The following is an 89895-nucleotide window of genomic DNA, read 5'->3' as shown; positions in this document are numbered from 1 at the left end:
ACGATTAAACGGCCTTAGCCCGATGGAATATAGAGCTAAAGCCGCTTAAATCATTTTTATTATTTCCACTGTCTACTTGACAGGGGGCAGTTCATATTGTTCAGTGGGGATTTGTTTTTTATCTTAAGTTTAACCTGGAGATAGTTCCAGGTCGCCAATTTCTTTCAGTTCAATAGCAAAAGGAGGCATCGCCAATATAAGCAAATGCTTTTACTTATGCTCCTAGTGTTTTTTCAAAAACATAAAAAGGGGAATCTTTTTCTTCTCTTCTGATTTCTCCAACTAAAGTATATCCTTCACTAGTGAATAGGCTAAATGCTTTTTTATTTTTTGCATAAGTATCTGTTTTCATATAAGGACAGTGATGTTCAATAGCTAGATGCTCTGCAAATTGAATTAATTGTTTCGCTATCCCTTTTCCCCTTTGATACACGTCTACAACTAAACGGTGCATTAAAAATGCAGGCGTATTGTTTTGAAAATCAAGTATGTTATATGCTTCAGGCTCATGCTGATCAACTGTCACCGAGCCAATGACTTTACCATCTTCTTCCGCCACAAATAATGACCGCCCGCTTATATCTGCTTCAAAATCTGTTTTCAAAGGATAATGTTCATCCCATTGATCATTTTCTTCTTCTTTCATAATTTGAATCGTATTTTTCACCATCTCCATAATTGCTGTTACATCTTCTACATTACCTCTTCTAATAATCATCTGATACCTCTTATCTTTTTTGATCATTATAACGTATTTTTTATAGCAAAAGGAATCATATTAACCTTAAATGTAATTGCTGAATATGCTTATCAGCAAAATAATCATTTTGAAATGAAATCGAGAGATAAAAGTGGATGCAAAATAAGGACACCCTACTATTGAGGGCATCCTTGAATATAAATCAATTGCTTTATTATTTTTGAATAAATTCTTGTGTCCAATAATGACCATTTTCAACATATCCTACACCGATATGTGTATAATTTTTATTTAAAATATTTGCTCTATGACCTGGGCTATTCATCCATGAATTAACAACTTCTTCTGGAGTTTGTTGTCCCATTGCAATATTTTCCCCTGCTGATTTGTATGATATACCGAATTTTTTCATCATATCAAATGGTGAACCATAAGTTGGACTAGTATGATCAAAATATTTATTCGTCATCATATCATTCGATTTTGCACGTGCCATTTTACTTAATGTTGCATCAACTTGTAGAGGCTTCAAACCATTTTTCGCACGTTCTTTATTCGTTAAATCAACAACTTGTTTTTCATAGGCATTTAAAGCACTTGTTGAATCAGAAGCTGTTGTTTGGTTTTTATTTGCAGAAGTAGTCGTTGGTGTTGATTGAGCTTTATTTGTATTTGTAGTCGTAGTTGTTTGCTTTGCGGCATTGCTAGTTGATTTACTTGGTGCAGATTTGCTAGCTGTTTCTGACTTTTCATTATTCACTGTTTGAACTGTATTAACCGTATTGAATGTAATTCCTTTTTCTTTTAACCATTTCTTTAAATCATCAATACTATTAAATTTATATTGATAAGTTGCAACTTTACCAGTTGTATTGCAATCTTTCGTTGGCTGATTTGAGGCTGCATCTACTTTATTACTAACAAGTGGTGCCGCCATTAATGCAAATGCTGCAGCAGTTGTTAACATCACTTTTTTCATGTATATGTTTCCTCCCTTAATTGTTTATCATTTGTCTTGTCTTGCTTACATGAAAATCATAACATACGATTTTTGTAATATTAGAGGGAAATTCTAGTATATGCAGATAAAAGAGTGACACATAGATGGTTTTCATTTCTTGTATCTATTAAAACAAGACCATTTCTAGCTTTCTATTAAATATTAAGATATGACTTTCATTGCTAAACTTTCCAGTATCAATCATAAATTCCATATTTTTCACGATATTCATCCTTGACAAGTTGTCAAAACACGATGAAATGTAACAATTGTTGCAGCCAGTTTGCAATTTTTATGACTGGATTGCTAATAAAACACCGGATAATTGGAAAACTTAATAAATACAATGTATTTCAAATTGAAAGGATGAGGTAACATGAATGGTCCGTACTGCTGTCCAAATTGTAAAACTAATCGTTCGCGTTTTAATATTATTCAACAAGTTGTTCAACCTGTTAAAATGGACCCGAAATCAGGTGAAATCATAGAGAGATACAGCAATGAACATACCGATCCCTTTCATTTATCCTATAAAGGTCCAGAATATCGAGTACAATGTGCAATTTGTGGGTTAGTTGAGGATGAATATACTTTTTCGAAATTTGGAGAACATCATTAAAACCATCCGAGTAATTCGGATGGTTTACTTTGTAATATCACAATTAAATAATTACATTATTGCTGATTTAAATGCGCTTCGAATTTTCTAAATAATTTTATTAAAACGTTTCTCTCTTCTTCAGTGAAAATTTCAAGGTGCTGTTTCATAGAATCCCGCTTTATTTTGTTAAGCTGTTTGACTAACGCTTTTCCTTCATCAGTTAAAAGTAGATCTACTACACGTCGATCTTTACTCGATCTATTTCTTTCGATCAATCCTTTTTCAACAAGAGAATCTGTTACGGAAGTAATATGACTTGCAGATACTTGTAATGCTCTCGATAAATCAGAGGAACGCATCGGAACCTCGGACAATAATTTTAATACCATATATTCATTTGTAGTTACATATTCTCTTAATAAAAGCTGCATCTCTTCCCTTATTTTTCGATAGACATTACGGAAAATTAGTTCAAGATCCACTGAGTTATTGTTTTCCAAACGTCCCATTCCTTTCTACCATTACGGGATAAACCATCAATATCTTATCTATATTATACCATTGAAAATAAAACATTTTCATAAAAAAAGAGTCCAATTTACAAATTTTTGAAATTGGACTCTTTTTATTTAATTATTTTTCTTTTTTCACGACTGATTCTGCTTTCTTTAATTGCGTATCATTTTTAGTAATGAGCTCGCTCACTTTTGCGATTAGCTTATTCGTTGTATCACCTTTAAGAACACCTGTTACCTTTAACTTTTCATCAGCTTGGAAAGCTTTTACTGCTTCTTCTGTTTGGGCGTCAAAATATCCGTCCACTTTTCCAGGATGATAGCCTAAAGCTTTTAACATTTGTTCCGCTGCTTTAACTGCGCTTGAAACTGAAGAACGTTTCAACGTTGTATTTGCATCGATAACTGGCAGATTCGCATAATCAGGTAAATTGACTTTGTACTGTGGTTGAATACCTTTTTTATGAATCCATTCTCCATTAGGTGTTAACCATTTCTGAACTGTGTATTTCAAATTAGATCCATCTTTAAAGTCAATTGCTGTTTGCACAGTTCCTTTTCCATAAGACTTCACACCAACTAATGGAATACCAGCAGATTCATGGAGAGCACCAGCCAAAATTTCCGAAGCACTTGCACTGCCTCCATCAATTAAAACAACTGTTGGAACTTTAATTTTTGTTCCATCTTCTGCAACATACTTTTGTATTTTTCCATTGCGATCTTCAACTTGAAGAATTGTTTTTCCTTCAGGAACAAAGAGATTAGCAATTTTAATCGCTTGATCTAATAGCCCACCAGGATTTTGTCTCACATCAATGATTAGAGATTTCATTCCTTTTTTCTTCATTTGATCGATTGCTTTTTGTAATTCTTTATACGTACCATCTGAGAATGTCGTAATCTGGATTTTTGCAACACCATTTTTCAACATTTCCGGATAGACTGTTTGAACAGGAATGGTATCACGTGTAATCGTAAGCTTAGATTGATCTTTCGCACCAGCACGTTGAATCGTTAATGTCACTTTTGTTCCTTTTTTACCTCTAATTAATAGAATTGCTTGGTTCGCACTCATTCCTTGTATGTTTTTACCATTTACAGCAAGGATTTTATCATTTGGTTTTAATCCCGCTTTTTCAGCAGGCGATCCTTTGATTGGAGCAATCACGACAATATAACCATCTTTTTCCTGTACTTCAGCGCCAATTCCTTCAAAAGAAGATGAAATTGTATCATGGAACTGTGATGCTTCACTTTTTGTCATATAATCCGAAAACGGATCATTAAGTGATTCAACCATTCCATTTATGGCACCATCAATAAGTGTTTGACTTTTCACATTTTGATAATAGTTTGCTTTAATATCATCGTATGCCTGATAAAGCTTATCAAATTCAGGCCTGTTGTTAACATTCACTGCCTTTTTATCTCCTAAAGCAAATGCAGCTGTTGTAATCCCAGCTGTTAAAAATATTACGCAAAAAAGCAGCATAATAAATTTAAATTTCTTCATTCGAATATATCCAGTGTTTTCTTCTTTCGTTCTTTCTAGTTCTTTATTTTCATCACTCAAATATGTCACCACTTTCATTCATCAATTCGAAATCGTATGTATTGGACTTGCAAATAAGTTTCTAACCTCTTTATTCTATCAGCTTTTTTGAATTTGTAAAAGAGACTACATTCGCACAAAAATATATTATAAAAAAAAGCAATAAAGAATGTTAATGAAAACACCCCCTATTGCCTATTATTTATACTTTCTTTACATGTTGAAAATATTCTTCTAATGTCCAATTATGCTTATAGATGACAGTTGCCGCTTCTTTACCTACATAACGGAAATGCCAAGGTTCATACTCATATTTTGTAATGTTTTCTTTACCTTTTGGATATCTTAATATAAAACCAAATTTATGAGCATTTTTTGCTAGCCAAATACCTTCTGGATCATCTCCCATTTTTTCAGTCAATAAGAAATTTTCCGTTTGACTCGTAATATCTAAAGCTAACCCTGTTTGATGTTCACTTTCTCCTGGAATTGCAACTGCTTGAGCTGCCTTTGCTTTACTGCCATCATGCTGGACTTCTGCATCAAATAATACTTTTTGACGGTCGTAAGATCGATAGCCTGAAGCTACATAAAGTATAATTCCATCCTTTTTAGCAGCTGCAAACATTTTCTCGACAGCATCTGCAGCAACCTTTCGCAAATGACTTTTCTCGATATTTTGATCTCCAAAAGAAAAGTTCACTTTCGGTCTAACAAGATCATTTGGGACATAGTCACCAATTGAGTAGGATTTATTAACTAATGCCAAAATATTGGACGGATTTTGTATTATTTTTTGGCCATTAACAGTTTTTATATGATTAAAATACTTTGAGCTCAATGCTAATTCCGATTTTTTAGCATTGTCCTGATTATTTGCATCTATTTTTTCGGACGTTTTATTCGACTGTTCTTTCGTTGCCTGATCTAATGGATTAAAGCTGCATCCTGTTAATAAGAGGAGAACAAGACCCAGACTGACAAACTGTTTCATGATTTCACCTTTTCTTCACAATTATTCAATACATATGCTAGTCTACCAAACATGCGGGATTGAATCTAGGGTAGCATGATGCATTTTTTTTATTTTGATAGCAAGCATAAAAAAAGTTCAAGGATATACGAATTATGTATATCATTTGAACTTTTCATGTCTGATTTATAATTCTAACGCCACATCTAAGGCAACTTCAATCATTTCATTAAATGTAGTTTGACGCTCCTCAGCCGTTGTTTCCTCTCCCGTAATAATATGATCACTTACGGTTAAGATTGATAGCGCTTTGCGTCCGAATTTTGCAGCCAGTGTATACAACGCTGCGGACTCCATTTCAATTGCTAATATACCATGCTGTGCCCATTTCTCATGGTCGGCATGGTCATTATAGAATAAATCGGCTGTAAATACATTGCCAACCTTTAAGTTTAATCCTTTTCCAATTCCTTTATTGTATGCATTTAATAGTAAATCAAAGTTCGCCGTCGGGGCAAAATCTATACCATTGAACGTTAATCTATTCATTTGTGAATCAGTTGAAGCACTCATTGCTAAGATGACATCGCGAACTTTCACGTCTTTTTGGATCGCACCACATGTACCTACACGAATAAGATTTTGCACGCCATAACTTTGCATTAATTCTGTACTATATATAGAAATGGATGGTACCCCCATTCCTGTACCTTGCACAGAAACTCTTTTTCCTTTATATGTACCAGTATAGCCAAACATATTTCGAACTTCATTATAGCATTTTACATCTTCTAAAAATGTATCTGCAATATATTTTGCCCTCAATGGATCCCCCGGCAACAGCACTGTTTCAGCAATTTCATTTTCTTTTGCACCAATATGTACGCTCATATTCTGTACCTCCTTCTATCAATATGTTCATTGTAAATGGTAATCGTCAAGGATGCAAACTTCCATTCCTCTTGTTATGAAACTCCCTCATTTCCTGTAGTACCTTCTAGTATATCGTTGTGATATTGAGTGTTTTAATATGATTGTTAGAAACAGTGAGCCAAGTAAAGCACCGACAACTGAAGCAATCATAATGATGGGATAAAGCCAAAAAGAGTAGCTTTCTTTCCTAAAAACAATGTAAAAATAGGATAACATACTAATACACCTAAAAAGCCAGTACCAAAATGTGCCTGTCCTTGTTATATTCGCAAAATTGAAATGGAAAGTGCCTGCAGCACTGTATAACCAGGACCTAAAAAACTACTGAAAGAATGTGAATAACATGCTGCATCGGAAATACTTTTGTAAGCCCAATTGGGATGTAAAACAGATTGCTTGTAAGCGTTCCGATTGCTATAAACATCGCTGCTAACGTCAGTTTCAACGTTTGCTGCAAGCAGAAATTTCTTTTCTAATCGCGGCAGCAGCTTCTCTTACATTTCCAGCTTGACTAATAGCCGTAATAACAGACACCCCATCAGCTCCAGCTCTAATCACTTCAGAAGCGTTTTTTTCAGTGATGCCGCCAATGCCTACAATTGGAATTTGAATTTCTGCTAAACGAATCTGGCGAATGACGCTTACCCCTTGAACGGGTTTTGCATCTTCTTTCGTTTTTGTAGGAAAAATGGGACCAACACCAAAGTAATCAGCCTGCATTGCTTCCTTTGCCTCTTCAAGATTATGTACAGAAACCCCGACTATTTTATTTCCGATTTTTTCTCTTACACTTTCAATTGGTTCATCCTCTTGACCTACATGAACACCATCAGCCTTAAGAGCAATTGCTAGATCCACATCATCATCAACTATAAATGGAATCTCATTTTTTCGACAAATATATTGAAGTTCTTCTGCTAAGGCATATTTCTGATCACCTTCAAGCGCACCGTGACCCTTTTCGCGAAATTGGAAAAGAGTGATACCGCCTTTAATTGCCTCAGATAAAACGTCAACAGGGCGCTGTACACAATTTGGACTCCCCATCACAAAATACAATTGTAAGGCAGAAGATAATTGTTCTTTATTCATGTTAGTCATTGTCAAGTACTCCTTTATGTTTGTATGCCCAATGATTGGTTGGACCATGACCGTTTCCAATGTGCAAATCATATGTGATTGCATCAGTAATAAATGCTTTCGCAACTGAAATTGCATCAAAAATGGAGGCACCTTTTGCAAGCTCCGCCGTTATGGCTGCAGAAAATGTACAGCCAGTTCCATGTGTATTTTCCGTCTGAATTCTTTTACTTGTAAATGTGTGAAAATGTTCCCCATCGAATAGAAGATCACTCGCAATATCAGCATTTTCTTCATGGCCGCCTTTAATCAAAACATTGTTCACACCAAAATCAGCAATTCGTTTTGCTGCCTCTTTTTTATCCTCCTGACTGGTAATTTCCATATTAGCTAACACTTCAGCCTCGGGAATATTGGGCGTTGTTACAAAAGAAAGCGGAAGCAAACTTTTTCTCAATGCTAAAATTGCTTCAGTTTGTAGTAAAGAAGCCCCCCCTTTAGCAATCATAACAGGATCAACAACTAATGTGTTTAATTGATATTGTTTTACTTTTTCTGCCACAATTTCAATTATTTCCGAGTCAAACAACATTCCCGTTTTCAATGCGTCTGTGCCGATATCTACTAAAACAGAATCCAATTGTTTTGCAACAGCTTCATATGGTAGTGGGTATACTCCTTGCACCCCTAACGTATTTTGTGCTGTTACAGCTGTCAATACCGACATACCATATACTTCTAATTCCTGAAATGTTTTTAAATCTGCTTGTATGCCTGCGCCTCCGCCACTGTCAGAGCCGGCAATTGTAAGTGCCTTTTTCATCATGATTACTCCTTACTTGACTGTAATGATACTATATCGCTGAATATCTTCCTCTGAAACTAGTGATAACTGATTTAAAAACTCAATTTGAAAACTGCCAGTGCCTTGTCCAGCTGTTTTTTTAGCAGCGATTTCCGCCGCTACCCCATAAAAAGAAATCGCAGATGTCGCTGCCAATAAAGCTTGATGCTCAACCGCATTAAAAGCCGCGACAATAGATGATAATAGACAACCTGTTCCTGTTACTTTTGTTAATATCGGATGACCATTTTGAACGATATAAGTAGTTTCTCCATTGGAAATGACATCATCTTTTCCGGTAATAGCAACAGTTGTAGACAAAGCCAGTGCTGCTTTTTTGGCCATTTCAACAATATCTCCCTGTCCATTTCCAGCATCGACTCCTTTAATTTCCCAATCTACTCCTATTAAATTTGCAATCTCTGCAGCATTTCCTCTAATTACACTAAATTTAATCTCTTGCAACAGCCTTTTCACCGTTTCTGTACGAAATGTCGTTGCCCCTGCTGCAACTGGATCTAAGATGACTGGAACATGATGCTGATTGGCCGATTTACCTGCTATGATCATCGCTTCAACCGAATCACGATTCAATGTTCCTATATTAATGACAAGGGCCTTTGCCACACTTGCCATTTCAGCCACTTCTTCAGCTGCATCTGCCATTACCGGTGAAGCTCCTAAAGAAAGCAGTCCATTTGCCGTAAAATTTGCAACTACAATGTTTGTAATATTATGTATAAGGGGATTCGTTTCCTTAATTCTCCTTACTAATTCATAAACGTGTTGCTTTTTCATTTTTTATACCTCCTAAAATATAAAAAGTCAGACCCGCTAAGGATCTGACTTGATCGCAAGAAGAAAAGCTGTACTTCCTACTTTCCTACGCCAGTATGAACCGGATCAGGTACAAAGGGTTAAAAAACGACATGTTTTTCTCTCAGCCTGCATAGGCACCCCTAGTAGTGTCAAACATATTCTTTTTAAGTAATTATAGTACGTTAATTGTACGTAGTAAAGCTAAATCGCCCCTTTATTCATAAATTTCATTTACAAAACACATTTCTACCTAATAAACTAGCTTTGATATTCATCCCACTCTTCATCAATGATACATTTCGCAATTAAATAATCAAATGTAATATCGGCGATTTCTTCAAGCTCAATCTCTTTCGGGACATACCCTCGTTTAACTAATTCCATATAGAAGAATTCAGCTATTTCTTCAGTATCAATATATACGTCCATATCACGCAAAAAAATCGCCTCCTCCTTTTTTAAAAAATGTATGAAAAAGATAAATTATATATACCATTAAACATATTTTTTCTAAAAAATTACAAATATCTGTCATGCCGTTCAGCAATTGGTTTTTCCGCGGCCATTTTAAATAATCATAACATTACCTATTCGACCATACGAAGCGCATCATTTCGTCTCAGAAATATAAATATCCCATGCCTTATCGAAAATGGTCATTGAGTGTAAATACTCTCCATTCAATTCTAGATAAGAACTAATCTCATGATAATCTGTCGAGTGCTTTGGAAAACTGTGATCCCGGTATGCTCCATTCGCAAAAATAGTTAAATCGTCTTTTTGTTTAGCATCCCTGAATTTCATTAAAAAGTGATAAAAGGATTTCATCGTACAAGCGCCTTTCTATTCTATTTCGTTTTCATATATGAATCACTATATCGAAAGACTTACATTACGTAAAGTCAAAACATACTATCATATATAGCTTTTTATTTCAATCTACCTTCTTTAAAACGTGAGTGCTGATTATCACTTCAAGGTCTCACTTTTTTCCTCCAGTCTCCCTATTGCCTTTAAATCTATTAGATAAAAATAAAAGAAAATTTATAAATAACATTTAATTGTTTATTTTCCTGACAAATTTATAGATTATTTACTAATAAATGTTTAATATTATTAATTGAGTGTCTATTTAAATAAATTAGATATTTTTTGGAGGTCCCCGTGATTAAAACTAAAAAAAATTCGAACAGAACAACTTTCAACATCATTAAGAAGAAAGATATGCGAACATTTTTCCGCGCAATCATTCCATATATCCAAACGATTCGGGGGAAAATTGCCGTGTCATTCGGGATACTTACCATATTATTAATACTATTAACGATCACATCGTATATAAATATGAGGAATCTTGAAAAAGAAATTACCCGAATTTCCGAGCATGACATTATAGTCCATGACGATGTGCAAAACCTTCTAGAGCAAACAGGCGATATTGACTCCGCTTCATTAAACTATGTGCTTTCAGGTGATATGGATGCACTTGATCCTTATGAACAGAGTAAAAAAGATGTTAATACAAAACTACGTGAATTAAGAAAACTACTGAAACAAAATCCTGATCAAAGAACTAAAGTCGAGCGTATTGCACATGCATATAATTTTTGGCTTGGTGGGATTGATCGCGTCATCGAGGCACGGCAATATAATACGCAAAAGGATGCAATTGAACAAACGAAAACGTCGCAGACGACATTTTATATGAACAAAATGAAACAAGAAATTCAAGATCTTTTACAGGATGAAACAAACACAACGAAAGAACGTATACATCTTTTACATACTACTGTTTTAATTTCTCAAATTGTTACAGTTGCATTATCATTATTTGCCGTCATTCTCTCTATCATAATCAGTATGCTTTTAACGAAAACCATTAAATCGAGCGTACGTAAAATAAGTCAATCAATTTTAAACATCGCATATGCTGGCGGAGATTTAACTAAAAGAATAGAAATTAAGTCTAATGATGAACTTAGTAATCTAGCAAAAGACACAAATCAACTAATTGATGGCATTGCAAAGTTAGTAACGGATATAGCGAGTATGGCTGAAAACGTCTCCTCGTCTAGTGAACAATTACTTGCTTCTTCCGAAGAAACAGCACGTACGATTCAATCTATTGCAGAAACGGCAAATGAAATTGCAAGTGATAGCGAACAGGTTTCAAATCAGATGAGTAAATCAATGTCAAAAATGGAGATTTTAGAAAAAGTAGTATCGATTCTCTATGACTCAGCTGAAACGGTAAAAAAAGCGTCACTTGATATGAAAATATCTGCTGAAAAAGGTAGTGATTCTGTAAATAATACTTCATCTAAAATGAAGAGTATTGAAAATATTATTTCTAACACAACATCTACAGTTGAGACATTAGGACAAAAGTCAGCTGAAATAACAAAAATGATTAAAACGATAACAGGAATTGCAAAACAAACTAATTTACTAGCATTGAATGCGGCAATTGAAGCATCCCGAGCCGGTGAACACGGACGGGGATTTGCAGTTGTAGCTAATGAAGTACGCAATTTGGCGGAACAATCACAACGATCAGCTGATGAAGTGACAAAAATTGTCCTTTCAATACAAAAGGAAGTTAATCGAATTATTGATCAAAATAACGAAGGCGTTCAGGCAGTATTAGCTGGTGTGCAATCTTCTGTTGAAACGAAGCAGTCTTTACAGATTATTCAAAAGCAAACAAATGCAACAACCAATGTTATCATTGATATGGTTAGCGAAATTGAGAAAACTAAAAAACTAAGTATTGATGTTGCGGAATCTTTCGAGGCCGTTAACCAAATTGCTGCAAATACCGCAACAAACACTGAAGCTACAGCATCTAGTTCACAGGAAGGATCGGCTGCAATGGAAGAAGTCACTGCAGCTGCTTCCGAATTATCTAAGCAGGCTGAATATTTACGGAAGCTAATTAGTAATTTTAAAATATAAAAATGAGCAATCATTTAATTGATCATAGAAAAAAGGCAACATTACCGTTGCCTTTTTCTATCATTATAAACAAAACTTATTTAGGATCTACCCAGCAAGCACCAATAATAATTAGAAGGATAAATAGCACAACAATTAAAGCAAATGAATTCCGACAGCCATAGCCACCGCCTACAACACCATAGCTATATCCTCCACCGTAACATCCGCATCCATCAAACGGATGACCATATCCATCATAATATGGATGACCATATCCACCATCATATCCGTAGTACATACCATTCACTCCTCGAAGATTTTCTATATTTTTCTATTCAGTTCATGGTATGTTTCATTAGGATATGTGTATGTGCATTCGCCTAGTTTTTGAGACTTTTACCTAAAGACCGTTAAGTTAAAGGATACTCAATCAAATAAAGATAAATATTCTCCATAGCCTTCTTCTTCTAATTTTTCTTTCGGAATAAAGCGCAAAGCGGCTGAATTAATGCAGTATCTTAAATGAGTTGGTCCAGGTCCATCAGGAAAAACATGACCTAGATGGGAATTGGCCGACTTACTTCTAACCTCTGTTCGAATCATTCCATGACTAGTATCCGTTTTTTCAACCATTTCATCTTCCGCGATTGGTTTCGTAAAACTTGGCCATCCACAGCCAGCATCAAATTTATCTTTTGAACTAAAAAGTGGTTTTCCAGACACGATGTCTACATAAATTCCCTCTTCAAATGTATTCCAATATTCATTGTGAAACGGAGGTTCTGTTGCACTATGCTGTGTTACCTCATATTGCATTTTCGTTAATTTTTCTTTTAAATGTTTATTTTCCATATTTGTCACCCCAATGTGTTCGAATAAATGCGGCTCTGCCAGATCCTTCATGATATGCTTGATAATGAGTAGGATTCTTTTTATAGTAGTCTTGGTGATAATCTTCAGCTGGATAAAACTCAGATGCTGGCAAAATACTCACAACAATTGGTTTCGAAAAACGGCCGCTTTTTTCTATGTTTCTCTTAGATGTTTCAGCAGCTTTTTTTTGATCCTCATTATAATAATATATAGCCGGTTTATAAGAATTTCCGCGATCAAAAAATTGTCCCCCAGCATCTGTAGGATCTATTTGTGTCCAGAATATATCTAGCAGTTTTTCATATGGGAATTGCTCAGAATTATATATAATTTGTACTGCTTCAGTATGTCCCGTTTTTCCAGAACATACTTCTTCATATGATGGGAAAGGTGTTGTCCCTCCGGTGTATCCTGAGACGACCTTTTCTATTCCAGGTAATTCATCAAAAGGATGCACCATACACCAAAAACATCCTCCCGCAAAAAGTGCTTTATCCAAAGTCAATGTCCATCACCCCGATTTTTTCATGATGTATTCTTATTGTAGCTTGTGAATTTATATTTATCTACTTTTAGGCATAGTTGCTTGAAATTCAAATTATTTACTCTTTCTTATCGTCCTTATATGTAATGAAGGAATGGTCATTCATAAGGCAAAAAAATATAAAAAGTTTAATTGCCTTGATTTAAACGTCTTTCTTATAATAGTTATATCCATTGTGGTATGGTTTTTAATCTAGAAAGGAGTATAAAATTGAATTTACCTATTGATTTTAAGGAAAAAATGTTATCTTTGCTCGGTGATGAAGCAAATGATTTTTTTGATTCTTATACAGAAAAACGTGCGAGCGGTTTAAGAATTAATACTAATAAATTGGATGCTAATAATTGGGAACAGATTTCTCCTTTTTCAATAGAAAACATTCCTTTTGTCCCGACTGGCTATTATTTTAATGAAAAAGAAGACCAACCTGGAAAACATCCATATCATTCTGCAGGTTTATTTTACATTCAAGAACCTAGTGCTATGTTTGTTGGTGAACAATTAGACGTAAAAGCGGGAGATCATGTATTAGATTTGTGCGCTGCACCTGGAGGAAAGTCTACTCATATCGCGACACGAATTGGTGAGAATGGGTTCCTTATGTCTAATGAAATTCATCCAAAGCGAGCAAAGGCACTTTCTGAAAATATTGAAAGGTTTGGACTAGCAAATACAGTTGTGACGAATGAAACGCCCGAAAGGTTAAGTAAACTTTATCCGAATTATTTCGATAAAATCTTAGTAGATGCTCCATGTTCTGGTGAAGGAATGTTTCGAAAAGATCCAGAAGCAATGAAATACTGGAGTCAACAACATGTTGAACAATGCGCAAACAAGCAAAGGGAAATTCTATCCTACGCATATAAAATGTTAAAGCCAGGTGGGACACTTGTGTATTCTACATGTACTTTTTCTCCTGAGGAAAATGAACAAACGATCGAAGCATTTGTACAAGAATTTCCAGATATGGACATTATTCCAATACACCATTCGCATGGGATCCAACCAGGCAAGATTGAATGGACAAAGAATCAACTTAAGGACATCGTTCATACAGCAAGGCTTTGGCCACACCGCTTACGGGGAGAAGGCCATTTTGTAGCAAAATTGAGGAAGCAATCAAGACTTGAAGAAGCAAATGAAAGCATCCAATTGCAGGCAGCGACGAAACTTTCAAAAGTTCAAGAAAGAGACTGGAATGATTTCAAACAAAATAATCTAATACATTTCAATACAGATGGAAAAGCATTTTTTGTATTTAAAGATCAGCTCTTCTTATTACCGAGACAATGTCCACAGTTAAAAGGCGTTCATTTAGTTCGTGCTGGACTACATCTCGGCGTCTTCAAAAAAAATCGTTTTGAGCCTAATCATGCGTTAGCACTTGCATTGTCAATTAAACAAGGCAAACATGTCCACGATCTTTCTTCGAAAAATGAAGAATGGTTGCGCTATTTAAGAGGTGAGACATTAAAAACCACAGGCAATCATCGGGGGTGGGTTCTTATAACAATTGATCAATTTCCGTTAGGCTGGAGCAAAGAGGCAAATGGCATTTTGAAAAATTTTTATCCGAAGGGGTTACGATTACTTTCATAATAAACGAAAGAGGCTGGGAAAACACTCAAAAGTTGTTAGCTAAAGACGAACATTGCACATATCAACTCCGAAAATATGCGTGGACTCCTGTGGGAGGCTCACTAGCCGCCCACGGAAAGCGAAGGATATTTCCGGAGCTGAGTTGGAGCACAATGTTCGGGTTTTCTTTAGTTAAGATCCTTTTGCCCCAGCCTCTTTATTTATTTATTTGGGAAATACAATGTGAATAAAATATTGTTATGTGCTAAGTCGAACTGATTAACTTCCACTTTTGCATCGCTGTCCAATTTCATCTTTTGCAATTGAATGTAAAGAAGCTTGTCACTCGGTTTAATAATCACCCAGTCAGGTAAATGCTGTGTAGTATCAATAAATCTTAAAATATATGAAACGGGTAAATGGATCTTTCCTAAAGTAACCGATTTTTGTTTCAATAGTAAATCACCATTTTTTAAAGCTTTCGGCGTAAATGTCATCTTATAATGCATTTTTTCTGAGAAAACATCCACTGTCCCATATAGTTCAACATCTTTATTTAAATACACTTCACCATTAAAGTTCTCTTGTTTCAAATAGCGATTAATCATTCCATTTAAATCAGCTTTGTCTGTTTTTACATGAAACTCAATATCGTGCTGTTTTTTTGCCTCTTTAGGAATTGATTGCTCCGACGAAGGCGCAAAGAGAAAATATGAAAGTACGAGGACAATAACAACTACAATCGTTAATAACGATAAAAAAGCAAGTTTCCACGGATTTTTTTTCATGAGCGTTCATCCTTTATACAAATCGTCTATCTAATGAGGGATTCTTAAAAAGTCATCTTTCAGTAAATATTGAAAAATACGCTGCGACATTAAATCATACCCTTTGTTATTCGGATGAAAATGATCTTCTTCATATAACAACTCATCTTCCCTTTTTGCAAAGATATCCGCCACAGGTATAAATGTAGTATTTTTGTAACTCTTTGTTACTTGTTTACTCGTATTGTTCCAATCATTAAGAATCGTATTCATTTCTTTAATATCCGAAAACCATGTTGAAAATGGATTATAAATACCAACAAGGGCAATTTTTGCATTTGGATTTTCTTTACGTATTGTTGTAAAAACGTTCGAAAGGTGCTTTTTATAATCCGGTATCGCATTTTTAAAAGCTTGTTCATTAAGATCTGATATATTTGCGCGGAACACTTTCATAATATCATTACCACCAATTGTGATAATGACTAAATCAGATTGTTTAATGGCTTTTTTAACAGCGCTCTCCTGTAATTTTGCTAGCAACTGATCGGTTGTATTTCCTTTTACACCAAAGTTTTGAATGGATGTATCTTTAACACCTTTGAGTGAATTTAATTCGTGTTTCAAGTAATAAGTATAGCCGCCTCGATTTTTGCTATCACCAATACCCTCTGTTAAAGAATCCCCAACAGAGACAATATGAAGTTTTACAGGAACGATTTTTTTTTGCTCAGAACTTACTGATTTAAATGTTGCAGCCGAACAGCCAGATATGGTTAGCAACGATGCGAAAAGGAAGGTGATGAAGATTTTCCTCATCGTTTCACCTCACTTTTTTGCAATGCATACATTATAACATGAAAAACAAATTGAATCTGGAATTTTTCAATACAACCTTCTAAAAGTTTCAACATGATATGTATCAGAAATTTCTTCGCATTGCGACAAAGGTTGAAATCCACTATAATGGTTCTAATACCAAAAAGGGGGAAACAACTTGAATATAAGCTATTCGGGCAATTGGAAAGAGGAACTCGCAAATGCCATCACACACGGAATTGGATTTTTATTAAGTATCCCTGCTACATTTTTTTTATACCTTTTTGCATCTCAAAAGCAGAATCCCCTTTATATGGTAAGTTTTCTTATTTTTGGGATCTCTATGCTTCTTCTATATTTATTCTCCACATTACTTCATAGCTTCTATTGGTCAAAAATGAAGAAATTTTTTATCATACTGGATCATTCAGCCATTTATTTATTGATTGCTGGTACGTATACCCCTTTAGTTCTAATTACATTACACGGCACATTAGGATGGACCATTTTTTCGATTATATGGGGGCTAGCAATTATCGGAATTGCAACGAAATGCTTTTTAGTTCAACGTTTTAAATTATTGTCAACAATCTACTACCTACTTATGGGCTGGCTGGCAATCATTGCATTTGAACCCCTGTATTCTAATTTGACTCAAGCTGGATTTGGCTTATTACTTGCAGGAGGCATCTGCTATACTATTGGCTCTATTTTTTACATTTTAAGAAAGATCCCCTATTCACACGCTATTTGGCATCTATTTGTGATAGGCGGAAGTGCATGCATGTACTTTTGCATTATCCTCTTTGTTTAAGTTTAAAACATAGTTGATAAAAAAACCGACAAGATGAAAGTTTAGATCTTGTCGGTTTTTAATATACTTCTTCAAATTTTTTGATAAACAAGAAATTCATAATCATATGGATTTTTCTCGTTTTTCAGCCCTCGTTTACTGGAAATTAATTGCCACTCATTCCAATTGATCATCGGAAAATAAGTATCTCCTTCAATGTCTTCATGAATTTTTGTCATATATAGGCGATTGACATCATCCAATAGCAATGCAAAAATTTCCGCCCCACCAGTTATAAAAATTTCTTCATTTTTTTCATAAGCCCATCGTAATAAATCATGCTTATTGGAAAATACAAGGCAATTTTCCGCATGAAAATGCGAATCTCTCGTTAAGATGACATTTGTTCTCCCAGGAAGCGCCTTTCCAATTGATTCATACGTTTTTCTTCCCATTACAATTGGATGTCCCCATGTTAATTCCTTAAAATATTTCAAATCCTCCGGTAAATGCCATGGCAATTGGTTATCTTTGCCGATAATCCCCTTTTCATCTTGTGCCCATAGAAATGATATCATACGCTTACCACTCCTGAAATATGTGGGTGTGGATGATAGTCTAACAGTTCAAAATCATCATACTGAAAATCAAAGATATTTTTTATCTCAGGATTGATTTTCATTTTTGGAAGATCACGAGGTTCGCGCGTTAACTGCAATTTTACTTGCTCTATATGATTTAAATATATGTGTGCGTCTCCTAATGTATGAATAAATTCACCTGGTTCAAGATCACACACTTGGGCAATCATTAATGTTAATAATGCGTAAGAGGCAATATTAAATGGGATTCCTAGGAATATATCACCTGAGCGCTGATATAATTGACATGATAATTTACCATTGGAAACATAGAATTGGAAAAAACAGTGACAAGGCGGCAATGCCATTTTCTCGATTTCTCCAACATTCCATGCATTTACAATTAAACGTCTAGAATCTGGATTTTGTTTAATTTGTTCAATCACTTGGGTGATTTGGTCGACCGTCGATCCGTCAGATGTTTTCCATGACCGCCATTGTTCACCATATACCGGACCTAAATTCCCATTTTCATCAGCCCACTCATTCCAAATACGTACTTGATGGTCTTGTAAATACTTTACATTTGTATCACCACGCAGCATCCATAATAATTCATGAATGATTGACTTTAAATGTAGCTTTTTTGTTGTTAAAAGCGGAAAACCTTGTTGTAAATCAAAACGCATTTGGTATCCGAACGTACTGATCGTTCCAGTTCCAGTTCGATCCTCTTTTTTTTCGCCGTGCTCAAGCACATATTGGCATAAATCTAAATATTGTTTCATTACATTTCCCCTACCTTATTTAAATTGACATGATTACACTTTCCATTGCGGAGGAGTATTTTTATCCCAGTAAATGGATCCCAATTGATGATGCACTTGAAAATGATCGAAGGCAACATGATAATGAAAATTAAAATAGTATCCTTCCATTGGAGGATGATCTCTTCTAACATGGAATCGGATAATGTCTTTCATTGAATCTTTGTCATATATATGAAAAATCTTTTCGCTGGCTCCACCGCTTGGTTTTTCAGAAATTGCGAGTTTCGACAAGTTCCCTTGTGGATATTGCATAATTGTATTTGTTATAGCTGTTTCTATATTTGGTAATATGGCCTCGCGAAATTCATCTTCAATGACTGGCTTGATTTTAGAACCAAACTTTTCATATGATTGCATTTCTGCTGAATTGATCATCTTCTTTATCAACATACTGCGCTCATTGTCAGATTGTTCACTTGAAAGACTTGCTGTACTATTTTGATAATCTTCCGTGTTTCCCTGTTTGATTCGATTGATTTGATGGTTATGATTCCAAAGATCATGAGATGGGGATACAATTCCAAATGATAGTACTGAAACGAGAATGACTAGTGATTTCTTAAACCATTTTTTCATTTAAATATCCCTTACTTCTGACATGTACCTCTATTATATAATATTGCGGCAAAAGCAGTAATCCTTTATTAAAACTGTTTTCATAAACATTGCTATTTTTGACGGAATTTGTGTTCCACTTCCTGGGTCTTCTTTAATTAAATAGTAATTCATAACTAGAATTTAAACATTCTTGAATAAGGTGGTTTGTGCTGATATTTCAAATTTAGTTATTGACATCTTGCCAGTGATTTCCGCTCCTGGGGTTCGCTTTCCGCGGGCGGTCCGGAAGCCTCCTCGTCGCAAGCTCCTGCGGGGTCTTCCTTGGACGCGTTTGTCCCGCTGGAGTCTCACCCCTTTCGCTCCAGTTGCATTGCTAATTATTATTAGAAATTACACATCTTTGAATAAGGTGGTCTTTGCTGACATTTCTAATTTAGTTATTGACATCTTGCCAGTGATTTCCGCTCCCGGGGTTCGCTTTCCGCGGGCGGTCCGGAAGCCTCCTCGTCGCAAGCTCCTGCGGGGTCTTCCTTGGACGCGTTTGTCCCGCTGGAGTCTCATCCCTTTCGCTCCAATTGCATTGCTAATTATTATTAGAAATTACACATCTTTGAATAAGGTGGTCTTTGCTGACATTTCTAATTTAGTTATTGACATCTTGCCGGTGATTTCCGCTCCTAGGGTTCGCTTTCACCAAGCCTCTATGATCCAATCTATTAGAAAAGAGCCTTTAAACATCGATTTTGATAAATAGCTATGATCTATCAATAAAGAATTTCATAAAAATGAGTTTTGAAATAAATATGTTTCATTTAAACAGACCTATAGAATAAAAACGCCTTAGAATAAAACTAAAGCGTTTTTCATTACGGTAACATTAGCAATATTTTTCAAATGCATTATGCAAATTTGCGATAATTTCTTCAACATCATGTCCTTCAATATCGCTTCTTGGAATAAAATGCAAAACTTCTTTTCCCTTTAACAATGCCATAGATGGTGATGATGGTTCAATATCAATAAAATACTCCCGCATCTTTGCAGTTGCTTCTTTATCCTGACCTGCAAACACGGTTACAAAGTGTTCAGGCTTTTTATCTGATGTTTGAATTGCCTCAACTGCTGCTGGTCTTGCTAACCCTGCTGCACAACCACATACAGAATTAACAACTACTAACGTAGTTCCTTGTGCATTCTCCATGTATTCGGCTACTTCTTCAGCAGTTTTCAATTCTTTGAAATTAGCGTTTACTAGTTCCTCTCTCATTGGTCTTACTAATTCTCTCATATAATCTTCATATGCCATTGACATCGATAAAACCTCCTCAAATTTACAATCGTTAAATATATTTATTAGATATAACGATGATGACTAACAACTTCTGAAAAGTAGTTGGCCGTATCATCATTAACAACATATAATCTCATAAGCTAAATGATAAAGTAATTCTGCTTTCACTTCATTTAATTAGGTTGATTTTTTCTTGCCTCAGTCATTTGCTTCCATACCGAACCTTTTGCTTCCTGCCCATTCGTAATCCTTTCAATTGCCATTTTGATTTGTAACTGTACTTCGAATTCAGGATCATTTTCAGCTTGTTTCAAGGCTGGTAACGCAGATTCGTCACCTTCTTCGTATAAAAACATCGCTGCACGCCAGCGAACGATTTTACTTGGATCTTGTAACAGTTTTGCCATTGGAGCAATTGCCTCTTTAAATCCGAGATCGGACAAAGCATCACCCGCTGTTCTTCTCACAGTTACATTACCGTCTTCCAAGCCTTTATAAAGATATGATAATACTTGTTTATCCTTAATCATTCCTAGATATACAACTGCAAGTCTACGAATAGAAGGTTTTTCATCTTTCAGCGCTTTTTCCAATACAGGCAAATCTTGCAAAGTTGGGGTTTCCATCTGTTCAAGCAGCTGATATCTTTTGCGCCAATCAGGTACATCTAGCATATCTGATGTCACTTTGATCAATTGTTTCTTCTTTATTGGTTTAGTAGGATTTTGTGCTTGCTCTACTAATGTATTGATTCTTTCTTGAGGGTAAGCTGCGAGCAATTCTTCGACAACATCATGGCCAATTTGCTCTAATTCGCCATAACGAACGCCCCAATCTTTCCATTTTCTTAATAACACGTAATTATCGCCGTCTAAAGTAGCTGATTTCATAGCATGAACAAAATAATCTGGCAAACCAAACCGTTTTTCTTGTTCACCGTCTGTCAACTTAACTTGCAACGGAATGTCCTTGAACATTTGGATCGCCACATTTACTTCTCCAAAATGCTCATTCATCACTTCTTCTTGATTAGAATGGGATTGTTCCTCGCCGAAAGCCTCTCTGACTTTAGGTAAAATTTCCTTCCAATCAACTTTCCCTACCCGTTCTACTGCTAAAAAGTCTGCAACATGATAAACCCCTTTGACACCATCAATTTGCAAAATTCGTCTAATCAAATCAGGTGCTTCTTCCAGTTGCTCTTTTTTATAATTATTCCGCTTTCCGCTTGGTAGCTCCTCTGTCAAAATAACCTTCATTGTATTCGGACTTGGAGTTGGTTCAATTGCTTTTATATTCATTTTCTACCACCTTTCTCTGACATCGGTAGCCTTGTTTTATTTTATCACAAAGTGCAGACATTCCTCTATTTTATGAATTCTGTAGTTCAGATAAATAATCCCATCTTTCAATTAAATACTCAAGCTTTTCGTTTTCTTCTTCAAGTACGTTCATAATTTCTTGTGCTTTCATAAAATCTGATCCGACTTGATGAAGCTCTTGATTCAATTGTTTAATCTTCTCTTCACATTGCTCAATGTTCTCATCTATTGCTTCCCATTCCTTTTGTTCTGAATAGGACATTTTTTTCTTTTTCTGCTTTACTTTTTGTTCAATAACTAACTCTTTTTTTGGTTCTTTGCTTGATTTCTCATTTTTCCGTTCATGTTCCAAATAATCACTATATGAACCATAATATTGATCAATCACAGCATCACCTTTAAAAATTAACAGTTGCTCAGCTGTTTTATCTAAAAAATAACGATCATGTGAGACAGAAATAACGACACCTGGAAATTGTTCAATATAATCTTCCAACACTGTGAGCGTTTGTGTATCTAAATCATTTGTAGGTTCATCTAACAAAAGTACATTAGGTCTACCCATCAACAATGACAACAAGTAAAGTCTCCGTTTTTCTCCGCCAGAAAGCTTATAGATCGGTGTACCATGTGTATGTTTTTCAAACAAAAATCTTTCCAGCATTTGTGCAGCCGATATTGTTTCACCATCTTTTGTCGTAACCGAATCTCCAAACTCGCGAATATATTCAATCATTCTTTTATTTTCATTCATTTCATCAATCTCTTGTTTATAATAGGCGATATTAACGGTTTGACCAATTAGCAACTCGCCGCTATCAAGCTGAATATTTCTAGCTAAAATATTCATAAACGTAGATTTTCCACTGCCATTTTTTCCGACAATCCCAATTCGGTCTAATGGTTTAATGAGCCAATCAAAGTGATCCAATATTTTCTGATGTTGAAATGATTTTGAGGCATTTTTTAATTCAAATACTTGTTTTCCTAAACGTGATCCTTCTAGTGCTATATCAACTTGTTCATTTGTAGGGATCTTTCCAATATTGGATTCTAATTGTTCGAATCGCTGAATTCTTGCCTTCTGTTTTGTCGATCTTGCTTTTGCCCCTCTTTTCATCCATGCTAATTCATGACGATAAAGATTTTTTCTTTTTTCTTCTTGTTGGAGCATTTCTTCTTCTCGTAATGCTTTTGCTTCAATAAAATCTTGATAATTTCCTTTATAAGCATATAATTGTCCATGATCGAGTTCAAAAATACGGTTGGCTACATGATCTAGAAAATAACGATCATGCGTGACAAGTAAAACTGAACCGCGATATTTTGAAATATAATCTTCAAGCCATTTTACTGAAGGATAATCAAGATGGTTCGTCGGTTCATCTAAAATTAATAGATCAGGTTTTTCAATTAAGACTTGCGCGAGTGCAACACGTTTCTTTTGACCACCTGATAGCGTACCGACCTTCTTTGTAAAATCGCTGATTCCTAACTTTGTTAATATCGTTTTTGCATTTGCACTTGCTTCCCACGCATCTAAAGCATCCATTTGTTCTTGGAGCTTAAATAACTGATTTTGATAGTTTTCATTTGTTGGATCTTCTTCAAGATAAATTGTTATTTGCTCATATGAACGCAAGAGCTGCATAATTGCAGTCTCACCTTGGAAGATTTGTTCCAGAACAGTTAAATCTGGAGACAACGATGGCTGCTGCGGTAAATAACCGATTGTATAATCATTAGGATGAATCATTTCCCCTTCATCTGGTTCATCCAAACCAGCAATTAATGTTAGTAAACTAGATTTTCCTGTCCCATTTACCCCGATCAGCCCAATGTGTTCATTTTCACCAATATGGAAGGAGATATGATCAAATAATTGTTTTTCTCCATAAGATTTTGTAAAGTTTTCAATAGCTAACGATCTCATTAATCAACATCCCATTCTTTATAAAATTGCTGTAAGAACATCTCCATAAACTGATGACGTTCTTCTGCAAGTTGTTTCGCCGTCTCAGTATGCAATAAATCTTTTAATTTTAATAATTTCTCATAAAAATGATGAATAGATGAAGTTTGTCCATTGCGATACTCATTTAGTGACATATTTGTTCTAACTGGTAAAGATGGATTATACATGGCCTGGCCTTTTTTCCCGCCATAAGCAAATGTTCTCGCAATCCCGATAGCTCCGATTGCATCTAAACGATCAGCATCACGGACGACCATTGCCTCATATGAATGTAAGTCCGCTTCATTCCCGCCTTTAAAAGAAATTGTCTTTACTATGTCAATGATGAACAGTTTTTGTTCATCCGAAACTTGTATTGTATCAAGAAAACGTGTTAACTTCTTTTCGCCTTCATCCATTTGTTCATTCAATTTTTCATCAGGTATATCATGTAAAAGAGCTGCCATTTCAATAATAAAAGCATCACCTTTATGTTCGGCTTGCGCTATTCGCAAAGCCAATTTACGCACCCTGTCAATATGGTGCCAATCATGGCCAGACGAATCCTTTTCATGCTCTTTATAAACGAATTGTTCAGTTTTAGCAATAATATCAATCAATATACTAACCTCTTTCCATATTATTGTAACACGATTTATATTAAATAGAGAAAAAGCTGCATCGTCTTACATAACGCAGCTTTTCTAAAATGATATTAATAAAGTTTTTGTAATGTCTTCACAACATGATGAAGCATTTCTAAAAGATCATCCATCATATCTTCCGTCACTATTCGCTGAAAATCGATGATGATTTCTTCCTTTGGGTCTTCATGTGAAGAAAAAATCGTTCTATATTCGTATGAGCGTTCTTCACCCCAAAGGGATGTGATCAATTTTTTATAAGAAGCTGATTTTTCCTCTTGTTTCCATGTAAAAAGAACCTTTACAAAAGCACCGATCCGGAATTGATTTGCTTGATTTAGCAATTCTGCTGCTAATTGTTCAATTGTCGCTTCTAAACGAATATCGGCATACGTAGAGGAATTTTCATCTAAAGTGAGACGGATGCTGTATAAACGTGACATAGTAGCAAGGTCAATATAGTCATGCCTTTGCGTAACAATTGCCTCACCGCTTAAATCAAGATCATATACCGCTCCTTCAAAAACAACTTTCATATTATCAAATGCAGTTGGGTCAAACACCACATTCACTTCCTTTAAAACAATCCAACAGCATTTCCATTCTCATCAACATCCATTTGAAACGCAGCCGGCTTTTTAGGCAGTCCTGGCATTGTTAAAACATCGCCTGTTAACGCAACAATAAAGCCTGCACCAAGCTTCGCTTTTAATTCGCGTACATGAATGATAAAATCTGTTGGACGTCCCACTTTTAGCGGATCATCAGATAATGAATACTGTGTTTTAGCAATGCAGACGGGTAAATTTGACCAGCCAAACCTTTCAAATTCCTCAATTTGTTTGAATGCTTGTGATGAAAATTCTACATCTTTTCCACCATAAACTTTCTGAACAACTGTGCGGATTTTTTCTACAATTGATAATTCTAGCGGATATAGAGGCTGAAAGTTGTTTTCCTTCTCTTCTATCGTTTTCAGCAACTTATTTGCTAAATCTATACCGCCTTTTCCACCTTTCCCCCATACTTCTGTTAAAGAAACTGGGATGTTTTGAGCAGCACACCAATGTTTTAATTCAGCAATTTCCATTTCAGTATCACTGAGAAAACGGTTGATGGCAACTACAAATGGCAATCCATATTGCCTTATCGTATCAACATGCTTGTGCAAATTTTGGAGTCCAGCTTTTAATGCTTCTACACTTTCTTGATGTAAGTCTTCCTTTTTCATGCCGCCATGCATTTTCAAAGCACGAATCGTGGCCACAATAACAACTCCATCAGGTTTTAGACCAGCCATTCTAGATTTGATATCCAGAAATTTTTCCGCCCCTAAATCTGCACCAAAACCAGCTTCAGTAACAACATAATCCGCCAATTTCAATGCTGTCTTTGTTGCCATAATACTATTGCAGCCGTGAGCAATATTTGCAAATGGCCCTCCGTGTACAATTGCAGGAGTATGTTCTATCGTCTGAACGAGATTTGGCTTTAACGCGTCTTTTAATAATAGCGTAATAGCTCCTGCAATGCCTAAATCGCCAACTGTGATCGGATTTTTATCATAATTATAAGCAACTACCATATTCGCAATTCTTTGTTTTAAATCTTCCAAATCTTTTGCTAAGCATAGTACTGCCATCATTTCAGATGCAACAGTGATATCAAAACCATCTTCACGGGGTACTCCTTGTCCAGGCCCACCGAGACCAACAACGACTTTCCTTAATGCACGATCATTTAAATCAACAGCCCGCTTCCAAACAATTCTGCGCGGATCAATTTGGAGTGCATTCCCCTGATGAATATGATTATCTAATAAAGCTGATATCGCATTATTAGCAGCCGTTAACGCATGAAAATCTCCAGTAAAATGTAGGTTGATATCTTCCATTGGCAATACTTGAGCATATCCCCCACCAGTTGCTCCGCCTTTTAATCCCATTGTCGGTCCTAGTGATGGTTCTCTTAAAGCAATAACTGTTTTGTGGCCAAGCTTGCTTAATGCATCACCTAAACCAATTGTTACGGTTGATTTTCCTTCTCCAGCGGGTGTAGGATTAATTGATGTGACAAGAAACAACTTTCCATCATCTTTTGTTTTCAATTGATTGATTTTTTCGTATGTAATTTTTGCTTTATATTTTCCATAATACTCAAGATCTTCTTCATTTAATTGCAGTTTATCTGCAATTTCTTTAATCGGTTTTAATGTTGAACTTTGTGCAATTTCAATATCTGACTTCACGGATGTCTTCATTTTCAATGCCCAATCCCCCACTCATATAAAAATCTACTTACACTCATATGATACATGGTCATACATATAAATGCACCCTCTAATACAAAATTGTGACTTCCTATAAAAACAACTGCATAAAATCAGTTTGTTTTTTTCATAATTTACCAAAGATAGTTAAAGAATATATATGAAAGGAAGATGCTTATGGAAAAGATTATAAAAGTTGAGAGAAATCATTTCGGTGAAATTATTAATTTTCAAACTTCATCTGGGAGAATTATTTCCTATCAAAAAGCGTTAAATGAAATTGAAGCGGGAGTTATTAGCGGGGTGGAGGTTCAGGAAAATGAACTAGGAGCCAGCTATATTGTAAACGAAAATGACGATAGAGACTTTTCTAATTATCCTCCTATTTTTCAATAACTAGGAGCTAAGAGCTGCCGCAAAAAATAATGGGAAAGTCAAATTACTTCTATAGGAAGCAGCCTGCGTACTTTCCATAGAAGTATCAACGACATCCATCCCCATTTAGAAGGCAGCTCTGTTTTGATCAAGACAACTTTATGACGATCATTCATCATCATTTTCTAATTGAAGTTTATTTAATGCCTGAACTCGGCTAGGGTTTGCTTGAAAGTATTGGACAAGATCACCGATACGATCGATAGAGTTCCAGCTTAAATGATGTTCAATTCCTTCAACATCTTTATAAATATTTTCCTCGTCTACACCGATAATTTTCAAAAATTGTTCTAGTAAATGATGACGATCTACCAGTCTTTTTCCGATTTTCTTCCCTTTTGGTGTAAGAACTAAACCGCGGTATTTTTCATAAACTAAGTAATCATCTTTATCTAATTTTTGAACCATTTTTGTAACAGAGGATGGGTGTACTGAAAGTGCTTCAGCAATGTCAGAAACACGGGCATAACCTTTGCTCTCTATCAAAATAAATATTTGTTCAATATAATCTTCCATACTTGGTGTTGGCATTTCCAGACCCCCATTTATACTACTTTTTCACGACACTAAACATAAACACATTGTTTTTAGTTTACTATAATTTCAAAATTATAACAAGAAAACCTCTAACGATTGTATGAAACTTTGATGAAATTTACAGCAAATCCAACAACAATTTAACCGCTTGCAAATGTGAGAATAAATAGAAATTCTAACAATTTTGATTGTGTAAAATCTTGACTCTTTATCATCAATGGAGTATATTTATTATAACATTAAACACGTGATATCCTCTAGTTTAATAGTGGTTCTTCATCTGTTTAATGCCACATTTTTATAGGCACAAATGTGCTGGTGATTTAGGAGGATTAAGAAATGCAAAACGGTAAAGTAAAATGGTTTAACAACGAAAAAGGTTACGGTTTTATCGAAGTTGAAGGCGGAGACGATGTATTCGTACATTTCACTGCTATTCAAGGCGAAGGATTCAAAACGTTAGAAGAAGGTCAAGAAGTTTCTTTTGAAATCGTTGAAGGTAATCGTGGACCACAAGCTGCTAACGTAACTAAACTTTAATTATAAACTAATGAATAAAGGCTGGCATTTTTGTCAGCCTTTTTATATAGCTTATGTTGAGCATATGATTATGATAGTCTTTCACCGTATTTTTTTAATTTTTCTCCGACTGAACATTTTCTTATGCAAAATTGATGAGCATTTTTTTTTCCATACTCTTTGCGAAAATAAGTTTTTAAAAAACATCCATCACAATAAGTAGACAATAACTCATTTACTTCTTGTAAAAGTTGTTTGCGCTCCATGTTTTCATCAACCTTCCCTTTTTTCCAAACGATCACTTATATATTTTTATTATGTATCCGCTCCACTGTGCATTCAGTTTTCTATTTTAACATGACTATGAATCATCTGATCATGTAATGCCTGGCTTGCAAGCTGATCAGCTTCTTTATTTTGCTTTCTGGAGATCGTTTCGTACGTTGCTTTAATACCTAACATTTTTAGTTTATCCTCGATTTTATTAAGCCAATCATTTAATATTTCTTCATAGCATGGCCATTCTCCAAGCAATTGCATAATTACACCTTGGGCATCTCCTTTTATCATACATGGAACATGGTGAGCACCTAAGTCTTCTAATTGTTGACAAGCAAAATATAATGCCACATATTCTGCCTCACTATTTGAACATAATTCATTGAATAAGTGATTAATCCGTATTCGATAAGTAGCATTATGTTGTTGATAATAGATGACAACCCCAATTCCTGCGCGTTTTGTCTGCAAATCAAACCCACCATCAAAGTAAACGACGATATTACTTGGTTCTTCCTCTATCTCTTCTTTCCATTTTAAAAATTCTTTCACTGTCCATCCATTTTCCATTTCATCTATAATAGCTAGCTCCACAACTCTGCCTGTTTTTTGAATATCTGCTATAAGCCTCTCCATCATTTCCGGCGTAGTCCACTCTGATTGAAAAAGGACGGGCTTCGCTTTTAAAACGTTATACTTCCACTTTAAAGAAACTTTCATGTTATTCACTCATTTCTATTGTCAGTTTTTTTTAGAATGATTATAGTTAGATTATGCGAAAATTGAGTGATTTATAAGGAGAGAGAATATTGATTGAAGTATATATTGATGGAGCCGCAGCTGGAGATCCAGGTTTAAGTGGTGCTGGTATTTTCATAAAAGCAAATGGAAATGTATTCCGCTATTCAATTCCACTAGGTGAAAACAATAATCATGAGGCAGAATATCTTGCATTAGAAAAAGCACTTACCATTTGCCTTGAAAAACAGTTCACGGTTATTTCAGTTCGTTCTGATTCAGCTGCAGTTGTTAATGCTGTTGAAAAGCAATTTGCGAAAAAAGCTCCCTATAAACAAATTTTAGAAAGAATTTTAACACTCATAGAACAATTTGATCTTTTCTTTATTAAATGGGTGCCAAGTAAAGAAAATAAAACAGCCGACAACTTAGCACGGAAGGCAATCCAACAGCAACAAAAGGGAGAATAACATGATTAAAAAAAAATTATCTGAAATAGCTTTATTATTTGTAGCATTTGTATGGGGAGCAACGTTTGTTATCGTTCAGCATGCCATTCAAGCATTACCGCCTTTTTCCTTCAACGCTATTCGTTTTCTGTTAGCAGGGCTATTATTACTGCTAATCTGTATTTGGAAAGAGAAAGGAAAACTACAGATTACTCTCCATACAATCATTCCCGGGTTCATCCTAGGATTATGCTTATTTACAAGTTATACCTTTCAAACGATTGGTTTATTATACACTACCCCTGCAAAAGCTGGATTTATAACGGGACTGAGTGTAGTATTAGTGCCAATATTATCCTATTTTATGTTAAAACACCGTGCTGAAACAGGGGCGATCATTGGTTCAATCTTAGCTGCAGTTGGCCTTTATCTATTGGCCGTCAAAAATAGTGAGCCGTTTTCGCTTGGAGATCTACTTGTACTCATCTCAGCATTTGGATTTGCCTTCCATATTCTTTGTACAGATCGCTTTTCACGGCACATCTCTGTCTTATTGGTCACAACCATTCAAATATTAACCGTCTCATTATTAAGCTTTATAAGCGCCTTTTTATTAGAAAACTGGAGAAGGTCGTTTTCAGCCAATGTATTACTAACAAACGAGATGATTATGTCTCTCTTTATTACGGCAATTCTAGCAACTGCTGCTGCATTCTTTATTCAAACAATTGCTCAAAGGTTTACGACTCCTTCTAGAGTTGCAATTATTTTAACAATGGAACCAGTTTTTGCTGCGATTACTTCTTTCCTATGGATTCACGAAAAAATTAATACGGCCGGTTTATTAGGTTGTCTTCTAATTTTAATCGGTATGGTTTTTACGGAAATTCCATTTGAATTTTTAAGAAAGAGACACAAAAAAACGATCGAGCTTCCTAAATAAGGATTAAGCTCCTTCGTTTTTTTTCAGTAAGCCTAGTTTATGTATATAATGATAAGCCTCTTTTCTTGAATGAATATTATGCTGTTTAAAGTTTTCTAATAAAGAAATGTAAAAACTGCCGTCAAAATATCTTTGCGACTTTAACGTGATTTCTATTGCAGCTTTTACAACATCATCGGATGCATTTGTATATTGCTTTCCAAAATATACAAAATGGATCACATCCTCTTTAAATTTAAAACCTTTGCTTCTTAAAAATAAGATATACTCTCCTAAAGTCATAGCGCTCCCCCAATTCATAGAAAATACATCCTTTAAGAAATAAATGTGTTTCGTCATTGATACATTTGAAAAGAGACAACTATTAAATTTTAGCTTACTTTTCTGTTCTTGACCATTTATTTTCAATGAAAATCACAACAATGTTCGGACATACTATAGATGGGGGTGAGTGAAAGTGAGTAAAAAAGGAAATCGTAGTCGCGGGAAAATCGCTTCAAATGTAAATCCACAAGGTTTTGGACAAGACTCTGAATATGCAGCAGACCCAAAAACGGCTTTAGAAAACCGTGCGAAAAAAGCAAATACAAAAGGGTAACATAACAGCAAACGATATATGTAATATAGTTTCAGTTCTCCGGCAAAAGAAGTTCAGAATGTTCTCATTCTGAGCCTCTTTTCATTATTGATGATTTTCCACTCCGAGTCTGGCGCATACATATTAAATCCATCCGAAGAACTGTTGTCAATAGCTAATCCTGAAGCAAAAATCTTCCTTCCGCCTAGTCATCTCCCTACACCAGATAATAAAACTGCCCACATTTTTATGTATGCATGAATGACTTGCTGTGTGGAGCTCAAGACGACGAAATGGCTTCCGAACCGTGCGCGGATAGCGAGGCTTTGAGTGGAAATCATTCTAATGAAAAAACTGTAAACAAACTGTCCCTTTTGGAGTTCGTTTACAGCCAAGCACAATCTTAGAAGTATGAATGATTTATACAGTTGGACTGGCATTCCAGTTTGTAGCTAATAAATGCCGTTTAACCGTTTTTAATTCAAGATCATTTACGATTTCAATAAAAGTTTCGGGAATTTCAGTAAAAGCTGCGTGCTCTAAAGTAAATTGAAGCGGAACATCACATTTAATTTCAGCAAGCTCTCGAGACAGATGTAACATTTCCAAATCCATTTCTATTTTTTTCCTTTGCGCATTTGTAAGTGCATCTAAATTGTCTAAAATTCCTTGTATGTCCTTAAATTGCTGAATTAATTTCAAGGCAGTTTTTTCACCGATTCCTTTTACACCCGGATAGCCATCACTCATATCTCCCATCAACGCTTTGACATCGATATATTGGTGAGGTGTCACATTATATTCTTGAAAAAAGGCTTCATGCGTATAACTTTTATAATTTCCATAACCTTTTTGTAAAAGATGAACTTGAATATGTTGATCAAGTAATTGTAATAAATCGCGGTCCCCTGTTAAAATTGACACATCTGCATCTGATTTCATGCTCATCGCAACCGTCCCGATACAATCATCGGCTTCAAAGCCAATTTCGCCGATATTTGGAATTTGAAAAGCTTCCACAACTTCCTTTGCTAAATCAAATTGCGGAATTAGTTCAATCGGCGGTGCCTCACGATTCGACTTGTAAGCATCGAATAACTCATTGCGAAACGTTTTACTCCCCATATCCCAACAAACAGCGATATGTGAAGCTTGTTTTTGTTCTATTGCGATTAATAAATGACGTAAAAAGCCTTGAACACCATTTGTTGGCATCCCTTTTGAGTTCACCATATATTGTCCAGTAACAGCAGTTGAATAAAAGGCACGAAATAACAGAGCCATTCCATCTATTAAAAGCAAATGTGGTTTTTCCCTCATATTATACACCTCTAACTTTTCTTTCTATCAATCTATTGTACCATGAAATATGATTGTTCCCTGAACGAACCTTATTTCCAATTCTTTACTAAACTCTATGACCATAATGTTTATAGCATGTATTTTATAAGACATCGAGGCTGGGGCAAAAGTATATTAACTAAAGATAACCCGAATAGTGCCCTCTACCTCCTCTCCGGAAATATCCTTCGCTTTCCGCGGGCGGCTAGTGAGCCTGTCCTCCCGCAGGAGTCTACGTATATTTCCGGAGCTGATTTATGCAATGTTCGTCTTTAGCTAACCACTTTGGAGTTTTGCCCCAGCCTCATTGTCTTTGGTTCTTTCTAAAAAGATTGTTGTGATTAAATAGATTATTATAAATCAGAAAGGAATAGTCATTTTTGCAAAGAGGTTTGATTTCCGCGGCGGATGCCACTGCTGTGAAGCAAGAAGCATCTAGCCCACTTCCACTAAGCCTCACACATTCCTCAACAATCAACTTTATGAACAGGTCAATGAAAAAACACCTCATTTACAAAAACGGTTTTCATTTTAGCTTAGTAATCCCTTTTGAAATAATCGATCTAATGCTAAACAGATTGCCATTTTAACATGGGCATACGTTAGTCCACCTTGAACATACGCTGTATATGGCGGTCTAATTGGACCATCAGCTGACAACTCGATACTCGCTCCTTGAATAAATGTACCTGCTGCCATGATGACATCATCATCATAACCAGGCATATAGCTCGGATACGGTGTCACATATGAATTAATTGGGGAAGCAAATTGAATCGCCTGACAAAATTCAATCATTTTATCTGGATCATCAAATTGAACAGATTGAATTAAATCTGTTCTTGCCGCATTCCATTTTGGATGAGTGTTCATGCCGAAATGCTCAAGAATTGCCGATGTAAATACCGCCCCTTTTAGTGCTTGTCCAACTACATGTGGAGCAAGGAAAAATCCCTGATACATCTCTTGCAAGCTATAAAGTGATGCACCTGCTTCTCGCCCAATCCCAGGAGAAGTCATTCTATAGGCACATGCTTCTACCCACTCTTTTTTACCTACAATATATCCTCCCGTTTTCGCAATCCCCCCACCTGGATTTTTAATAAGCGAACCTGCCATTAAATCGGCTCCAATGTGGCATGGTTCCTGTTCCTCAACGAACTCTCCATAACAGTTATCTACGAAAACAACAACATCTTGTTTAATTTCTTTTACAAAATGAATCATTTCCTCGATTTCTTTCACTGTAAAAGATGGGCGTGTCGCATAGCCTTTCGATCTTTGAATGCCGATCATTTTTGTATTTGGTTTTATCGCTTCTTTTACTGCTAAGAAATCAACTGCGCCTGTTTTCGTGAGCGGCACACTATTATAATCTATATTGAACTCTTTTAAAGAGCCGCTTCCATTTCCGCGAGTACCAACAATTTCTTCTAACGTATCATATGGTTTCCCTGTTATGTATAAAAGTTCATCACCAGGACGAAGTACCCCAAACAAAGCGATGGTGATGGCATGTGTTCCTGAAATAATTTGCGGGCGAACTAGACCGGCTTCTCCGCCAAATACGTCAGCATAAATCTCTTCTAACGTATCTCTGCCAATGTCATCATAGCCATAACCTGTTGATGGATTGAAATGTGTATCACTCACCCGATGTTTTTGAAAGCTTTGTAACACACGAAATTGATTCATCTCAATGCGGCGGTCAATCTCCTTATGGATAGGAAAAATTTGTTGTTCTACTTTGTCTACAATTGGTTGAAGCTTTTCTCCATGCTGTAAAAACTGAAACATATAGTACACCTTTCTATCTTTCATATTGTTTTAGCAAACCTAGTACTGGATGATTTGGCAACACATAGCCTTTACATCGATAAGCTTGCTCGTCTTCTTGAAAAACAAGTTCCCTCAAGATTGTATCATTTTTTAATGTAGATAACAGCTTACCACCTGTTTGTGGAATCAAGGCATCGTAAGGAATCATTGTGTGTAATACTTGCTTTTCAATTTCTATTTTTAATTGTAAACGATCTTCTTCCTTTAATGCACTCATTAATATGCAATTTGTCACAGTAGGAATAAAGTTCGGATGCTGTTCATCGATTTTATTATAAACAGTGAACTGTGGAAGATGATCCATTTGTAGTTCTTCTAATAAATGCTGTACCGTTTTTTGATGCTGATCATAATCGGGATTTGATGCATCCACAACATGAAGGAGTAAATCTGCTTCTTTAACTTCTTCAAGCGTTGAACGAAATGCGGCAATGAGAGTTGTTGGCAAATCTTGAATAAACCCAACTGTATCAGTTAGTAACGCTGAATAACCACTTGGCAGCACAAATTTTCTTGTCATTGGATCAAGTGTGGCAAACAATTGATTCTCTTCATATGAATCAGCAGAAGAAAGACGATTAAATAATGTTGATTTTCCTGCATTCGTATATCCGACAAGCGCAATTTGAAATGCTTGATTTCTTTTCCGGCGTTCACGATAACGTTCCCGATGATGAACGATCGTATTAAGCTGCGTTTTAATTTCAGAAATTCTACGGCGAATATGACGGCGATCAGATTCTAATTTCGTTTCACCTGGACCTCTAGTTCCAATACCTCCTCCCAATCGTGATAAATCAGCCCCTTGTCCACCTAAACGGGGCAAAAGATACTGTAATTGAGCAAGTTCTACTTGTAACTTTCCTTCTTTTGATCGTGCTCTTTGCGCAAAAATATCTAATATTAATTGTGTTCTATCTATTACTCTGCTTGAAAAATGTTTTGCTAAATTACGAAGCTGGCTTGGTGAAAGTTCATCATTAAAAATGATTAAATCTACTTCTAACTCTTCCTCAAGCGCCTTAATTTCCTCAACTTTCCCTTTTCCAATATATGTCGAAGCATCCACTCTTTCTCTATTCTGTGTCACTTGCATGACAACTGTTCCTTGAGCGGTCTCAGTTAATGATTTCAGTTCATCCATTGAATATAAAAACCGCTCCTGATGATCATTCAGCTGACATCCAACAATAATCACTTTCTCCTTTAACATCTCTTCATTCATGATATCACCTATCTTCGTTTCTTTAATCGCTTATTTGTATCTTACCAAAAAAAGTCAGCCTTTCAAAAAAATAATGAGACTGGGACAAAAGTTCATTAACTAAAGAAAACCCGAATATTGCACTCCAACCCCGCTCTGGCAATAACCTTCGCTTTCCGCGGGCGGCTGGTGAGCCTCCTCGTGTTCATGCACTGCGGAGCCTCACCGATGCCTATCCTCCCGCAGGAGTCTACGTCTATTTCCAGAGCTGATTTGTGCAATGTTCGTCTTTAGCTAACTACTTTTGAGTTTTATCCCAGCCTCATTCTAACCCACTAATCAGTAAAAATTAAATCGTTACTGCGTAATGTCATTAAATCATGACGATCATAGTGGTTGGCCATCAGCAATCTCATCGCTTGTGTCCGCACTGATTTTTCAATAATATTCCGTACATATCTTCCATTTGAAAAACTAATTGGATTTAACGTTGTTTTCACATAAGAAAGATGATCTCTTAATTTCCGCTCTGCATCATGACTTAAAATATATTCTTTTTCTTGCAACATCCGCCTTCCAATCTCCATTAATTCATCAACAGAGTAATCTGGAAAATTGAAAACGATCGGAAAGCGCGAATGCAATCCCGGGTTTAAGCTTAAAAAATAATCCATTTCGTCAGAATAGCCAGCTAATATTAATATAAATTCATGCTGTTTATCTTCCATATGTTTGACAAGTGTATCAATAGCCTCTTTCCCAAAATCTTTTTCTCCCCCTCGGCCGAGAGAATACGCCTCATCAATAAAAAGAATACCGCCGATCGCCTTTTTGATTAAATCACGAGTTTTTTGAGCTGTGTGACCGATATATTCCCCGACTAAATCGGCCCGCTCCGCTTCAATTAAATGTCCTTTTGATAAAACATTCATTTTATGAAACAACTTTCCAATTAATCTTGCAACCGTTGTTTTTCCCGTACCTGGATTCCCTTTAAACATCATATGCAATGCTTGTTTCCCTGTTTTTAATCCCGCTGATTCCCGCTTTTTATTGATATAAATCCACGCGTATACCTCTTTTACCATTTTCTTAATGTCTTCCATACCAACAAGCGAATTTAGTTCATTTTCTATTTCCATTAAAATCTCATGCTCCGCTGAAATTGGCTTTGGAACTACTTCAATCTCTTTATTGGAACGTATGGTTTCTCTTTTCTGTGAATTTAATACAATATTAATTTGCCCATTATTTTTCATTCTGATCGGTTGATCCAAAGCAGTCACCTCACAATCTAAAAACAATATACGCTTGAAAGGACCAGAGAGTGACAAATGCCTAGTTGAAAATAAATTATTGCCATCTGATCATGTAATGTCGAATCCCTTTAAGGACATGTCTAATTTTGTATAACGTTCGATTAGATGGTCATTTTCTCATATATATGCAGGGAAAATGTCATTTTTTGCGCTTTCCCGAGAAATAATCATCTACCCTATTTTATTCTGAAGCATGCACAAACATGACAACATAAATAGTGCTGATCACTACTGATGTTTTTTTATAAATAAGGCTTTGTGCGTTAAATCGATCGTTTACAAGGAGATATTGTGATCTTTCATTGTATTCTTTGTCTGCATTCTGATGAACTGAGTCATGAATAAACTCATTTCAAATAAAAATAAAAACAGGACAAATCCAATTCCAATTTTCACGAAATATTGCTTCATTACAATAATAAAAGGAGTATCGAATGATATCTGAGCAGTGAAAGTAAAAAACATACCAAATGTAAAGTTACGGACCCATTGTGAAGGCTGATAGCAAGCTATTCCATTCCTCCAACCATACCGGCCAATTCGCTGGATTGCTCTTAGGATTTCAGCACTCTCTACTAGTAAAAATAAGAAACATGTTAATATCCAAATAAAATAAACAAACATACTTGAAAACGAGCGGCTCATCAACATGGCAAGTCCTGTAATCGACACTGCCCCATGTATTATGCAGTTTGTATTTTGCCACTCTTTATCTAAAGAAAAAAGATTTATTTTTATTACCCTCATTATGATAATCGTGACATTGTATAAGTATAAAATCATTCCTGCTGTAATGAGTACTTCTGACAAAACTTTCGGGAAATCCGTTGAAAAAATAACGTTTCCTGCAATAACAAGTGATTGTGTTGATACACATGTCAACAATAGAATGCCATGCGCATTCCTCATTAAATCTACTTTTTTGAAAAACAGTAAATAATTTCTAATTGCAAGCATGATGTAAATGATCCAGAGAAAACATGCAATTATATAAAGGAAATATGTAAACATGACTAAGCGAGCAAGCTCTGTTTTAATCGTAATGATTGTAATTGAAGTCCCTGCAACCAAAGTACCGATAGCAAAACTATGGACAGGATCCTTTAAGTGAAAATGGTAAAAATTCCTTGTAACTAAATCTCCTATATATACGATTATTAAAAAGAATAATATTGAAAGTAAGCATGCGGTTAAAAGCCAACCGATCAAGTCATTTGCAATCCCGAGCCTATGAATGACACCACAAATTAGAATACCAAGTGCCATCACAACAGCCCCATAAGTTGCTGGTATAACTGGTTTATTTTTCTTTGTATAAATGAAATATAATATAAGAAAAAAACACACACTTAAAATCCAAAATACCATTAATCTAAGCAACCTTTCTCCACAATTATCCTTTTAATGCTAACGCTATATTTTCATTATAGTAACGACGCTATCATTTTTTTCAGTATAAAGTTTTTTACTTCATGCATGAAGTATATGAGCATCTGATTAAACAATAAAAGAACCCATTTCACAAATAAAAATGAGTTCTTTTATATAAAAATTTATGTTTACTTATAGTTAAACAATAGCGTGATATGATCAAAAATGACACAATTGTTTATTCTTCAACATTAATTTGAATGTTTTTTTGTGGAGTAAACGTTGAAATTGCATGCTTAAAGACAAGTTGTTGCTTTCCATCTGTTTCAAATAAAACTGTAAAATTATCAAATGCTTTCACTTGTCCGCGAAGTTGAAATCCATTCATTAAAAAGACCGTTACTACGGTACCTTCTTTACGTAATTGATTTAAAAATTGATCTTGGATATTGATTGCCTTATTCATTTTGTATCCTCCTCTTCTTTCTCTCTAACATTAAATATTCGATTTTAATTTGAGCTTTCCTGCTATAAAATCGGAAATCTCCTGAAATTTTTTTGTTTTTTCACTTTCATTTGTCATATCAAACCATTGTACATCCATTTTATTTCTAAACCATGTTAGTTGACGCTTTGCAAAGCGCCGTGTATTTTGTTTTAACTGCTCAACTGCATCTTCCAATGTTACCCGACCATCGAGATATGCATATAGCTCCTTATAGCCAATTGCTTGAATGGATTGAACATCGTGAATATTTCGCTCATATAATTTTTTCACTTCTTCAAGTAACCCTTGTTCCATCATCTGATCCACACGTTTGTTTATTCTTTCATATAACTTGTCTCTATCCATTGTTAATCCAATTAAAGCAATATCATATAGTGCTTCTCTTTTTTGCGTCTTTTGATATTCCGCAACTGTTTTCCCTGAAAAATGATAGATTTCAAGAGCTCTAATAACCCGTCTAACATTGTTGGGGTGAATCGATTTTGCACTTTCTGGATCATTTTGTTTTAAGAGCTGAAATAAGCTTTCTGCTCCTTCTTCTTTTGCTTTTTTTTCAAGATGGGTACGATACTCCTCATCACCTGAAATATCTGAGAATTGATAATCGTAAATAATGGATTGAATATAAAGTCCAGTACCGCCGACAATCATCGGCATCTTATTGCGGTTATGTATGTCGCTTATTTTATTGCGAACAAGCTGTTGGAACTCTGCAACTGAAAAAGATTCGTCAGGCTCTTTAATATCAATCAAATGGTGTGGAATATGCCCCATTTCCTCTTCAGAAATTTTAGCTGTCCCAATATCCATTCCTTTATAAACTTGCATCGAATCCCCACTAATAATCTCCGCATCAAATCGCTTTGCTAATGCAATGCTTAACTCTGTCTTTCCTACGGCTGTAGGTCCAATTAGTACAATTAATTTTTCTTTTTCCATTGCTTTCCTACCTTTTTATTTATAGGATCTATTACATGTTGTTTATTTCAATAAATATTGAAAGTGAACTCTGAGGTTTTTCCCTAATAAAAACTGAAATATTAAACAAACAAATCCTATTAAAAGAAATCCTTAATCATATCGTACCAAAAAGATTGTACAAATTGAACTTTTATCCATTATTTCCTATTTATTATTTTTTATTCACATTGACTTTTATCATTAAAATTTCATAAAAAGCTTAGTGAATTCTCATAATTGAATTAAACATTTTGGACAAACTAACTAGCGTAACCAAAATTTTGAAATGGAGGCAAGTGTTTATGAAAAAAATACTTTTCAGCTTAATGGTGATGATCACCTGCGCATTTATTTCTGTTGCATCTGTAGAGGCAAGTCCGGAACCAGAAATAAAAGGGCAGCCGCATCATCGTCTGATCATTAAACAAAGTGAATTAGATGCTCTATTGAAAAAGGGCTATTCCAAGCATGATATTTTTCACGCTCTTTTTATCTCTGAGCATAGTAAGCAAAAAACAACATTAGAAAATATTTTGCAATACCATAAACAACATCCATCTTGGAAAGAAACAGCAAAACATTTCGGAGTTGATATTGAAAAGATTAAGAAAGAGCATCGTGAGGCTAGAAATCGTTTTTACGCAACACACAAGGATAAAATTATAAACTATTTAGCGACTTACAATCATACTTCTAAACAGACAATCCAGAAATACGTATCCAAAAATGAAGATCTCCATTTCTTGATCTTTGCTTCAGCCATCGCTAAAGTAAGCAATAAAAATTTAGATCAAATTATGCGACTTCATCAAGAGGGTAAAAGCCCACATGAAATTGTAAAACAATTAAAGATTGATAGAGGAAAATTATTTAAAGAAATAAGAACGATCCACGATGGCATACAAGAACAAAAATAAAACGATTGCAACATTCAAAGCTATGATGAACATGAGACGGTTTTCATAACCGTCTTTTATTATGCAATGCAAACGCAAATGTAAACAATAAATTTCATTACTTAGATACATGATTTTTATTAAATATCTTCCGACTCACCTACTCGATATATAATTCTTTCTCTTTTAATGTATATTGGAATGAACCCAAAAATAAAATAACCAGTGTACTTGAATCGTTTCCTTCCATACACATCGAAATCTCCGTCTTCCCACACTCTTTTTTTTATAATCATTCAGTTCCTCCTTTTGATCTTTGTCTTGATTTATGCGTGTTGCGGTTATTTTATTCATCTTTATTTTGCAAAGATGCTGATGACATCACTTCTTTATATAGCTTCTTTCCTTCAAAAATAAGACTGGTATTTCCATATATATGTTGAAAAGGTTCATTCAACCTTCGTTAAAAATGTAAACCCTTTCTATTTATTTCTATTAATAGCTCGTTCACTTTATTATAATCAGGATAGTCCGGTAGTTCCGATTTCTGCATTGCTATTTTTAAATGATGGTCATACATTGTAATCATTTCGAGCGCTTCTTTAAACGAATAGTTTCCTTTTCGACACTCAAGGAGGAGTCTTCGATTTGAACGAAAAGTAGAAAAATCTCCTGTTTCTAATATTTCAATCGCACTTGTGATCAGTCTAATGCTATGCATAAAACATTTTGTATCGTATCCAAAACGATCAATTAAATCTTCTCTTCCCTGTGTTTTATTCTTTAATTTTTGAATTTGAGAATTTGCATATCCACGATATTTTTTTTCAATTTGCTTCGATAAAAATAAATGACGTTGATCTATAAGCGCCCTTCCTAACGGTGTGACCTTTAAATAATCTTGACGACGTACAAAGAGAATTTCAATATTGTTAGGAACTCCTTTAAGCGCATCCTTCACAAACTTGTTAATATGGATAATACTTATATCCACATCATCTTTTGTATTGCGAAAATTCTTTCCACCGCTTGTACTATATTCATTAAAGGACCCTAACCCTAAGTAAAATTCAATAGGAGGGATACAAATTCCTTTATAATCTTTATCCGATTCGTCCGTATTTGTTCCGTAGGCATAGCTACCTACTGGCGACAAAATGATCGTACGGTTTTCCAGCCATTCCCATTTTGATTGCTTTAAAGTTAACTCTGCCATTATTAAACTCCTTTAAGTTCATTTCCAAATAAAATTGAATAAACATATTTACAAAAAGCTTATCTCTATACATTAAATTACACATAAAATATGCCATTTTTTCACTAAAATACATCTTTAAAGTTCACAAAAAAGAGTAGTTGCCCCCCGAAATTTTGGGAATATGCATGTTCGTAATATCAGTAAACCTTCTCCCACAAATACGCTTTCTTGTCTGCGTTACAAAGCAATTGATCCTCTATGTCGGAGTCACTAACAAGGTTTTCCTCATTCATTTTCTTTAATGGACTTGCATATATTTAAGATAAAGTTGCTCATTCAGTATGAGATTTTGTGATTCGGAGGTCATTATGTTTTTTATATTTGAAAAAGCAGTATTCGGCATGGCTATATTAAGACTATTGTCTGGAACAATTGAGGTAACTGCCGCAATTCTTATGTTAAAATTTAATTCAATCGATAAAGCAATCATCATAAACAGCTCTCTCTCACTAATCGGTCCTCTCGTATTAATTTTAACAACGACAATTGGTCTTGTAGGAATTGTGGACAAAGTTTCTTTCACAAAAATTGTTTGGATTTTCCTTGGAGTTGGACTTATTTTTTATGGTGTTCGCTCATAAACAAAAGGCACAATCATCTTATTGTGAGTAGCTGTTCCTCACGATCCGTGTTGTCAATTAACGCGAACACAATTAATCGTGGGGAACTTAATGAGGGGAATATGTTTTTTTTATAAAATATTCCATGCTTCAGCAATTAGTTGAATTCCTTTTTCAATCTCAGACTCTGATAAACCGCCAAACCCTAATATTACTTTTGGCAACAATTCTTTTTCCACATCTGTATAATAAATGGATAGTGGATATATTTTCACCCCGACGTAGATGGCACTTTCAATTAACTCTTTTTCGGACATCCTGTTATTTACTTCTAAAACAATATGAAGCCCCGCATGTTCACCAATAATCTTTACATGACTCTTCATATATTTATTAATAGATAAAAGCAATACATGATGTTTCTTGCGATAAAGCGTCCTCATTCGATTCAAATGTCTTTCCCAATGTCCTTCTTTCATAAATTGAAAAAGCGTATCTTGATGGAGCCGGGAAACCGTCTGCTTATAAATCATGAAGCGCTCTTGATACTTGTTTAGTAAAGCAGGAGGTAAAACCATATAGCTAATACGCAGCGAAGGAATTAAAGATTTTGAAAAGCTTCCTAAATAGATGACATGTTCCCTTGCGTCTAGTCCTTGTAAAGAAGGAATCGGCTTGCCTTTGTAGCGATACTCGCCATCATAGTCATCCTCTACGATATATGCGTCTCTCTCTTCTGCCCATTTTAATAATTCAATTCTTCTTGAAATGGGCATTACCATTCCATATGGAAATTGATGTGACGGTGTAACATATGCGACATGTGCATCCGTATTGCTTAACAGGTGTACATCTATTCCATTGTAATCGAGAGGAATGAATGCTGTATTCACTCCTTGATCTTGCAATACTGTTCTAATCCGATGAAATCCTGGATTCTCTATTGCAAAAGTAAAATTTCTACCAATTATTAAACATAATAAACCAATTAATAATTGCGTACCTGCACCAATCACAATTTGATCTGGAGAGCATATCACTCCCCTCGATGCGAAAAGATATTTTGCTATTTCTTGGCGCAAATATGGTTCTCCTTGAGGATCACCATTGTAAAATAAATTTCCTTGCTCTCTATATAAAGACTGAACAGTTAGCTGCCTCCATAATGTAAATGGGAAATGAGCTGTATCTACCTTCCCCGAATTAAAATCAATCGTTGTTTGTTCATGTACTTTGATTACTTCCATTTTCGGCTCATTCATCTGATAAGGGGATAGATCTTCCTCCATCAATGTAACAAATAATCCTTGACGAGGTTTTCTTTCTATAAATCCTTCTGCACATAATTGATCATATGCTGCCTGAACGGTATTTAAACTAATTCCTAAATGCTGAGATAATTTTCGTTTTGAAGGTAATTTTTCTTTTGATTTTATTCTTCCCGCTAAAATTTCTTTTTTAATATAATTATACAGCTGTATGTATAAAGGCTGTTTTGCTTTTTTACTTAAATTTGGTAAGAGCTCATCCATTTAACATCAACCTTTTCTTATGCCTGATTCATTTATCCCATCTGTACTTTCGATTATACCAGTTTATCAGTCAATAGTTGAAAAGGAATGAAAAGTGGCAAAATAAGCATTTATTTCGTTTCAGCACATGTTGATATTAGATCCGACATCACCTTTATCCAGCATTCTACCTTCTAGTAATAAACGTTACGTTTAAGTTAAATCCAGCGTTTTCTATAATAGTTTATTCGTGTAATTTTTTGAAATCTAAATAAATAGCTTAACCGATATTTATTTTTCACATACAATATACTAACCTCACAAAAAGGAGGTGCGATATATGGGTGCAGAAACAGGCGGATATGGATTAGGTTTTGCTTTAATCGTTGTGTTATTTATCCTTTTAATTATCGTAGGTGCCTCATTCGTCGGTGGTTTGTACTAATAACCACAATATTTAGAAGGACAGAGTGTTCATCATTCTGTCCTTCACATTAATCGATGGATCTTCAATGCTTTTTCCCACTTCTTAAGTTATCCAACTCAAAAACTCTTTCCCCAACAGCTTGCTGTTGGGGGCTATTTGTCTCAACATACAATTCATTATTTCTTTACAGTTAAAATCAGTACATTCCCTTAAAGTTCACCTGTTTTAAACACGTATCATTCATGTCTGCCTATAATAGCTTCTTGTACTAACTTGTACAGGTAACATACAGTGTTTCAGGAGTATCGTTATTTAGAAGTATTGTTTCTAGCTTTGCTGACGATTACTTTTACTTAGGTTTGAAGATAAATGATCGGCCTAATTTCCCAATTTATCACTAACTCATTTTACTATTACGAAGTTCCGTTCAATTCCAACTTCACAACATGAAGTCATTCGCATAACAAATAAAAAAAGTAACATAATATGATTATCTAATAAGAGAAAATAAAGAAAGTCGAGGCTTAATATTTTGATACTTCCCTACTTAATAACTTTTCTTTTCTGGTTAATCATTATTTTCTCGAAAAAACATCTATCACTGTTGGAAATGTATACAACTTCATTTTTTTCATTATATTTCGAAAGCATTTGCAACATTTTCTTAGATTTAAAATATGATTATTTTGGTTATTTTCGTAAAGGTGCTGACTGGAGTATTCTCCCAATTCTTTTCTTCATGTATCCAGCAGTGAATATACTATTTTTGAACTTTTTCCCATTTCAATACTCTATATTAAAAAAAATACTATATATAGGCATTTGTTCGATGATATCCATTATGTTTGAATGGCTGTTTTTACATACTTCATTTTTTTACTATAATGGCTGGAAGCTATTATATTCAGCACTTCTCTATCCTGTGATTTTCATCATACTACTATCAAATTTGTCACTTATAAGAATGCTTTATAAAAAATCAATTCAGCAGCATGTCCACAAATAATCATAAAGATATCATTAAAAAATATTTCTAGTACATCGAGGTTTTCATATGCATATCATCTATGGTTTAGCTTGGTTATTAGCGGCATGGAAATGGGGTGATTGGAGAAATTCATCTCAGTATTATCCAACTTTTCTCTTTCTATCGTTTTGGGATTTATGCTATCAATTCTTACTATTTAACCATCCGATGTGGATCTTTAACACTTCATTTGATAAACGGCTATTGCCCAATCATACGTTTATTGTATTGTTTCGAATGTTTACCATATATTTATCTACCGTTCTAATTTTCCTTCATCACTTTCCTAATAAAGGATTGATTAAGAAAATCCTTTATATTCTATTCTTTGTCCTAATTTATTTTGGCATGGAGCTTATCAATCATTACGGTTGGAAGGGTATTAGTTACCATCATGGCTGGAATATATATTGGTCAGCGTTACTTGATACTGCTTTGTTTATTGCATTAAGAATTCATTTTAAACACTCTCCTTTCATCGCCTGGCTTTTTGGAGTAGTGTTCAGTATTACTTTATGGTTTATTTTCCAAATTTCTATCAGTGAATTAAAATAATACATTCTCCTCTACAGCTTTACTAACAGAAAAGTTTCCATACAGACGATTCTTACTTTCGCCGCCATACACTGAACAAAATTAACAATGGATGAACGATATTCGGTTTGAGCTTATGTTCAAAAAAGCAAGCCCCCTGAATATTAGATCGATGGGGGCTTCACTTTGAGATACCTCAATATTATTACTGTACAGATGCAAAATCCTCGGCGGCAAGGCAAAGATAATAAGATAAACCTGTTTGTTGTGATTCAAGCATATTCCTATGGAAATCATCATTTAAAAAGAAACGAGTTTGCATTGCAAAATCAGCTGCCTTTGTTTGATGTCCGTGATCATTTAAAAAATGAATATGCTTGTCTATCAGTTTGTTTATTCTCCCATCATTGTGCTTTATACCATTTTTCAATGCATCGGCCATCTTTTCTATAAAGCATTTTGCTTCTAAAGCTGATTCATTCATTTCTTGAACATCAATCTCATTTTTTTCAAGTAAATCATATTGATAATGTTCCTTTAAATATTCATTTTGCTCTTGTAATGCATCAGTCCATTCTTCTGAAGTATTGAATCCTTTAAACATTTCTTTTTGATCCATATGTTCTCCTTTCGCGGTGTACCAAATTGATTGATCAATTGTGTCAATTAAACGCTCCATTTTTTTTATACGAGATTGAAGCAACTTTTTTTGACTGTTCAAAATTGACAATCGATCATGTTCACCATTTAATATTTGTTTAATTTCTTTGAGGGGGAAATCTAATTCGCGGTAGAATAAAATTTGTTGCAATCGTTCTAATTCTTTAGTTCCATAAAAGCGGTAGCCAGCCTCATTCACTTTACACGGTAACAAAAGTCCAATTTTGTGATAATGATGTAAAGCTTTAACCGTTACCTTAGTAATTTTTGAAACCTCTTTTACCGTATATAGCATCTTTATCCACCTCACCACTGATTCTAACGTCTCCCCTAAGGGAAGAGTCAACCATTTTAGGATTATTTTTTTATGTAAAGTTTTTTATATATAAGCAGCATTGTAGCACATTCTTTTGCAGCAAAAAAAGGATGCCAATCAAAAAAAGCATTGGCATCCTTTTTTCACTTAATATAATTGTTTGTACTCTTTACACATTAGAATTGGAAAGTGACTAAAGGATCGGAATGGTACATAGATGACTTAATACCTATTTTGCTGTAAACAGACATATTTGTCTTTGTGAAACAATATAACGTATCAAGGGGGTGAAAAACATGAGCAAAATATTTTTAGCTTTTTCCGGTTTCTTGTTTTTCATTGTTTCCTTTCTCGCACTTATCGTAGCACTTGTTAAATAAAACTGTTCTTATCACCTGGTACTGCCATACCAGGTGATTTTTTCTTGACGTTTATATATTTATACATAACACAGCCGAAACATGACAAAAAAATGAATGTTAGTGAAAAATATCTACATTTTGAGCCAATCATGTTTAAAACTACAAATGTTTCAGTGCTTCTCTTCTGCTTAGTGCCTTTAATTCATGTTGTTCTACAAAGGTTCGAATTTTTTCAGGCTCAGTCTTTGCGTATTCCCGCAATACCCAGCCGATTGCTTTTTGAACAAAAAATTCGTTACTGTCTGCTCTTCGTAAAATATAACGAAAAAGAAGCTCGTCATCTGTTTCCAATTTATATTTAAGTTGAAAAAGAATGGCAGACCTTTGCAGCCAAATATTATCGCTTTCGATCCAGTTTTCGGGATATTGCTGAATGAGTTCAGGGAAAGTTTGAAATAAATATCCCATAATATTAGGAGCAAGAGCATCAACCGTATCCCACCATGATTTCGTTACAATCAACTTTTCTAGCCATTCCATATCAGTTGGTAAAAGTGTCTTTTTTACATTTTCAAGAATATCGAGCGCTGCTTTTTGGTATTCCCGATGCGGGAGATCCCATAGCAACAAAATTACTTCTTTTAATTGATTTCTAGCAGGTAATCCGTACTCCTTCATAAATTGTTTCGTTAATTTACGACGTATCGGCGTGCGAATACCTAGAAAATCAAACTGATTTCGTAAATACTCTCTAGACCATTCAGCATACTCGATATCCGATTGTTGAAAATATATGTTAATAAGATGCTGTATATATGTTTGTGCAGTATTAGACATATTGTGCTACCTCATTTATGTATATGAAAATACAATGATTTATTAATATTGTTTGAGACACCATTCCCGTGCTCAAATGGTCCTTCAGTTTTTTAAACGAAAATATAGATTAAAGCAGCATTTGCTCTTTCATATTATAACATTTTCCTATCTTCATTTGTTTATTCAACTATGTCTCTCTATGCGTTTTGAAAATAAAAAGCACCTTTCAAATTCTTGAATTCATTGAAGGCAAAACAATCTCACATATTTTTATTGTTAGTAAAGGACATGACCGCTTTTTAGCGAATCATAACAATAATATATTTTATTCAAGCGTTGCGACCTAAGGCAACGAAATCCTGAGGTGTTATATATGAAAGTAGTGATTTTAGATGATTGGGAGCAATTCCTTTTACATCATCCTAAGCTCGATATGTTAAAACAACATTTTGACGTAGAAATATATCATGATAAACCAACAGCCGAGGTCTTACTTCAGCGTATCATGCATGCAGATGTCGTAATCCCTATAAGAGAAAGAACGGCGTTTACGAGAGAGATGTTGGAACAATTAAAAAACATAAAACTCATTGCACAGACTGGTTCAGGTTTAGCGCATATCGATATGGAAGCTGCGAATCGCCTTCATATTCCAATCGCAACCACACCTGGTGGTTCCTCCTCGGTAGTTGAATTAATTGTTGGCTTCATGATTGCTTTTTCCAGACAATTGATCCTTCTTCATGAAGAGATAAAAAACAACAATTGGAAAGATGCTGTTGGAATTAGCTTAGAAAATAAAACAGTCGGTATTATCGGTTTAGGAAAAATTGGCACTGGTGTTGCAGAAATTGCAAAAACCTTTCATATGAATGTGATCTCTTGGGGACCACGGTTAACGAAAGAAAGAGCATTAAAACAAGGAGTGACTTACGTTTCTCTTGATAAGCTTTTACAACAATCACATTTTGTTGTAATTGCCGTTAGATTAGTTCCTGAGACGAGAAAGTTACTCTCCGAGCGCCATTTTAATATAATGAGAAAGGATGCATTGTTAATTAACACAGCTCGCGGCGAAATATTAGATGAAGATGCCCTAGTATTTGCTTTACAACAACGTCAAATTGGCGGTGCGGCACTTGATGTATATTCAAGCGAGCCACTTGTTCCTGAACATCCATTACTGCAATTGGACAATGTTATCCTATCTCCCCATATTGGCTGGAAAACAGATCACATTTTCAATCAGTTCTTAACAGTTTCAATTGAGAATATCATTTCATACTTTCATGATCACAAACCGATTAGAATCGCTAACCCCGAAGTATTAAAACGATAACTTACGAGCAAACGATTACACATTTTATATGGAGGAAATATAATGGAACGTCCATCTTCTCTAAAAGAGCATTTATATTTTTTAGAAACGCAGCTATTAAAGCCAGAAATTCGCAAATCGCAAAGTGAAATGGATAAATTCATTGCCGATGATTTTATCGAATTTACAAGCTCTGGTAAGAAAAAAAATAAACAAGACTGCTTAAATGGCCTTGCAGTACCAAAAATGGAATGTTTTCATTTTGCAATTAAAGAGTTGTCCTCTAATATCGTCCAAACGACCTTTGAAATAAAAGATCATACAAACTCAAAAGTGAGTTTAAGAAGCTCGTTATGGAAAAAACAGGCGGATGGAAATTGGCAAATAATTTTTCATCAAGGGACGATCGTGCAATCTTAACGTTGGTTCGCATTTCGCGGGCGGTCCGAGAGCCTTAGCATATGCCTTCAGACTTTCTCCGCTGATACGCTAATCTTGCAGAGTTCCTGTTACAAACGACGTATGCGCATAAAAAATAGCCCCAAATGATGGGACTATTTTCAATGCCACCTACGTCAGATCAACTTCATCCGAAAATTAAAGAGGTCTGTACGTAATGATAGTATGAAGCTATTTACTCGTTTTTATTCTTTATTATAGAATTTTGGTTTAAAATTGTATAAAACGCTATTCGATCACACTTTATTTATGCCTTTATTGATATCACTATAGCGATGCTTTAATGAAAATGATTACTACTATTCTTGAGTACTAATAAGGATTTCACAATATACTACACTTAAACATAAGGAAGGTTACATAATGAAAACACGTATTACTAATTTACTGGACATTAAATACCCGATTATTCAAGGAGGATTGGCCTATTTAGGAAATGCTGAACTTGCAGCGGCTGTTTCAAATGCGGGCGGTCTTGGCCAAATTACAGCTATGACATTATTTACACCGGAAAAATTGCGAGCAGAAATCCATAAAGTAAGAGAGTTAACAGATAAAGCCTTTGCTGTTAATTTTGCCATTGGTTCATACAATAAGGCATATAACGACTTGTTAGAAGTTGCCATCGAAGAAAACGTACATGCCATTTCCATTACAGGGGGAAATCCTCAGCCGATATTAGAAAGAATTAAAGATACCAATATTCACTCATTAGTGCTTGTTTCAACTGTAAGGCAAGCAAAAAAGGCAGAAATACTAGGTGCGTCTGCGGTTATCGCTGTAGGCCAGGAAGGAGGCGGACATATTGGTAAAGATGATCTTGGCACAATCGTGCTCATCCCCCGTATTGTTGAATCGGTTTCAATTCCGGTTATTGCTAGTGGCGGGATCGGTGATGGAAGAGGTTTCCTTGCAGCATTAGCACTTGGTGCAGATGGTATTGAAATGGGTACGCGTTTTATCGCAACTAAGGAATGTGTAGACGCTGTCCAAACTTATAAACAGGCATTAGTAGAAGGTTCAGAAATGGACACTGTCGTTATTAAACGTACATTTGGCACACCAGGTCGTGTAATCAAATCAGATTATACAATGAAGATTTTAGAAAGTGAACAGCTAGGTGCTACATATGAGGATTTAAAAGAGCGTATTAGCGGAAAAGCAAATCTTGCGTACATTTATGGGGGTGATGAAGCAAACGGGTTTGCCTGGGCCGGACAAGTAATGGGACTTATACACGATGTGCCAAAAGTAGAAATATTAATTGACACAATAATGAAAGACGCTTCATATGGGCTTTCACGCTTAACAAACATCTTAGGTAATGAGTAATAAAGAATATTTATGTTCCCAATATTTTTCCTATGGTTTTGCAACTAGATTTCGCCTTGCCTTTCATACATAAATATTTGAAAAAGTTAGTCTTTCTTTTAATGATGATTGTCTATACATTTTTGCTAACAACAAATATATTAATATGGAATCCAATTTTTTGATTGAAGGATGATGAAATTGCCAGCAATCATCGGAAGCACACAAATATTAAATGTTAGTGGCACAGCAACAGTAAGCTTTGGGGATACAGCTTTTATTTCACCAATAACAGTATCAAAAACAACACATGGTTCAGGAAGCAGCTCTACTGGCGGATTTATCATTAACAACAATTTCCTTAGCTTTAATAACACAATCGATACCGGAAACTTTAGATAGTCATTAAATGAAAATTATTGTGATTCACTATACATGAAGGGAACTCCTTCAAAAAGGGTTCCCTCCGTTTTTATTGTAGAGCCAATACATATTTTTGCAATGCGTAGGCTACACCATCCTCGTCATAATTCTTAGTCGTATATGTACTTTGCTGTTTAACCTCATCCTCTGCATTTCCCATCGCTATGCTCATCCCAGCAACACTGAACATTGAGAGATCATTTAAGTTATCTCCAATCGCTATAGTATCTTTTAATGGAATATGTAAATGATTGGCTAGATGTGTTAATGCATTTCCTTTGCTCACCTTTGTATGGGCAATTTCAAGCTTCGTTACTCCTGAAGAAGTAAGTGAAACGTCCTGTCTTTTCCCTAACAGTTCTTGTAAATACTGGAGACTTTCCCTATTAAAAGACAATACAAAAATTTTATAGATTTCAAGATCAGCGATATGGAGATCTTGAAAATGATCAAAATAATGTAAATGATGCTGCTGAAATTGAATTTCCATTTCTTTTGTTGCCCATTCAGACGGAAAGTTCAAATCTTTTTCTTTTAGTAATCGTATTTCTTCCCCAAGTCTTTCTTTTCCTTTACTTAAAATATAAACTCCTTCATTTGTATATAATTCGTAGTAATATCCTTTTGCCTCAAGCAATTGTAGAAGTTCTGTTATCACATGTTCGGGTATCATAAGCTTTTGAAGTACAGCATTGGAATCATAAGCTATTGCACCATTTCCCGTAATGAATGGACAATCAATTCCTGCATTTAAAAGAATTGTTTGCGTATCATGAAAAGATCGTCCTGAGCAAATTGCAACGATATTTCCTTGCTTTTGTACAGCCAATATCGCTTGTCTATTTTTCGCACTAATCGTACCATCCTCTGATAATAACGTCCCATCTAAGTCAATGGCTACTAATTTCAATCCATATTCCTCCTCTTCTTGCAATTTCATATGAAAAGTACCCTACCGTAAAATCATACAATCTTTGAATACATGCTTAATCAATTATGAAGCATAGATCATAGATGATGGTTCTCCAAAGCTTACTGCTTACTTTCCGCGGGCAAGCACCGAGCCGATTCGTCGCTGCGCTTCTGCAAGGTATCACCTTTCTTGCTTTTCCCACAGGAGTCGAGCGGACGCTTCTCCAAACTAATTGATTGTTTGCTTTTAAGATTTAGCTACCCTTTTTATATCATAACATGCTACTCCATTTCCGCAGAATGTTATGATTCTATTAAAACAGTTAACAAGAGTATTTGTAGATATGAAAAAAAGTATGACATAAGGTAGGCACCACACCGTTTATTAAAAGTCCCCATGCACGGATGTTACTATTGCCGCCACGCTTAAAGAAATTTGTAAATTGGACAAACCTCCATCGGATAATATGATTTCATTTATCTCTATTTTGTGATAAACTTCTATTTGGAATTTACTGACTTAAAAGATATCTATTTTAAAAAAGATACATATTGCGCCTTTATATCTATTAATCTATTAGTCTATTAAAAGCAATATTTGCTTTTAATAAATATATTATCAATAGAAGGGAATTATCGTTTTGAAAAAGGTCTTATCAATTTTTACTGCTTTTCTTTTGTCTTTTGGGATCTTAACAGGAACAACAGTAGTAACAGAACCTCTCCATGCTTCAGCTGCAACTAAACATTATTCATTAAAAGTAACGAGCTCAACATTAAATGTTCGCCATGGTCAGTATGCTTCTGTTACTGTAAAAGGTGCGCCGAAGTCGAAAGGACAAATATCGGTATATTATAAATCTGGCCGAAGCAAAGCAGCGGGACTACAGGCTAAAAAATCAACAAGCAAAGGCTATATTACATGGAAATGGAAGGTTGGCACTCGTACTACACCAGGTACTTACAATGTGTACATTTCACTTGGAGGGAAAAAGATCACCGCACATCTTCACGTACGTTAGTTAATGCGAGACTGGGACAAACTCAAAAATGGTTAGCTAAAGACAAATATTGTACAAATCAGCTCCGGAAAGAAAAGGATGTTTCTGGAGGGGGGTGGAACGCAATATTCGAGGTTTCTTTCTAATATCCTTTTGTCCCAGCCTCTTATTACAACAAAAACATGCCTATATACTATACCCATTATAAAGTTAGTTAACTTCATTACAACTATCTCTGAATCTCTCCTATGAAATAATACACTTTCTATTATATAATCAAATCAACCATCCCAGTTTTTTATCATTATCTAGTTAATCTTGTGTATCTCCATTATCTTAAAAGGTGATTGAATATGGTCGAAGAAAGAGAAGATGAATACTTAGAATTAATCCAAATTCTAGGTCAATTATTTGATGAATACTATAGTACGAATGATCCACGACGAAAAGATTCCATTAGGAAAGAAATATCACTGATAGGATCTATTCTTGCGCCTGAATCCTCAACGGTAGATGTTGAATAATTCAGAAACTATTCGTTTTTGAAATGTTATAGAGAATGCAGTGCTTTTCTAATCCCCTTCATATGTCCGATTTGTTCATTACAATATTCTGTCACTAAAGCATCATCCATACATATGCTGGACTTATAGGGGGAATGCAGTATATGCCGTGGCAGCAAAAAATTAGACAATTAATGGGCAAACCGATAGGAATTTCTTTATCAAGTGGGCAAGGAACTTCTGGCATTCTATGTAGTGCATCCGACGGAAAATTATATGTGATGGAGTATTTGTATCAATCGCAGTTTGCACTAAAACACTACGATTACAATATGATTCACGATATAAATGGGTTTCCTTCCTGCTATAACGAACGGACACTATATTAATGTTATAGCAAATTTTTAAAGATATACGAATAAAATGAATTTCTTACATGCCACTGATCTGGGTAGTTTTCAGTTGCATGTTTTTCTGATCCCAAACTGAAATAAAAAGTCCTCACCTTATAAAGTGGGCAAAAAATAAAGAAGAAGACGTTACAAACTTATATGTATTTGGTCACTATAAAATTTATAAATGAATATGATGATAATGTTTACTTTTCATACAATTACTATGTTGCGATCTAAACATCTTTCTCTCATCATTATATCGAGGCTGGAACAAAATTCAAAAGTGTTAGCTAAAGACGAGAGGAACATTGCACAAATCGGCTCCGGAAAAGCGAAGGACAGTACCGAAGCGGGATTGGGCGCAATATTCGGGGTTTCTTTAGTTAATATCCTTTTGTCCCAGCCTCTTCGTTTTATCACAAACAGCAATGATAAAGGTGATGATTAATTCTCTTTATCTTTAATAACTTGTAAAGAAGAAGTTTCACCCGTTTCTACAATATGTTTAAGGATAGACAATTTATTATTCCAAAATCGCTCGTAATAGAAAAGCCATTCTTTTAATTCAGCTAGCGGTTCTGGTTGTAAACGATACAGCTTTTCTCTTCCCTTTTTCCTGCCGCTAATTAATTTTGCATCAGAAAGGATATTAAGATGCTTTACAATCGCTGTACGTGTAATAGGAAAATGAGCGGTTATTTTTGAAATTGGCAATTCCTCTTTTTCACTAAGTAATCGCAATACCTCTCTACGAGTCGGATCTGCAATCGCCTGAAAAACGTCATATTTTTCAGCAGACATTATCCCTCAACAACCTTTTTAAAACGCTCACTAACAATCTTAATCCAGCCTTGTTGCATTGTGTCATAAATATTTGAGCTTTTCTTATTTGCTTTCGGTACAATGACATCAGGCTCTTTCCATCCACCATGAATAAGCGTAAATTCCGTCCTATGCTCATCGAGCTCATTCAAAATGAAAGAAATAATCCAGCCTTCAGTATCCCATAAAAAAGATAGACGATTAGGGGCCTGTATCTCTGTTACTTTACATGGCGACGGGCCAAATGGTGATTGTATGTGGAACTCATGTCCAACGATAGGTTGAAAATCATTTGGCATAAACCAAGATGCAATCCCTTCCGGAGTCGATACTGTCTCCCAAACTTTTTGAATTGGCACATCAACAATAACTGTTTGTTTAATCTCCTGTAAGTTTCCTTGATTATTGGTTTCCATAGTTTTTACTCCTTTTCACACAAAAATAACACCCATAAGTGTTATTTTTAATATATGTTATGTTTTATTCGCTGTCAATTAAACTTCATCATGTTTTTCCTAATAAAGCGGTCTGAAAGAATCATCTGTTCATCACTTTCATACATATAAAGTTTTACTTTGCATAACATGCATTTAAAATATATCGTTGCAATAATAAAAAACCCCCTATCGATAAGATAGGGTTAAAACATTATTAAAGAAGTACCTCCCTGATTAGAGGTATATGTAAAGTAAGCACATTAACTGTAATACCCGCATTTAAAATTGTTAAACATCATTGACTAAAAAATAAAATTTCTTTTAATCTCTATCATTGATTATACTTAAAAAAACACGAACTATATACTAAAGGAGCGCTTAAAGCTTTAATCTCTTCCTATATTTAACAGTATACATATTATTATCAGCAAGCGAGAGCAATTCATCAAACGTCTGTGCATCATCAGGAAAAGTAGCCTGTCCAATTGATAAATCAATTATGTTTTTGAACTCTTCTCCCATTTCATTAAAAAACGTTCGTTCTATTTCTTTACTAAAAGCCTCTGCACTTATTTTATCCATATCAGGAGCAATAATAAGGAACTCATCTCCGCCCCACCTAGCAACAATATCGGAACTTCTAATATTCTTTTTAAGACATTCTGCAATTTTTTTTAAAGCCATGTCCCCTTTATAATGTCCAAATGTATCGTTTAATTTTTTAAAATGATTCACATCTATTACTAATAGTGATACTTTTTTCGTTTTCGAACTTGCTTTTTTAAGGATTTTAGGCACAAAGTTATCTACAAATCTTCTGTTGTACAATGATGTTAAAAAATCTTTTTCAGAAAAAAATTTTAAGCGATCATAAAGTCCACCTACGTACCATGCAATAGCTGTGAAAGCTAAATCAAAAATATAATCTAAGCTATCGTTATCTAAGCGTAATATTATTTCTATCACTGATGCCGTAACTGATAAAAGTAATAAATATACCCTTCCTCTATACTTCATAACCTACTCCTTATAAATATAATGAACTAATTAGGATGTTACTCATTAGCATTATGTTATTTCTCATAAGCCCCAAAATGAACTTGGACAATAAGAGTGATATGTTTTATACTGCTTAAGTACCAAGGAGGTCGACATCATGCCAAGAACAAAACATTCAAAAGAGTTTAAACTTCAAGTGATCAAAGAAGCTACAGAGACAGGCAATAAGACTTTAGTGGCTCGTCGATATAATCTAAATGCAAACATGGTAAGTCGTTGGTGTACCGAATACAAAAATGGCCATTAGGGTGATGTAGATGTTGCTGTTTTACCAGATCTTGATGCAAAAGAATTATCAAAAGAAAACGAGAAACTAAAAACATTATTAGGCGAAAAAGACCTTGAAATTGCAATATTACGAGACCTTATAAAAAAGAAAAACCCTCACTTGCTGAAAAACTTGAAGTAGCTGACAAATGGATTCAAAAAGGCTACTCCATATCAAAGGTGCTAAGAATCATTGGTATTCCTCATTCCACCTATTATTATCAAAAAAACTACCGTGTGGAAGAGAAAAAAGTAAGTGAGGGGCGTCCAGCACCAGGTTATTCCTTCAAAGAGGACGGTCAAAAAGTATCAGACGAACAGATCAAAGAATTTCTACTTGAAGAGATTGCAGGCGATGGCTACAACTATGGCTATCGCAAGCTTACTAAGGTCCTTCGACGAAAATATAACCTTAAAATTAACAAGAAAAAAGTTTACCGATTATGCAAGGAATTAGGCATTTTACGCCCACAACGCCAAAAGAAAGTCTCATACCCTAGAAAACTAGCACGAAACCGCATCATAAAAGGTTCAAATCAATTATGGGAGGCAGACATAAAGTATGGGTTTATCGAGGGTGAAGACCGATTCTTCTTTGTCATGTCCATAATCGATGTCTATGATCGAAGTATTGTGGACTATCATGTTGGCTTGAGTTGCACTGGAGGTGACGTGAAACAAGCGTTGCAGCGAGCTTTGTTTAAACGCCAACAATTCGATAAGCTGGAAAAACCTGTGATTCGAACAGACAATGGACCACAGTTTATTTCCCATACTTTCGAGGAGTTTTGTGAAAATTATAAAATTGAACACGAAAGAATTCCACCAAAAACACCGAATATGAATGCCCATATAGAATCATTTCATAGAATTTTTGAGGATGATTGCTTATCGAGATGGCAATTTGAAACGTATGCACAGGCTTATGAGGTTGTCACTGAATTTATGGTTTATTATAACGAAAGACGCATGCATTCTAGTATTCTAGACTTGTCACCAAAGGAATTTTATGAAAAACACATGCGGGAAAAGGCGCAAGTCAAAGAGGTTCGGGTTTAACCCTCCCCTTTCCATTTTTCTTCCTTTTGTCCCGAAATAAAAAAAGCTATTTCTGGAATGGAATCAAGGGCGACGATAGTCGGGCGAAGCCTTTACCCTTGGTGGAATGGAAGAAATGGCTAGACTCCCAAAAGGACAAAAGGAAATGAAAAACAACGTAATTTTAAGAATAAGCTAGATTAAGAGAGATATTGTCCAAAATTCGGGGGTTAATCCGATTTTATGAAGTTTCTTATTAATATTTCTTTATGTCTATTCAATTATAAAACAATTATAACTGTTCCTTAAAAACTTATTAGATTAAAGGCTTTCCTTTTAAGACTAGTAAAAAAAGCCTGGAAAATTCACTCTTGTAAAATATTGCTTCACATGAATAAACCAAGCGCACATTACTTAACAATAGTAAATGTTTAAAACCAATAAAAAAAGGATTTTTCGTAAAACAATCGAAAATTACTTTTAAGAGTTGAAAGAAAGCTAGATTTTTAATCAATAGTAACATGTTTTTTAGAAAGGAGACAGTGATGTTTACACATATGACAATCGATTTAATAATTAGATTAGCTGTAGCAGGCTTGTTAGGGGCGGGCATAGGATTAGAGCGAGAGTTCCGCTCTAAGGAAGCTGGTTTAAGAACTCACTTTTTAGTTGCAGTTGGTAGTGCTTTAATTATGTTAGTTTCTAAATATGGATTTTCCGACATTATTCAAAAACATAATATTGTCTTAGATCCAAGTAGGGTTGCCGCCCAAGTCGTTAGTGGAATTGGTTTTTTAGGGGCGGGTACTATTATTATTAATAAACAATTTGTAAAAGGATTGACAACTGCCGCAGGTATATGGGCTACCTCTGGAATTGGACTATGTGTTGGTGCAGGAATGTATATTATTGGAACTTGTGCTGCAATTTTAGTTCTTATCGGATTAGAGATCCTTAGTAGAATTTTCAAGAGTAAATTGCAACATCCGGTTACGATTGAGTTAGAACTAGACCGCAACGATACAATTGAAGCGATTTTTGCAGCGCTTAAAGCGAATCATGTTGAAATCTCTCTTTATGATTTTAAAGAGAATCTCATAGATGATCATCAAATCTTTACATACAAAATAAAGGGAAAGATCAAAACAGAATGGCAGGCAACTCAGCTGTATTCAAGTTTACATTCAATTCCCCATATAAAAGCGATAAAAATTGAATAATCACATAGCCTAGATCGTTAGCGGTGAGACTACTGCGGGAAAAACGTACAAAAAGAAGCCCCAAGAGGAGATGCTTTCGGACCCGCCCGCGGAAAGGGGAACCTCTAGAGCAGAAATTAATATTCAATTTCAAACGAACCAACGTCACATTTTACCTATGTTGGCGAAAAAATAGGTAAGATAGAAAAATAAATAAACGCTAAAAAGCTGAACTCATGGAACGGCTTTTTAGCGTTTTTATCATGCTCCAAAAATTTATTGATGAAACAATACATGTGTGATACATCACTTATGCTTAAATTAAGTGTACATATTGTGAATCAATTTTAGCTTTTGACTGCTTTAGGTTGCTGATGAAAATCCAGTCCAGAATGAACTTCTTCAACGTAGCCAGCCCGAATAACAAAGTCACCGAAATGTTCGCCTTCTTTTCTCTCCTTAGCATAATGAAGAAGAATCGGACGCAGTGTATTTAAAATTTCAGCTTCGCCAATGTTTTCTCGATACAGACGACTTAAACGATTGCCTGTAAAGCCACCACCCAAATACATATTATATTTACCAAGAGCTTTCCCTATAAAGGCGATCTCTGCTAAAGCTGGACGTGAGCAGCCATTTGGACAGCCAGACATACGAATAACAATCTCTTCTTCATGTAATCCAAATTCATCTAGAATACTCTCAATTTTCCCTACAAGTGTTGGGAGATATCGCTCTGATTCAGCCATCGCTAGCCCACAAGTAGGAAATGCTACACAAGCCATTGAATTTCTACGTAAAGCAGAGTAATGCTTTCCGTCGGTCAACTTATACTTTTGAACTAATTGATCTATTGTCTCTTTCATATCATCTGTTACATTTGAAATGATGACATTTTGGTTCCCTGTGAGACGAAACTCACCAGTATGGACTTTAGCAATTTCCTTCAGGCCTGTCATCAGCGGATAGTCTTCAAAGTCTTTAATTCGCCCATTTTGAATGAATAAGGTGAGATGCCATTTTCCATCACCTTTTACCCAGCCATAACGATCGCCATTATGATCAAAATGATAAGAACGTGCTTCCTGAAGGTCCCATCCCAATCTATCATTTAGCTCTTGTTTTATCCAATCAAGTCCTCTTGCATCAATTGTATATTTAAAACGAGCATTCTTCCGATTCACACGATTACCGTAGTCCCGTTGAATCGTTACAACCTTTTCAGCTACTTCAATTACTTTATCAACTGGGCAGAATCCAATGACGCGGGAAACTTGCGGATATGTCTTCGGATCACCATGCGTCATCCCCATGCCGCCGCCAACAGCAACATTAAATCCTGCTAGCTTACCTTGTTCCAAAATCGCGATAAAACCTAAATCTTGAGAGAAAATATCGACATCGTTTGAAGGTGGAACCGCAATACCGATTTTAAATTTTCTTGGTAGGTATGTAGATCCATAGATTGGTTCTGAGTCTTCTACTTTTCGACTGTCAATAATTTTCTCATCTTCTAACCAAATTTCATGATAAGCGGATGTATTTGGTAGTAAATGATCACTTATCTTTTTTGCCCACTCATAAACCTCTGCATGAACATCGGATTGATACGGATTAGGATTACACATTACGTTCCTATTGACATCACCGCATGCTGCCAATGTAGTCATCAGCGCTTCATTCATTTCATAGATAGCCTTTTTCAAATTCCACTTTAAAATCCCATGCATTTGAAAAGTTTGCCGTGTTGTCAATTTCAATGTTCCGTTTCCATACTTATGTGCAAGATCATCCATCACAAGCCATTGTTTTGGTGTAGCTACACCTCCCGGAAGACGGACACGAACCATAAATTGATAAGCTGGCTCCAATTTCTTGCGGCGACGCTCATTACGAATATCGCGGTCATCCTGCTGGTAGCTTCCGTGAAATTTTAACAATTTATTATCATTATCGGAAATGGCTCCAGTAAGAGGATCCTGCAATCCCTCTGCAATTGTACCCCTTAAAAAATGGCTGTCTTCTTTAATCTGTTCAAGTTCATCAAGCTTTCCTTTCTGAACAGAAATATGTCTGTCGTCCATATTCCTTCTCCTTTCCATCTCCGCGTTTTCATTAATAAACATCGCGTTGATAACGCTTTTGCTTGCGCATTTGCGTTAAATATTCTTCTGCGTTCTCACGGCTCATGCTTCCTTCTTTTTCAAGAATTTGGATCAGTGTTTGATGAACATCATGAGCCATGTTTTTCTCATCACCGCATACATATACATGTGCTCCATTTTCAAGCCATGAATAAAAGTCCTTGCTTTTCTCAAGCATTCGATGCTGGACGTACACCTTTTTAGCTGTATCACGAGAAAAGGCAACATCCATTTTCGACAATACCCCTGTTTTCAGCCATCTTTGCCAGTCAAGCTGATATAGGAAATCTGTAGAAAAGTGCTGATCGCCAAAAAATAGCCACGAATTTCCGGTAATTCCTTCTGATTCTCTTTCTTCTAAAAAGGAACGAAAAGGGGCCACTCCTGTACCAGGTCCAATCATAATGATCGGAGCATCTTTGTCAGTAGGAAGTTTAAAGTTCGGGTTTCGGTGGATATAAACGGACAAACGATCACCTAGATTCACTCGTTCTGCAATTTGTCCAGAGCAAACTCCCCTGCGTGTTCTGCCATGTGCACTATAACGAACTGAACCAATCGTAAGATGTACCTCATCAGGATTTGCCTTATAACTGCTTGCAATAGAATAGAGGCGAACAGGCATTTTGCGGAGAATCCTTACAAATTCAATTGCTGGAATTTCCCGCGGTGGAAAATCTCTTACTAAATCAAGCAAGTCTCTGCCAACTAAATAGGATTTTAACGTCTCTTCTCTCTCTGGCTCTAACATTTTTATTAGTTCGCTATTCCCGAAAATCTCTCCTGCCTGTTTAAGCAACGGCTTTGTTAATTTTGAAATTTCAAAATGGGATAACAATGCTTCACGTAGTGAGCGTGATTCTCCTTGCTTATTAATAGGAACTTCCTCTTCAGCATTCCATTTTAGCTGTTTGATAAGCTGATCAACTAATTGCGGGTCATTTTCTGGGAGAATACCTAGACTGTCTCCAGGTTCAAATGTAAATCCTGCTCCTTCTAATGACAATTCAAGGTGGCGAGTTTCCTTATTTGATCCGCGCCAGTTTAAATTAATATTCTCCAATATTTCTGCTTGAAAAGGATTTGATTTTGAATAAGTAGATTTTTCACTTGTCGACAGCTGATTTGCTATAGAAACTGTAACAGCCGAAACTTGTGACTCTCTTGCTTCCTTTAATTTACCTAGAACCCCTTCAATCCACTCAGCAGCCGGTTCTTCAAAATCCACATCACAGTCAACACGCGGATAGAAGCGAGTACCGCCTAGCTCTTCTAGACGTTTATCAATGTCGCGCCCGGTTTTACAGAAAAACTCGTACGATTGATCACCTAACGCAAGCACGGAAAAACGGACGTCCTCTAATTTCGGCGCTTTTCTGCTATGCAAAAATTCAAAAAATGATAAAGCATTATCTGGAGGATCTCCTTCTCCATGTGTGCTTGTCACAATGAGCAAGTCTTGGACTTTTTTCAAATCTTTCTGTTTAAAATCATCAAGTGAAGAAGAAGTAACCTTGAATTGATTCTCTTCTAACTTTTGAACAATCGTTTCCGTAAGTGATTGCGCATTGCCAGTTTCGGATCCAAAGAGAACTGTCACTTCTCTCACTGCAGTTTGCAGAGAGGATGAAGCATTCGGTGCTGTGCTCTTCTCATTTGAAGAATCCGCAGTCAATGGATATGCCAAATATCCACTCAGCCAAATTTTTTGTTTATCTGTTAATGTTAATAGTAAGCGATTCAAGTTTTCGACTTGTTCTTCACTAAAAGGACTATTTTTTACAGTTAAATGCAAAGTTCCTCACCTCACTAGAATCTCTGTTATGATCATTGCTTATAGATGTTGTTCAGATCAAAAAGACCTTACCTAATATACATGCACCTCCTTAAGTAAATCCAAATAAGCAGAGATGCATACTTGGATATTTCGCAATGAAACTTTGAATCTCATATTAAACAAGAAATTTACCTGTTTATTATTATTGATAAAATCTGTATTTTCTCATTTTTAAACAGCTATTGCTCTCTTCTAACACCATAATGCAAATTGCATATGTATCTTGTTTTTGACTTTTTCTTGTCCAATCGTCAAGAATTCAGTTTTAAACTTTAGTGCGAATAGCCCAAATGCTTGTAAACATCAAAAAACTCTTCTTATCACATGAAAGATAAGAAGAGTTGATTATGAATACTCCATCAAATCTTCTTATCTTTCAGACTATTGTCTGCAGGAATTGGCACAGTGTTTAGAAACCTGTTGCCGAGGCTTCAAAGGGCCTTTCCCTCCACCTCTCATGATAAGAATGTATAGAAAATAAAATATTTTGAAATCGTTGGAAATAATTATACATTTAAAAAAACATATTCGTCAATAAAAATTTGACATTTTCCACATAGTACCCGAGCTTTTTCATCCCTTTTAATGAAGGATATGGTTTTGCATGCATTCCAATCTTTTCCTTGTAGACGCTTGTTATACGCTTACGGATCCGCACCTAGCCGCTCTTCCCGCAGCAGTTTCACACCTTCCACTTCAATTAAACACTATTAAAATGCAGTAAAATTCCTTCTCGGATTGAATAAGCACCCTAAAAGAGAGCTCTGAATATCTTTCTTTAGGGTGCAAATCATTCATCGTCAATTTATTTCTTTTGCTTTTCTCTATTGTATTTACTTCTGTAAGACATGATCCCTCAAGCAAATAGTCTTGCTTTATTCGTGCATTTTATCGCGTTAATTTTTGTTGATCCAATGGATTGATTCGACTTCACAATGGGGATGGAAATTAGATTGAAGCGCTTTATATTCAGCTTCTAATTCCGAAAGGGTCAATTCAAATAAATGTTTTCCTTCTTTTTTGTAAATATCAAAAGCAATTAACTTATTTATAAGTTCGTTACGTCTATTTTCTACTGCTTGATGTAATTTACCCATTTGTTCCACTCTCCTTTGAAAAAAGTTAATAAAAAAAACCTTCATCAGATAAGAAGAGGTTTTCAAATGAGCAATATCCTCAACTTATCTTCAAAGCCATACGCTTATTGGAATTAGCACCGTGTCGATCGATCGGTTGCTGAGGTTTCATAGGGCCAAATCCCTCCACCTCTCTGGATAAGTTATTTTATTATCATTTATCATAAATCATATAATCCCTATTTGTCAACTAAGGATAATTTAATTTATAGTGCTAGATAGTTTTTTAGGTTACACAGATTGCTGGTCAGGAATTATAGAAAACGAACAAATGATCATTTGTTCGTGGCGCTGGGGATGCTCTCTCCTCCATAAGCATTATGGCCTTCGAAATGAACAATTTTAACTGCTCCTACATCGACTTCTTTTCATTTCGAAATCTCCTCTTCCATAAGTAAAAATGCTTTTGTTTATCTAATAAAGTAAGAATATTTCCATCACGCATATAAAATTCCTCTATATTTGAAAAAATTTTACTGTAATCATAGCGTTTAGTTCACATTTACTGCTTTCTTTGCCTATATCTATAACTAGGAGGGTTTTTCTTTTTACTTATGGTTATTACCTTTTTTGTTAATGTCATTGCATTTATCGTTCTTATCATTATTTACAACTTATTCATCTACTTTGAAAAGCACCACTTCAAAAAGAAAAACTAATTATATACAGCTATCCTTAACTGCTTGACTCCTATGCCATTCATTGTGTAGATTGTAAATTAAACTTTAAAACCGATACCCCTTAATAATTTGATCATTATTGTTCCTGGATTACTTTTGTAGGCTACTTATTTTATTTCAATGGTATTTACTAAAGCTTTATCGATACTAGAGAACGAAAAAAAGGACCTCTCTCTGAACAAAGAAGTCAACATATTATATGTAGTTTACGAAAGCTTTTTTACACCCGCTCACTTGTCCATACTGGAAATTAAATTTTCAAAATATTCCATCAGAACTCATCACCCTATTTTATGCAATCCCTTTCATTATTCAGGCCCATCCGATTGACGAAGATTCGATTCGATTTTACATATCCACTTGTAAAATAATACTAAAATGACTAAAAGAATAGGATCCAAAATAACCGTATACCATATTTTCCACCAGCCATAATGAAAATAGCCAAAAGGTTCTGGAAGCAGCACCGTTAATTCATAACATATTAATCCAATACTCCAAAGCAAAATATAAAGTATTCTTTTTCTAAGCTTTTTTCTAAATGGGTACCAGTTTAAAAATATAATATTGACAGGTGGAACAATTAATAAGTGTGGTAGTTGACCAAGCCACTCAATTTTTTTAGTAAAATACCAATATCCATAATACTTAAATTCAACAAAAAGATCGAAAGTCATCTGAAAGGCGTTTGTAAAACACCAAATATGTACAGTCTGATTTGTTGTTAAACGTTTATTCATTGTAAAGGCAATCCAGTTAAAGATGAAAATTGATAACAAAAGTACAATCATGTGCATTCTCCTTTGTATTCACAATTTCCATCTTTTTAAATTTTTATTCAATTCTATCAGAAATTCCCTATTCATACTCATTTCATCAGCTAAATTGAATGATATCGTTTTATTCCAGTGCTCTTATTTAAATCTCCTTCAAAAAAGAGCCCATTGCTTATGGACTCGTCTCTTCATTTCCATTTGGATTTATTTTTTTTTCTCAATGTTGCAGATCAGCTTGTAAAATACTAATAAAATAACTAAAAGAATTGGGTCCTCAATTGCCGAATGCCATATGTTCCACCAGCCATAGTGAAAGTATCCATATGGTTCAGGTAAAAGCGTTAACAATTCATAAAGCAGACAACCTAAAGTCCAGAATAAAATATAAAGGATTTGCTTCACTCTTTTTTTACCAAATGGAAACCAATTAAGAAACATAATATTTACAGGCGGGATTAATACTGTATGAGCTAAATAGCTGCTCCACTCAATTTTTTTAGTGAAGTACCAATATCCATAATATTTAAATTCAAGAGAAACATCGCTAGCCATCTGAAAAGCAGTGGTAAAACACCAAATGTGCAGGATTTGATTAACTGTTAAACGTTTATTCGTAGTAAAAGCAATTAAATTAAAGATGAAAATCGACAATAAAAGACCGATCATATGTATTCTCCTTTGTATCCACAATTTCCATCTGTTTAACATTTTATTCAGTAATCATGAAAACCAAACTTTGATTTTTTAGCGCTTGTCCACTTCTTCCTTTTTATCATTATTTTCAACGTATATTATTCTTAAACTAACGGTCATTAGAGTAAGCTCTTTTTATCACACTTATATTAGGTTGCGTTAACAAGTGTGTTTTAAGCAAACTTTTCACATAAATTTAGTTAAGGTAATTATTTTTCCAAAAATATGTATAATTCTTGAATTATTTGACAAACAATGAAATGTTTTAAAATATTATTGACCTGCTATAAGCAATGTAAAGAATTAAGATTAATCATAATTAAGGAGATTTTATAATGAAAACATTATTTAAAAAATGGGCCTCGGTACTATTAACATTAACATTGATGTTTTTTATTTATTCAGCTACTGCAAGTGCACATGTTGTTGTAACACCTAATACATCGGCACCAGGGGCATGGGAAACTTACACAATGAAAGTTCCTACGGAGAAGAAGGTGCCTACTGTAAAAATAACACTTAAAATGCCTGATGGTGTTCAACTAGAGTCTTATCAACCTGTTCAAGGCTGGAATGTAAAACTTGCAAAGGACTCATCAGGTAAGGTGAAAAACATTACTTGGACGGCTACTGGAAAAGGAATCGGTGTAGATCAATTTCAACAATTTAGTTTTGTCGCAGCAAATCCAGACAAACAAGGTTCAGCTGCTTGGGATGCTTATCAGTATTACAAAGATGGGTCAATTGTAGAATGGACAGGCAATGAAAAATCAGACACACCACACTCAATTACAAAAATTACGACATCTGCAACGACTTTAAACACCGTGACTGCTCATGATCAACATCAAACTTCAAGCGATCATAGCAATATGAATGACACTAGTTCAAAGAACATCACACTTACTTTAGCGATTATCGCTGTTATTCTTTCAATATTGTCATTGTTTGTTTCGTTTATTACAAGAAAATAATAAAAAATATGTGCCTATCTAATAGACACTCCCATTTTATTGTTGATAAACAGGCTAAGACAAAAGTATATTAACGAAAGAAACCACAAATATTGCGTTGACCCCCGCTCCGGAAATTTACTTCGCTTTCCGCGGGCGGCTGGCGATCCTCCCACAGGAGTCTACGTATATTTTCGGAGCTGATTTGTGCAATCTCCGTCTTTAGCTAACCACTTTTTAGTTTTGTCCTAGCCTCTGTTTAAAATCAAGCCTCATCTGTATCCGTAAAAACTCAATCACTCCCCTTCGATCACATCTATTTGTTTCATATTATTCTTAAGTGAAAAGAATCCGCAATGATTGCTTCAATTACTAGCTGAAATCGGGTCCCTGAAGTAAACATCAAACATACATCATCTTATTTTTATTATTTCATAAATTCACGACTTTAGGTAATACTGACATTTAAAGTTTAATATTACCAACTCGATAAGGTGGAACAAGATCATGATCTTATCTTTCTTTTTATTTGTCTAAATTATCCTTTGTTTAACATTCATTGTGATACCAAAGAGACTAAGTCTCCTTGAAATCCTTTCGATTTGGATGCTAGTTTGGATTCTCTCTTATACGAGTTCATCCATTATTATTGTTAATTTACAATACATAACCGTTTCTAACAATATATCGCTATTTTGGGCTCTCGTTTTTAAAAGACTATGCTTAAGTCCGTTAGTTATCACATGGTCATTTGATTTGATTTTGAAACATTCCTCTAATTTAATGATTACATTCCATTTATTATTAACTGTTATTGTACTAATTGCGATTGACTTTCTTTTTATATGGCTTGGAATTTTACATAATCATAACTGGAATGTTATTTACTCCTTCACTGAATGGTCATGTTGTGTTTTATTGACTTATACTTTTTGGATTTGGTATAGAAAACAGTTAATGAAAGGAACATGAGTAGATGATTTTAAAAATGCCAGAGCATTTTGATCAAGATGAATGGTTCATTATAACTGTTATATTTTTAGGAATCATCATGTATAACATATTACCAAAACGATTTCCAACAGTTATAACCGCTGTGATCATTTTATACAGTATTGCAATACCTAGAATTTTGGATTATACAATTGCAATCGATCACTTTCATCTTTATTACTTAACAGATTCTAACAAGCTTGATTTATTTGATGTAATTATGGATGGCATATACCCACCTTTTGGCTATCTTTATATCTATATTTATGATTATTTTAAATTTAAAAATGTCCTTCTTGTTTTATACGTAGCTGCTTGGTCATTAATTGCTATCGGAACAGAGTTTATAGCTAGTCAATTTCACGTCTATCATTACTTTGGATGGAAGCTTTCATATTCTTTACCTATTTATACCTTAGTCCTAACTTTAAATATCCTTATATTTAATTGCTGCATGAACAACTTGAAGAATAACGTTCAAATCCCAATTATAAAAAAATAATGCGAGAAAAAAGCGGGATAGCTGTAACCCCGCAGACGTACAGCGAGGGCACTGAAAAAGTTCTTTTTAAGAAAAAAATATGAATGGTTAAAAAAGCAACAACCAAAAATACACTATTTTTCACCTATGAAGTGGAGAATAACATCATGTTTACCACCATCACTAGCAATAGTGGGGGATAGATTTTTTAAGGAAATCCTTTTTACATCATTCTTAGACTTTTTCAGTAGCCTCCGTTCAGTGCAAGCACCGAGGATACTCAGCTTCCGTCTGCGGAAAGCGAACATCCTTGGAGTAAAAGTCAACTTTTTAAGTTTACGAAAACAGCTCTTTGTAAAAACTTTAAAAAACAGTGTTTTTTCACCTTTGTCACTATTGTTTCTTAACAGAAGTTTCATCCATATACTATGTATATTCATTTATTTATGTATTCCTAAAAATTCCTAAAAACTATGATTAAATCCGATACTATACATATAACGAATAGGAGGGCAAATAATGTCGAGAAAAAATATAGCAACGGACGAGCCTGAAACAAACGATCTTTCATCCAACGAAATCATGAAAGAAGATGAACTTCATAAAGTGAATCGGCTATTAGCAGAAGTATTGAAATATTTATCAAACGACGAAATTGAAGAAATAGATATTGAATATCTTTTCGATAATACTGAGGGGCTACGAGATTGGTGGGATCAATATCGAGAAAAAAACAGAAAACAAATCGAGGAAGAAATTAAAAAAGCTCTAAAAAATTTGCCCTTAAATGAGTTAGAAAAAATACAGGAGCAAATTAATGAAATAAAGCAGTAAAAATATTAGACATGAAAATATACAAAGCAGTTTGTAGTAACAGGGAACTATACAACGTATTGATAAAACCATGTAGATTAAACCTTGGATGAATGTATTATACGTTTTAAATAACCTTAAAAACCGTAAACATGCTTCTTTCTGGAGAAGCCACAGTAACTGGAATGATACCTGATAAAGTAAGAAAAGAACTAGAAGGGAATTCCCAACTTCTAAAACCAAAAATCATGGCAAAACCCAATTATTTTTCTAGCCTCGGACCAATCTGCAGGAATAACAGGCGAACGCTTAATAGCAACCGAATTTGACAATGGTTAAAAACAAGCAATAAATAAGCACTATTAAAAGTTCTTTATCCTTAAGTGTATTATCATTTATTTAGCAGCTATATCTTTTAATGGTGTTTTTTCCTAGATCACCAGCTTTTTCTGAATATGGTAATAGCATTGCAGTTATTCGTAATATAAAGAACTGCAATGCTTGTTTTCACCCACAACATAGCATCGTATATTACACATTTTTATCTTGTTGCCACAAAAATATTTTAAAATTGGATAAGCGCGCATTCCTAAAGAAACAGCGGACTTTGAAGATCAAAGCTTATTCAGGTTGGTGTTTTTCAGCCTCATCACGCTCCTCTAATACTTGGCCAACTAAGGAAAAAATAGAGCCTACCGCTTGAATCCAACTACCAAGAATATCGAGAATTTCGGCATCTTCACCTTTATTTTCTTGCAAATCATAAATCCCACTTACCGCTTGCATGGAATTACCTATTGATTGTAACGCATTACCGATAATATTATAGTTTCTTCCACTTTGAGTACGATCGTTAAATTCATCTGTTAATGAAATAAGTGCTCCTAATGCTTGTAATCCATTTCCTGTAATCACTAATTTTTTATTTTGTTGATTTTTTAATTTTAAAAGCAAACCTATTATAACCGTCACATTACCTATTGATTGAACTTCGTCTCCGATTTTTTCAAACGAGATAGTTTCCTGAGCATCAGCTGATAATCCGCAACCAACGGCTTGTAATACATTTCCCTTTACTGTTAGATTGTTCAATAGTCTTTTACTCAGCGCTTCTATAGGTGTACTTCCAATTGCGGATTCAATTGTACCAACTGCTTGTATGAATGATCCAAAAATATCTTTTGTATGATTGTCCATTTTTTCATCTACCAATCAATTATATTAATTTATCCTATTCTAAAATAGACATGATTGGTTTATTGATACGTCTATTTAATATCAAATATACGAATAACTATTCATAGGCCTTCAAATTACGTTCAAATGAACATAATATTTTCTTTTCATTTTGAGTCCTTGAATAAAGCGAGTTTGTTTAGTATAAATATCTAGTAAAAGGAATGTTTCCGTTTACTCCTAGACTATCAATATTGAGTTCGTATCGGAAAAACACTTTCTCAATAGCCAAATTTCATATCTTTCAAGGCTAGGTAGATTCATCTCATAGAAATCTTCTAAGCCCACTATAATATTCAATGCAGAAAAGAAAAACAGAAAAAATGTTATTTCAAAATCCAGAAATATGTATTCAAATGAAGGAACTTTTTTATTTTCTCTATTGTCTAAATGGCTAGCTTGTCCATACTGCACTAATAAATTGCTGTACTTAATCACCAGCATTCAAGTATAGGATAAACGGATGGGGGAGCTAAACTTTCTTTACTTCTCAACTGATTCCCCCACTATTACACATTTAACGATGTACATAAAAGGATGATATCCTTTCTACCCGTTTCAGTCTGTCGTTAAACTTACCTTTACAACAAGGAACTGAACTGTATATTGCAAAGGTAAGTGACAATTTCTTCACGTATTCATGATTGTTGAGTACATTATTATTCTATATAGAGCTCTTAGAGCAAACTCATTAAATACTTTAAACTTATTTCGTACATGTAATCAGACGATAAGTCAATATATCTTGGTAAAGACTAAGAAAATGTCCATGCTGGCTTAGAATATTAAACAATTCCAACTCAAGATTCGGTGAAAGGTTGTATTCCGGTACTGCGTAACCGTCATGCGTTCCCTTATAAATTTCTATATTGCAAAAACCTGCAGTATTTAATAAATGCTCCCAATCCTCTTCTTCTAGTAAGGAGTCTACGTTATAAAACTGCTTTATTTTCGTTTGCTCCTCCTCACTTAACTTGCTTTCTATTGTCATTTCGTTCGCGATTAATTTCCCGCCTGGTTTCAAAACCCGATAGATTTCCGCCAGTGCAGATGGTTTGTTAACAAATGCTAAAACAGACTCAGATAAGACAAAATCATACATATTGCGCTCAAACGGAATATTTTCTACAGATCCGGCAACTAACTGAATAGGTAGCTGTTGTGATAAAAATCTTTTTTCCGCCTTTTCGAGCATAATGGGATGGATTTCTAGGCCAACAACATTCGTTTTAAATTGCTCATACAAATAGGCTGCTGTCCTTCCCGTTCCGCATCCTACATCTAAAATCTTTGAATCTTGTTTTATATTCTCCTTAGCTAATATATCCTGCGTTAAGATGAAGCCGCCAGGGTGGGCACAACCTACTCCAAATTTTGCTAAATAATCTATATAAGTTAAATCACTCAAGGATATCATCCCTCCTTTATTTTTTTATTCTATGTACTAAAGATAGGAGTGGTTCTATAGTGGTAATGCCCACTTTTGTATTTACATTATTCATTACTGTCTTTTCCGATTGAGGATACTCGCTATTCACCTGTTGGGCCTCAGCAATTTCGCTAGCCCCCATGAGTCTCGCATTATTTCTTCAATTGAATGAAACTTACTTACGGGTTTTCTTCCTGCATTTATAAACTTTGGTGATGTTTTCCGCTTCAGCATGCTGAGCTTTTTATGAACTGATTGCATTCAGTTACTATCATCTTCTAGAGCTAAATCTTTACAGTCATTGGAGCATCACGGATAAGTATATTGATTTGGGGTTTCCCCAAAAATACCATACTCACCAACTGATCTATCAAGGATGCTTACATAAAAAACCGACCTCTTTGCTATTTGAGGCCGGTTTAAAGGTCATTTAATTATTTTTTGATATTTCTTTCACGATTTGTTCCAGCCCTTCCTTAATTGGTGTTGCGGGACGGCCTAAAAGTTTTTCAAAATCATTGCTTTCAATTTCCAATGTACCTTCTCGAATTCCTTTTTGAATACCAACAAGCATCGGGATAAGGAAGTCTGGGACACCAGCACCTTTCATGATATTTGCATAGGCAGTATCATCCACCTGCTGTACAGATACTTCCTTTCCTAATACAGTACTTAAAGCAGCGGCAATTTCTTCTTGTGTCAATGGTTCTCCAGAAAGCTCGTAAATCGTATTTTCATGTCCATCACCAGATAGGACTGCTGCTGCAGCTGCTGCATAATCTTGTTGTAACGCCCACCCTACCTTACCATTACCTGCTGATGTCACCCAAGGCGCTCCTGACATTACAGCTTGAATACTTGAAATTTCATTCTCTAAGTACCAGTTATTGCGTAAGAATGAGTATGGGATGCCTGTTTTCAAAATGGCTTCTTCTGTTGCTTGATGCGTTGGAGCAAGGAAGTTTTTACTCTCCTTTGCGTTCGTTATGCTTGTATATGCTATAAATTTAACGTCGGCACGTTTTGCAGCAGCAACTGCATCCGCATGCTGACGAATTCTTGTTTCATTATCGCCATCAGCTGATATCATTAAAAGGCGGTCAATCCCTTTAAAAGCAGTGTCCAATGATTGCGGTTTATCAAAATCTCCATATCGAACTTCTACGCCTTGAGACCGAAGACTTTCAGCTTTCTCCGGATTGCGGACACTGACAGCTATTTGACTTGCAGGGACAGTCTTTAATAACGTTTCTACAACTTTAGTTCCTAATTTACCTGTGGCTCCCGTAACTAATATTTTCATTGTCTAAACCCTCCATTATATTTTTTGTTATCGGCAAGTTTGTGTTGTAACTAAAATGATTACATGTAATCATTTTAGTTACAATCAGTACAAATGTCAATCATTTCATTACTATTATTGATTACATCCTTTCGTTTTAAGTATAATAAGAATTGTAACCAATATAATTACATTTAAAAATGCTGTTGTTAGGAATGCTGGGAAGGTGATTTTTTTGTCCATCAGTAGCAGATTTGCTGTAGGAATTCATATATTAACACTTATTGAATTTAATAAAGACGGTGTTAACTCATCTGAGTTTTTAGCGGAAAGTGTAAACACAAATCCTGCCCTGATTAGAAAAATTATTGGGATGTTAAAGAAGGCTGGATTAGTTGAAGTACATCCCGGTATTGCAGGAACAAAGCTTGCTAAAAAACTATCTGATATTACACTGTTAGATGTATATAAAGCTGTTAATGTAGTGCAAGACAATGAGTTGTTTAGTATCCACGAAAGTCCAAATCCAAAATGTCCTGTAGGCAGGAACATTCAAAATGCGATTATTCCAGTGCTGTCAACTGCCCAATTAGCTTTGGAAAAAGTGTTGAAAAATGTAACGATTGAAGATATTGTGAATGATATTATGGAAAAAGAGAATGTAAAATAATAAAAGAGCCTGGGATAAAACTCAAAAGTGGTTAGCTAAATAACTATATTTCCCGAACGGGGTTGGAACGCAATATTCGGGTTCTCTTTAGCTACTATCCTTTTGTCCCGGCCTCTTAATGCGTAAATAATCTCGTAAAAGTGAGAGCTGTCTATTTTTTTGTAGTTGGGGATTGTTTTTCACTGCTTCAGGGGATCGCTTTCCGCGGGCGGTACAGGAGCATCGTCTCTTTCCCTTGGACATGCTTTCCCCTTCCACTTTCATCGAGTGGCAAACGGGGTGAGAGCCCCTTCTCCTGTTAAAAAACGGGATGGCTAGCTATTTTCTTTTTTTCTTATTATCTAATAAGAGGGATTGTTTTTTGATGATTTTTTCAAAGGCGACATTGATACGGACGATATTCCCTTCCATCTCTGTCACACTGATTACTTTCCCTTTTCGTCCTTTAATTTTTATATCATCGCCAACAGAGGGAATTTGTCTTACAAGCTGAGTTAACACTAATAATGTATTATCAAAATATTGAATCACAACCATTTGCAATCTCTCCTTAAGAAATGTTATTAAAGAGATACTTTATTGCAATTTAGATACAGCATCCCTACGTTAACAATATAATATGTCTTACATGTTGAATTTGTCGCAGTTACTTTTTGATTGCTTAAAGGTGCTTAAGTTCACATGAAACATTGTGATGAATCTTATAAAAAAGTTAAAATTTAAATAAACCTTTATTTAACTACACCACCCTTTAACAATTGGCAGTAATTCATTATTTTCTTAATGAAACGATATTTTTTAAACAACTTGGGCATATTTAAATATTTGTGATAAGATAGATTCACCATTACAAAGGATAAAACTGTCATTCAATTTCAAGGAAGTGTATGTATGGGCGAATTAATTCATTTATTAAATGAGTACGGATATATCGTGCTTTTTCTTTCTTTAATGCTCGAACTCATTATCATCCCAATCCCAAATGAAGCCCTTCTCAGTTATGTAGGCGTTCTCGCTTTTCAAGGGAAAATGAATCTCATTCTTTCCATTCTTGCTGCAGGACTGGGAGGAATTATAGGTGCATCCATTTCCTATTGGATCGGGCACATACTTGGTGTACCTTTTTTCAAAAAATATGGACGTTATATTCATATGGGACCTGAAAAAATGGAGAAAATGGAGAGATGGTATACGAAGTACGGAAAAGTTTTATTAATTTTTTCCTATATGATCCCAGGTATCCGCCATATTGCCAGCATTATATCAGGCGTAATCAAACTACCATTTCGTTCATTTGCTGTTTTTTCTTATATTGGTGTCTTTCTATGGACTGGGACACTCATTTTTTTAGGATATTCATTAGGACCGAAATGGGATCAGTATGAGGGTGAAATCAAAAAATGGCTTGTTCTGGCAAGCATTGCAATCGGATTTATTGTTCTTACATATATTATTATAAAAACGAACAGGCAATCTATTAAAGAATCGTTTTTCCTTTTAACCCAAGTAACTTTTAAACACTTTCGAAGCTATCTTAAAGTAAAATTTCTTATCTTAATCATTTTAGTTTTATTTGCTGCTCTCTTTACTTTAATGGTAGGAATGATTCAAGATTTTATTAGCAATGAATTTGTCCACTTTAATACGATCGTTCGTACAATTGTATTTTCGCTTTTTAACTCTAACTGGAAAGTAGTTATGTTGAAGATTTATGCGCTATCTTCTATAAAAGTTTTAGGTGTATTTACTCTGCTTACTATTTTCATCATTCTTTTTAACAGAAAAAACATTTGGCTGGAATTAATATTTTTCGCTGTTACTTTAATTGGAACATTTCTTTTTTCAGAAGGAATTCAGTGGCTTTTCCAATTTTTATTCAGTAATAAACATATCAGCTCTAATTTTCCGGATCAATCCGCAATGTTCTTAGTGAGCGTGTTCGGTTTCTTCTTAATTATGCTATTAAGACATCACCGTTACTATAAGCTAATCACCGTACTATTAGTTTCTTTTATATTCATACTAGCATTATACGGCATCAGCGCTATCTATATTAATCACTCTGAGCCAAGTGATATTATAGCAGGCTATGTATTCGGCGGAGCGTGGGTCAGTGGCATGTTCTTTGCCTTAGAAATGTTTCGATTTCTTTCTATATTAAAAAGAAATTTAATTAAAGAAGACAATTAATAAATATCTGAAGATAATTAAAAGATGATTCCTATTCTAACAGGAGTCATCTTTTTTTAAACTCGTACTAAATCCTAAAAACCGCTTTTAATTAAATGATTTAGCAGTTCTTTCTGTATACGAAGTAAAGTCTGAATATCTTCTTCAGCCATTTTATCTAAAGCGAACAACATCGCTTTATAAGATAGTGAATGTTTACTGGACTTCGTGGATATTTCTTTACCCTTAATTGTTAATGTTAGTTTTACTTCTCCTTCGTTTTTTTTAGAATACTTTTTTTCTACTAGCCCTGTTTCAAATAAATTATCTATACCAACACTAATTGTACTTTTTGGGGTGATCAGTTTCTCAGCCAATTCCTGCTGTGTTAGTTCAGGAAAAGCAAATAATGTATTAAGAATTGATAACTGTTGTAATGACAGTCCAAAACTTTCAGCATTTTTCTTCGTTAACTTCGCTGTAGTTTTATTTATAGCCCAAAATGATTGATAAACCTCTATTGCCTGTTTGACCTTCGGATCATCACAATTTATGTCCATTTCAATCACTCCTCTTTATAAGATAGTTTAATATGAAACTATTCTATTTTGAGCTATTTTAAAATATTTAGATAAAAAATTTAGTTAAACTAAAAAAAGCCCTGCTTAGTAAGGGCTTCCGCATTTTCAACTCCAATAAATCATAGCGATTCGTCATTTTATTTTTGCTACTCCTAATGCAAAATGATTCCAGAGTATTTCCTCAATTAATTCAGCTTTAGATTCTGGACAATCAACAATTAAGATTATTTCAGAATATTTCCCCTTTAACGTTCTCTTCCTTTTTTTTACAACTAATTCTATAAAAAAGCGTATAGCAAAGCCAAGGACAAACCCAACAAATGCACCTATTAATCCCCAATAAATTGGACCCCAAGCTAATTTAAATCCTATGCTTGCGCCAATAACTGATAAAGCAGTTGCAAATCCCACTCCAATATCAATAAGGGTCGTACCATCTGAGCGATGCAATGTATCAAAAATTTTACGTGCTTCTCTTCTATTGTCAAGAGGAACGGCAAATATACTTTCTTTTGAAATCCCTCTTTTTTCTAGCGTTGAAACTGCCATTTCCAAAAATCCAGTACTTTCAAACGTTGAAAAAAGCTGCAAAATTTTATCACTTCACTTTTCTACCTTTTTTTATTTGGAAACCTTCCGATTGATAGTGCTCAGTTAAATAACCTCTTAATTCTTTTTTGAAAAGTTTATTATTTTCTACTGTATTAATATAGGCATCATATATTGCAAACCCATAATGTGAAGGAATAAAAAGGAGCCATTCTGGTTTTAAAACAGAGGTGGCTTCTTTTACTTTACCTAAAACTAACAATAAGACAGCCTCTTGAATATGGGAATAATAATAAAATACAACTAACCATACGATAATAAAGATTGCCGTTAAGATTCTATGAAGATAGAGCTGCCCTAAACCAGGAATAAAAGATGACCACATAACTGCAAGAATAGGATCTCGCTTATCCAGGTAGTTAATCTCTAATGCTCCTAAAGAAAATGAATTAAAACGATGTTCCTCCCGCTCAGCTAAAAGATAAACCCTATTCATATCTATTGTTGTGCGATAGCTGTCCCAAATACCGAAAAGGTACACGGGAATATACATCAGCAGCCACCTTGTGTTCAATACCTCTTTTGCCATGTCTATATTTCCTTGAAAAGAATAAATCATTGAAGAGTTAATATGTGCTTTTACATTGACGATAACTTCCCAAATAAATAATGCATATCCTCGAAGATATTTAGATAAAAGCATATGTCCGAATCCAGGGAACGCTGCAGACCACCAAGCAATAATGTAAGGATTTCTCAAATGAAGTTGAGTTGTTCCGAAAATACTAACATGGGCTTTATATCTTCTGGCGGTATTGTCATTTGTGTAATTATCCATTTAATCCACCTTTAAGAATTATTTATAATATTTTTCCAAAAAAGGTTACATTTATACGCAACCTTTTTTAGATAGCCCCATATATATTCGATGATTAATTTTCAACACTAGTCAATTAGAGCACGGGGTGAAATAAGTACATCAAAAGCTTTGTAAACAGGACTTTTATAAATATTTCGATACGAACAAGTATCTATATGATATGTACAAATCTTAAACAGCGCGCACATGATACTAAACAAAAAATGATATCGTATCAACCTCATTTATTCTGCAATTTCCTTATAAATTTGAGATTTAATAAGATACGATGTCTCATTAACTTGAATAAAGCTACTGTACCCCATAAAAAGGGCACAGTAGTTAAATGAAATAATCATAGACATTTTTTGCTAATAATAAAACAGTTACTGCAATAAACATAGCTCGGACATAACCGCTTCCTTTTTTGATCGCAAACTTTGAGCCACAAACTGCACCAGCAAGTTGTGCAACCCCCATTATTAGTCCATAAGTATAGTTTACTTGTCCTAAAAATGAAAACATCAACAGACCGGCAATATTACTACCAAAGTTTAAAAATTTTGCATTACCCGCTGCCTTTAAAAAATCAAAACCAATCAACAAAAAAGAAAAAATTAAAAATGAACCTGTTCCAGGGCCAAGAAATCCATCATAAAAACCAATCGCAAAAATAGCAACCATAAAAATAATGACGTGACGGATGGACAATTTTTTTGGGGCGGAAATACTCCCCCAATCTTTCTTGAAAATAGTATAAATAGCAACTGCGGCAAGCATTACTAACATTAGTGGTTTTAGTACTTCAGGATTTATCAAATGGCAAGTCCAAGCACCAAACATCGAACCAAAAAATGTGAGTGGAAATAATTTAAAAACAGATTTGAAATCGAGTTTACCAGAGCGATAATACATAAAAGTACTCGTCAAAGAACCCATTGTCGATGCTAGTTTATTAGTAGCAACCGCCCCTGCTGGATTCATCCCTGTAAATAATAATGCAGGTAGAGAAATCAGACCGCCGCCCCCGACGACAGAATCAATAAATGAAGCTAAAAATCCAAAAACAATTAAAATAATTAATAATGATGGGTCTAAAGATAAATGCATGTCAATCAACCTTTCTTATAGTCACTACTAAATAGTAACCATTTCATCGCTAATTGTAAATTTAATATAGCAAGGAAAACGGGGAGATAAAAAAGAAAGCAGAATCTCTTCTGCTTCTCATTCGATTGCTACCAATTTTACACTAGTCCCTACTGATAGTTACGTTCATATAAACAAAAACAATCCATTCTTAATGTTTTCAAGACTTTAATCTATTATATTGACATCTACAATCTCACTAAAATTTATATACTTAACGTTATCGTTCATATCTTTTAGTTTAAATTGTTTTTGAATTTGATTGATACGATGAACATAACCAGTAACCCTTTGTTCAAATCCTTCTTTTATAATTGTAAACTCCAAAGGTAAATGATATTGAATCGAATCATTAATACGTATTTCTAATTCTTGAATTTGATCTTCATCTAAAATGGGCTGCTCTTGTCTATTTAAATCGATAGCCATTTCTTTCAGCATCTGAACATGTTCAGGCAACATTAGTGATACCCACTTTTTATTACCCCGATCGCGAATCATGCTTTATGTCCCCCTACTAGCTTAGAACGTTTTAATGCCGTACCTGCTTCGGTATATGAAACAGCACGTAAAATGGCTGCTGATCCAAATCGATCTCTAATCTTGTCAACGACATATCCTAATTCACGCTGCTTATCTCTTCTTGGCTCAAATAAACTTAGCTGTAAATTCGTGTCATCCGTTACCTTGGACAGCGATATAGAAATTTGCCTCACACTCTTTCCAGTGTAATGTTGACGAAAAAGTTTTAAACACGCCTCATATATGACCATTGTGATATTTGTCGGCTCATCAATCGTATGGGATCGATAAAAGCCACCGCCATACTCAGATTCTGAATAGCTTATTCCAAGACTAATTGTCCTCCCTGCTTTTCGTGATTTGCGTGCCCTGCGAGCCACTTCTTCGCACATCTCTAAAATAACCGTTTTAATTTCATGTTCTTTTTTATAATCTCTCATAAGAATTTGGCTTTTACCAAAAGAAATTTGTCCTTGCAATATTGGGGCACCTAAATCGGACAAATCTACTCCCCATGCATGGTGATAAAGTTGATTGCCGATCACTCCAAACTTTTTCTCTAATAGCTTTAAATCATGATTTGCTAAAGCTCCAACTGTAAATATTCCCATTCTGTTTAAGTTTCTTTCCATCCTAAGACCAATCCCCCACATTTTACTTAAAGGAGAAACCGACCATAGTTTTTTTTGAATATCTTCATATGCCCACTCTGCAATCCCATTTTTCTTTTTCTTTGATTCTAAGTCTAGCGCAAGTTTGGCAATCAACATATTAGGACCGATGCCAACGGTGCATGGCAGACCAAATGTTTCTTTAATATCATTTTTTATTTTCATGGCTATTGTATATGGATTTCTAAATAGCCTTGTTAATCCATCTACCTTAATAAATGATTCATCAATTCTGTTGTCAAGTTATTGTCTACGATTTGTATATTAGTTGATATTTTAGATTTCTAAATGTATACGACATTTTTCTGGTTTACCTAGCTATGAATAAATTTTTATATTTAATTATTTCGCATAGAATAAACTTGATTCCTTTAACATCGAGGAAATAGGGTGTATTATATTTCGAATTTTTTTCTGGTTAATATTTGTGAAAATCTTTATCAGGTGTTTCCTTCTTAGTGATATTTTGGAGTACATCTTAATTTCCGAAATTATTCATAACGGTCAATTTTCCAAGTTTGATAAAGTACAAATTAGCCCCCATACTAGTTAATCAATATTATTTCAAAGTAAACATCAAGCACTACAAAAAGTAACAAAGCTTTAGTTTTACAACATATGGATCGTTTCAGCAGTTCTCTTTGTTATTGCTACTTAATGAATGGACAAGTTTGTGGAAAAGGTTTCTTTATTATAAATCACGATGAATAGCTGTCGAGTTAAGGGGAATTCTATAACTGAATGGTTTAATTATAAACAGGGAGACGGTTATATGTTTTGGAAGAAAAAAAGGAAATATTTGGATTATAACAAGATATTAAACGATATAGAATCGTCAAATTCTATGTTTCCAAACATCCAAAATTTAAATTTAAACACTAAACTTGCTATTAATGAGAAGATATTTAAAGAGATATTTAAAGATTGTTCAGATATCATATTTCGTCCCATTGAAATCCAAAGTGACACCAAGATACTTTTAATTTATATCGATGGTTTGATTGATTCAAAGACTCTTGATCAAGTTGTGTTAAAACCATTGATGTTTGATGGATTTCCTGATGTATTGGGAAAGGTCCCAAAAGTAGAACAAATCATTGAGCAGAATTTTATTGCAATCGCACAAGTTCAGAAGGATATTAAAATTATGGATGTAACAAATGGGATCTTAAAGGGAAATGTAGCCATTTTAGTTGACGGAACAAGTAAAGCTTTAGTAGCAGAACTTAAAGGATTCGAAAAAAGAAGTATAGAAGAGCCAGTTGCTGAAACATCCGTCCGTGGACCAAGGGATGGTTTTACAGAAATATTACGTATTAATACAAGTCTTATCCGTAGACGGATCCGAAGTGTAAAACTAAAATTGGAGCCAATAACGATTGGTCAAATTACTCAGACCGATATTGTCATTGCCTATATCGACGGAATTGCTCCAAATACTGTAATAGAGGAAGTCCGAAAAAGAATCCGTAGAATACAAGTTGACGGGGTAATGGAATCAAGTTACATTGAAGAATTTATCGAGGATTTTACATGGACACCATTCCCACAAGTTCAAAATACTGAACGACCTGATGTCGTATGTTCCAGTTTGTTAGAAGGAAAAATAGCCATTTTTGTAGATAATACTCCATTTGTATTAGTTGTCCCAATGACATTTTGGAGCGGTTTGCAAGCGGTAGATGATTATTACGAACGGTCTGTCTATTCCACTTTCGTTCGATTGATTCGCTACTCCTTATTTAATATGGCACTGCTTTTCCCGTCTTTATATGTAGCCATCGTAACCTATCATCCACAGCTAATTCCAACAAATTTGTTAATTAGCATAGCCGCAGCCAGAGAAGGAGTACCGTTTCCTACTCTCGTTGAGACCATGTTGATGGAACTTATGTTTGAGGGGCTTCGAGAAGCGGGAATTCGGTTACCAAGGCCTATTGGCTCAGCTGTTAGTATTGTTGGAGCACTTGTCATAGGTCAAGCTGCTGTACAGGCAGGTATTGTATCAGCTCCCGTAGTAATTATTGTATCATCGACTGGTATTGCATCGTTTACAGTACCAAGATACAACCTGGGTACTGCTTACCGAATTCTTCGTTTCCCGTTGTTGATTTTAGCCGGAACCCTAGGGCTGTACGGGATAGTAATAGGAGTTTTTTTCATTTTGGCTCATCTCCTTAAACTTCGTTCGTTTGGAGTCCCCTATTTAAGCCCGATAGCACCACTTATTCTTAAAAACTGGAAAGATGTTTTTATCCGTGTACCGAGATGGGGCATGACCTACCGGCCTGCATTGATCTCCGGAGCGGATAAAAAACGCACTCCAGAAGGTCAACAACCAAGTCCAAAACAAGGAGACAAAACAAATGAATAGGAAACTAATCATCTTTTTTATTTTCATTCCATCTATGTTACTCTTATCCGGTTGTTGGGATAGTGAGGAGTTAAACGATCGTGCGATTGAAGTCGCATGGGGGATCGACGAAACCAAGGACAAAAAGATTCAGATTAGCACCCAAGTTGTTATTCCGTCAAAAATAAGCGGAGAACTGACAAATGGCGGAGGTGGAGGAAGCCAGGGAAATCCTTATTTTGTCGCAACAGGTATTGGGAAGAATACACTCGATGCCGTACAACAAATGCAGATAAAGCTTTCTCGAAAAATATTTCGTGGACAACAGAGGGTTATAGTCATTGGGGAAGCACTGGCTAAAAAAGGCATCAGGGACATATTAGATAACTATACTAGAGATCCCAGCATCAATTTACTAACCGATGTTTTTGTTGTCAAGGGAAACACTGCAAAGAATTTTCTTAAAATATCGTATCCAATGGAGAATATCCCCGCCGTAGGGGCTTTAAAAGAATATAACCAAATTGGATCACTAAAAGAAGGAGAATTTTTAAACTTTTTACTCTCTACATCCAGTCAGGGAAGCTACCCAACCATGCCTGTTATTTCAATTGAGTCCCCCTCTTCTTTAAAAGAAGGGGAGAATCGTGAAGAGCAATCCAAGGCGAAAGGGTTTCGAATTTCAGGTATCGGAATATTTAACAAAAACTTAAAATTAGTTGGTTTCTTAAATATGAAAGAAGGAAGAGTGTTTCATTGGTTAACCGGGAATCTGGATTTTCTAATGGTGACGTCGCGTGTACCAAAAGAAAAAGGTTATTTCACTTTGGATTTAAACAAATTAGATAGCAATATTGAGCCAATCATACAAAACAACAAGGTAAAAATTCTTGTCACCTTAACTGGACAAGGAAACATTCGAGAAAACAATACAAGATTAGATCTTACTAAAATACAAAATATTTCCATTGTTCAAAATTCATTAGACAAAGAGGTTGAAAAAACAGTTCTTCAAACAATTACAAAGGTGCAAAAAAAGTATGGTACGGACATCTTTGGATTTAGTAATGCAATCAAACGAAAAGACATGCGCCAATGGAAATCCCTAAAGAAAAACTGGGATAAAGAGTTTTCAAAAGCTGAGATTTCTGTAAAAGCGAATTTAATTGTACGAAAGATTGGCGTAACAGGGCCATCTATAATTGAATGAGTTTGAACGAAGAAATTCACTGAAGATGTCTTTATAGTGGATTAAGTAAGAGTAGAGAATTAAGTAGGAGGGGGTGACTAACCCCCGACCTCTTACACCACCGTACGTACCGTTCGGTATACGGCGGTTCCATTAAGATTGACGTAGAAATTCATAGCGGTTATATAGACTTCTCAATCCTCGTTGACTCCAGTAGGAGTTATCGAGGGTTTTGTGTAATATTGGACTACATGCAATTCTCCAGTATTTCTTTCTAGAGTTACCCCATTCATATGCTTTGTAATCTGGGACACCTAAACCAATTAGTTTTCTGACTCTGGTTTTAGGCTTCTTCCATTGTTTCCATTCGCACATTCTGAGCCTTCTTCTTATCCATTCATCGAATTCTTTGAATTTACTTGGGGTATCAGCTAAAGCGAAGTATCCGCACCATCCAGTAAGGTAGCGGTTTAACATTTCAATCCTTACTTCCATCGGAAAAGGTTTTGACCGTGAGGTGATTTCTCGAATCTTTGTCTTAAAGCGTTTAATGCTTTGTTTCGCTATTCGCACCTTCGGTTCTTTATTCCATGTAAAACTAAAACCTAGAAATTTCCGTTTCCACGGGCGGTCAACCGCCGATTTGTCTCTATTTACCTTCAACTTTAATTTCTGCTCAATAAATATCGTAACGGATTCCATTACACGTTCCCCTGCTTTTAATGACTTAACATAAATGTTGCAGTCATCCGCATAACGGACAAACCTATGCCCTCTGGCTTCTAGTTCTTTATCTAATTTATCAAGAATTATGTTTGAGAGGAGAGGACTGAGAGGTCCTCCTTGCGGAGTACCTTCCTCCGTCGATTGTTCGACCCCATTAAGCATTACACCTGATTGAAGGTATTTCCGAATTAGTTTTAGAAGCGTGCGATCTTTGATTCTTTTAGCGAGTATTCCCATCAATTTGTCATGATTGACCTTATCAAAGAATTTCTCTAAGTCCATATCAATTACCCAACGAAAACCCTTTTTTATATATTCCTTTGCCTTTCTTACTGCATTATGGGCACTCCTGTTAGGGCGGAATCCGTAGCTATTTTCAGAAAAGGTTGGGTCAAAGATTGGGGTTAATACTTGGGCAATTGCCTGTTGGATGAAACGGTCTGTCACAGTTGGTATGCCTAAGAGCCTAACCCCTCCGTTTGGTTTCGGGATTTCGACACGACGTACAGGGGAAGGTCGATAGTTACCTGTTCTCAAAGTTTCCCGAAGGGAATCCCAGTTTTCATAGAGATGTCGTCGTAGGAATTTTACGGACATTCCATCTATGCCGTGACTTCCTTTATTCTGCTCCACTCTTTTCAGGGCAGTTAAGAGATTTTCCCGTGACAAGATCCGTTCCATTAACATGATGTCATTCCTTTCCACGTGAATGAAGGTTCTGTTTATGCCGGCTCTTGCTCCACCCTCCTAAAGTCCCCAACGGGTTCACCGCTTCCTTCTTTAGGTAAGTCCTTTCGGATTGTCTGTGTTCAACGCAATCACCGAATGTACAGATTTCATTCTTTCTTAATAGTTCAGTCCTTCCCATTCTTTCTCGAGTTAGAATGGTACTATGACCTCTGCTGACTTCTGATTGTTCAGCTATCCATTGCTGGATAGGTTACCAAGTGTACTTGGCTTATCAATCAGACCTCCCCGGGTAAGAGTACAGTCTTTCCCTCCATCTATCTGCTTCATTTACTCTGTACCACCTTCGGCAGTAAGGACTTCGTTTTGAGTTGCAAACTCATCCAATGGTACCTAGCCTCATATGAAGTTTGTATTCCTCAGACCGGAGGTTTGCCGCTCGCTTCCTTCAGATTCCGCGTCGCCGCGGACACCCTTGCGTTAAGCTAACCACTACTACTGCCTTCATGGCTCGGGACTTGCACCCTAGAGACTGCACCCATGCCGGGCGCACAACAATAATAACCACCAGTTAGACCGGTGGCTATTATTGTTTCTCTAACCATTTTTTTTGATTTTAAACACCTTTTGTCGGAACCAAGTAACAATAAGAAGTATAGTTGGTATTATTAAAAATATAGGTACCCATATATAAGGTACTAATATTTTCGTGTGAGTATAATAAACGTGCTCAGAGATATTTTTTGACATTGTCATTCCCAAGAACAATGCTATGACACTTGCTGGAATGATAAGTGCCCGATAATTCTTCATCCGAGTCAATTGCTGAAAACCCTTTAGCGCTCCGAGCATATTTACCAATTCCTTTATTAAGGCTGTCATAAAAAAATATAAAATACCAAAAATTTGTAAATTTTCAATAAAATCCCCAATACTGATTACACCGAGTAATGTGTAAAGTGGATACAAAAAGCGTGAAAACATAGGACCGATAACTGAAATAGCAAGCATGTCCCAACAAGTTATCATCAATCCGGCAAGTATAGTAGCCAGAATCGTAGTCTTCATAATCTTTTCAGGGCGGTCTGTATCGGTCCAAAACATGGCTAATATGATTGTTTCTCCAAAAGGCTGCATAATACCGCCAGGATATACAACCTTCCAAATAGGAGACCATCCGTTTTCAAGGACAGGGCGTAAATTATTAATATGCATAACACCCGTGCTACAAAGAAGTATCAGCTGAATACAAAACATTACTAAAACTAAGGGAAAGATCATTTCTCCTAACCGAGCAATGATTTCGATACCTCCATATACGCAATAAGCAATAAAGATGATAAATACCCCTTCTATAATTAGAAATGGAGTATTGAATAATATTGTTGTTGAAATCATATCTCTAATATCTGCAAGGCCTCTCCCTACATGATATAGAAACAAGAGCGGATACAAAAACGCAATGGGTATTCCTATCCATCGTCCAAATTGTGCAGGGAACCACTGAACAAGAGTTAACCCTGGGTTCATGCGCATTAAGATAGTGTATAACAGAAGAACCAAAATCCCTAGACCCATTGATACAAGTTGACCAATCCATGCATCTCGACCTGCTGCCCCCCCAAACCCAAAAATTACTGTAGTCCCTAATTGATAAATAAAGGTTATGACGAACAATTGATAGGATGAAATTTTATACATATTCTTAGTACCTCAAAGAATTCAGACTTAACAAGCATATTGTGTCAATGTATATTACTTAAATTCCAACATTGACAATATTTTCATTTTACTCCCTCTCCTATGTAATCTGCCGCATCCTTAGCAACTGGTAGTAATGGCATTTTTAAATCCTTATGTAAAGTAAATGAAAAAGAATTTCTCCGAGAGTGAAGAAAGCATGTGTAGACCTTTCCTTGATCGTTTACTTTCTTGTTTATGTTAAAAAATACAGTAAACAATACTGGGATAGTAATTCTTGACCAAATCCAAAAATATTTCTTTATTTTCCAAAACTGAAAGCTCTACATTCAGGTAAAACGCAAGATAATAACTATACAAAAATCCCATTAACCATGATTCATATCATTCTCATTATCGTTTTACCAATTGCTGTCCCACTTTTATCATACTTTTTTAACCTGATACCTTATAAAATGCCCAAAATTTGCAAAAAAAAACTTTCTTGTAGTAGATTTTTTATATATCGAGAAGAGTAGCGCTACTATTCCTCTGTATCGTTTCCGTGCTTCTTGTGTCAAAAATCTCAAAAAGGATTGTTTTTGAGATTTTTACTCTAAACAAACGCAATTCTTCTACTAAACATGACAAAAATTACATTTTAAACAGAAAAAAGATAAATAGGATATAGGGAGAAGTTGCTATAATAAAAATTGTATATAAACAGAAGAACTCTCCCAATTTTTTGGAATTTAAAAAGACTGTTCATTCTAATGAACGATATAAAAAGGAAGGATAAACATAATGTTTGAGTTTATTTTGGGAATAGTGATTGATATGTTATGGGTAAGGCCCCGTAGAAATATCGTCTTTCATCAACTTTTGCGCCATGATAAATGCAGATTGAAATTTTTCATCACTTTTATTATCATTTGCAATAGCAAGAAGACCTTTGATCTTTTTTATAAAACCTTCATTTCTATTGTCCTATATACTTACTGTCATTCGTGTATTGAATTCACATTCAGACATTTTTATCACCTTTCATGACTTCCACTGCATATATTAGCGTTTCTTTAGAGTTATAGCCAGTGCGATAATTGATATAATCAGAGTCACGACTGATATTGCTAATGAAATAATCGACATATTCATAAATCTAACAACTCCCTTCAATAATGGTGTAGAAAGGGGATTTTCCCTTTTCACGGATGATTGATTGAATGCTTATAGGTTCCGACGGTAAGCGTTCTTTTTACGTCCTTTTAAATTTAAAAGGGCAACTGTCAAGTAATGATAGCTATTATTGAATTTAAAAGAGTCGAATAAGAGAAATCACCTTTTCCATCATTCTCCTCACCTCCTTCCTTTCCGGAGGTAGAGAGTATAATTTATACCTTCTGGTATTATATGGCGTCCACACACAAGCGCCAAGAACTTTTTAACAAAATTTATTTAAAAGATAGAGTCTAATTTTGCATTACCAGATCAATTAAGAGGAAAAATAATAGGATTAACATGGAATGGCGAGGGATTGTATAGAAATATTCAACCTTTTGATTATTGTATTTAAGAATTGTCATGAGAGCGTTTAATTCCATATTAATCCCCAATCAAATAAACACTTGCTCAGCTGATTATGATAATAAAAATTTAATCGTAGAAGATATAAAAAAAAGATGTGCAGCTTTTAATAATGAACTGATTTCTTTTTGTCAATGTATTTTACCAGTGTTAATAATATTCTGCATGTTGAATCTTTAAAAGTTCAAATTAGGACTTCGTCAGCATTGAAAAGGACGATTTTTTTCCGTAGGTAAGGGAAATCTTCCTTTTAATTAAATATGAAGTTTATTTGTCATTAAAATTCTATTTCTGTTTATTGAAATCTCCTATCTATTTTTCTTAAGCCATTTGCGTATAACTTATTATCCATATGCCAATTTCTCCATCATACGGTTGTTGTTTCCCCAGAATCAACAAGTTTTTAAGCAATATGATGAAGGACGAATCAGCTGAAGCAACTGCGCCTATAAAAATCACCAAATTTGTTTGCATCTTTAGTTTCCTTTATTGCTTCAATATTTGCATTTCTTTTTAACATTGTTACTTCCCCCAAATATTATCCTTTGTATTGCTTATCTTCTGGTTTAGCTTAATTACAATTATACGACACTTTTTTAAATCAGGATTTTATTGCATAATTTAGGGATTTCTTATATTTTGGCTCTATTATATTTGTTGGGGTGTGAATAAAATTCAGACATAAAAATACACGTAAACTCCTAAATCCTTTACACTTGAATTGTCGAGAAACAAATGAA

89 protein-coding genes, 2 pseudogenes and 3 riboswitches are annotated in these 89895 nt (G+C 35.0%); of the genes and pseudogenes, 29 read left to right on the top strand and 62 right to left on the bottom strand.

Annotated elements, in window-relative coordinates; genetic code table 11:
* Positions 1-214: 214 nt before the first annotated feature.
* Together G4D61_RS10545 and G4D61_RS10540 are read right to left on the bottom strand one after the other, a co-directional pair.
* The gene (locus G4D61_RS10545; RefSeq protein ID WP_035353751.1) at positions 215-718 is read right to left on the bottom strand and encodes a GNAT family N-acetyltransferase; all 504 of its coding nucleotides are present in this window, start codon (positions 716-718) and stop codon (positions 215-217) included.
* A 196-nt stretch (positions 719-914) separates the two neighbouring features.
* A complete protein-coding gene (locus G4D61_RS10540; RefSeq protein ID WP_163173886.1) occupies positions 915-1679 on the bottom strand; it encodes a CAP domain-containing protein in 765 nt (254 codons plus the stop codon).
* 397 nt (positions 1680-2076) lie between these two features.
* On the opposite strand from G4D61_RS10540, the gene G4D61_RS10535 reads away from it, so the two are divergent.
* Entirely contained in the window at positions 2077-2319 is a 243-nt protein-coding gene (locus G4D61_RS10535; RefSeq protein WP_025728307.1) for a hypothetical protein, read from the top strand.
* 56 nt (positions 2320-2375) lie between these two features.
* On the opposite strand, the gene G4D61_RS10530 is transcribed toward G4D61_RS10535, so the two are convergent.
* The 10 genes from G4D61_RS10530 to G4D61_RS10485 all read right to left on the bottom strand — a co-directional run bounded on the left by G4D61_RS10530 (position 2376) and on the right by G4D61_RS10485 (position 9848).
* Entirely contained in the window at positions 2376-2810 is a 435-nt protein-coding gene (locus G4D61_RS10530; protein ID WP_025728304.1) for a MarR family winged helix-turn-helix transcriptional regulator, read from the bottom strand.
* 124 nt (positions 2811-2934) lie between these two features.
* On the bottom strand, positions 2935-4392 hold the full coding sequence (locus G4D61_RS10525) for a lmo1851 family serine protease (protein ID WP_479691192.1): 1458 nt from the start codon (positions 4390-4392) through the stop codon (positions 2935-2937).
* Positions 4393-4573: 181 nt separating this feature from the next.
* On the bottom strand, positions 4574-5365 hold the full coding sequence (locus G4D61_RS10520) for a D-Ala-D-Ala carboxypeptidase VanY (protein WP_035353757.1): 792 nt from the start codon (positions 5363-5365) through the stop codon (positions 4574-4576).
* 165 nt (positions 5366-5530) lie between these two features.
* Positions 5531-6235: a purine-nucleoside phosphorylase gene (gene deoD, locus G4D61_RS10515; RefSeq protein WP_025728300.1), complete on the bottom strand. Its 705-nt coding sequence runs from the start codon at positions 6233-6235 to the stop codon at positions 5531-5533.
* A gap of 355 nt (positions 6236-6590) precedes the next feature.
* Positions 6591-6701 (bottom strand): energy coupling factor transporter S component ThiW, encoded by a 111-nt coding sequence (locus G4D61_RS18510; protein WP_306304300.1) that lies wholly within the window; start codon positions 6699-6701, stop codon positions 6591-6593.
* Between the two features lie 17 nt (positions 6702-6718).
* Positions 6719-7369, bottom strand: coding sequence for a thiamine phosphate synthase (gene thiE / locus G4D61_RS10505; protein WP_035353800.1), 651 nt, complete (start codon positions 7367-7369; stop codon positions 6719-6721).
* Between the two features lies 1 nt (position 7370).
* Positions 7371-8180: a bifunctional hydroxymethylpyrimidine kinase/phosphomethylpyrimidine kinase gene (gene thiD, locus G4D61_RS10500; protein WP_205603257.1), complete on the bottom strand. Its 810-nt coding sequence runs from the start codon at positions 8178-8180 to the stop codon at positions 7371-7373.
* Positions 8181-8192: 12 nt separating this feature from the next.
* Positions 8193-8999: a hydroxyethylthiazole kinase gene (gene thiM / locus G4D61_RS10495; protein WP_163173880.1), complete on the bottom strand. Its 807-nt coding sequence runs from the start codon at positions 8997-8999 to the stop codon at positions 8193-8195.
* 65 nt (positions 9000-9064) lie between these two features.
* Positions 9065-9172: riboswitch (TPP riboswitch) on the bottom strand.
* A gap of 106 nt (positions 9173-9278) precedes the next feature.
* Positions 9279-9449, bottom strand: coding sequence for a YozD family protein (locus G4D61_RS10490; protein ID WP_371316487.1), 171 nt, complete (start codon positions 9447-9449; stop codon positions 9279-9281).
* Between the two features lie 180 nt (positions 9450-9629).
* Positions 9630-9848, bottom strand: a complete 219-nt coding sequence (locus tag G4D61_RS10485; RefSeq protein ID WP_025728292.1) for a YozE family protein — start codon at positions 9846-9848, stop codon at positions 9630-9632.
* A gap of 336 nt (positions 9849-10184) precedes the next feature.
* Between G4D61_RS10485 and G4D61_RS10480 the strand changes: the two genes are divergently transcribed.
* Entirely contained in the window at positions 10185-11975 is a 1791-nt protein-coding gene (locus G4D61_RS10480; protein WP_025728290.1) for a methyl-accepting chemotaxis protein, read from the top strand.
* A 76-nt stretch (positions 11976-12051) separates the two neighbouring features.
* On the opposite strand, the gene G4D61_RS10475 is transcribed toward G4D61_RS10480, so the two are convergent.
* The 3 genes from G4D61_RS10475 to msrA all read right to left on the bottom strand — a co-directional run bounded on the left by G4D61_RS10475 (position 12052) and on the right by msrA (position 13290).
* Complete coding sequence (locus G4D61_RS10475; RefSeq protein ID WP_025728288.1) at positions 12052-12255, bottom strand: YjcZ family sporulation protein; 204 nt, start codon at positions 12253-12255, stop codon at positions 12052-12054.
* 128 nt (positions 12256-12383) lie between these two features.
* Positions 12384-12809, bottom strand: coding sequence for a peptide-methionine (R)-S-oxide reductase MsrB (msrB, locus tag G4D61_RS10470; RefSeq protein WP_025728286.1), 426 nt, complete (start codon positions 12807-12809; stop codon positions 12384-12386).
* Complete coding sequence (gene msrA, locus G4D61_RS10465) at positions 12799-13290, bottom strand: peptide-methionine (S)-S-oxide reductase MsrA (RefSeq protein WP_051476265.1); 492 nt, start codon at positions 13288-13290, stop codon at positions 12799-12801. Before msrA ends, msrB begins: the two co-directional genes overlap by 11 nt.
* A 294-nt stretch (positions 13291-13584) precedes the next feature.
* Here msrA and G4D61_RS10460 point away from each other — a divergent pair, with 294 nt between their 5' ends.
* Positions 13585-14973, top strand: coding sequence for an RsmF rRNA methyltransferase first C-terminal domain-containing protein (locus tag G4D61_RS10460; protein ID WP_025728281.1), 1389 nt, complete (start codon positions 13585-13587; stop codon positions 14971-14973).
* 200 nt (positions 14974-15173) lie between these two features.
* Here G4D61_RS10460 and G4D61_RS10455 read toward each other — a convergent pair whose 3' ends face one another.
* Positions 15174-15740: a YpmS family protein gene (locus tag G4D61_RS10455; protein ID WP_025728279.1), complete on the bottom strand. Its 567-nt coding sequence runs from the start codon at positions 15738-15740 to the stop codon at positions 15174-15176.
* Between the two features lie 30 nt (positions 15741-15770).
* A complete protein-coding gene (locus G4D61_RS10450; protein ID WP_025728277.1) occupies positions 15771-16538 on the bottom strand; it encodes an SGNH/GDSL hydrolase family protein in 768 nt (255 codons plus the stop codon).
* 178 nt (positions 16539-16716) lie between these two features.
* On the opposite strand from G4D61_RS10450, the gene trhA reads away from it, so the two are divergent.
* Positions 16717-17352: a PAQR family membrane homeostasis protein TrhA gene (gene trhA, locus G4D61_RS10445; protein ID WP_025728275.1), complete on the top strand. Its 636-nt coding sequence runs from the start codon at positions 16717-16719 to the stop codon at positions 17350-17352.
* 71 nt (positions 17353-17423) lie between these two features.
* On the opposite strand, the gene G4D61_RS10440 is transcribed toward trhA, so the two are convergent.
* From G4D61_RS10440 to G4D61_RS10400, 9 genes are all read right to left on the bottom strand, one after another.
* Positions 17424-17909, bottom strand: coding sequence for a dihydrofolate reductase (locus tag G4D61_RS10440; RefSeq protein ID WP_163173878.1), 486 nt, complete (start codon positions 17907-17909; stop codon positions 17424-17426).
* Positions 17906-18700: a thymidylate synthase gene (locus G4D61_RS10435; protein ID WP_025728271.1), complete on the bottom strand. Its 795-nt coding sequence runs from the start codon at positions 18698-18700 to the stop codon at positions 17906-17908. The genes G4D61_RS10440 and G4D61_RS10435 overlap by 4 nt, the downstream gene beginning before the upstream one ends.
* A gap of 33 nt (positions 18701-18733) precedes the next feature.
* Positions 18734-19318 (bottom strand): YpjP family protein, encoded by a 585-nt coding sequence (locus G4D61_RS10430; protein ID WP_025728269.1) that lies wholly within the window; start codon positions 19316-19318, stop codon positions 18734-18736.
* Positions 19319-20177: 859 nt separating this feature from the next.
* Entirely contained in the window at positions 20178-20612 is a 435-nt protein-coding gene (locus tag G4D61_RS10425; protein ID WP_025728267.1) for a BrxA/BrxB family bacilliredoxin, read from the bottom strand.
* A gap of 152 nt (positions 20613-20764) precedes the next feature.
* The gene (locus G4D61_RS10420; protein WP_025728265.1) at positions 20765-21892 is read right to left on the bottom strand and encodes a conserved virulence factor C family protein; all 1128 of its coding nucleotides are present in this window, start codon (positions 21890-21892) and stop codon (positions 20765-20767) included.
* A 70-nt stretch (positions 21893-21962) separates the two neighbouring features.
* Positions 21963-23846, bottom strand: coding sequence for an ABC-F family ATP-binding cassette domain-containing protein (locus tag G4D61_RS10415; RefSeq protein WP_025728262.1), 1884 nt, complete (start codon positions 23844-23846; stop codon positions 21963-21965).
* Positions 23846-24487 (bottom strand): HD domain-containing protein, encoded by a 642-nt coding sequence (locus G4D61_RS10410; protein ID WP_205603256.1) that lies wholly within the window; start codon positions 24485-24487, stop codon positions 23846-23848. The genes G4D61_RS10415 and G4D61_RS10410 overlap by 1 nt, the downstream gene beginning before the upstream one ends.
* Positions 24488-24582: 95 nt before the next feature.
* Positions 24583-25074 (bottom strand): hypothetical protein, encoded by a 492-nt coding sequence (locus G4D61_RS10405; RefSeq protein ID WP_025728258.1) that lies wholly within the window; start codon positions 25072-25074, stop codon positions 24583-24585.
* A gap of 14 nt (positions 25075-25088) precedes the next feature.
* Entirely contained in the window at positions 25089-26771 is a 1683-nt protein-coding gene (locus G4D61_RS10400; RefSeq protein WP_035348558.1) for a formate--tetrahydrofolate ligase, read from the bottom strand.
* 186 nt (positions 26772-26957) lie between these two features.
* On the opposite strand from G4D61_RS10400, the gene G4D61_RS10395 reads away from it, so the two are divergent.
* On the top strand, positions 26958-27176 hold the full coding sequence (locus G4D61_RS10395) for a DUF3892 domain-containing protein (RefSeq protein WP_051476264.1): 219 nt from the start codon (positions 26958-26960) through the stop codon (positions 27174-27176).
* Between the two features lie 147 nt (positions 27177-27323).
* Here the strand turns inward: G4D61_RS10395 and mntR are convergent, their stop codons facing one another.
* Positions 27324-27746: a transcriptional regulator MntR gene (gene mntR, locus G4D61_RS10390; protein ID WP_025728252.1), complete on the bottom strand. Its 423-nt coding sequence runs from the start codon at positions 27744-27746 to the stop codon at positions 27324-27326.
* A 345-nt stretch (positions 27747-28091) separates the two neighbouring features.
* Between mntR and cspD the strand changes: the two genes are divergently transcribed.
* Positions 28092-28292: a cold-shock protein CspD gene (gene cspD, locus G4D61_RS10385; RefSeq protein WP_025728250.1), complete on the top strand. Its 201-nt coding sequence runs from the start codon at positions 28092-28094 to the stop codon at positions 28290-28292.
* Between the two features lie 68 nt (positions 28293-28360).
* On the opposite strand, the gene G4D61_RS10380 is transcribed toward cspD, so the two are convergent.
* Together G4D61_RS10380 and G4D61_RS10375 are read right to left on the bottom strand one after the other, a co-directional pair.
* Positions 28361-28537 carry a zinc-finger domain-containing protein gene (locus G4D61_RS10380; protein WP_081750004.1) on the bottom strand — a complete coding sequence of 59 codons (177 nt, stop codon included), beginning with the start codon at positions 28535-28537 and terminating at the stop codon, positions 28361-28363.
* 73 nt (positions 28538-28610) lie between these two features.
* Positions 28611-29270, bottom strand: coding sequence for a reverse transcriptase-like protein (locus tag G4D61_RS10375; protein WP_025728248.1), 660 nt, complete (start codon positions 29268-29270; stop codon positions 28611-28613).
* Positions 29271-29359: 89 nt separating this feature from the next.
* Here G4D61_RS10375 and G4D61_RS10370 point away from each other — a divergent pair, with 89 nt between their 5' ends.
* On the top strand, positions 29360-29758 hold the full coding sequence (locus G4D61_RS10370; RefSeq protein WP_025728246.1) for a reverse transcriptase-like protein: 399 nt from the start codon (positions 29360-29362) through the stop codon (positions 29756-29758).
* A 1-nt stretch (position 29759) separates the two neighbouring features.
* A complete protein-coding gene (locus G4D61_RS10365; RefSeq protein ID WP_163173876.1) occupies positions 29760-30680 on the top strand; it encodes a DMT family transporter in 921 nt (306 codons plus the stop codon).
* A 3-nt stretch (positions 30681-30683) separates the two neighbouring features.
* Here the strand turns inward: G4D61_RS10365 and G4D61_RS10360 are convergent, their stop codons facing one another.
* Entirely contained in the window at positions 30684-30980 is a 297-nt protein-coding gene (locus G4D61_RS10360) for a DUF6123 family protein (RefSeq protein WP_231473047.1), read from the bottom strand.
* 157 nt (positions 30981-31137) lie between these two features.
* On the opposite strand from G4D61_RS10360, the gene sspL reads away from it, so the two are divergent.
* Complete coding sequence (gene sspL, locus G4D61_RS10355; protein WP_025728242.1) at positions 31138-31278, top strand: small, acid-soluble spore protein L; 141 nt, start codon at positions 31138-31140, stop codon at positions 31276-31278.
* A gap of 399 nt (positions 31279-31677) precedes the next feature.
* On the opposite strand, the gene G4D61_RS10350 is transcribed toward sspL, so the two are convergent.
* The 7 genes from G4D61_RS10350 to miaA form a co-directional block, all read right to left on the bottom strand.
* Entirely contained in the window at positions 31678-32577 is a 900-nt protein-coding gene (locus G4D61_RS10350; RefSeq protein ID WP_025728241.1) for a 5'-3' exonuclease, read from the bottom strand.
* Between the two features lie 552 nt (positions 32578-33129).
* Positions 33130-34395, bottom strand: a complete 1266-nt coding sequence (locus G4D61_RS10345; protein ID WP_025728240.1) for a methionine gamma-lyase family protein — start codon at positions 34393-34395, stop codon at positions 33130-33132.
* A 13-nt stretch (positions 34396-34408) separates the two neighbouring features.
* On the bottom strand, positions 34409-35662 hold the full coding sequence (gene hflX, locus G4D61_RS10340; protein WP_035353776.1) for a GTPase HflX: 1254 nt from the start codon (positions 35660-35662) through the stop codon (positions 34409-34411).
* Between the two features lie 314 nt (positions 35663-35976).
* Positions 35977-36918: a stage V sporulation protein K gene (spoVK, locus tag G4D61_RS10335; RefSeq protein ID WP_025728237.1), complete on the bottom strand. Its 942-nt coding sequence runs from the start codon at positions 36916-36918 to the stop codon at positions 35977-35979.
* Positions 36919-37236: 318 nt separating this feature from the next.
* Positions 37237-38328 carry an SLAC1 family transporter gene (locus G4D61_RS10330; protein WP_025728235.1) on the bottom strand — a complete coding sequence of 364 codons (1092 nt, stop codon included), beginning with the start codon at positions 38326-38328 and terminating at the stop codon, positions 37237-37239.
* Between the two features lie 241 nt (positions 38329-38569).
* Positions 38570-38797 carry an RNA chaperone Hfq gene (hfq, locus tag G4D61_RS10325; RefSeq protein ID WP_025728233.1) on the bottom strand — a complete coding sequence of 76 codons (228 nt, stop codon included), beginning with the start codon at positions 38795-38797 and terminating at the stop codon, positions 38570-38572.
* A 30-nt stretch (positions 38798-38827) separates the two neighbouring features.
* Positions 38828-39778, bottom strand: a complete 951-nt coding sequence (gene miaA, locus G4D61_RS10320; RefSeq protein WP_025728231.1) for a tRNA (adenosine(37)-N6)-dimethylallyltransferase MiaA — start codon at positions 39776-39778, stop codon at positions 38828-38830.
* Positions 39779-40101: 323 nt separating this feature from the next.
* Between miaA and G4D61_RS10315 the strand changes: the two genes are divergently transcribed.
* Positions 40102-40716, top strand: coding sequence for a hypothetical protein (locus G4D61_RS10315; RefSeq protein WP_025728229.1), 615 nt, complete (start codon positions 40102-40104; stop codon positions 40714-40716).
* Between the two features lie 442 nt (positions 40717-41158).
* Here the strand turns inward: G4D61_RS10315 and G4D61_RS10310 are convergent, their stop codons facing one another.
* Positions 41159-41911 (bottom strand): nucleotidyltransferase domain-containing protein, encoded by a 753-nt coding sequence (locus tag G4D61_RS10310; RefSeq protein ID WP_025728227.1) that lies wholly within the window; start codon positions 41909-41911, stop codon positions 41159-41161.
* A gap of 350 nt (positions 41912-42261) precedes the next feature.
* On the opposite strand from G4D61_RS10310, the gene G4D61_RS10305 reads away from it, so the two are divergent.
* Entirely contained in the window at positions 42262-42534 is a 273-nt protein-coding gene (locus G4D61_RS10305) for a YqhV family protein (RefSeq protein ID WP_025728225.1), read from the top strand.
* Between the two features lie 110 nt (positions 42535-42644).
* On the opposite strand, the gene pdxR is transcribed toward G4D61_RS10305, so the two are convergent.
* The gene (pdxR, locus tag G4D61_RS10300; protein WP_035353786.1) at positions 42645-44045 is read right to left on the bottom strand and encodes a MocR-like pyridoxine biosynthesis transcription factor PdxR; all 1401 of its coding nucleotides are present in this window, start codon (positions 44043-44045) and stop codon (positions 42645-42647) included.
* 319 nt (positions 44046-44364) lie between these two features.
* On the opposite strand from pdxR, the gene G4D61_RS10295 reads away from it, so the two are divergent.
* Positions 44365-44469, top strand: coding sequence for a YjcZ family sporulation protein (locus G4D61_RS10295; protein WP_081749999.1), 105 nt, complete (start codon positions 44365-44367; stop codon positions 44467-44469).
* Between the two features lie 1036 nt (positions 44470-45505).
* Positions 45506-46033 (top strand): CBO0543 family protein, encoded by a 528-nt coding sequence (locus tag G4D61_RS10290; RefSeq protein ID WP_025728221.1) that lies wholly within the window; start codon positions 45506-45508, stop codon positions 46031-46033.
* Between the two features lie 184 nt (positions 46034-46217).
* Here the strand turns inward: G4D61_RS10290 and G4D61_RS10285 are convergent, their stop codons facing one another.
* Together G4D61_RS10285 and G4D61_RS10280 are read right to left on the bottom strand one after the other, a co-directional pair.
* Positions 46218-46967: a MerR family transcriptional regulator gene (locus G4D61_RS10285; RefSeq protein ID WP_025728219.1), complete on the bottom strand. Its 750-nt coding sequence runs from the start codon at positions 46965-46967 to the stop codon at positions 46218-46220.
* 542 nt (positions 46968-47509) lie between these two features.
* Positions 47510-48187, bottom strand: a complete 678-nt coding sequence (locus G4D61_RS10280; RefSeq protein ID WP_052137812.1) for a DNA alkylation repair protein — start codon at positions 48185-48187, stop codon at positions 47510-47512.
* Between the two features lie 355 nt (positions 48188-48542).
* Here G4D61_RS10280 and G4D61_RS10275 point away from each other — a divergent pair, with 355 nt between their 5' ends.
* The 4 genes from G4D61_RS10275 to G4D61_RS10260 all read left to right on the top strand — a co-directional run bounded on the left by G4D61_RS10275 (position 48543) and on the right by G4D61_RS10260 (position 51659).
* On the top strand, positions 48543-49508 hold the full coding sequence (locus G4D61_RS10275) for a D-2-hydroxyacid dehydrogenase family protein (protein WP_052137813.1): 966 nt from the start codon (positions 48543-48545) through the stop codon (positions 49506-49508).
* A 42-nt stretch (positions 49509-49550) separates the two neighbouring features.
* Positions 49551-49907, top strand: a complete 357-nt coding sequence (locus G4D61_RS10270; RefSeq protein WP_163173872.1) for a nuclear transport factor 2 family protein — start codon at positions 49551-49553, stop codon at positions 49905-49907.
* A gap of 402 nt (positions 49908-50309) precedes the next feature.
* Positions 50310-51278: an NAD(P)H-dependent flavin oxidoreductase gene (locus G4D61_RS10265; RefSeq protein WP_025728211.1), complete on the top strand. Its 969-nt coding sequence runs from the start codon at positions 50310-50312 to the stop codon at positions 51276-51278.
* A gap of 180 nt (positions 51279-51458) precedes the next feature.
* Entirely contained in the window at positions 51459-51659 is a 201-nt protein-coding gene (locus G4D61_RS10260) for a spore germination protein (protein ID WP_081749998.1), read from the top strand.
* A 70-nt stretch (positions 51660-51729) separates the two neighbouring features.
* On the opposite strand, the gene G4D61_RS10255 is transcribed toward G4D61_RS10260, so the two are convergent.
* Positions 51730-52590 (bottom strand): Cof-type HAD-IIB family hydrolase, encoded by an 861-nt coding sequence (locus G4D61_RS10255; RefSeq protein WP_025728207.1) that lies wholly within the window; start codon positions 52588-52590, stop codon positions 51730-51732.
* Between the two features lie 643 nt (positions 52591-53233).
* Between G4D61_RS10255 and G4D61_RS10250 the strand changes: the two genes are divergently transcribed.
* The 3 genes from G4D61_RS10250 to G4D61_RS10240 all read left to right on the top strand — a co-directional run bounded on the left by G4D61_RS10250 (position 53234) and on the right by G4D61_RS10240 (position 54485).
* Complete coding sequence (locus G4D61_RS10250) at positions 53234-53614, top strand: hypothetical protein (protein WP_025728205.1); 381 nt, start codon at positions 53234-53236, stop codon at positions 53612-53614.
* A gap of 332 nt (positions 53615-53946) precedes the next feature.
* The gene (locus G4D61_RS10245; RefSeq protein ID WP_155918427.1) at positions 53947-54117 is read left to right on the top strand and encodes a hypothetical protein; all 171 of its coding nucleotides are present in this window, start codon (positions 53947-53949) and stop codon (positions 54115-54117) included.
* Between the two features lie 143 nt (positions 54118-54260).
* Entirely contained in the window at positions 54261-54485 is a 225-nt protein-coding gene (locus G4D61_RS10240; RefSeq protein ID WP_025728203.1) for a hypothetical protein, read from the top strand.
* Between the two features lie 450 nt (positions 54486-54935).
* Here the strand turns inward: G4D61_RS10240 and G4D61_RS10235 are convergent, their stop codons facing one another.
* The 3 genes from G4D61_RS10235 to G4D61_RS10225 all read right to left on the bottom strand — a co-directional run bounded on the left by G4D61_RS10235 (position 54936) and on the right by G4D61_RS10225 (position 56767).
* A complete protein-coding gene (locus G4D61_RS10235) occupies positions 54936-55292 on the bottom strand; it encodes an ArsR/SmtB family transcription factor (RefSeq protein WP_025728199.1) in 357 nt (118 codons plus the stop codon).
* The gene (locus tag G4D61_RS10230) at positions 55292-55729 is read right to left on the bottom strand and encodes an SRPBCC family protein (protein ID WP_163173870.1); all 438 of its coding nucleotides are present in this window, start codon (positions 55727-55729) and stop codon (positions 55292-55294) included. The genes G4D61_RS10235 and G4D61_RS10230 overlap by 1 nt, the downstream gene beginning before the upstream one ends.
* A gap of 399 nt (positions 55730-56128) precedes the next feature.
* On the bottom strand, positions 56129-56767 hold the full coding sequence (locus G4D61_RS10225; protein ID WP_025728195.1) for a GGDEF domain-containing protein: 639 nt from the start codon (positions 56765-56767) through the stop codon (positions 56129-56131).
* A 139-nt stretch (positions 56768-56906) separates the two neighbouring features.
* Here G4D61_RS10225 and G4D61_RS10220 point away from each other — a divergent pair.
* Both G4D61_RS10220 and G4D61_RS10215 read left to right on the top strand, forming a co-directional pair.
* Positions 56907-58135: pseudogene (locus G4D61_RS10220) on the top strand (IS3 family transposase).
* Between the two features lie 500 nt (positions 58136-58635).
* Entirely contained in the window at positions 58636-59334 is a 699-nt protein-coding gene (locus G4D61_RS10215) for an MgtC/SapB family protein (protein WP_422723620.1), read from the top strand.
* Between the two features lie 326 nt (positions 59335-59660).
* Here G4D61_RS10215 and cysI read toward each other — a convergent pair whose 3' ends face one another.
* The 5 genes from cysI to G4D61_RS10190 form a co-directional block, all read right to left on the bottom strand.
* Positions 59661-61397 (bottom strand): assimilatory sulfite reductase (NADPH) hemoprotein subunit, encoded by a 1737-nt coding sequence (cysI, locus tag G4D61_RS10210; protein ID WP_163173868.1) that lies wholly within the window; start codon positions 61395-61397, stop codon positions 59661-59663.
* Between the two features lie 31 nt (positions 61398-61428).
* A complete protein-coding gene (locus G4D61_RS10205) occupies positions 61429-63252 on the bottom strand; it encodes an assimilatory sulfite reductase (NADPH) flavoprotein subunit (protein WP_035355394.1) in 1824 nt (607 codons plus the stop codon).
* A 408-nt stretch (positions 63253-63660) separates the two neighbouring features.
* Positions 63661-63761, bottom strand: a riboswitch (SAM riboswitch).
* A gap of 429 nt (positions 63762-64190) precedes the next feature.
* Positions 64191-64391, bottom strand: coding sequence for a Fur-regulated basic protein FbpA (locus G4D61_RS10200; RefSeq protein ID WP_025728187.1), 201 nt, complete (start codon positions 64389-64391; stop codon positions 64191-64193).
* Positions 64392-64472: 81 nt separating this feature from the next.
* Positions 64473-64575: riboswitch (SAM riboswitch) on the bottom strand.
* An 843-nt stretch (positions 64576-65418) separates the two neighbouring features.
* Positions 65419-65901 (bottom strand): hypothetical protein, encoded by a 483-nt coding sequence (locus tag G4D61_RS10195; protein WP_025728186.1) that lies wholly within the window; start codon positions 65899-65901, stop codon positions 65419-65421.
* Between the two features lie 189 nt (positions 65902-66090).
* Entirely contained in the window at positions 66091-66552 is a 462-nt protein-coding gene (locus G4D61_RS10190) for a hypothetical protein (protein WP_025728184.1), read from the bottom strand.
* 362 nt (positions 66553-66914) lie between these two features.
* Between G4D61_RS10190 and G4D61_RS10185 the strand changes: the two genes are divergently transcribed.
* The 3 genes from G4D61_RS10185 to G4D61_RS10175 all read left to right on the top strand — a co-directional run bounded on the left by G4D61_RS10185 (position 66915) and on the right by G4D61_RS10175 (position 69840).
* Entirely contained in the window at positions 66915-67553 is a 639-nt protein-coding gene (locus tag G4D61_RS10185) for a YcnI family copper-binding membrane protein (RefSeq protein WP_025728182.1), read from the top strand.
* A gap of 955 nt (positions 67554-68508) precedes the next feature.
* On the top strand, positions 68509-69027 hold the full coding sequence (locus tag G4D61_RS10180; RefSeq protein WP_025728178.1) for a hypothetical protein: 519 nt from the start codon (positions 68509-68511) through the stop codon (positions 69025-69027).
* Between the two features lie 498 nt (positions 69028-69525).
* The gene (locus G4D61_RS10175) at positions 69526-69840 is read left to right on the top strand and encodes a hypothetical protein (RefSeq protein WP_025728174.1); all 315 of its coding nucleotides are present in this window, start codon (positions 69526-69528) and stop codon (positions 69838-69840) included.
* A gap of 600 nt (positions 69841-70440) precedes the next feature.
* Here G4D61_RS10175 and G4D61_RS10170 read toward each other — a convergent pair.
* From G4D61_RS10170 to G4D61_RS10160, 3 genes are all read right to left on the bottom strand, one after another.
* On the bottom strand, positions 70441-71016 hold the full coding sequence (locus G4D61_RS10170; protein WP_025728172.1) for a DUF6944 family repetitive protein: 576 nt from the start codon (positions 71014-71016) through the stop codon (positions 70441-70443).
* A 745-nt stretch (positions 71017-71761) separates the two neighbouring features.
* Positions 71762-72472 (bottom strand): class I SAM-dependent methyltransferase, encoded by a 711-nt coding sequence (locus tag G4D61_RS10165; protein WP_035355443.1) that lies wholly within the window; start codon positions 72470-72472, stop codon positions 71762-71764.
* A 442-nt stretch (positions 72473-72914) separates the two neighbouring features.
* Complete coding sequence (locus G4D61_RS10160) at positions 72915-73787, bottom strand: SDR family oxidoreductase (protein ID WP_025728168.1); 873 nt, start codon at positions 73785-73787, stop codon at positions 72915-72917.
* A gap of 214 nt (positions 73788-74001) precedes the next feature.
* Here G4D61_RS10160 and G4D61_RS10155 point away from each other — a divergent pair, with 214 nt between their 5' ends.
* Entirely contained in the window at positions 74002-74436 is a 435-nt protein-coding gene (locus tag G4D61_RS10155; protein WP_035355406.1) for an Rrf2 family transcriptional regulator, read from the top strand.
* Between the two features lie 318 nt (positions 74437-74754).
* Here the strand turns inward: G4D61_RS10155 and G4D61_RS10150 are convergent, their stop codons facing one another.
* Positions 74755-74973, bottom strand: a complete 219-nt coding sequence (locus G4D61_RS10150) for a hypothetical protein (protein WP_025728164.1) — start codon at positions 74971-74973, stop codon at positions 74755-74757.
* A gap of 354 nt (positions 74974-75327) precedes the next feature.
* Between G4D61_RS10150 and G4D61_RS10145 the strand changes: the two genes are divergently transcribed.
* The gene (locus tag G4D61_RS10145; protein ID WP_035355410.1) at positions 75328-76626 is read left to right on the top strand and encodes a VTT domain-containing protein; all 1299 of its coding nucleotides are present in this window, start codon (positions 75328-75330) and stop codon (positions 76624-76626) included.
* 74 nt (positions 76627-76700) lie between these two features.
* On the opposite strand, the gene G4D61_RS10140 is transcribed toward G4D61_RS10145, so the two are convergent.
* The 6 genes and pseudogenes from G4D61_RS10140 to G4D61_RS10115 form a co-directional block, all read right to left on the bottom strand.
* Complete coding sequence (locus G4D61_RS10140) at positions 76701-77165, bottom strand: MarR family winged helix-turn-helix transcriptional regulator (protein WP_163173867.1); 465 nt, start codon at positions 77163-77165, stop codon at positions 76701-76703.
* 153 nt (positions 77166-77318) lie between these two features.
* Positions 77319-77777 (bottom strand): hypothetical protein, encoded by a 459-nt coding sequence (locus tag G4D61_RS10135; RefSeq protein ID WP_035355412.1) that lies wholly within the window; start codon positions 77775-77777, stop codon positions 77319-77321.
* Between the two features lie 7 nt (positions 77778-77784).
* Positions 77785-78573: a hypothetical protein gene (locus tag G4D61_RS10130; protein ID WP_035355415.1), complete on the bottom strand. Its 789-nt coding sequence runs from the start codon at positions 78571-78573 to the stop codon at positions 77785-77787.
* 363 nt (positions 78574-78936) lie between these two features.
* A complete protein-coding gene (locus G4D61_RS10125; protein WP_035355418.1) occupies positions 78937-79704 on the bottom strand; it encodes a TSUP family transporter in 768 nt (255 codons plus the stop codon).
* A gap of 207 nt (positions 79705-79911) precedes the next feature.
* On the bottom strand, positions 79912-80244 hold the full coding sequence (locus G4D61_RS10120) for a YolD-like family protein (RefSeq protein ID WP_035355420.1): 333 nt from the start codon (positions 80242-80244) through the stop codon (positions 79912-79914).
* Positions 80241-81167 (bottom strand): annotated as a pseudogene (locus tag G4D61_RS10115) (DinB/UmuC family translesion DNA polymerase); the annotation flags it as partial. The gene G4D61_RS10120 and the pseudogene G4D61_RS10115, both read right to left, overlap by 4 nt.
* Positions 81168-81708: 541 nt before the next feature.
* Between G4D61_RS10115 and G4D61_RS10110 the strand changes: the two are divergent.
* Together G4D61_RS10110 and G4D61_RS10105 are read left to right on the top strand one after the other, a co-directional pair.
* A complete protein-coding gene (locus tag G4D61_RS10110; RefSeq protein WP_163173865.1) occupies positions 81709-83310 on the top strand; it encodes a spore germination protein in 1602 nt (533 codons plus the stop codon).
* Positions 83303-84499 (top strand): Ger(x)C family spore germination protein, encoded by a 1197-nt coding sequence (locus G4D61_RS10105; protein WP_163173863.1) that lies wholly within the window; start codon positions 83303-83305, stop codon positions 84497-84499. The genes G4D61_RS10110 and G4D61_RS10105 overlap by 8 nt, the downstream gene beginning before the upstream one ends.
* A 132-nt stretch (positions 84500-84631) precedes the next feature.
* Here the strand turns inward: G4D61_RS10105 and ltrA are convergent, their stop codons facing one another.
* On the bottom strand, positions 84632-85891 hold the full coding sequence (gene ltrA / locus G4D61_RS10100; RefSeq protein WP_035352844.1) for a group II intron reverse transcriptase/maturase: 1260 nt from the start codon (positions 85889-85891) through the stop codon (positions 84632-84634).
* A 597-nt stretch (positions 85892-86488) separates the two neighbouring features.
* Positions 86489-87592 (bottom strand): GerAB/ArcD/ProY family transporter, encoded by a 1104-nt coding sequence (locus G4D61_RS10095; protein ID WP_035355435.1) that lies wholly within the window; start codon positions 87590-87592, stop codon positions 86489-86491.
* Between the last annotated feature and the right edge of the window lie 2303 nt (positions 87593-89895).

It is taken from the genome of Heyndrickxia ginsengihumi, assembly GCF_011008565.1.
GTDB lineage: Bacteria > Bacillota > Bacilli > Bacillales > Bacillaceae_C > Weizmannia > Weizmannia ginsengihumi.
Note: the sequence above shows the minus strand (reverse complement) of the source record. Positions and strands in the feature narration are given on the sequence as shown.

Excerpts from the sequence above, each read along its gene's own strand:
- G4D61_RS10545 (WP_035353751.1), bottom strand. The coding sequence starts at position 718 with ATGATTATTAGAAGAGGTAATGTAGAAGATGTAACAGCAATTATGGAG.
- G4D61_RS10540 (WP_163173886.1), bottom strand. The coding sequence starts at position 1,679 with ATGAAAAAAGTGATGTTAACAACTGCTGCAGCATTTGCATTAATGGCG.
- G4D61_RS10535 (WP_025728307.1), top strand. The coding sequence starts at position 2,077 with ATGAATGGTCCGTACTGCTGTCCAAATTGTAAAACTAATCGTTCGCGT.
- G4D61_RS10530 (WP_025728304.1), bottom strand. The coding sequence starts at position 2,810 with ATGGGACGTTTGGAAAACAATAACTCAGTGGATCTTGAACTAATTTTC.
- G4D61_RS10520 (WP_035353757.1), bottom strand. The coding sequence starts at position 5,365 with ATGAAACAGTTTGTCAGTCTGGGTCTTGTTCTCCTCTTATTAACAGGA.
- deoD (WP_025728300.1), bottom strand. The coding sequence starts at position 6,235 with ATGAGCGTACATATTGGTGCAAAAGAAAATGAAATTGCTGAAACAGTG.
- G4D61_RS18510 (WP_306304300.1), bottom strand. The coding sequence starts at position 6,701 with ATGTTTATAGCAATCGGAACGCTTACAAGCAATCTGTTTTACATCCCA.
- thiE (WP_035353800.1), bottom strand. The coding sequence starts at position 7,369 with ATGAATAAAGAACAATTATCTTCTGCCTTACAATTGTATTTTGTGATG.
- thiD (WP_205603257.1), bottom strand. The coding sequence starts at position 8,180 with ATGAAAAAGGCACTTACAATTGCCGGCTCTGACAGTGGCGGAGGCGCA.
- thiM (WP_163173880.1), bottom strand. The coding sequence starts at position 8,999 with ATGAAAAAGCAACACGTTTATGAATTAGTAAGGAGAATTAAGGAAACG.
- G4D61_RS10490 (WP_371316487.1), bottom strand. The coding sequence starts at position 9,449 with ATGGACGTATATATTGATACTGAAGAAATAGCTGAATTCTTCTATATG.
- G4D61_RS10485 (WP_025728292.1), bottom strand. The coding sequence starts at position 9,848 with ATGAAATCCTTTTATCACTTTTTAATGAAATTCAGGGATGCTAAACAA.
- G4D61_RS10475 (WP_025728288.1), bottom strand. The coding sequence starts at position 12,255 with ATGTACTACGGATATGATGGTGGATATGGTCATCCATATTATGATGGA.
- msrB (WP_025728286.1), bottom strand. The coding sequence starts at position 12,809 with ATGGAAAATAAACATTTAAAAGAAAAATTAACGAAAATGCAATATGAG.
- msrA (WP_051476265.1), bottom strand. The coding sequence starts at position 13,290 with ATGGTGCATCCTTTTGATGAATTACCTGGAATAGAAAAGGTCGTCTCA.
- G4D61_RS10455 (WP_025728279.1), bottom strand. The coding sequence starts at position 15,740 with ATGAAAAAAAATCCGTGGAAACTTGCTTTTTTATCGTTATTAACGATT.
- G4D61_RS10450 (WP_025728277.1), bottom strand. The coding sequence starts at position 16,538 with ATGAGGAAAATCTTCATCACCTTCCTTTTCGCATCGTTGCTAACCATA.
- G4D61_RS10440 (WP_163173878.1), bottom strand. The coding sequence starts at position 17,909 with ATGATATCATTTCTATGGGCACAAGATGAAAAGGGGATTATCGGCAAA.
- G4D61_RS10435 (WP_025728271.1), bottom strand. The coding sequence starts at position 18,700 with ATGAAACAATATTTAGATTTATGCCAATATGTGCTTGAGCACGGCGAA.
- G4D61_RS10430 (WP_025728269.1), bottom strand. The coding sequence starts at position 19,318 with ATGAAAAAATGGTTTAAGAAATCACTAGTCATTCTCGTTTCAGTACTA.
- G4D61_RS10425 (WP_025728267.1), bottom strand. The coding sequence starts at position 20,612 with ATGTCAATGGCATATGAAGATTATATGAGAGAATTAGTAAGACCAATG.
- G4D61_RS10420 (WP_025728265.1), bottom strand. The coding sequence starts at position 21,892 with ATGAATATAAAAGCAATTGAACCAACTCCAAGTCCGAATACAATGAAG.
- G4D61_RS10415 (WP_025728262.1), bottom strand. The coding sequence starts at position 23,846 with ATGAGATCGTTAGCTATTGAAAACTTTACAAAATCTTATGGAGAAAAA.
- G4D61_RS10400 (WP_035348558.1), bottom strand. The coding sequence starts at position 26,771 with ATGAAGACATCCGTGAAGTCAGATATTGAAATTGCACAAAGTTCAACA.
- G4D61_RS10395 (WP_051476264.1), top strand. The coding sequence starts at position 26,958 with ATGGAAAAGATTATAAAAGTTGAGAGAAATCATTTCGGTGAAATTATT.
- mntR (WP_025728252.1), bottom strand. The coding sequence starts at position 27,746 with ATGCCAACACCAAGTATGGAAGATTATATTGAACAAATATTTATTTTG.
- cspD (WP_025728250.1), top strand. The coding sequence starts at position 28,092 with ATGCAAAACGGTAAAGTAAAATGGTTTAACAACGAAAAAGGTTACGGT.
- G4D61_RS10380 (WP_081750004.1), bottom strand. The coding sequence starts at position 28,537 with ATGGAGCGCAAACAACTTTTACAAGAAGTAAATGAGTTATTGTCTACT.
- G4D61_RS10375 (WP_025728248.1), bottom strand. The coding sequence starts at position 29,270 with ATGAAAGTTTCTTTAAAGTGGAAGTATAACGTTTTAAAAGCGAAGCCC.
- G4D61_RS10365 (WP_163173876.1), top strand. The coding sequence starts at position 29,760 with ATGATTAAAAAAAAATTATCTGAAATAGCTTTATTATTTGTAGCATTT.
- G4D61_RS10360 (WP_231473047.1), bottom strand. The coding sequence starts at position 30,980 with ATGAATTGGGGGAGCGCTATGACTTTAGGAGAGTATATCTTATTTTTA.
- G4D61_RS10350 (WP_025728241.1), bottom strand. The coding sequence starts at position 32,577 with ATGAGGGAAAAACCACATTTGCTTTTAATAGATGGAATGGCTCTGTTA.
- G4D61_RS10345 (WP_025728240.1), bottom strand. The coding sequence starts at position 34,395 with ATGTTTCAGTTTTTACAGCATGGAGAAAAGCTTCAACCAATTGTAGAC.
- hflX (WP_035353776.1), bottom strand. The coding sequence starts at position 35,662 with ATGAATGAAGAGATGTTAAAGGAGAAAGTGATTATTGTTGGATGTCAG.
- G4D61_RS10330 (WP_025728235.1), bottom strand. The coding sequence starts at position 38,328 with ATGGTATTTTGGATTTTAAGTGTGTGTTTTTTTCTTATATTATATTTC.
- hfq (WP_025728233.1), bottom strand. The coding sequence starts at position 38,797 with ATGAATAAGGCAATCAATATCCAAGATCAATTTTTAAATCAATTACGT.
- miaA (WP_025728231.1), bottom strand. The coding sequence starts at position 39,778 with ATGGAAAAAGAAAAATTAATTGTACTAATTGGACCTACAGCCGTAGGA.
- G4D61_RS10315 (WP_025728229.1), top strand. The coding sequence starts at position 40,102 with ATGAAAAAAATACTTTTCAGCTTAATGGTGATGATCACCTGCGCATTT.
- G4D61_RS10310 (WP_025728227.1), bottom strand. The coding sequence starts at position 41,911 with ATGGCAGAGTTAACTTTAAAGCAATCAAAATGGGAATGGCTGGAAAAC.
- G4D61_RS10305 (WP_025728225.1), top strand. The coding sequence starts at position 42,262 with ATGTTTTTTATATTTGAAAAAGCAGTATTCGGCATGGCTATATTAAGA.
- pdxR (WP_035353786.1), bottom strand. The coding sequence starts at position 44,045 with ATGGATGAGCTCTTACCAAATTTAAGTAAAAAAGCAAAACAGCCTTTA.
- G4D61_RS10295 (WP_081749999.1), top strand. The coding sequence starts at position 44,365 with ATGGGTGCAGAAACAGGCGGATATGGATTAGGTTTTGCTTTAATCGTT.
- G4D61_RS10290 (WP_025728221.1), top strand. The coding sequence starts at position 45,506 with ATGCATATCATCTATGGTTTAGCTTGGTTATTAGCGGCATGGAAATGG.
- G4D61_RS10285 (WP_025728219.1), bottom strand. The coding sequence starts at position 46,967 with ATGCTATATACGGTAAAAGAGGTTTCAAAAATTACTAAGGTAACGGTT.
- G4D61_RS10280 (WP_052137812.1), bottom strand. The coding sequence starts at position 48,187 with ATGTCTAATACTGCACAAACATATATACAGCATCTTATTAACATATAT.
- G4D61_RS10275 (WP_052137813.1), top strand. The coding sequence starts at position 48,543 with ATGAAAGTAGTGATTTTAGATGATTGGGAGCAATTCCTTTTACATCAT.
- G4D61_RS10270 (WP_163173872.1), top strand. The coding sequence starts at position 49,551 with ATGGAACGTCCATCTTCTCTAAAAGAGCATTTATATTTTTTAGAAACG.
- G4D61_RS10265 (WP_025728211.1), top strand. The coding sequence starts at position 50,310 with ATGAAAACACGTATTACTAATTTACTGGACATTAAATACCCGATTATT.
- G4D61_RS10245 (WP_155918427.1), top strand. The coding sequence starts at position 53,947 with ATGGTCGAAGAAAGAGAAGATGAATACTTAGAATTAATCCAAATTCTA.
- G4D61_RS10240 (WP_025728203.1), top strand. The coding sequence starts at position 54,261 with ATGCCGTGGCAGCAAAAAATTAGACAATTAATGGGCAAACCGATAGGA.
- G4D61_RS10235 (WP_025728199.1), bottom strand. The coding sequence starts at position 55,292 with ATGTCTGCTGAAAAATATGACGTTTTTCAGGCGATTGCAGATCCGACT.
- G4D61_RS10230 (WP_163173870.1), bottom strand. The coding sequence starts at position 55,729 with ATGGAAACCAATAATCAAGGAAACTTACAGGAGATTAAACAAACAGTT.
- G4D61_RS10225 (WP_025728195.1), bottom strand. The coding sequence starts at position 56,767 with ATGAAGTATAGAGGAAGGGTATATTTATTACTTTTATCAGTTACGGCA.
- G4D61_RS10215 (WP_422723620.1), top strand. The coding sequence starts at position 58,636 with ATGTTTTTTAGAAAGGAGACAGTGATGTTTACACATATGACAATCGAT.
- cysI (WP_163173868.1), bottom strand. The coding sequence starts at position 61,397 with ATGGACGACAGACATATTTCTGTTCAGAAAGGAAAGCTTGATGAACTT.
- G4D61_RS10200 (WP_025728187.1), bottom strand. The coding sequence starts at position 64,391 with ATGGGTAAATTACATCAAGCAGTAGAAAATAGACGTAACGAACTTATA.
- G4D61_RS10195 (WP_025728186.1), bottom strand. The coding sequence starts at position 65,901 with ATGATTGTACTTTTGTTATCAATTTTCATCTTTAACTGGATTGCCTTT.
- G4D61_RS10190 (WP_025728184.1), bottom strand. The coding sequence starts at position 66,552 with ATGATCGGTCTTTTATTGTCGATTTTCATCTTTAATTTAATTGCTTTT.
- G4D61_RS10185 (WP_025728182.1), top strand. The coding sequence starts at position 66,915 with ATGAAAACATTATTTAAAAAATGGGCCTCGGTACTATTAACATTAACA.
- G4D61_RS10180 (WP_025728178.1), top strand. The coding sequence starts at position 68,509 with ATGATTTTAAAAATGCCAGAGCATTTTGATCAAGATGAATGGTTCATT.
- G4D61_RS10175 (WP_025728174.1), top strand. The coding sequence starts at position 69,526 with ATGTCGAGAAAAAATATAGCAACGGACGAGCCTGAAACAAACGATCTT.
- G4D61_RS10170 (WP_025728172.1), bottom strand. The coding sequence starts at position 71,016 with ATGGACAATCATACAAAAGATATTTTTGGATCATTCATACAAGCAGTT.
- G4D61_RS10165 (WP_035355443.1), bottom strand. The coding sequence starts at position 72,472 with ATGATATCCTTGAGTGATTTAACTTATATAGATTATTTAGCAAAATTT.
- G4D61_RS10160 (WP_025728168.1), bottom strand. The coding sequence starts at position 73,787 with ATGAAAATATTAGTTACGGGAGCCACAGGTAAATTAGGAACTAAAGTT.
- G4D61_RS10150 (WP_025728164.1), bottom strand. The coding sequence starts at position 74,973 with ATGGTTGTGATTCAATATTTTGATAATACATTATTAGTGTTAACTCAG.
- G4D61_RS10145 (WP_035355410.1), top strand. The coding sequence starts at position 75,328 with ATGGGCGAATTAATTCATTTATTAAATGAGTACGGATATATCGTGCTT.
- G4D61_RS10140 (WP_163173867.1), bottom strand. The coding sequence starts at position 77,165 with ATGGACATAAATTGTGATGATCCGAAGGTCAAACAGGCAATAGAGGTT.
- G4D61_RS10130 (WP_035355415.1), bottom strand. The coding sequence starts at position 78,573 with ATGGATAATTACACAAATGACAATACCGCCAGAAGATATAAAGCCCAT.
- G4D61_RS10125 (WP_035355418.1), bottom strand. The coding sequence starts at position 79,704 with ATGCATTTATCTTTAGACCCATCATTATTAATTATTTTAATTGTTTTT.
- G4D61_RS10120 (WP_035355420.1), bottom strand. The coding sequence starts at position 80,244 with ATGATTCGCGATCGGGGTAATAAAAAGTGGGTATCACTAATGTTGCCT.
- G4D61_RS10110 (WP_163173865.1), top strand. The coding sequence starts at position 81,709 with ATGTTTTGGAAGAAAAAAAGGAAATATTTGGATTATAACAAGATATTA.
- G4D61_RS10105 (WP_163173863.1), top strand. The coding sequence starts at position 83,303 with ATGAATAGGAAACTAATCATCTTTTTTATTTTCATTCCATCTATGTTA.
- ltrA (WP_035352844.1), bottom strand. The coding sequence starts at position 85,891 with ATGTTAATGGAACGGATCTTGTCACGGGAAAATCTCTTAACTGCCCTG.
- G4D61_RS10095 (WP_035355435.1), bottom strand. The coding sequence starts at position 87,592 with ATGTATAAAATTTCATCCTATCAATTGTTCGTCATAACCTTTATTTAT.